Raw genomic sequence first — 113,081 nt, forward strand, 5'->3', positions numbered from 1 at the left:
AAGCTCCGCTTCCAGGTCGTCGGCTACGGCTGCACGACGTGTATCGGGAACTCAGGACCGCTGCCGACCGACGTTTCAAAGGCGATCGAGGATCACAACCTGGTTGCTGTCTCGGTGCTTTCGGGTAATCGCAACTTCGAGGGGCGCATCTCTGCCGAGGTTCGCGCCAACTACCTGATGAGCCCACCGCTCGTCGTTGCCTATGCGCTCGCCGGGCACATTGGGCATAACTTCCAGACCGAGCCGCTCGGCCACGACCAGCAGGGACAGCCTGTTTACCTTAAGGACATCTGGCCGACGCAGGCGGAGGTGACCGAGGCCGTCTCCAGTTCGATCGACTCGGAGATGTTCCGGCACCAGTACTCGACCGTCTCGGACGGCGACCAGAACTGGCAGCACCTGAAGTTCCCGATGGGAGATACGTACGGATGGGAGCCTGAGTCGACCTACATTCGTAAGGCTCCGTACTTCGATGGCATGCCTGCCACACCGCCCGCTATTGAAGATATTCGCTCGGCTCGTGTGCTGGCTGTGCTCGGGGACTCGGTTACGACCGACCATATCTCTCCGGCGGGATCGATCAAGCTGAACGGGCCGGCGGGCAAGTACCTCACGGACCATGGGGTCAAGCCGTCGGACTTCAACAGCTACGGCAGCCGGCGGGGCAACCACGAAGTGATGGTGCGGGGGACGTTCGCCAACGTGCGTCTGCGCAACAAGCTCGCGCCGGGGACGGAAGGCGGAGTGACTCGTCTTCTTCCTGAAGGGATGGGCATGAGCATCTATGACGCGTCGGTTGCCTATGCACAGCGCGGGATTCCGCTCGCGATTCTTGCGGGTAAGGAGTACGGCTCCGGCTCGAGCCGCGACTGGGCGGCGAAGGGGCCGAGGCTGCTGGGCATTCGCTTCGTAATCGCCGAGAGCTACGAGAGGATTCACCGGTCGAACCTTGTTGGGATGGGGATTCTGCCGCTGCAGTTCCAGGCTGGCGAGTCGGTCGAATCGCACCTGCTTACCGGGGAGGAGATCTTCACGATCGGCGAGACGCCGGGTACGCTTCGCGCCATGTTGGATTCGAAGTTCGCGAACGGCAAGACGATCCTGGTGATTGCCGAGAGTCCGGATGGAACGCGCAACGAGTTTCCCGTGTCGGTGCGGATCGATACGCCGCAGGAGATCCTCTACTACCAGCACGGCGGCATCCTGCAGTATGTGCTGCGGCAGTTGGCGGGGAAGGCTTAGGTCGAAGGTGCCAGCGAATTTCACCCGTCTCCTCTGCTGGAGGCGGGTGGAATTTGCTTAGAGCAGTTCGACTCCGCCGACCTCTTCGCAGATCTTCCAGAGCTGCTCGGCAGCCGCGATATCTCTTGCCTGGGCCGATACTTTTGCTGGGCCGACGTCCCCGCCGCGCATCTCCAGGAAACCCTGCGGGCCGTAGTAGCCGCCACCCTCTACCTGCGGGGCTGTCGCGGCATACTCCGTTGGCAGCGCACCTTCCGCCTGCGTATTCAGCAGGGCACCGATGAGTCCTGATGCGGCGTGGCGCATCTTTGTCTCGAGCCAGGAGTACTGGTGGGCCTGAAAGAGATTCGTATTCGCGACTCCGGGATGGGCTGCTACGCTTAGGATCTTCGAATTCCTTCTCCGCAGGCGACGATCCATCTCGAACGCTAGCATCAGGTCCGCGAGCTTTGACTGCTGGTAGGCACCCATTGGCGAGTAATGCTCGCGCGATTGCAGATCGTCGAAGTTGATCTTTCCCTGCTTATGGGCGATCGATGCCAGCCAGACGACCCGGGAAGAAGGCGTCAGGGTTGGGAAGAGCCGGGCGGTCAGCGCGAAGTGCCCCACCACATTTGTTCCGAATTGCAGCTCCATCCCCCGGTCTGCCTCCTGCCGCTTCGGTGGGGCCATCACACCGGCGTTATTGATGAGGATGTCGAGCGGCTTGCCTGCTTCTTTCCCGGCGAAGGCGCAGACCGAATCGAGTGACGCGAGGTCGAGCGAGCCCACCTCCACCTTCGCTGCTGGAACCTCGGCGAGAATACGCGACCTTGCCTCGTCGCCTTTCTTCGCGTCTCGAGCCGTCAGGACGACGCTTGCGCCTTTGCGCGCGAGCTCCAGCGCCGCGTAGTAGCCGATGCCGCTGTTTCCGCCGGTTACAATCACTCGCCGCCCGCTCTGATCCGGGATCTGTGCCGGGGTCCACTTCGTATCGCTCATGTCCTCTAGGATGCGCTCGAAAGGACGGTGCCGGGCGATAATAAATAGACATGGGTCTCTTCAAGAAGAAGTTGAAACAGGAGCACAAGGTGATGCTGCAGCACGATCGTGCTGCCGGCGCGCTGCTCCCCGAGTACCACCGCGCTACCCCTGAGTGCCCGCAGCCGGAACGCTGGTCGATGATCGACTCGATGACGGCCGAGGTCGAGGTGCTGGAGTTTCTGGCCACGCTGGTGACGACGATCAAGCCGGAGCTGGTGGTGGAGACGGGATCTTTTCTGGGGGTGTCGACGGAGTGGATCGCGCGTGGCCTGGCTCGGAATGGCTTTGGGCGGGTGATCAGTTGTGAGTATGACCACGTTGTCTATGAGAGAGCTAAAGCGCGCTTCGAAGCCTCGGAGCTACGGCCGTGGATGGAGCTTCGGAACGAATCCAGCCTGGAGATGAAGGTTGACGGGACCATCGATCTGCTGTTTTCCGACTCGGACACACCCATCCGGGAGGCTGAGGTTCGGCGCTTTCTGCCGCAGATGAAGCCCACTGGGATCATCCTTATGCATGACGCCAGCTCGCACCTCAAGGTCGTCCGGGACGCCGCCCTGAAGCTTGAAGCGGAGGGGCTGATTTCCGTTGTTTTGCTTCCCACACCGCGCGGCCTGGTCATTGCCCAGCCGAGGGCGAATCGGGTCTAGCTCACCGGAGTTGTTGCGCCTGCGCGAACGACAGCTTCGATCCCCGAGTTCACCTCGGCCTGCGCGAACTCGGCCGCGACGCGAATGCCATTCATGATCGCCCGCTCGTTCGAGGAACCGTGACCTACGATGCAGACGCCCTGCACTCCAAGCAGCGGCGCTCCGCCATACTCGGAATAATCAAGGCTCTTCTTGAACTCAGCGAACGCTCGGCGGGAGAGGAGAGCCCCTACCTGTGAAGTTACGGTCGACTTCAGGCTCTGGCGCAGCATCACGCTAAAGAGCTTCGCAGCGCCTTCGACCGTCTTGAGCGCTACATTGCCGACGAAGCCGTCGCAGACCGCTACATCACAATCGGCGTTGAAAAGATCACGGCCCTCGACGTTGCCGATGAAGTTGATGGGCAACTGCCGCATGAGGGGAAGCGTATCGCGGGTAAGGGAGTTGCCCTTGGAATCTTCTTCGCCAATCGAAAGCAAGCCGACGCGCGGATTCGTCACCTGCAGCACGTTCTGTGCGTACATGTGACCCATGATTGCGAACTGAACGAGGTTTTCGGGGTCGGAGTCGACGTTTGCGCCTACATCGAGGAGCAGGGAGGGGAAACCAGTGACCGTCGGCAGAATCGTCGCGAGCGCTGGCCGATGCACGCCGGAGAGCATCCCGAGCACCATCTTTGCCGTCGCCATGGCCGCGCCGGTATTTCCCGCTGTGAAGAAGCCGGCGGCCTTGCCCTCGCGTACGCGCTTCAGGCCGACCCGCATGGAAGAGTCGCGCTTATTCCGGACAGCCTGGGCTGCCTTGTCGTCCATGCTGATCCATTCGGACGCATGCACGATTTCGATGGGGAGGGTCTGCCCACGCAGGCAGGCCTTCAGTGCCGGGGCGAGGGTCTCCTCCGGCCCCACGAGCTGGACCCGAACGTCGAGTTGACGGCACGCGAGGATGGCCCCGCGAATCTCGGATTCGGGGGCCTTCTCGGAACCCATTGCATCGACAACGATGTCAGTTGGCATCAAGTGCGTCGCGCCGGAACCTTGCTATCCGTGATTACTTCGCTTCCTTCGACGCAACGACAGCGCGGCCCTTGTACTCGCCGCACTTGGGGCACGCCCGGTGGGAGAGCTTGCGCTCGCCGCAGTTCGGGCAGTTCGCCGGGTTTTCCGGCGAAAGGAAATCGTGAGAGCGGCGGAGAGCAGTGCGGCGCTTGGAGTGGCGGCGCTTCGGATTAGGCATGGTAATTCCCTTTCAGTCAGCCTCAGCGCTCCAAACGAGGTGGAGAACCGGGCGAAAACTTGTGCGTTAGGTCTGTATCCGGCCCGCCAGCCCTGCAAGCGCATTCCAACGCGGGTCGACGGCAGTCGCCTCGCAGTTGCAGGATGCGGAATTCAGATGCTGACCACAGCGCGGGCAAAGCCCTTTACAGTCCGGCGTGCAAAGAGTTCGGGCGGGCAGGGAGAGAAGCACCTGTTCGCGCACGACGTCCTCGAGCAGAAGACCGCTGTTGTCATAATACCCGATTTCCGTCTCGTCCGCAGTAATTGCCCGCTCGGCCGAGTCGGCATCCGCCTCCTGGGGGCGAAAAATGAGGTCAAACTCGCCTTCGATCGGTACGGCAACCGGATCGACGCATCGTGCGCACAGCACTTCGAGATTTCCACTGTAGGAAGCGCGGAGGCGAATGTCGTCCACCATGTCGTTGTGGCCGCGATGCTCGACAAGCAGATCCGCCCGCCCGGTTACTGGCAAAGCCCCGATCTGCGTCACATCCGGAGCGTAGTCCAACACCCCGGCCGGAATGGATTCCGAGAACTCGAGCGGTTCATCAACAAGCTGTAACGGGGTTATGAGCATGGCACCTACTTGGTTTAAGCGTAGGACCACGCGCCCCGCACGTCAATGCCGCCAACCCATCACTCGCCCTTTCGCACGTGACCTTCACCCTCCACGAACGCCTTCAGTCTCCCAAGCGCTCCATCCCACTGCTTCGAGATGGCGTCCAGGTAAGCCGACAGCTCCATTACCGGAGCTGGATCCAGTTCGAACAGGCACTCCCGGCCCGAGCGTGTCGCGTGCACCATTCGCACCCGCTCCAGAACACGGAGGTGCTTCGTCACGGCCTGCCGGGTCAGCGACGTTCCCTCCGTCAGTTCCGCGATCGATTGTCTTTTTCCGCGCCCGAGTCTCGCGAGCAGGAGGAGACGGGTTTCATCGCCGAGCGCGGCGAAGGTCAAGGCCTTCGCGGCTTCCCCGCTAGGACGTTTTGACGAGATAGTCACGGATGTTCTCCATCTGTTGCTCCCACCCGCGCGTGTTCATGCGGAAGGCGTCCGTGTAACGTCCGGGCGGAATCTTCTCGAAGCCGGACTCGGTTACTACGAGTCGTGTGCCTTCTGCCGTCTCCGTCAAGTGGAACTGCACGAGAGTCTGGGGCTCGTTGGAGTAGTCGATATCGGGATCGATCGCGTAGGGGTGCCAGGTGTAAGCGAAGTAGGAAACGGGCTCGATTGCCTGGATGAAGATCTCGAATTTCAGTCGTTCATACTTTGCATGGCTGAACCGAAACCTGTTTGCTTTTCCTGCCACGAACTCACCCTCCACCATCACCTTGAACCACTCGCCGAACTGACGCGAGTCCGTCAACGCCTCCCAAACGCGCGCCACCGGCGCCGCGATGTCGATCTGCTTTTGAATGCGATCTTCCATATGGCAACCTCCTGGTTGCGGATGAGCTTAAGCGAATCCGATCTGCTTATGCAACCATTTTGTTGCGTGTTTTTACCTCAGACTGTAAACAGGTGAATTCCTGCCACCCCAGCGGCTCCGGCCTGGACGCACTTCTCGGCGTTTTCTGACGTCACCCCACCCAGGGCCAGCACCGGGATACCTTCCGCGATCTCACAGGCCCTGGTTAGGCTGTCGAGGCCAGCTCCAGGAACCCGCTGAACCCCGGCCACCCACTTTCCGAAAACCGGGCTGAACAGAATCAGGTCAGCTCCAGCCTTGCGCGCCTGCCGCACCTCGACGAGCGTGTGGCACGCTTTGCTTATGACCGGGGGGGGCAGCCCTTTTGCTGCGAACAAGGCTCGCACCTGCGCCGGCGTCAGCTCGCCTGGCGTCCCGCCAAGATGCACGCCCGATGCGGCAACCGCGACGGCGACGTCCACCCGTGTGTTGATTAACACGCGCAAGTCCATTCCCGTTCCGGTCACGGCGGCAAGCAGCTCCCGGGCCAACTCCGCGAGCTCACCCGCCGGGAGATTCTTCTCCCGAAGCTGCACAAATTCAATCCCCTGAAACGCCAGTTGCCGAACCTGTTCCAAAAGGCCCTGTCGCTGCCTCTGCCTCCGCGCATCTTGAGTCAGAGAGGCATATCCTTGTGAGGGAGTGATCGTGCCGTTCCCGAACCCTCCGTCCGTAATGGCATATCGCAGCATGGGTCAGTGTAGGCGTAACGGACGGTAACCGGCGTATGGTAGGTTTTAGGCACTACGACATTTGAAGTACGGAACGGCGTTCCCAGGGCAACCCGGAACGATACATCGCCAGGGCGACAGGCCGCAAGCAGGCCCAACAGATCACGGCCACCAGGAGTGGCCACCAACCGCGACAGGGAAGAACACGCGCGAATGAGTACTGCATACGATTTGATCGTCATCGGGTCCGGACCGGCCGGGCAGCGAGCCGCCATTTACGCCGCAAAACTTGGGAAGAAGGTCGCGCTGGTTGAGATGCGCGAGGTCGTGGGCGGAGCCTGTATCTCCACCGGGACCATTCCGTCCAAGACCATGCGCGAGGCTGTCCTTCACCTCTCCGGTTACAACTACAAGTCCATCTACGGCATGAACTACCGCGTGAAGGAACGCATTACGATGGCGGATCTCGCCTTCCGCGTTCAGCACGTGATCAAGACCGAGATCGATGTAACCGAGGCGCAGCTTTCGCGCAATAACATCGAGATGCTTGTCGGCGTTGCGAGCTTTGAGGATCCAACTCACGTTAAAGTGACCAATTCCAAAGGGGCGACGGTTTACGAGGCGAAGAACATTCTTATTGCCACCGGGACGAAACCGGCCTCCTCGCCCAAGGTTCCCATCAACGGGCGGAGCATCATTAATAGCGATCTCGTTCTTGACCTGGTGAATCTGCCGAAGACCCTGATTGTCGTCGGTGGCGGCGTCATCGGTGTCGAGTACACCTGTATGTTTTCCGCACTCGGAGTTCGCGTCACTCTGATCGAACGCCGTCCGCGGCTGCTTGAGTTCGCCGACCAGGAGATCATCGAGGCTCTCAGTTACCACCTCCGCGATTCCCGGGTCACGATGCGGCTGAATGAAGAGGTCGAGAGCGTCGAAGAGATGCCTGACGGGACCGTGGTCGCCAACCTGGAGTCCAAAAAGAAGGTGCAGGGCGATGCACTCCTGTTCGCGGTTGGTCGCCAGGGAAATGTCGACGAACTCAATCTTCCCGCCGTTGGGGTCGAGTCTGACTCGCGCGGACGCATTCCCGTCGACAAGGATTTTCGGACGAAGCAGCCGACCATCTTCGCCGTGGGCGATGTGATTGGGTTCCCGTCGCTTGCGTCGGTTTCGATGGAGCAGGGGCGTGTCGCGGCTGCGCGGGCGTTTGGAGACGAGACGATTCTCTCGAATCCAAGCTTTTACCCTTATGGGATTTACACCATTCCCGAAATAAGCTTCATAGGCAAAACGGAAGAGCAGTTGACCGAAGAAGATGTTCCTTACGAGGTTGGCGTGGCCTATTATCGCGAGATCGCCCGTGGGCAGATCCGTGGGGATACGACAGGCCGCCTCAAGATCATCTTTCACCGTATGACCCATGCCATTTTGGGAGTTCACATCATCGGGGAGGGAGCCAGCGAGCTTTTGCACATCGGTCAGGCCGTGATGGCCCTCGGTGGAAAGCTGGATTATTTCGTCGATACGGTGTTCAACTACCCAACTCTGGCTGAATGTTATAAAGTAGCCGCGTTCAACGGTCTCAACCGTGTGAGCAAGTTCGAGTAGCCTGCGCGCCGCGGGCAGGCGCAAGCAACGTCTCTGAATTTTCAAAACACATGTCTCGCATGCGGGACGTGCGGGATTTGAATTTGATGGAATTGGCAGACCCTGAACCGATTGAGGTGGAAGATGGCGAAGAGTATTGGCGTGACATTATCGGAGCGGGTGGTTGCGGGTCTCGTCGTGGATCACAAGCTTGCGGGACCAATGCGTGTGTTTCCCGAGGCGCATGACGATGAGTACGCGCTCGTGGAAATGCCGGCCGACGCCATCATGCATACGCTTTGTCAGCAGATCATCCAGGTGGCCGACGGGGCGACGGATATCGTTTCGGTGGGAGTCGGAGTTCCCGGGGTGATTCGGAACGGCGTTGTGGAAGAGGCTCCGAATCTTGCACAGTTGAAGGGAGCGCGGTTCCAGGAAGTGCTCGGGGGAAAGCTGAAGGAAAATGGGCTGAATGCGTCGGTGAATCTGCTGAACGACGCCGATGGATTCGCCGCGGGAATTGCCGCGACGCATGGGCGACTGGATAGCATCGTTCGGGTTTGGACGCTGGGTGTTGGCATAGGCTTTGGGCGCTATCCTTTTCTTCCGGGTGCTTGGGAGGGTGGTCATACCACCGTCACCCTGGACGATAAGGAGAACTACTGCGGATGCGGCGGGCGAGGTCACATGGAAGGCATCATGGGGCATCGTGCCATGCGTCTGCGCTTTCTCGATATGGAGCCGGAAGAGGTCTTCGAAGCGGCTGCGAAGGGTGATGCGCGCTGCCTGGATTTCAAGAGGCTCTGGCACAAGGCGCTTGCGGCCGGAACGGCTACCTCCATTCACCTTGATGGCCCGGGGAAATTCTTTATCGCGGGGTTCAACGTTCGCTTTGTCGATCTGTCCATGCTGAAGGACTACATTCAGCGGATGGTCAAGATGAGTCCGCTTCAGGCTTATTCGCTTGAGATCGTTCAGGACGATGCGGAGACCCGGATCATTGGAGCTGCCGTTGCGGCGGAACAGGCTGCGACTCGCTGAACCTGCCTATCCGCCTGGTGCTCGGAAGCGGCGGGTTGACCTCTATTTCTGGCAGGCCGGGCAGAAGTGGGTGCTGCGACCCCCGACGGTGATCTTCTTTATGGGTGTGCCGCAGACCACGCAGGGTTTTCCCGTTCTGGAATAGACCTTGTGCTCGAGTTGGAAGAAGCCTCGTACTCCGTCGGCATCGACGTAGTCCGAGACAGAGGAGCCGCCGAGTTGGATCGCGTGCTTGAGGACTACGGTCAGGGCTTCGCGTAGTTTCGACAGTTCGGCTCGGTTGAGGCGGCCTGCCTGGCGGCGGGGACGGATGCCGGCGCGGAAGAGGCTCTCGTCGGCGTAGATGTTTCCTACTCCGTGCAGGAGCGACTGGTTTAGCAGGGCTGCTTTGATGGGGGTCTTTCTGCCTCGGAAGAGTGCGATGAAGTCCTCGACCGAGATGGTCAGTGGCTCGCGGCCCGGGCCCTCGTACTTTTCAGCATGCGCGGCTAGGTGATGAACGGATAGGCGCCCGAATCTTCGGGCGTCGACGAAGCGGATCTCCCGTCCGCCGCTCAGGGTGAGGACGGCGTGGGTGTGTGGGGGCATCGGGACATCGGGTTCGGAGACCAGGAGTCTTCCGGTCATGCCGAGATGGATGAGGAACTGGGCTTTCTCTTCCTCGGCTTGCGTCAGATCGCAGACGATGGTCTTGCCGACGCGGTGAATCTTGTCGATCCGCGCACCGGTGAGCGTCTCGGCGATCTCTTCCGGCGGAGACTTGAAGGTTTGCGGCTTTCCGCTTGTCCAGACCGCCTCGATGACCTGGCCGTGGGTGCGCTCGTGGACGCCGTTTGCGACGGTTTCGACTTCGGGGAGCTCAGGCATGCAGCATCCAGCTTACCCTTCCAGCGGTAGTATGATGATGGTTTGGGGAGCCGATTCCCCACCATCCTGCGTCACACCAATCCTTTGGAGCAATCACGTCGTGAGTCAGCGTAAATCAGCGGTCATTCTGGGTGCCCAATGGGGCGATGAGGGTAAAGGCAAGATCGTCGATGTGCTCTCGGAGAAGTTCTCCGTGGTTGCCCGCTATGCCGGGGGCCACAACGCCGGGCATACCGTCATCATCAAGGGCCGCAAGTTTGTTCTGCAACTGATTCCGTGCGGTGTGCTGCGGCCCGAGTGCCGAGGCGTGATCGGCAACGGTGTTGTGCTCGACCCGATGGCATTCCTGAGCGAGGTGAAGAAGCTGAAGGATGCGGGGCTTCCGATCGATGGACAGCTTTTTGTTTCGAACCGGGCACAGGTAATCCTGCCGTATCACCGGATGATCGAGCTTGCGGCCGAGAATGCTCCGGGACGGACCAAGATCGGAACGACGAGCCGCGGCATTGGACCGGCGTACGAAGACAAGATGCACCGCAGTGGGCTGCGTGTGGTCGACATGCTGAACTCGCAGCTTTTGCGGACGCATATCAACAACGCCTGCTACGAGAAGAACACGATCGCTCATGCGCTCTTTGGCACCGAGCCACTGGATCCGAAGGCGATGTACGAGGAGTATGCGCGCGCCGCCGAACAGATCGCTCCGTTTGTGACGGATACGGCCGTGATGCTGAACGAGGCGCTCCGCAATGGCGAGAAGGTGATGTTCGAGGGAGCGCAGGGAGCGCTGCTCGATATCGACCACGGGACCTATCCTTTTGTGACGTCGTCGTCTGCCACGGCGGGCGGTGCGGTGACCGGGACTGGCGTTGGGCCGACCATGATCGGAACGGTTATCGGGGTGACAAAGGCTTACGTCACGCGTGTCGGCGAGGGGCCCTTCCCGACCGAGATCCATGACGATACGGCCGACCTGCTGCGGGCGCGCGGGCAGGAGTATGGCGCGGTGACGGGTAGGCCACGCCGTTGCGGCTGGCTCGATCTGCCGCTGCTTCGCTACTCCAACATGATCAACGGCACCGAGTGGCTGGTCGTGACGAAGATGGATGTGATGGACGAGTGCCGCGAGATCCCGGTCTGCACCGGATACCGGGTGGATGGCAAGGTAACCGATACGATTCCGGCGGATATGCGCGGCTTCGATTCGATCCAGCCGATCTACACGACGCTGAAGGGGTGGGGTGAATCGACCGAGGGAATCACGGAGTTCGACAAACTTCCGAAACTCGCGCAGGATTATCTTCACTTCGTCGAGAAGGAATCGGGCGCGAAGATCGGGATGGTCTCGACGGGTCCGGACCGCGACCAGACGATGACGCTTCCCGCCTTTGAGGATGCACTGCGCGCCTAGGTGCGGATAGCGGATGGTTTTTGAGGGGTGGGTGGATGATCAGTTTCACGGTGAGGATGCGTTTCGACTCGAAGGACCACGAACGGATTGCGGAGATACTTCGCGACCTGACCCTGGCCTCTCGACAGGAGCCGGGATGCGTCAGCTACGTGGCGCATTTCGTCGACGGCGATCCGGACACGGTCGTGATCTATGAGCAGTATGCGGATGAGAAAGCACGCGAGCACCACAGGAACACGCCTCACTTTCATCATCATGCAATCGGAGGCCTCTACCAGTTGATGAAGGACCGCCAGGTGGAGACTCTTGTCGCGGTCTGCTGACGGGTTCCACACGGTGGCCGGGGCTGCCATCCGTGGCGAAAGTTGCAAAATGGCTCTATCCAGAACACTTTATTGAAGCTACATCAGACTTTGTTTTGACTTACTGCCAAAATCCGGACTACTATCCGGTACGGCTATGCGACTGCACCCTGCAAAATCGCTTGTTTCCCTGATTCCTTGTGTTCTTCTCCTTGTTGTGCTTCCCACGGCGAATTGCACTCTGCTGTTCGGCCTTGCAGGCAAGCACGCTTTGAAGAAGGACGCGAAGCGCCAGATCGAAGATATGGAGACGCAGTGGCGAGACGCCCAACTCACGGGCAATGTGTCCGAGATGGAGAGGCTGCTGTCGGAGGACTACTTCGGCATCTCGATGACGGGGCAGGTGAACACCAAGGAGCAGCAACTTGACCGTATTCGCAAGCGGACGCTAGTCCTCTCCAAAATTGAATTAAGCGATGTGAAGGTGAAGCTGATCGGCACGACCGCCGTGGTCACTTCGCGCGCCGAGGTGGAAGGGACGAGCGACGGAACCCCGATGCGCGGGAGCTTCCGCTACACCCGCGTTTACCAGCGGACACCCGCAGGATTGTGGAAGATCACGAACTTCGAGGCGACGCGCCTGGCGCGACCGAACCAGCCCGAAGGCGAGACTTCGGCGCAAAAGTAGATCTAAAGAGCGTTGTTTCGCGCCGGAAAGACGTCTCTGAGCCGCTTCCAGGTCGTTTCGAGAAGCTCAGGGATGATGCGCGTCTCGCCAGTGACGGTCATGAAGTTGGTGTCTCCGGCCCAGCGGGGCAGGGCATGCATGTGGAGGTGGCTGGCGACTCCGGCCCCGGCGGCTTCCCCTAGGTTTAGACCGAAGTTCAGGCCGTCGGGGTGGTAGACCGCACGGAGGGCTGTGTCGACCTGCTGCGCGGTGGACATGATCTCCTGGGCTACTTCAGGGCGGAGCCCGGCGAGCGAGTCGGTGTGGTCGTAGGGGACGATGAGCGCATGGCCGGTCGAATAAGGGAAACGATTGAGACAGAGGAAGCTGTGCCGGCTTCGAGCGACGATGAGAGCGGCGCGCTCGGCATCTTCAGACGACATTCCATGATCGATTGCGAAGTCGACGGAAGCGATCATGTTGCAGAAGACACAGTTGCTCGCAGAGGAAAGCGGGTTGGTTGGGTCGGCTCCAGGCCAGGCGGAGAGCGCCTCGGGGACGCCTTTGGCGCGGCCGGCGTCGGCGCCGGAGATGTAGGCGTAGCGCCATGGGGTCCAGAGGCGATCCATGGATTGAGTATATGTGGTGAATATATGGGAGATGTCGAGGCGTGTACGGGGAGGTTTCTTGACGTGCCTTCCGGAAGGGAATATGCTTTGGAGTGAGCCACTGCGTGTGGGATCCAAGAGCAGCCGCTCCTCTGCAACTATGTTTCGCTTTTGCCTCCTTCATCTTTACGGGAATAACTCACGATCGGTCCTTTCTGGACTGTCGGAGCCTGTGAGGAATCGATGCCTGGCGAGAGTGGATCTTGGGTCCTGGAGTACGCACTATACATGGTAGACGACCATAATCCCGATTACACCGAGAGCAAACCCCTGAACACCGAACTGGAAACCATTACGCCCGAAGCGACAGCGGAGCATGCCGACCTGTCATCCGATTCCACCTCAACCACGCACGAGACTGCACAAAGCGGTTCCGTGGACGCGCCCGAGAGTCATTCCTCCAACGCGGTAGCTTCAAGCCCGACCCAGACGATCCAGGCCGAACAGGCCGCCGATGAGCCGGACTACGACGCGGCTGACTTTGCCGCGGCGCTGGCGAACTTCGACCGTGAGCAGGCAGCCGAGAGCGCTGCCGCGCAGAGCATGACGGCCGAAGAAGTCGTCGTGACGGGAACCGTCGTGAAGATCACGGACAAGCACGTCGTGGTCGACATCGGTCTGAAGAGCGAAGGACTGATTCCGCTGGAGCAGGTTCTGGACGCCGAGGGAAACTCGAAGTTCAAGACCGGCGATACGGTTGAGGTTGTGGTCGAGCGGGAAGAGGCCGAGGGTGGCTATCTCGTCAGCTACGAGAAGGCGCAGCGTCACAAGGTTTGGGACAAGCTGGAGCAGGCTGCCAACGACAAGACACCTGTCAAGGGAATGGTTCTGAGCCGCGTCAAGGGCGGTCTGACCGTCGACATCGGCATCAAGGCGTTCCTGCCTGGCTCGCAGGTTGAGGTGCGTCCGGTTCGCAATCTCGACGGCTATATCGGCACCGAGATCGAAGTTCGGGTTATCAAGCTGAACAAGAAGCGCGGCAATGTCGTCATTTCGCGCAAGGAACTGCTTGAGGAAGACCAGAACGCGAAGAAGGCGGTCACGCTTTCGACCCTCGAAGAGGGTTCGGTCCTGACCGGGACAGTCAAGAACCTCACCGACTACGGCGCATTCGTCGATATGGGCGGCCTCGATGGCCTTCTTCACATCACGGATATGAGCTGGGGCCGGTTGACGCATCCGCGTGATCTGGTCAACGTGGGCGACGAGATCCAGGTGAAGGTCCTCAAGTTCGACAAGGATAAGCAGCGCGTTTCGCTGGGCTTCAAGCAGCTGACGCCTGACCCATGGCTCGATGCGACCGAGCGTTACCCGATTGGTGCGCAGGTTCGTGGACGCGTTCTGTCGGTCACCGACTACGGCGCGTTTGTCGAGCTCGAGCAGGGTATCGAAGGCCTCGTGCACGTTTCGGAGATGACCTGGTCCAAGCGGATGAAGCATCCGTCGAAGATGGTCAAGCCGGGCGATGAGGTCGACACGATCATCCTCAGCGTGAACCCGAACGACCGCCGCATCTCGCTTGGCATGAAGCAACTCCAGGAGAATCCGTGGGAGCAGCTCGAGGACAAGTACCCGACGGGCGCGATCATCGAAGGCCGCGTTCGCAACCTGACTGACTTCGGTGCGTTCATCGAGATCGAAGACGGGATCGACGGACTCGTTCACGTCTCGAACCTGAGCTGGACGAAGCGCATCAAGCATCCTTCGGAAGTGCTGAAGAAGGGCGAGAAGGTTCGGGCCATCGTGCTCGGCGTCGAGCCTGAGAATCGCCGGCTTTCGCTTGGCGTGAAGCAGCTTCAGCCGGATGTCTGGGATACGTTCTTCGCACAGCACCGCATTGGCGACGTCATCAAGGGCAAGATTCTGCGCACAGCGCAGTTTGGAGCCTTCGTTGAGATCGCTGAAGGAGTCGAGGGCCTGTGCCACGTCTCCGAGGCGGTCGACGCGACCGGCCAGCCCGTCAAGATGGATGTGGACTCGGAGCACGAGTTCAAGATCGTCAAGATGAACCAGGAAGAGAAGAAGGTCGGCTTGAGCATTCGTGCAGTTGGCGAAGAGGCGAGCCGGGCCGAGGTCGAGAGCTACAAGGAGCGCGAGCACGGCGGCGGCAAGTCGTCTTCGAACTCCCAGTCCTCGAACAGCGGCAACAGCAGCAGCACCACGCTGGGCGACCTGATCAACTGGAAGCGGTCCGAACGCGAGTAGTTACTACTCTGTAAACGATGAGAGGCCACCCTTCGGGGTGGCCTCTTGCTTTAGATTTGCTCTCCAGCCGGAGTAGATTTCCCTTGGAATCGACAGTCAGATGCCACTTCGGAATGGATGGGTATCCGATCGGCTAGAAAAGAGAGCCGCCCTGATGGGCGGCCTGTGTTGCGGCGGGGGTTTGAGGATTACGCCATTTCGGGGTAGTCGGCCATCTTGCGGGAGGCGCGTTCCATGACTTCGATCTCGGCCTCGGCAAACATATCCGGCGGCACGCCAGCGATTGCAACGTAGCCCGGTTCGTCACCGAGAGCCTGGGAGATCTGGTTCCACCGGAGGAATGGAGAGGTCGTCGGTAGAACGATCATGCGGCGCTTGGGTTCGGGCATCGCGAAGTAGCCGATCCACACCACGAAGGAGGCGCAGATTGCCAGGCCGTTGATCATATTCAGCGGGGAGTACATATCCTTGTTGGACACGATCCACGCGGACGCCACGAGATTGGTGGTGGCGAGGAGTCCGAGGCCGAGACTCACGCCGAAGACGCGGCTGCGGTACGACAGGCCCATCGGCCGGATCGCGAAGCAGACGAAGAGAAGCAGGCAGAGGGTGAGGATGCTCGATGTCTGCTGGAGCTGGCTGACAGCGCGGATGACAAACCTCATTCCGGAGACGTGAGGTCCGAAGGCAAGACCGATCGAGACAGCGATCGAGATTGCGGCAGCCCACCTGAAAACCAGGGATCCGAGCCGTTGGAGACCCGGAAGGGGTGCCATCGCAAGCTTGTAGATGCCGTAGACCGCCATCAGGAGAAGAGCGGCCTCGAGTGCGTAGCTTACCCAGTAGACGTAGAAGTAGCACCGGTAGAAGGCCACGGGCATGTTGAGGTGTTTCCAGCGCAACATCAGGGTCGTTCCGAGCGTGAGATCGGCGAATAGCCTGACGGCGAGGAAGAGGGTGAGGTAGAGGAAGCTTCGCATCTGCCTGCGGACAAGGATCACCGCCAGGGAGCCGATGCAGACAAAGCACTCGACCCAGGAGAGCATATCGATGAGATAGCGAAGATTCAACGGGATGACCCCCAGAAGACCAGCATAGCCTACGGGGGGTCGAAAGAGAAGACTAAATAACGCCGCTTCCGTTGCCCATGATCCCACATCCGTTCGGATCATCGGGGGGGCAGGTCGGGATCGGGAAAGCGCTGGACTTTGTTGTGAGGGGCTTGGCGGTGTGCTGCTGCGCGGTGGAAATATGGGTAGAGGCGGCAGCTCCGGTGAGGGCGAGAACGACGACGAAAGCGCGGATGGCAATCTTCATGAGGGTAGCTCCTAGGCTCGGCGAAGATTCCTATGGACTTGCCGGCTAAAGAGACCCTAGTATCTACAATGAACTAAGTCCAATAAAAACAACAACATAACAGAGTAGTATCTATATGATATTACTAAGGTCATCATTACAAGAAAAGACAATTCCCCAAAGGTTGCAGACGCAAAAAGCCGGCCCTGAAGGCCGGCTGGGTGCTTCGTTTTCCCCGTATGTCTTAGGAAACTGCCGCAACAGGGGGAGGTGCAGGCTGTGCCGACGGGCTCTGTGCCGCAGCGGGCTGGGGTGCGGGCGCCGCCTTCTTGGGAGCAGGGGGCTGCTGTTCCGCCTTTTTCGATGGCGCGATGATGGCGTGGAGCGTTGTGCCTTCCATGCGGGGCATGAATTCGACCAGGCCCGCATCGCCGATATCGAGGATCAGGCGATTGATGATCTTGTAGCCGAGATCGCGGTGCGCCATCTGGCGGCCCTTGAAGCGCAGCGACGCCTTGACCTTATCGCCTTCGCCAAGGAAGCGGACGGCCTGATTCTTCTTCGTCTGGTAGTCGTGCTCGTCGACGGTGACGGAGAACTTCACTTCCTTAATGACGATGACCTTCTGCTTCTTGCGTGCAGCGCGGTCGGACTTGTCCTTCTCGTAGAGGAACTTGCCGTAGTCCTGGATCTTGCAGACGGGTGGCACGGCGTTTGGGGAGATTTCGACGAGGTCGAGGGTACGCTCGCGGGCCATCTTGAGGGCTTCGAAGGGAGCCATGACGCCGAGTTGCTCGCCGTTTTCGTCAATGACGCGGACTTCGCGGGCGCGAATTCGTTCGTTGGTACGGATAAAAGACTTTGCGGAACGTTTATCTATCGGGGGAATAGGTCGCCTCCACAGCCACTGATTCGTAGGGCCGTGCGTTGGTTTAAGTTTTAGCCCGCAAAAGAGATGCGCGGCTGCAACGTGAAGTATAGCATTTTCGCGGAAAAACTGGTGCTTTCGGCTGGACAGGATGTGGGCCAAAGTGTGGTTGATGCGGGCGGCGGTTCGGTAACGGGAAGGGGTGACCATGGGAAGTTGCAGGAATCGTGCTGGAAGGTGAATATGGTGTAGCCACGGACGGAATCAGAGCAGGGAACGCCAGCGCGGCGCGGAGGTGTGTGTGAAGCAACGACGGATTTTGCTTGTCGATGATGAGATTACGGTGCTGCTGACGTTGAAGGCGGTGCTCGAGATCAGCGGGTTTGACGTGGATACGGCGGCGTCGGCCAAGGAAGGCAAGTCGAAGATCGGCAAGCGCGAGTACGAGATGATCATCACGGACATGCGCATGGAGCATGACGTGGCGGGTGTCGAGGTGATCAAGGCGGCGCGGACGGCGAAGTATCACCCGGCGGTGGCGTTGCTGACGGCCTTTCCGATGTCGGACGAAGACTGGCAGGAGACGGGCGCGGACAAGATGCTCGTGAAGCCGATGCAGACGCGCATGTTGATCCAGCAACTGGAAAAGCTGCTGACGGCGCATCAGGCGAAGCTGGCGAAGGCTGCGGGTGGAGAAGCGAAGCCGAAGAAGCCGATTGCTGCGCCTGAGCCCGAGGCGGTTGGGGCAGGGAAGGTCAGCAAGAATAAGGCTAAGAAGTAAGGGACCAGCCGCGGTTGGGCGGCTTGCTTTCCCACCTTCGCCGACTCGAAAGCCGTCGGCGAAGGTGGGCACCCCTCGTCGTGTTAGCAGGCGTGGACGCAGATTCCCTTCGGGAATGACAACCAAAGAAGCAGCGGCAAGAACAAGGGCAAAGGTAGATGCAGGTCCTTCGACTTCGCCGCGCTTTGCTCAGGCTGACAGGGGCGGTAGTCCTCAGGGGTGGCTTTGGCTCCGGCCCGTGCTGCTGTTGAAGCGATGTCTGAGGTAGCGGTTCCAGTACATCAGCAGGCCGGTAAGAGTGAGGACCGCGAGAGCGAGACCCAGGACAGCCCAGAGGATCTTGAAGCAAATTCCCCAGAGTTTTCCGAAGTGGAGGGGATGCATGGCCCACAGGATCCAGTCTCCGGCGGTGTGGTTCTGGCCGTAGTGCCAGATGGTGAGTACCTTGCCCGAGCCTCCGTCAAGCGTGACGATGTCGCGGTGGGAGAAGTCTCCGGGGCGGGCGAGGTCCATCTCGGTGTAGATTGTCGCTCCCGGGCCGTCGTGGAGGGATGGGTCGCTGATGCTGAAGAGGTGGGCCTGGGGGGAGGCTTGCTGGGCGGCGGCCAAGAGGCCTTCGAGGGTAATACGGGGGAGGGTTGCGTCTGCCGGGTGGGGTGGCATCTCGGGGGACTTCATGCCCTGAATAGGCGAGATGACAGAGACGACCCATGCGACCTGCCTGTACCAGGCGAAGTAGACACCGGAGAAGGCCCACCAGACGACGATTGCCAGGGTCCAGAAGCCAATGGCGCTGTGAAGGTCGAAGTTGATGCGACGCCAGTTGTGGCGGAAGCTGACGCGGAGGCCGCGGGTCCAGACGCGTATGCCCGGCCACCAGAGGACGAGTCCGGAGGCAGCGAGGAGGAGGAGGATGGCGGCGCCGATGCCGTTGACCTGGATGCCGTACGACTTGCCGAGGAGGAGGTAGACGTGAAGGTCGCGGATCCAGTCGACCCAGGTGCGGGTCTGCTCGGTGAGGGCGGCGGTTGCGGGATCGGCGGTCAGGCGGAGTTCGCGGTGGGTGGCGTCCGTGGCGCGGAGCTGGAAGGCTGGGATGGCCGGGGTGGGGACAGTCAGGCCGGTGACCCAGGCCTGGGGATACTTCTCGTGGAAGTTCCGCATGACCTCCGGGATGGAGGCCACGGCTGTTTTTTCGAGTCGGAAGTGCGGGAGATTGAGGGCGCGTGCGGTGAACTCGTCTTCGAAGACGAGGATGGAGCCGCTTATGGAGATGATTACCAGGTAGAGGGAGATGAGGACGCCAGCCCAGAGGTGGATCTGGAAGAGAGCGCGACGAAGGAACAGGCGGCTGGGGTGGTGGAGGAAGGCGGCTAGGACGGACATGGTTTCCGGGGCTTAGGGCAAGTGCAACGACAGACGCAGATTCGCTTCGAGAATGACAACAAGAGGGGAACGGTAAGAGCTACTGGAGTTGCCGCGGCGATGGAACGCCTTGCCTTCCCACCTTAGCCGACGATGGTGCTGCCGGCGAAGGTGGGGCACCCGGGCTCTTGGTGGTTGGGGAAAGCAGAAGCGGTTAGAAGCGGTACTTGGCGGTGCCGATGACGTTTCTTGCGTAGCCGGCGTAGCAGTAGTTCAGGCCGGAGCAGGTGGCGATGTAGCGCTTGTCGGTGAGGTTGGTTGCGTTGACGGCGAAGAGGGTCCTGCGCCAGTTGAAGCGAAGCGAGCCGTCGATGAGGGCGTAGTTTGGGACGAAGAAGGAGTTGGCGCTGTCGGCGGCGTTGGTTCCGACGAAGCGGACTCCGAAGTTTCCTCCGAGGCCTGCGAAACGGCTGGTCTGCACGGTGTAGTCGGCGAGGAAGCTGGTCTGGTTGCGTGGAGTCTGCGGGAGTCACCTGCCTACGTTCGCGGCGGTCTGGTCCTTGAGGGTGTTGGTGGCGGTGAGGGTGTAGCCGCCGTGGAGGCTGAGGCCTCGCGTGAGGCTGGCGATGCCTTCGATCTCGACGCCGCGTGAGCGGACTTCGCCCGACTGGTAGGAGTTGAAGGCGGTATCGGAGACGAGGACGTTGGTCTGGTTGATCTGGAAGTATGACGCGGTGATGAAGCTGTTCCAGGTGCGCGGCTGGATCTTCACGCCTGCTTCGATTTGGCGAGCGTCGGCGGGCTTGGCCGGGTCGGTGGAGAGCTTCGTGGTGGGGTTGTAGACGAAGGTGCCGGCGTTGGGGAGGAAGCTCGTGGAGTAGGCGACGTAGGGGGCGATGCCGCTGTCGGTGAGGTAAGTCACGCCAGCGTCCGGTGAAGCGGGTATCGGTGTGGGCGAAGTTGGTTCCACCGGCAAGGAAGTTCGAGATGTCGTTCTTGGCGAAGTCCTGGCGGCCGCCGAGGGTGAAGACGATGTGCTGCTTGTACTTGATCTGGTCCTGGGCGTAGAGGCCGTGCTGCTGCAGGAGGGAGTCGTTGTCCTGGTAGAAGAAGAGCGGCGGGATAGTGGCCTGGCCGTAGACGGGGTTGTAGATGTTGATGTCGGCTACGGAGGCGGAGCCGGCTTGGGTCTTGATGTCGACGTGCGCGTAGTCATAGCCGAAGAGGACGGTCTGCTCCCAGTTGGCGGTGGTGAAGCGGCGGAGGGCGCGGATGTCGACGGTGTTGATACGGTCGATGCTGGGGAGGGCGTAGGCACTGCGGCTGACGAGGGTGGTGTTGCCGGGGATGGTGGTGTCGAAGCCGTTGCCGTAGACGGTCGAGCCCTGGACGTTGATGTACTGGTAGCGGTAGTTGGAGTGAAGGTTCCAGCCGTCGGTGAAGAGGTGGTCTCCGGTATAGCCGATGGAGGCCTGGTCGCGCTTGACCTTATCGAAGCTGGGTTCGCCGAGGAAGACGCTCAACGGGATGAGGCCGTTGGGATTGTTGTTGTAGAGGGTTCCGCTGGAGGGAAGGAACTGGCTCCAACGGGTTCCGTCATGCTGCCAGTCTGAGAGGACGGTGAGGTTGGTGCGGTCGCTGGGGTGCCAGGAGAGCGAGGGGGCAATGAGGCGGCGGTTGTCGGGGGTAAAGTTGGTCTGGGTTCCGCTGTCGCGGAGAAGGCCGAGGAGGCGATAGCGCCAGACTTGCTGGCGGTCGATGGAGCCCGTGGTGTCGGCTTCGACCTGACGGCGATCGTAGGAGCCGAACTGCATCCCGATCTCGGTGGAGCGCTCGGCTCCGGGGCGTTTGGTGACCTGGTTGATAAGGCCTCCGGGAGGGACCTCACCGTACAGGATGGAGCTTGGTCCGCGAAGGACTTCGACGCTCTCGAGTTCGTAGGGATCGAGCTTGCCGGCGAGCGAGTTGAAGCGCATGCCGTCGCGGAAGACGCCGAAGGTTTCGGCGGCGAATCCACGGATCTTGAGCCAGTCGAAGCGGGGCTCGACGCCGAACTCGTCGGCCTGGATGCCGGGGGTGTAGCGGAGGGCTTCGTTGACGGTGATGACGTTGCGGGCCTCCATCTCGCGCTGGTTGATGATGGAGATGGACTGCGGCACCTCGATGAGAAGGGCGTTGGTCTTGGAGCCGGCGTTCGAGGCGTAAGGGACGAAGCCGGTGTCGGCGGTGACGTTGACCGTGTCCGTTGCGGAGCCTACGGCGAGGGCGACGGTGAGGGTTTCGGCGCCAAGCGCGGTGACCTGGGAGTTGTCAGTGAAGCCGGGGACGCGGACGGTGACGCGGTACTGGCCGGGGCGGAGGGTGAGCTTAAGCTGACCATCGTCGCCGGTGATTCCGTTGAGGACGGTATTGCCGCAGCGGGCTTCGACGGCGGCCCGGATCACGATGGCTCCGGTGGTGTCGGTGACGCGGATCGTGGAGGTGCCAGACTGCTGGCTTGCGGAGGATGTGCAGGCTACGGATTCGTCGGGAACGACTGCGGCGCCGGGAGCGGCGTGGAGTGTGCTGGCAGTCAGGACGGCGGATGCGAGGGTGAGGGCGCGGAGCCAGGGGTGGGAAGAGGTCATCGGAGGTGCCTTTCTTGCATAGCGGGGCGTAGGCGCCGGGAGGGCCGGCACGGGAACAGACCGCTGAGATTGTCGATCGAGCCTAGGCCCGGGAAGAACGCCCGTTGCTGGCAACAGGAAAGGCTCTCGGCACACCGCTATGCGATGCGTGGGAACTCGTTGAGAGCACGTGATTTCAATATACGACAACAATGGTCCTAGTTCAACGAAGAGCGGCGGTACGGAGGTACTCCTTGCGATCTACAATTCCCAGATGAGCTTTGCTGTACGTCCTCTTTCCTCCTGGCGCCTTCGGTCGCGCACGCTTGAACTTGGCCGGAAGACGCTGGTCATGGGCATCCTGAATGTGACGCCGGACAGCTTTTCCGATGGTGGCCGTTATCTCGGGCAGCACGATGCGATCGAGCACGGGTTGACGCTTCTGGATGAGGGCGCGGACCTCCTGGATCTGGGTGGGGAGTCGACGCGTCCGGATGCTACCCCGCTTCCGGCGGAGGAGGAGCAGAGGCGTGTGCTGCCTGTGCTTAGCGCCATTTTGAAGGCGCGGCCCGAGGCGATAGTCTCGATCGACACCTATCATGCGTCGACGGCGCGGCTGGCCGTCGAGGCGGGAGCGGAGATCGTCAACGATGTGAGCGGCGGGCTTTGGGATGCGGCGATGCTCTCGACGGTGGCGGAGATGGAGTGCGGGGCGATCCTGATGCATACGAGAGGGAAGCCTGAGGAGTGGCGGAGCCTGGCGCTGCTTGCCCCGGAGGAGATTCCATCGATGGTGACGGGAGACCTGAGGCAGAGGACGGAGGAGGCTCGGGCGGCCGGAATTGCTGAGGATCGAGTCATGCTCGACCCTGGGTTTGGATTCGGGAAGACGGGAGCGCAGAACTATCCTCTGCTGGCGCATTTGGAGCAACTGCATGGGCTGGGATTTCCGCTGCTCGTGGGGATCTCGCGGAAGGGTTTCCTCACCCAAACGGCGTATTCGCTGCACCATGGTCATGTCCCGACGCCGGCGCAGCGGTTGACGCTGACGACGGCTGCGAATACCGCTGCAGTGCTTGCAGGAGCGCATGTTTTGCGGGTTCACGACGTGCCGGCGGCGCTGGAGGCGGCGGCAATCGCTGACGCTATCCTTGGGGGGAATTGACAATTCCCGGAATTTTCGTTTCGACGACTGAACTCCAGCGCAAGTCCCGCCGATAACTTTCCTGAATCTTCTTATCTCGACTCTCGAGGTTTCACATGTCTTTCTCGATCACTCCGCCGCCCTCGACCTCACTTCAGCAGAACGAGATCAATGCGCCGACTCCTGTCCCGGTGCCCAAACCCACCGAGTCTCAGAACATCGCGAAGCTGGCTTCGACCGGTACGCCTGTGCTGGAGATCGCGACGAAGCTTGGTCTGCCGGTGAACGAGGTCGACACGACGCTCGGTCTCAAGATCCCGACCGCTAGCGAGACGGGATCGACGGCGGCGTTGTCCACGAGGCTTTCGGTTACGGCTTAGGCGATTGTTTTGACTCGGGCGCGGCTGGCTGGGAGGAGTCGCGCTCGCGGCGGTATGCATCGCTGAGGGTGCCCTTTTTCGCGGCGAGCTCTATGAGTGTTGGGTAGAACTGGACGAACGTGGTGTCGACGGCGGCGTGCTGGGCGTGGCACGTGTAACAGCTTGCGGACGGCTCGAAGAGCTTGCCCTTGCCGTCGCTGCCGACATCATAGAAACCCCATTGTCCGCCGATGCCCTCGCGGTTGAAGTGAGTAGAGTCCTTGACGTGGACTTCAAGGCCCATGACTTCGGTGCCCTGAAATCGCCCGCCCTTGACGATGACCTCACCTTTTTCCTGCGCGCCACGATTTTCGAGGACAAGGACGGTCTTGTCGGGCCAGGTGCCGGTTTCAAGGAAGCTGGCATAGGCCTCGGGGTTGACGAAGACGTTGTCGAACATGGAGTGATCGGGCGCGCCCTTGCGCTCGCGGTAGGTCATGTCGAAGCCCGAGGTGAGGAAGATCCACTGGCGGTAGTTCGTTGGAGCAATGAGTTCGCCGGACTTGGTGTATTCAGGGGAGTATGTTTTTGATTGGGCTTGGACGCGATGAGTAGTGTGCACGGCGGTTGCCGCGATGAGGATCGCTGTAAGGCTGGCGCAGGCCGCCAGGATGTTTCGCGTGGGCATGGGGGTCACCGGGGCTTCAGATAACCCTACGCGCTTATGAAGGGATAGGTTCCAGAAAAAAATCCCGGCTCCTTTTCGGATGCCGGGATCTTTTCGCTTGCGACGGCTTATACGGTTGCGGCTTCGGTCGAAAGGGCAGGGTAGTCGATGTAGCCCTCGGGGCCATGGGTGTAGAAGGTTTGAGGGATGGGTGCATTGAGCGGCGCTCCGGTGGCGAAGCGTTCGGGCAGGTCGGGGTTGGAGATGAAGAGTTTGCCGTAGAGGACAGCGTCGGCTTTACCCTGGACGATGACCTCGTCGCCTGCGGCCTTGGTGAACTTCTCGTTGGCGACGAAGACTCCGCCAAAGGCTTCCTTGAGCTTTGGACCGAGGCTGTCGGGTCCGGCATATTCGCGGGCGGCGATGAAGGCGATCTTGCGCTTGCCCATCTCGCGAGCCACATACTCGAAGGTGGCCGCAGGGTTGGAGTCGCCGGCGGAGTGCGAGTCGCCGCGGGGAGCGAGATGCATGCCCACGCGTCCCGGACCCCAGACGCTGGTGACGGCGTCGAGAACTTCGAGCATGAAGCGGCCACGATTCTCGATGGAGCCGCCGTACTCGTCGGTGCGAGTGTTTGGTCCGTCTTGGGTGAACTGGTCGATGAGGTAGCCGTTGGCTCCGTGGATCTCGACACCGTCGAAACCGGCGTCCTGGGCATTCTGGGCGCCGCGACGGAACTCTTCGATGACCTCGGCGATCTCGGGGACGGTGAGGGCGTGGGGAACCGGGAACGGGGTTTCGGGGCGCAGGATGTTGACTGTGCCCTTAGCGGCGACGGCGACGGAAGAGACAGGGCTCCGGCCGTTGAGGTAGACCGGCGCGGAGATGCGGCCGACGTGCCAGATCTGGGCGAAGATCTTTCCGCCTTCCTCGTGGACGGCCTGGGTGACGGGCTTCCAGCCGGCGACCTGCTCGGCGCTCCAGATGCCGGGGACCTGCGGGTAGCCGACGCCCATGGGGCTGACGGGTGTGCCTTCGGAGATGATGAGGCCGGCGCTCGCGCGCTGGCGGTAGTACTCGATCATGACCGGGGTCGGGAGGTGATCGACGGTGCCACGGAGACGCGTGAGGGGCGCCATCCAGATGCGGTTCGGTAAGGACAAATCACCCACTTGTATCGGATCCAGCAAACCAGCCACAGTCCATCCTCCGGTCCCGGAGCTTCATAGCGCTCGCGGGGACGCATGGTTGATGAGATGAGGCTCGTTGGGGAAAGGTGCGGCTTCGTTTGGCCTGAAAGGGCTGTCAGCACTCCCCGCGAACGCGGCGCATGAGGCTTTCGAGTGTGGCTGAGGGATCTTCCGTCAGGCCGGTGTGGACGGCGGAGGTCTGGATGATGGTGCTACGCGGGGCGACGAGCCAGTGGAAACGCTCGCGCTGGGAGAGTTGTGCGATGGGGCCGGCGGAGGGGTCGCCGGCACAGAGGAGGGGGACGGCTTCGAGGTGGCGTCGGATCTTGTCGACGTCTATGCCGGACCAAAGTGCCTGGAGGCGGAGCGGGGCAACGTGGATGCGGGCGTCGAGGAAGCGCCTTTCGAGGCAGAAAACGACGATGCCGGCGTTGATGAACTCCTCGCACTCGACGCGGGGGACGACGCGGATGGTGGCGTAGTCAAACGAGGTCTGCATGCGCTTGCTCCGCCTCCTCGACGAATCCGGCTGTATTGCTCAGGCGTGTGGTGAAGTATGCGGTGTAGGCCTCGCGCATAGTTTTTGGGTCTTCCGTCAGATTCGCACCGAGGAGCCATGTATCCGGGACGAGCTCGAGGATCGCGCGGAAGGCAGATTCGTTGAGATGGGTCTTTGCGGTTTGATCCGCTTTGCGGATGGACGTCGCTGCCGGAAGGAGGACGTGTTGTTTGATGGCGGCGAAGCGGGCGGCCGGGTCGACGATTGCGCCCCCGGCGCGCCATTGGTGCTGGAAGTAGAGGGCGGCGCCGTGGTCGATGAACCATGGGTTGTGGTGCCACACGAGGAGGTTGGGATTGCGGGCGGTTCGGTCGACATTAGTGACAAAGGCGTCGAACCAGACGGCCAACGAGGCGATGGTGGGATCGACGCGGTCTCCGGCGGCAAGGTCAAACATGGTGGCTCCGGGGAGGAAGTCCATGGCCAGGTTGAGGCCGACGCTGCGCTTGAGAAGGTCGCGGATCTCCTGGTCGGGCTCGTTGCGGCCCAGCGCTTCTTCGACTTCGACGAGGACCAGCTCAGGAACCCGGAGGCCGAGGGTGCGGCCGATTTCGCCGGCGACCAGTTCGGCAACGAGGGCAAGCGGGCCCTGGCCGGCCCCGCGGAACTTGAGGACGTAGAGGCCAAGGTCAGCGGCCTCGATGATGGCGGGCAGGGAGCCGCCTTCGCGCAGAGGCGTGACATAGCGGGTGGCTTGGATTGTCCTCAGGCTCTCTGCCATTTCGAATCTCAGGCTATCAGCCTGCCGGGAGAGTTATCGCCGATGGACATGGCGGTGGTTGAGCGACTGCGGCAGGTTGTCCTGGTGAGGCCAGAGGCGGTGGGGGAAGACGTAGGTGAAGCCGGCGAAACCCTGCCAGTCCGTGGAGGTGGAGGTGAGTCCGTGGTTGAGGCCGGCGTCGAGGACGACGTTGGGGCGAAGAGTGTAGCCGAGCGCCCAGAGCGTGCCGACGGCGTTGCTGCGTGGGCTGGCTGTGCCGGAGCGGGTTGCGGTGACGAGGGGCTGGCTGAAGTGCCAGAGCTCGCCGGTGAGTTCGAGCTTCTGATGCAGGGCTTTGGAGAAGAGATCGTGGGTGATCGAGAGAGTTTGACCGTACTGTGCACGGCGGAGCAGCACTTGTTGCTGCTCGGAGCCGCTAAAGTTGCTGTCGTAGTGGAAGTCGCCGAGGTCACCGCTGACGAGAATGACGGCGGAACGGGAGAAGCTGCCGATGTCGAGGTCTGGAGCGGTGCCGGAACGGACGCGCTGGAGGTAAGCCCCCGCGATGGTGGGGATGCGTCCGACTTCCTTGATGGCGAGGCCTTGCACTCCGAGGATGAGGTCACCAGGGTCAGACTGGCTGGCTGCGGGGGCGTCGGGTGTGGCGTCCTCGCGGGTGAGGGCGAAGGGCTGGCTTTCGAACTCAAGCATGAGGCGTGGATGCAGGGAAAGGCGGATGGCCTGGTTGAGGCTGAACTGGTGGTCGAGGCCGGAGGGTGATCCGTTGGCCTGGAGGAAGCCCTGTTCGAACTGCAGGTAGCCTACGGGCGGAATGTGGGCGGGGTTGGTGATGGTGGGGCGGCTTGGGTTAGCTTCCGGGAGTTGAGCGGCGTCAGGCTTTGAGGTGGATTCGGCGTTATCGACCTGGACGGGCGTCGTGGGGGGCTGGGGCGTTTTGCAGTCGACTTGCGTTTGGGCGAGCAGGGACGCGGGGGCGAGGAAGAGCAGGACCGCGAGGGTGGCGCCCGGGAGGAATAACTTGTCTAGCCTATGTAGCTTATCTGTGGTCGGCACTGCATCCCTTGGATGCGGCATATCTGTTCGTGAACGATCCGGGGAAGTTCCTTTGAGAGTCGGCGCCCACGCTGGCAGGTAGGAAACTGGATCCCCCGATTGGCGGAGGTGGCATCCCCCTAGTGATTCCCGTGATTCCCTATCCGGTGTATTGAGGACTCCGGATGCGGATGACAGTATCTGTGCATGCGAGTCAACCTCATCACTCAATCCACCGGTCCACTCCCTTCGGGGGCAGGCAGCATCCCACTCTCTCTCACCATTCGCCCGGCGTGCGGTTTGCCTGGAGACTATGTCTATCCGACCGACAGCGCAGCGTTGCTCCGCATGCTGAGCGCCAAGACCGACCTGCCGTCCACCGTGCTCGATCGCTTCCGCGGACAGATCCGTACGTCGCCGAAGGCCCGTCTGCTTGGCGTGGAACTCAGCGAGCGTCTGCTGACGGATATTGGTTACTTCGTCGACTAAGTCAACTTCTAAGTGTGGTCGTAGCTGATGACACGCGAGATCTTCCACGTACCATCTTTGAACTGCCAGAGCATCACGAACTTTGCTACACCTGCAGGATCGCTTTCGTGTCCGGGGTGATGAAACGTGTGCGACCCGATCTCTACCGCTCCGTAATGATTGAGCGGATGGGCTTCGAGCGATCCCGCCACTAACTGACGTGTTACTTTGCCGCAAATGTTTGTCTTGATGCTTTCGAGGAAGATCTGCTTGCCTACGGCGAGTCCGGTCTTGTCATGATAGAACTCCAGGTCATCCGTAACCATGGAGCCGAGTTTCACCAGGTCACAGTGGTTGTAGGCGTCGAATAACTGCGCATCGAGCGATGCGATGGTTTGATAGAGCTCGTCTTGAGTTGCGGCGGGTGCAGTTTGGGCTTTCAGCAACGATGCGGAACCACAAAGAAGGATAAAGGTTGCGAAGGGCTTGCGCAGAGCTTTGAGGGGGCTCATAGGTTCTCCTGTCGATCGCTTGCCTTCTTCCATACGCTCGCTCCCTGGGTTATGTTCAATGGCATCGCGGGTTGATCATCTCGCGATGAGGTGAGCCATGGCGATGACGTTGGGTGGGGTGACTCCGCTTCTTCAGGTGTATGACATGCCGACTTCGATCCGGTTCTACCGGGATCTGCTTGGTTTTGAGGTTATTCAGACGTCACCGGTGATGGGTCCGGATTTCTTCCACTGGGCGATGCTTCGATTGGGCGGAGCTACGCTGATGCTCAACACGGCGTATGAGTTTGACGACGAGAGGCCACTGCCTCCAGATGCTGGAAGGGTTGTGGGCCACAACGATACCGGGCTCTATTTCGGCTGCTCGAATATCGAAGAAGCTTATGTTGCGTTACAGGCGAAGGGTGTTGCGGTGACTGCTCCGAAGGTTGCGCCTTACGGCATGTTGCAGATGCCGGTTCACGATCCGGATGGGTATTTCCTTTGCTTCCAGGCACCGGCGAACACATGAGCTCGGTGGTCTGGCCGTTTGTTTGCGGTTTCCCGTAGTCTTCTCCGCATGAAGAATGCGCGGTTTCTCCTCGTGGCGATGGTTGGGCTTTTGTCCCTTGGTGCGCAGGCACAGGACACGTGGCAGATTGGGCCGTTTACCCGGCCTTTGAGCGGGAACCCGGTGATTGCGCCTCGGCCCGTCTCCAGCTTTCTTGATCCGAATTCGAAGACGACTACGCATTGGGAGGCGCTGCATACGTTCAATCCTGCTGCGGTTGTACGGAATGGCAAGGTGTACGTGCTCTATCGCGCGGAGGATGATTCGGGTGCGATGGAGATCGGGATGCACACCTCTCGGCTTGGGCTGGCGGAGAGTACGGACGGCGTCCACTTTACGCGGATGGCGGCCCCCGTGTTCTACCCAGGGATCGACTCGCAGCATGATCGGGAGTTTCCGGGCGGTGTCGAAGATCCTCGGCTTGTTGAGGCTCCGGATGGGACGTATGTGCTGACGTATACACAATGGAACCGCAAGACGTTTTCAGTGGGCATTGCGACTTCGCCTGATCTGACACATTGGACGAAGCATGGGCCTGCGTTTCTCACGGCGGCGGGTGGAAAGTATGCGGGGCTGCGGTACAAGTCGGCGGGGATTGTGACGCAGTTAGAGGGAGGGCGGTTGATCGCGGTGAAGATTGGCGGAAAGTTCTGGATGTACTGGGGTGAAGGTGCGATCCGGATTGCTACTTCGACGGATCTGATTCACTGGACGCCGGTCGAGGACGATAAGGGGGCTCCGCGGGAGTTGATGCGTCCGCGTCCGGGACACTTCGACAGTACCTTTCCCGAGACAGGGCCTCCGCCTGTGCTGACTGCTGAGGGGATCGTCGTTCTCTACAACGGGAAGAACGGGACGGATACGGGTGATCCGGCTCTGGGGCCCAATGCCTATGCTGCGGGCGAGGCTTTGTTCGCCGGGGATGATCCGACACATTTGTTGGTGCAGACGGAGCATCCCGTGCTGAAGCCGGAGTTGCCGTTTGAGAAGACGGGCCAGTATCCGGCGGGGACGACGTTCGCCGAGGGACTAGTGTTCTTTCGTGGCCAGTGGCTGCTCTATTACGGGTGCGCCGATTCACTGGTGGCCGTGGCGATGGCTCCTGGGCATTGAACCTGCACTTCGATTTCGATTGACGAGCCTTCTGGAGGGATCTACCTTCCCTGCAATGTGTGTGGAGGAATGACCGTGGCGAAAATGATGGACGAAACGACAAGCGAACAGCGTGTAGAAGCGCCCGAATCCGGCGAATTGAGTGAGCAAGAGCTTGAGAAGGTGACGGGCGGCGCGACCAACATGGTATCCAACATCATGAAGATGAAGCACGACACGGTGAAGAACACGATTAGCAACATCCATTGAGGTTTGTACCGGCTTTTCCTCCACGCCTTGCTGGTATCCTGGCAAGGCGAAGGAAAACCGAATGGATACTGGCCTCCTTATCGTTGTAGCGCTGCAATTCTTCACGTTGATCGCGGTCGTGATCCTTTATCTCCGAAAGCCTGCCGGTGTTACCCAGGATCCTCGGCTCGCCCAGATTCCCGATTCGTTGATTCGTCATGAGACGCGACTGCAGGCTCTCGACGAGAATCTAAGGTCGGGGCTTGAGTCGCTCAACTCTGCGCTGCGGTCTGATCTTGCGCTGCATCGGAGCGAGGCGGCAGCGAATGCTTTGAACACGCGCGAAGGGCATGACCGTACGTCGCAGCATCTTCGGGAAGAGTTGACCGCTTCCGTGGCTCGGCTTTCCGGTGTGCTGCTCTCGGGCTTGGAGAGCTTTCGCACGGATAATCGCGCGGCGGATGAGGCCCTCAAAAGCGCGGTTGCGAATGATCTAAGCAATATCGGGCAGAGGCTGGCGAACTTTATCAACGAGGCGAACCGGGCGCAGATCGAGGCGCGGGAGTCGCTGCATACGCGGCTGACGGCCTTGAACGAGGCGAATGTCGCGCACCAGGAGAAGCTGCGGGCTACCGTTGGAGACTCGCTCGCGAAGATCAATACTGACAACACCGCCAAGCTTGAGGAGATGCGGTTGACCGTCGACGAGAAGCTGCATGCGACGCTGCATACGCGGCTGACAGAGAGTTTTGGGCAGGTGACGGATCAACTCAGTAAGGTGCATACGGGGCTTGGGGAGATGTCGAAACTGTCGGAAGGAGTGGATGACCTTTCGCGGATCTTTACGAACGTGAAGTCGCGTGGCGGCTTCGCCGAGGTTCAGCTTGGGATGCTGCTCGAGCAGATGCTGGCGCCGTCGCAGTTCGTTCGGAACGCGCGGGTGAAGATGAACACGCTCGAGGCGGTGGAATTCGCGGTTCGGTTCCCGGGACAGGCGGGCGATACGCTTCTGCCGATCGACGCGAAGTTTCCGCGCGAGGCGTGGGAGCGGCTTGAGAACGCCTATGAGTCGAACCGGCCTGAGGAGATTACGGCCGCAGGGAAGGTGTTCGAGGCGGCGATCCGGACCGAGGGCGAGCGGATCTGCAAGAAGTACATCAACCCGCCGGTGACGACGCCGCACGCGATCATGTTTCTGCCGACCGAGGGGCTTTATGCCGAGGTGATGCGCCGGGATGCGCTGCAGGCGGAGATTCAGTCGAAGTGCCAGGTGACGATTGCTGGGCCTTCCACCCTTTCCGCTATTTTGACGAGCTTCCAGATGGGCTTCCATATGCTCGCGCTGCAGGAGAAGGGTGATGAGGTCTGGAAGGTGCTTGAGACCGCAAAATCAGAGTTCAAGAAGTTTGGGATGCTGATGGATAAGGTACAGCGGCAAGTGGGGACAGTGCAGACGACGCTTGGTGAGATTGGCGGCAAGACGACGACCATCAATCGGGCGTTGAAGGCTGTGAGCGATCCTGTGGACGAGCGTTCCGAGGTGTTGGGGTTCGACGAGTTTGCCGGGGTTGCGGGCCGGCTTGCTGCTACCGGTAGTGACGAGGGATAAGGGTGCCGGCGGACGAGGGCCGATACAGGGGGCCTTTGCTTCGCTCAGAATGACGGCATAACACTTGCAACGGCACATGCGATGGCCAACGGCAAGAGCAACGGAAAACGCAGATTCCCTTCGGGAATGACAAACAGAAAGGCGACTGCGACTGCGATGCAAGCAACGGCGGGAGCAGCTATGGCTGAGTCGTGACCGTTTTGGCTCTTTGGCCGTCGCGCCATAGGCCGGGTGGGACTCCTTCCCAACTGCGGAATGCTCGGACGAAGGAGCTGGAGTCTTCGTAGCCTAGAAGGTAGGCTGCCTCGTTGAGTTCGAGTAGCGAGTTGTGGAGGTAATGCCGGGCCAGCTGGTGGCGGGCTTCTTCGAGGACCTGGTGGAAGGTATAACCGGCGTCCTGCAAGTGGCGCTGCAGGGTGCGGGAGCTCATATGCAACTCGCGGGCGATGTCGTGCATTTTCGGCCGGTGCCCGGCGAGGCGCTTCTGGATTGTGGCGCGGACGCGTTCGGGGAAGTTCTCTTCGCCGAGGCTCTGCTTCAATTGCTCGTCGAGCTGCGGGGCGAGCATGGAGAGAAGCTCGGCGTTGCGGGTGACGAACGGTAAGGCAAAGTCGGAAGAGCGGAATACGAGAGCGTTACGCGTGGATCCGAGGCGAACGGGGCAGCCGAAGTGGCGTTCGAGCGCGCGTGCGTAGGTAGAGCTCTCACGGGAGAGTTCGAGGCGGATCGGCGATAGCGGGGATCCGGTTCCGTGGCGCGCGATGGAGAGGATCCAGGCGAAACAAAGATCGGTGAAGACCTCGGGCTCCTCTTCGTCGGCGAGGAGGAAGCGGAACTGGATGCTCGATTCGGTGTCCGTGATCTTGAGCGCGATCTCTTCGGGGCACGAGATCTGCTTGTGGCGGGAGAGCTGGCGCATCGCGTCGCCGAAGGTGCTGGTAAAGAGGGCGGCGAGGGCGACGGGGTCGAAGTGCTCGGGCTTGGCCGCGGTGCCGAGAAAGAGGCCTATGGCGGGGTCGGGGCTGACGTGGGCGATCGCACTCCAGAGGGCAAAGAGCTGTTCGGTGGTGACCAGGGCTCTCGGTTGATCGAGGAGCCCTGGCGGAAGGTTGGCGCGCTGGAGGACAGCAGACACACGGATTCCCGACTCCTGCAGTAGGGCGGCGAGGCGAGTGGGAATCCGGAAGTGTTTGCTCATGGGTTAAGCTTCGCTCTTGAAGGACGCCATGTCGATGACGAAGCGGTATTTCACGTCCGACTTGAGAAGACGGTCGTAGGCTTCGTTTATCTTCTGGACGGGGACGATTTCAACATCCGCGGTGATGTTGTGCTTGCCGCAGAAGTCGAGCATCTCCTGGGTCTCGACGGTTCCGCCGATGGGCGAACCCGAGAGGCTGCGGCGACCGAAGAGAAGGGCGAAGGCGGCGACCGCGAGAGGCTTCTCGGGGGCTCCGACGAGGCAGAGGTTTCCGTCGCGGCGCAGGAGGTTGAGGTAGGCGTTGATGTCGTGGTCGGCGGAGACGCAGTCGAGGATGAAATCGAAGGAGCCGGTGTGCTTGGCCATCTCGTCGGCGTTCTTCGAGATCACGACTTCGTCGGCGCCGAGGCGCAGGGCGTCATCCTTCTTGCTGGCGGATGTGGTGAAGAGGACGACGTGAGCTCCCAGCGCATGGGCGAACTTCACTCCCATGTGGCCGAGGCCGCCGAGGCCGACGACGCCGACCTTCTTGCCCTTGGTGATGCCCCAGTGGTGGAGCGGGGAGAAGGTCGTGATTCCGGCGCAGAGAAGCGGAGCCACTCCGGCAAGGTCAAGGTTCTCGGGCACCTTGAGGACGAAGCGCTGGTCGACGACGATGCCGTCGGAGTAGCCGCCGTAGGTGACGCCGCCGGTGTGCTTGTCGGGGAAGTTGTAGGTGAGGGTGAGGTTGGGGCAGAACTGCTCGAGGCCTTCCTTGCAGTCGGGGCAGGTTCCGTCGGAGTCGACCATGCAGCCCACGGCGCCGATGTCACCTACTTTGAACTTGGTAACGGCGGAGCCGACCTTGGTGACGCGGCCGACGATCTCGTGGCCGGGAACGCAGGGGTAGACGGTGGGCATCACGCCGCTCCACTCGTTGCGGGCCTGGTGAAGGTCAGAGTGACAGATGCCGCAGAAGAGGATCTCCATCTGTACATCGGTCTCGGTTGCATCGCGGCGGGCGATGGTGGTGGGGGCAAGCGGCGAGGTGGGGCTGGCAGCGGAGTAAGCCTTTGCGTTGTACATGGGTCAACGTTAGACCGTTCGCGTGAACGCTGATTGACAAAACGCGCCATAGTTTAGGCAAAACACGCCATCGTGTCCTTGGGGTCATGCGGGAAGGGACGGAAAGAGGGTTGGCGCCATCTGCGTGGCGAACTCCTTGAAGACCCGGACGGACTGCGGGATGTAGCGATTGCCGAGATGCACGACCGAGAGGTTGAAGGTGCGGAAGTGCCATTTCGGCATCACCTCGACGAGGCGGCCTTCGCGAAGAAGATGCGGCTGGACGATGGGAGGGAGATCGCCGATGCCGCTCCCGGCGAGGAGGGACGCGGCGAGGCCGGAGTATTCGTTGATCGAGAGCCAGGGCTGAAAGGTAAGGGTCTCTTTGTCCTTGCCGTTGGCGTGGGTGAAGACCCAGTGGTTTTCGGGCTTCCAGAAGGAGAAGGCGAGCAGCTTGTGATTGAGGAGGTCGCGGGGAGTCTTTGGAGGCTTGTGTTTTGCGAGGTAGGCAGGGCTGGCAACGAGTTGGTGGCGGTAGGTGAGGATGCGGCGGGCTACGAGCGAGGAGTCTTCGAGGTCTCCGACGCGGAAGGCGAGGTCGACACCCTCGGCAATCTGGTCGACGATGCGTTCGGTGATGAAGATCTGGACGCGAACGTTCGGGTAGGCGGCCTGGAAGGCTCCGGCGAGGGCGCGAGGAGAGGCGATTCCGAGCGCTGTCTGCCTGGCGAGTTACGTGGGCGAGGCGGAAGACTTTGTACGCACGCCGCTGAGAAACTTGTTAACGCAGATCGAGGATGGGACGCTTCATGTGCAGGTGGGGAGGACGTTCGCGCTGGACGAGATCGTCGAGGCTCACCGGTGCATGGAAGAGAACAAGGCGGGAGGAAAGATTGTCGTTCTCCCTTGACGAAGGAGAAAACGCGGATATGATGGTGGGCAAATCAAGCAAAAATATTTCGGAATCCGCTGGCAACCCTTGGACGTCTTATCTGTGTAAAGGGAATCAATCGGAGTATCGATATGAAGAATCTTCTAAAACTCGCAGTAGCAAGCATGATCCTGATCGCGCCCGCAGCCGCTATGGCCCAGGCGCATCCTGGCGGAATCACCGCCCACATGCGGCCAGCGCTCTTCCATGACCGCTCCCCGCGTCCGCACGTTCACAATATCCAGCCCCACCACTAAGAAGCAGGATTCTCGCCTGCGGCTCGGGCTCGTTCGATGAAAAGCCTGAGCCGCTCCGGATCCTTCCTCCCCGGTTCGGATTCCACGCCACTCGAAACATCCACACCAAAGGGTCGCAGGCGTTGAACAGCCTCCCCGACGTTCTCCGGATTCAGACCTCCAGCCGCAATCATTTCTATCTCTCCAGCGTCGCGGAAAAGTTGCTGTGCTGCGTTCCAGTCGAAGGTCCTTCCTGTGCCTCCGAGGGCCTTTCCTACCTTGGAATCAATCAGGATGCGGTTTACCTGGCCAGTCTCGCGGAGATCATGGACGAGACGGCTTAGCTGGTTTGCAGCTTCAGGACTTCCATTGATGTCCCAGTGGAGGGTCTGAGTGATACTGAGGCTGGGGCTAAACTCTTTGCGTAGCGCGGCGATCAGGTCAATCGATACGCCCCCGTGGAGCTGCACTCCGGTCAGGCCCGCCGTACGCACGGCGTCTCGGATCTCCGCAAAGTTCATAGTCTGAAAGACCCCGAAGCACTCCGGTTTGCCGGTGAGCCGTTCGGTGATCACTCGGACCGCTTCGGGGGTCATTTGCCGGCTGCTTGGAGCGAAGACGAAGCCGATGGCGTCGGCACCGAGGTCGACGGCGGCCTGGGCGTCTTTCAGGCTGGTGTTGCCGCAGATCTTGACCCACATGCTAGACCTCGGAGACGTACTGGCGGTCGAGCAGGAGAGCGAGGGTCGCACCGGGGTCGGGTTGGCGCATGAGGGTCTCGCCGATGAGGAAGGCGTCGTATCCCGCGGCCATGAGGCGCTCGATGTCTTCGGCGTGGGCGATGCCGCTCTCGGCGACGCGGATGACGTTCTCGGGGAGATAGCTGACCATCTCGACGAGGGTTTGAGGATCGACGGTGAGCGTCTTGAGATTGCGGCTATTGACGCCGATGGTGTCGAAGCCGAGGGCGAGGGCGCGCTCGATCTCTTCGCGGTCGTGGGTCTCGCAGAGGATGTCGAGGCCCCAACGGTGAGCTTCGGCGGCGAGCTCGACGAGGTCTTCGTTCTTATGCGCGGCGACGATCAACAGGATCGCGTCCGCTCCGGCGGCCTTGGCTTCGAGGACCTGGAAGGGGTCGACGATGAAGTCTTTGCGAAGCACGGGGATGTTGACGGCGGCGGAGACTGCCTCAAGGTGCGAAAGCGAGCCCTGGAAGAACTCTTCGTCGGTGAGGACGGAGATGGCGGCCGCTCCGCCTGCTTCGAACGCGCGGGCGAACGAGGCAGGGTCGTACTGCTGACGGATGACACCCTTCGAAGGGGAAGCCTTCTTGCACTCGGCGATAACGGCTGGTCCGGACTCGGCGACTCGCCGCAGGTTGGCACGGAAGCCGCGCGCGGTGCGGGCGTTCGCCTGCCGCTCCATCGCCGCGATGTCGGCTGTTTCCTTGCGGGCAAGCGCTGCAAGGAGTGAGTGGGACAGGATTTCATCGAGTCGGTTCGCCATCGCGTGTCCTTATCGTCTTACCGGGAAACATATCCCCAAACGCACAACAGCCCCGTCGAAGGTTCGTCCGGGGGCTGAGAAGATGCTTGCTTCATTTTGTTATGGCCCGGAATCCCGATTCGAGATCGAGATCTTGGTGCCGAAAAGAGGACTCGAACCTCCACACCCTTGCGAGTACGTGGACCTGAACCACGCGCGTCTGCCAATTCCGCCATTTCGGCCTGAAACTGCAACGGGCGCACATTCCGCTCGTTACATTGCCATGTCCATCCTTACAAAGGCGGCCCGTGCTGTCAATTGAACGAGCGTTTACGCACCGACTTGACGGAACCGGAAGGTACCGCGCAACCTAGCAGAAGCATCCCGCACGGCGATCGACAAAACACCCTATGCCTGATTCCGCAGCTACGCACGCCCCCGAGCCGGAAAAGATTCCGGAAGAGCTCGCGCTTGAGATTCGCAAACTGGCGCATGACCTGTCGAATGCCCTTGAGATCATCGTGCAGACGAGTTTCCTGCTCTCGACGACGGAGCTGAAGGAACCCGCCACGGATTGGCTGCGGATGCTTGATGGCGGGGTCCAGAAGGCACTGGACATCAACCTCGCTCTGCGCGCCTATATCAAGGCGCACACACCACGCTAATTCCGGTTTCGGATGGTTTCTAAGCGTTCGGGCGGTTCAGAAGGTCCATGATCGGCTCGGGTCGCCCAAGGGCGTAGCCCTGACCGAAGTCAATTCCCAGTGTCTTGAGCATGTCGGCGGTGTCTTGATCTTCGACGAACTCGGCGACGGTGTGGAGTTCGTGTGCGATCTGGTTGATGGAGCGCACGATCGTGAGGTCGACCGGATTCTCCAGCATATTCCGGACGAAGCGTCCCTCGATCTTGATGAGGTCGACACGGAAGCTGCGGAGATAGCTGAAGGAACTGAGCCCCGCTCCGAAGTCGTCGAGGGCGACACGGCATCCAAGCAGGCGAAGCTGCTCGACGACAGTGCTCGCGGTGGCGAGATTGTTGATGAGAGCGGTCTCGGTGATCTCGAGGATAAGACGCGAGCTGGGCACACCGGAAAGGGTCAGAAGGTCGAGGAAGAAGGCGAGGAAACCGGGGTCGTTGAGGGAGTGCGCCGAGAGGTTGATGCTGAGCACCAGGTTGGGGTGGAGCATGAGTTCGGATCCGAGGCGGCCGAGGATCTCGCGCAGGACCCAACGGTCGACCTCGAGCATCAGGTCGTAGCGCTCGGCGGCGGGGATGAAGGCGCTGGGTGAGATGAAGCTGCCATCATGATCGACCATGCGGAGCAGGATCTCGCAGTAGGTGTGGGTGTCCGGACCGAGCGGGAGGATCTTCTGGGCGAAGAGGACGAAGCGATTCCCGGCGAGGGCTTCGCCGATCTCGGCAGCCATGTGGAGTTCGCGGTGGTTTTCGTCTCCGCCTGCCTGGCCCGGACAATAGAGGGTGACCCGGTTGCGGCCGGCGCGCTTGGCGGAGTAGCAGGCGACGTCCGCCTGTTTCATGACGTGGCTTGCGGACCCTGTGTTGGCGTTGATCGTGGCGACGCCGATGCTGACGGTGCTCTGGTAGACATGGCCTTCCCAGCGGAACTGGATCCTGGCGATGCACTCTGCGACGCGTTTCAGGAGAGCGTTGGCCTCGTCGAGCTTGCAGTCGAAGAGGAGAATGGCAAACTCGTCGCCACCAAGTCGTGCGACGAGGTCTGAGTCCCGCAGGCAGCGGCGGATAGCGTTGGTAACGGAGCGTAGAAAGAGATCGCCGACGGCGTGTCCGGCGGTGTCATTGATGATCTTGAAGCGGTCGAGGTCGAGGAAGGAGAGCGCGTGCTCCACGCTGCGGTTCTCCGCGTCGCTGATGGCATCCCGGAGGCTGATTTCGAGCTGTTTGCGGTTGGGGAGCCCGGTGAGGGCATCGTGGAGCATCTGGTGGCGAAGTTCGGTCTGCACCTGGCGCATGTGGGTGACGTCCTGGAAGACGAGGACGGCGCCATTGATCACCCCTTTGCGGTCAAAGATCGGTGAGACGGAATCCTCGATAGCCCACATGTGGCCATTGCGAGAGAGCATGCTGGAACCTTCGCGGATGTGCTGCACCGTACCCGTGGAAAGGCATGCTTCGACAGGATGTTGTTGGGGAAGGCCGTCTTCGGTCTTCCCGAGGTGGAAGATTTTCGCGGCGGGCCGGCCGAAAGCATCTTCAAGGTTCCACCCGGTCATGGCTTCGGCTACGGGGTTGAGGAAGAGGACGTTTCCGGAGGCGTCGATCGAGATGACTCCGTCTCCGATGGATCGGAGAGTGACCCGGAGGCGGTCGCGCTCATCCTGCAGGCGCGCCTCGGCGCGGTCAAGAGCCTCGTCGCGCGTAAGCCGGTCCGAAAGGTCGCGCGTGACGCCGGCAAATGCAGCGATCTCCGGCCCGAGGCGGATGGGTGTAAGGGTAAACCGCGCCCAGAAGCGAGAGTCATCCCGGCGGCGCTGCCAGCATAGAGTTTCAAAGCGGCCGGTCGAGGACGCGATATCAAGAGGCTGGTTGGGGGTCGCGAAGACATGTTCTTCCGGAAAGAAATACCGAAAGTGCCTGCCAACCATCTCTTCCCGGCGGAACCCCGAGCATCGCTCCGCCCCGGTGTTCCAGGTCAGGATCATGCCCTTGAGGTCGAGGGTGACGATGCCGTAGTCCTGAATGGCATCGAGGAGCAGGGACACCCCTTGCAGTTCCAGACGAGAGGCGGCCGGCTCTTGAGGTGCCGGCCCGAGGAGCAACTCTGAGGGTCCGTTCATGCTGCGGGCCCTGGGTCGCTGCAAAACATTGGTTCTGAATAGACCGAATCGATCAACGTAACCTTCCTGCTCTGCTGGTGACCCACCGATTACGACCTGGTTTCAAAAACGCACCCAAGTTTACGACTATGGTAACGCAAGTTTCGTGGCGTAGGCGCTTTCCATGGCTTTAGGAAGGCAAAGGGCTCTGGAAAGGGCACTGCTCATGGAATGAGATTTCATTCCCATTCTGCTCCTGACTGCGCCTCGCGGTCTCCTAAGTGCCCCTTCGTGTTATTGACATCCCTCAAAACGAGAGGAAAGTAGATAGTGTGACAAGCTACCTCGAAACCCAGAGCCTTCCTGTGCGGGCCTTCCGGCTGGCGGCGACGTGTGTCTGTCTCTTTCTCCTCTTTCAGTTGGTCAGCCTTTACCTTAGTTACCCGAAACAGATCGTGCTGGGTGGGATCAGCGTGCTGGTAGCGCTGGTCTTGAACCGCACCTCGAAATCGTCACATAGCGTAACCATCGCGCTGATGCTGTGTTCCCTCGTCGCGACGCTGCGGTATGGCTGGTGGCGGGTGCACATGATCCTCGACTACTTCTCGGATGAGACCAACCAGAAGATCAGTGTGAACGCGGTGCTGATGCTGATCCTGTTGTCTACCGAGGCGTACACGATCCTGATCATGCTGCTCGGCTATGTGCAGACGAGCGCACCGCTGAAGCGAAAGCCTATCCCCCTGCCTCCCGACGAGAGCCAGTGGCCGGACGTAGATGTCCTGATCCCGACTTACAATGAACCGCTTTCGCTGGTTCGCTACACGGCCCTGGCGGCGATCAACATCGACTATCCCCCCGAGAAGCTGCATGTCTACGTCCTGGACGATGGCACGCGCGAGGATTTCAAGGCGTTCTGCGAAGAGGCAGACATCGGCTACATCACGCGGGAGAAGCACAATCATGCGAAGGCGGGGAACATCAATCATGCGCTGACGCGGATGGAGTCGCCGCTGGTGACGATCTTCGATTGCGATCACGTGCCCACCCGGAGCTTCCTCCAGGTCACCGTGGGATGGTTCATGGCGGATAAGAAGCTGGCGATGCTACAGACGCCGCACTTCTTCTACTCCCCCGACCCCTTCGAACGAAATCTGCTGAAGTACAAGACGATTCCAAACGAAGGCGAACTGTTCTACGGCGTGATCCAGGACGGAAACGACCTCTGGAACGCCACGTTCTTCTGCGGATCTTGTGCCGTCATCCGGCGCGAGGCTCTGAACGAGGTCGGTGGCATTGCGACGGAGACGGTGACCGAGGACGCACACACCTCGCTGCGAATGCAGAAGCGTGGCTGGGACACGGCGTACATCAACCTTCCGCAGGCGGCAGGGCTCGCGACGGGGTCGCTCTCCGCGCACGTCGGACAGCGCATCCGCTGGGCGCGCGGCATGGTCCAGATCTTTCGGACCGACAATCCAATGCTGGCGAAGGGAATGAAGTTCACGCAGAGGCTCTGCTACTTCAACTCGATGCTGCATTTTCTCTACTCGGTTCCGCGTCTCGTGTTCCTGTGCGCGCCTCTGGCCTACATGATCTTCGGAAGGACGATCATTCCGGGGTACTGGGTGGCGATTCTGGCGTACGCAGTACCGCACCTCGTGATCTCGGGGCTGACGAACTCGCGCGTCCAGGGGATGCACCGGCACTCGTTCTGGAACGAGATCTATGAGACGGTGCTCGCGCCTTACATCCTGCTTCCGACGCTGCTTGCGCTGGTGAATCCGAAGCTCGGCAAGTTCAACGTGACGGACAAGGACAGCACGCTCGAAGAAACACAGTTCGATCGCAGGATCGCCGCGCCGACGGCTTGGCTGCTCCTGTTCAACTTTATCGGCGTGCTGGCGGTTCCGTACCGGATGTTTGTGACGGACCCGACGCATCCAGGCACCGTCTTGAGCAACCTGTTCTGGATCCTGTTCAACATGGTGATCCTCGGAGTCGCGGCGGCCGTTGCGAATGAACAGCAGCAGAGGCGCGTGTCTGTGCGGATCTCCGCGAAGATTCAGGTACGGCTTCGGACCAGCGAGGGCGTTGAGGCCGAGGGCATCACAAGCGACATCTCGGTCGGAGGCGCATCGGTCAAGATCGCGGGAAAGACGGTGCTGGCGGCCGGAACGGAACTACGCGTCTCCTTTCCGATGCAGACTGCGGACGCGGAGGTCAGCGGGGTCGTTGTCGGGAAGTATGGCGGCAACCTGCGAGTGAAGTTTGAGAGGCTGCCTCTGGAAGAACAGGAGATTCTCACGCGGGCACTCTACTCCCGTGCGGATGCGTGGCTGGCGTCTCGTGGGAATAGGGAAGAGGATCGTCCGTTGCTGAGTCTCGCTCGGATTATCCGGCTCTCGTTCACGGGTTTCCACCAGGTAATCCGTGGTCTTCTGCCGCGTAAGAAGACGACGCCCGTGGTTGCCTCCAGGGCGGCTGCCACTGTTTCCGCTCTTGTACTCTTCTGGGTGCTGACGGCCTCAAGCGTTGTTGCACAGATTCCGGGCGCTGCGAAGCTGGTGCAACCGCAGACAGCAACTGCGGCGACGCAAGCTGCTGGAACGCCGCCTCCAGAGATCGCATCGCTGACCGAGGATACGGCGACGGACAGGATCACGCTGAAGGACATGGGCGTGCAAAGCTCGATCGAAATGCACGGCCCGCATTCCTACTACTCGGTCGGGTTTGTGCTCCCGAACAGCCGGATCCCAAAGCGGGGCCAGTTGAACCTGACGTATCACTTCAGCTCTTCGATCCTGCCCCACGCCGGGTTGATCAAGGTGATGCTGAACAATACGGCGATTGGTCAGATCCCGGCGCCGGAGCACCCGCAGCGGGATGGCGAGTACGGGTTTGTGACCTTCCCGATTCCGGCGGAACTCCTGATCCGGAACAATGATGTGACCTTCGAATTCGCGGGAGGCACGATCCTCCAGCTTGAGTCGACGGCGAAGTCGATCGTGCTGGCTAACATCGGGGCGAGTTCGACGGTGCTGGTGCAGGGCGACCAGGTCGCGGTGCGCAGGGATCTCAGCCTGCTTCCGCTTCCCCTATTCGACGGCGACCTGCAGACCACGACGACGATTCCCTTTGTTTTTCTTGGTCCTCCGACGCCGAAGACGCTCCAGGCGGCGGGGGTGATCGCGTCCTGGCTTGGGATTCTGGCCAGTTCGAAGCCGGTCCACTTCTCCGTTTCGATCGGTAGCGCGCCGCGCGGCAACGTAATCGTCTTCGCGAACAAGACGTCGGAGCTTCCGGCGGGGCTGGAGGTATCGGCAGGTGCGGGTACGTTAAATATCAAGCCCAATCCGTCCGACCCGGCGGGAAGCGCTCTGGTACTGGCGGGAGACAACGACGACCAGGTGCTGACGGTGGCGCGTAGCCTGTCGCTGATGACAGTGCAGCATGCGCAGCCTGGCGTGACGATTCCTCCGCTTGGCGATACGCTGCGGATTACGGACTTCAACATGCCGGCGGTGAGGAAGCCGGATGATGCGCCGCGCTGGCTTTCCACGAACGGCCTTCGTTCTCTATGGATGGAGAACTCGGCGGAGGCGATGAAGTCGAACGGGGAAAAACAGATTCCGATCTACTTTCGTCTGCCTCCGGATTTGTATTACGGCGAGACGCAGAACGTGAACCTGAGGCTGAGCTACCGGTACAACGCTGTGCCGGTGGCGGAGGGTTCCATGCTGCGGATGTATCTCAATGGCTTCCTCATCCATGAGGCTCCGCTGGCTTTGGGAAAAGATTTCGCGGATCACCGCCGGACAGTGCTCGTACCTACGGAGAGGCTGCGGCCGTTCGCAAACACGATGCTGGTGAACTTCGACTTTGTCGAGGGGGCCTCCGGCGGGGATGACAAGGATCCGGCGAGGGAGCTCGAAGGGGATATCCTGCGGGATTCGGCGCTGGATATCCGTGGTCTCGCGCACTGGGCGGCGATGCCGAACCTGGAATTGTTCGCCAATGCAGGCTTCCCATTTACGCGGCTGGCGGATCTTTCCGACACGACGGTGGTGATGCCGCCGACGCCGAGCGCGAAGGAGATCACGCTCCTGCTATACCTGATGAGCCATTTTGGGACGCAGACGGGATACCCGGCATTGCGGGCGGAGATCGCGGGGCCGGATGCCGTCATGCGAGGCGATAGGGACTACCTGATCCTGGGGAATGTGACCAGCCAGCCGGCGTTTGGCTCGCTGAATGCGGCGCTGCCGGTGACGCTCGATGGACAGGGTGTTCATGTGAAGCAGGCCGCGAGCAAGCTCGACTGGTTCGCCGGAATTTGGAAGCAGATCAATGGCGAGGCGGCACAGGGAGAGACCCCGAGCAATGTGCATGGGGTTCCGGACGCGATGATCGAGGGAATCCAGTCGCCCTACTTCGCGGGACGGTCCATCGTCGTGGTCGCGATGCGCTCCGATGAGGCGGTGGACAACTTCGCCGATGCGTTCCTAGAGCGTTCGCAGTCGAGCGACATCTCGCAGACGGTGAGCTTGCTCCGGCGGGAGCGGTTCGGGTCGTATGCGGTTGCGACGCCTGCGTATCACGTCGGCAATATCTCGAACTATGCGCTGATGCGGATCTGGCTGGCACAGTACTTCTGGGTTCTACTGATCGTGGTGACGGCGTTCAGTCTTTTGCTTGCGAGCTGGACGCGGGATTATCTTGCACATGTGGCTGCGGTCCGGCTACAGGCTGCCGACAGACCCCTGGTGTCGGCCGAGGTCTGACCCCCTCCCTCTGTTTTGGTCCAAAGTCTTCGAACGAAATGGGTTAGGTCTGGACTTGGTTTCTTGACCTGCACTTTTTCAGCACAAGCCTCTTCGGGCTCTGCCTGGGTGCTAGACTGCGCCCATGCGACAGAACAGATTGGGATGGGGGGTGCTTGCGGCTCTTCTGCTTGGGCAGACAGCAGCCTTTGGACAAGTGGCGGGGGCTTTGTTTCCCGCGGAAGGGGAGCTTGGGCGGCAGATACGGGCGATGGTGGCCGAGCCGGGAGTGTCGCGGGCGCACTGGGGCGTGGCGGTGACGGCGCTCGATGGGACGCCGATCTTCGGGCTGAACGAGGCGCAATACTTTCAGCCGGCTTCGAATGCCAAGATGTTTACGACATCCGCGGCTTTGGCACTGCTTGGCCCGGAGAAAACGTACACGACCCGAGTGGTGGGGCGCGGGGTATTTTCGGGCGACACGACGTTGAAGGGCGACCTTGTACTGGTGGGGGATGGCGATGCCAATCTTTCCGGCCGGGCGATTCCCTACCTGGCTCCGAAGGATCGGCCGAAGAAGGTTCCGAGTGACACTCCGGTTGATCCCTTGCGGTATCTGGCGGAGATGGCAGACCAGGTGGTTGCGACCGGGCTGAATACGGTGGAGGGGGATGTCGTGGGAGACGACATGCTTTTTCCCTGGGATCCGTATGCGGCGGACTGGGCGGTGGATGACCTGGTGTGGGGGTATGGAGCCCCGGTTTCGGCGCTGACGATCAACGACAACCAGCTTGCGGTGACGGTGAGGCCCGGTACCGTTGCAGGCGGAGCGCCTTCGGTGGAGGTGGTTCCGGCCGCTCCGGCGTACTACACCATCGATGCTTCTGGCCTGACGACGGGAGCGGCAAAGAGCGGGAGCCATGTGCAGATGGAGCGGGCCGTGGGTTCGCGGGTGCTTCGCATCTACGGGACGATTGCTACCGACGCCGTTGCGGATGACGAAGAGATCGCAATCCACGATCCGGCGGAGTATGGGGCGATGGCTTTGAAGGGGATGCTCGAGGCGCGGGGAGTTACGGTGACCGGGGTGGCGCGCGCAGCGCATCGGCTGCCGACGGAGGCTGCGGGGTTTTTGAAGGCTTCGGATCCTTCGCCCGAAGCGAGGAAGATGTGGGACAAAGGATCTGGGCTCTCCCAAACTCTGGGGGGGATTGCGTGCAGCGAGTTTGATCCGCTGCTGCAAGGACCTTCGGTTCGGGTTCTGGCGAAGCATCAGTCGGTTCCGCTCAAAGACGATCTCGTGGTGACGAACAAGGTGAGCCAGAATCTGCATGCGGAGCTGTTTCTTCAGCAGGTGAGCCGGCGGTATACGTGCTCGCCTTCAAGAGTTGAAGGGGCGAAGGTGGTGCGGGAGTTACTCGAGCGGGATGTCGCGATCAATCCGGATGACTTCGTCTTCTTTGACGGATCGGGCTTGAGTGGGCACGATCTCGTGACGCCACGGGCGGTCGCGCAGCTTCTTGTCTGGACATCGAAGCAGCGCTGGTTCGAGGACTGGAAGAAGTCTCTTCCGATCGGTGGCGAGGATGGATCGCTGGCAGCGCGGTTTCCGAAGGAGCCGCTAAAGGATCATGTGTTCGCGAAGACGGGGACTCTCGGAGAGGCGCGGGCATTGAGCGGGTATGTGATCGGGGCAAGCGGGAAGACGGTGGTGTTTTCGGTGATGGTGGGAAGCCATACTCCGAGAACTGCGGCAGACCGGGAGGTGATGGACAGGATTGTGGGGGCGATTGCGGCGGCTAACTGATGGGCCAGAGGCCGGAATGCGGTTGGCCCGGGCTTGCCTTGCGATGGTGGTCGTGAGTGGTCTGTCAGGGTGCGTGGTTGCGGGTGGGTACGTCAGCACGAACGGGAGCGGGTGGTTCCTCTGGCCGCGTGGGTTCTGGGTCCTTGCGCTGATCCTGTTTGTTCTGTTTCTGCTGCGGCGGCGTAGGAGGTAGAAGACAGGCAGCCTTTATTGGCGATTTCGCTTCTCCTTTGTCAGCGTGGACCCTGAATTCAATTTGGCAGAGACAAAGAGCATCCCGGTGCTTGGGCCGAACACCGTTGCGGCAGCCAGGCTGCAGGCAGGTGAGGTCGCGAGCGGCTTGAGTCAGTCGCTTAGTTCTGCGGTTCGCGGAGCGGGACCTGCCGGGAGACTGTGTAGTCGACCTCAAGCGATGCGCGGGCGGTGCCGAGGCAGACCAAAAGCTTCTTGCCCGGGCCTCGGAAGCCATAGTCGATATGGATGACACCGCTCGGATCGATCCGGGTGACAGCGGGTGGGTTGGGGTTGATCTCGCGAACGTCGACGGTGTTGATCAGCGCGGCCGTCGCGGCGGTTACTTTCTCGTGGAAGGCTCCGTCGAGGGCCACGGGGACCTGAAGGTCGGTGTTCACGTTGTTCTCGTTGCACTTAGCTTCGAGGCCTGCGATGACAGTTTCGCGGGTAACGGTCTGCTCGTCGAGGACTGGGTTGTCGCGATAGACGCGGCGGAAGAAGTCGTATGCGCTTGCGTTGCGATCGAGGGGTTTCACCATGTGCAGGTGGTCGGCGTGGATCTCCTGCGGCGGGGTGGTGACGTCGCATCCGTAGGTCGCGCTGAAGTAGCTGACGACGCGTGCGTGGGTCTTGAGATAGCGGGCGATGCCTTCGTCGGCTGTTGTGTCTTCCGACTCGTAGGCGCAGAAGCGGTGGATGCTGTTGACCGTATCGTGACTGCGCCACTCGGTTTCGAGCTGCGTGAGGAAGGAGTTGTCACCTGCGTCGCTCAGGTCGTTGAGCAGAGGATCCTTGTCATAAAGCGAGGCGATACGAGCGATGCGCGAGCCTTCGTGCGGGGTTCCGTAGGAGACGACGAACTTTACCTTTGCCCCTTCCGCGGGGTGGCGCAGGAGCATCTCTTCGACGAGGATGCCGCCCAGGCTATGGGCGATGAAGACGACCTCGCGATGATCCCAGACGCGGTCCCGCTTCAGGCGGTTCCACAGGATCTCAGCTAATTGCACGCTGGACATCTTGCCGTTCGAGGCGGGCGTGGGGTATTCGGCGATTTCGACGTCGGAGTAGGCGAAGCGTGGGTCGCTGCGAACCATATCCGGCCAGTAGGCGTGGTTCGAGGCGCGCCAGGTATCGCGGTCTCCGTGCAGGCCGTGGACAAAGACGATGACGCGTGGGCGGAGCGCTTGAGGCTGGGAGTAGGCGGCAGAGGGAAGAAGGAGGAACAGGATGAGCCTGATCATCCTGTTCACGGGGTGGTGTCTCGTCATCGTGAACCTGTGATCAAGCATACAGGGACGGACGCATTGTCTTGGGCTTCGTTACTTCGCGGGCGGGGGGTAATAAGGAAGCTTCTGCTGCTCTTCGGTGGCACGCTTGACGCCGATGTCGCCGAAGAGGAGAGATGGCGTGATGGTAGTCTGCGGGACGGCTCCGAGGGAGTTGGCGATGTAGGGATCGTCGCCGGCAGCGAGGATGTCGGAGCGTAGGCTGCGGTTGTCGAGTTCGTCGAAGACGGCTCCGCGGACAAGCTCTCGCGAGCCATCCTTGGCGTGAACGAGGTAGAGGAGTCGCGGGGCAAGTTCGCCGGAGAGGGTTTCAACTTCGTAGACGTCGCGGCCCTGCTCCTTGGCCATGGCGAGGAGGCGGCTCTGCATCTCGGCGGCGGGAACGGCCTGCGTCGGGCGGACGATCAGGACGCCGGAGCGGGAGTGCGCGGGCTGGCCGGGGGCGGCGCGTCCATGGCCGTTCGAGGAGGCGAAGTCGCGGACGGGAGTGCGGCCGATGAGGTAGTTCGTGAGCTTGCCGTGGATGACGACGTCGACGGGTTCGGCGGGGACGCCCTCGTCGTCGGTGGTGTAGGCGCCGAGCAGGGTGCGGCCTTCGAGGGTCTTCTGGAGGGGGTCGTCGGTGACGGAGAGGATCTCGGGCAGGACGCGGGACTTGTAGCTGGAGGTGTAGGCACCCTGGGTGCGGGCGGTGGTACCCATCTCCGGGCGGTCGGCTTCGATGTTGGGGACGAAGAGGCGGTTGATGACGTCGGCGGAGGCGTCGCCGGAGAAGAGGACGGGGCCGTGGTAGTCCTCGGAGGAGACGACGGGTGCGTCGCGTAGCTCTTCGAGGCTCTTCAGGTCGGCGATGGTTCGGTTGTGGAAGGCTTCGGCGGATTCGAGCTCGCTCGCCTTGGCGGCTGTGGTGCCGTTGTCGCGCGAGAGGCGCATGCCGTCTTCCGCCTGGGTGCCTACGGAGATGCTCGCGGTGTAGCCGGAGTAGCCGTGGCGGAGGGTCGTGCCCTCGGTGTTGACGAGGAAGCGATTGACGGCGATGCCTCTTACGTTCGCCGTCGAGAAGTCGATGTGGGAGGCGCTTTTCGAAACAGAGGGATCCGACAGGAAGAGGCCACTGGCTTCGACGATGCGGTGCTTCCACTCGGGGCGATCGATTTCGAGCGAGACGAGTGGTTCGATCGCGTTGACGGCCTTGGCCTCGGAGAAGTCCTGCTCGGTTTGCTTGGATTCGAAGTGCTTCAACGTCGCCTGCTTGGTGGAGTAGGCGCGGAGGGCATTTTTGTAGGCTTCGTCGGTCGCGGTCCACAGGGCGTAGCGGAGGGCGGCGGGAGCGTCTTTCGAGTTGTCTTCAGGGGCCAACTGGACCGAGCCATCGCCTCGGCTGGAGCTTGAGTCGGAGTCGTACGAGCCGATACGGACCGTGACGCGGACGACTCGCTGGTGGTTCTCTTCTTCGCGGGTGAGGGCGCCGTAGTTGGCGATGGCTTCGAAGGTGTGGATGTCGTCGAGGCGGTACTCGATGAAGTAGGGACGCTGCATGCCGGGAAGGATCAGGGCTGCTTTTTCGCGGTCGAGTTCCTGCTGCATGGCGGTGAGGAGGGAGTCATTTGGGGGCTGGGTGGCGTGCGCTGTTTTGGGTTGAGCCAAGAGGGTGAGGACGAGCAACGGCGAGACGCAGATTCCCTTCGGGAATGACAACCAGAGAGTCAATAGCGATTTCTTCGACTTAGACCTGAACTCTCGCATCAGTGAGCCGCCTTTTCGTTCGTGGCGGTCAGGTCGGGTGGGGGCAGGATGGGTGGACGTGCGGTTCCCTGGGACTGGCGCTGGGTTTCGATCTCGCTGACGAGCATGGCGGGAGCTACTGCCGAGACAGGGATGGAGCCCGATTCGGCTCCGCAGATGCCGTTGAAGATGTCCTGGTGATCGTTCGTGGCAAGGATGCGGTTCAGAGCGGCCTGCGGGGTGCCGACAATGGACACTCCGCGGACCAGCTCGTCAGGGCGGCCATCGACGTAGATGCGGTAGACGACCAGCGGGATCACCTGGAAGGCCTGAGGGGAGCGGCGGGTAGTGACCGCGAAGCCGGAGGAGATGTCTTCGAAGTAGAGGCCGTAGGGCTTGTTCTGCTTCCTGGCTTCGGCGACGAGCATCGCGCGAAGCTCTTTATCCGTGACCGATTTGGAACTGGTGACGATGAGGTTTCCCTGGCGGCCGGTGGGCATGCGGCCGGTCTCGGCCCGGCCGTGGCCGTTCGAGGTGGAGAAGCTGGCTATGGGAAGGCGCGACATGAGGAAGGTTTCGAGGACGCCATCCTTGATGAGGTCGACTCGTCGGGCGGGTTGGCCCTCGTCGTCGTAGGCGTAGTGACCGGAGAGGGGGTGGCCCTCAAAGGTGCTCAGGGTTGGGTCATCGGCGACGGAGAGGAAGGTGGGGAGGATGGGCTTGTTGAGAAGGCGCGTGAACGTCTGGCCTTCCTCGTCGCCGCGTTGCCGCTGGCCTTCGAGGCGGTGGCCGAGAACCTCGTGGAAGAAGACGGCGGAAGCGCGTCCGGAGAGGATGGCGGGGCCGTTGTAGGGCTCGGTGATGGGAGCGTTGCGAAGGGCGACGAGGTTCTTAGCCATCGCGAGGGTTTTCTCGGTAAGCGTCTTCTGGTCGGGAAGATGGCCGGTCTCGTCGGCCTCGAAGGTCTCGACGCGGAAGAGGTCCATGCCGTCGGCGGCGCGGGTGCGGGCCACGACGACGAGGCGCGCGACGTGGTTCGGCGTGCTGACCTTTGTGCCTTCCGAGGAGACGAAGTAGTCGGTTTCGCTGGAGGCCTGGAGGTTGACGTTATTGAAGAAGATGTCGGGGAACTGCTTGAAGAGGGCGGAGAGGTCGCGGATGCGTGTCTCCCACGCGGCGCGATCGACGGTAAGGGGAGGGGCAGGAGCGAGAAGGTCGGACTTGGCTGGCTCGGCGCTGAAGTCGGCGGAGACGTCCTCTTCTTTGGCGCGGACCTGCTGCTCGGTTTTGACCTTGAGGAAGGAGTCGAGGGCGCGGCCGTAGCCACGGTTGGTGGCGAACCAGAGAGAGCGGGAGAGGGCGGCGGGGTCGTCGGCGAGGGGAAGCGGAATGGTGGTGAGGGCCGAGGTGCGGTGGTCGCCGTGGGTGTTGTCGAGCGCGGGAGCGCCGATGCGCACCTGGACGTCCGCGACGCGGGTGTGGGACTGGTTGGAGGCGGTGAGGGCTCCGTACTGGGCGGACATGGTGAGGCTGGCGGCGTCGGCTACGGCGTAGGAAAGGAAGTAGGGCTTGGGCGACTTGCTGGGGTCTTCGCTGCCGAGGGAAGACATCGCGCGGGTGAGTTCGGCCTCGAGCGAGGTCATGAGGGCGGTATCGGGGAGCGACTTTTTCGCGGCGGGTTCAGCAGCGTGGGCTGACGGGAGAAGGAGGGCGGTGGTGATGAGGAGGGTTGCGGCGGGGTGGTGCTTGGGCATGTAGAAAATTCCTGAGAGCGCGGTGGGGCTGAAGGCGAGTGTAGCGGATGGCGCTCTCCGGGGATAGACGGGCGGGGCGGCGGGGAAGTTTGCGAGGGCATGGGTGCCCCCACATCTCAGAAGCGAGATGTGCGGCACCCCCACTAGAGGCTTTCGGAGAATTCTTTGATGGTCGCCGCGAGCTCTTCGGGCTTTTCCATGGGAATGAGGTGACCGGAGCCGGGGACGGTGATCAGGCGGGCGTTTGAGAAATGCGGGACGACCTGGCGCTGCTGGATCTCAACACCGAGAGAGGTATCCTTTTCGCCGGCGATGATAAGGGTGCGGATATCGAGAACGCCGATGCGCTCGGACCAGTCTTCACGGCTTCCGTGTTCCAGCCATGCGACCCAGGCGGCGCGGTTCATGCGCAGGACTTCCTCGGTTGCGCGGGCGAGGACCTCAGGAGGGATGTCGCGGGTTTCATTCTTGGTGACGTAGGTTTGGGCGCGCCTGTACTCGTCGGCGTGGTCGCCGCGGACTTCGCCGAGGTTCTCGATCATCGCGGCTCGCTTTTCGCCGGCTATCGGCTCCGGGCTCGGGGGAGATGGAGCGACGAGGACGAGGGCGTCGAGGCCCTTGAGCTGGTGATCAGCATGGAGCGCATGGTCTGCCAGACGGCGGGCGAGCACGGCGGCGACCTTGCCGGACATGCTGTGGCCAATCAGAATGTAGCGTTCGAGCCTAAGATGGCCGAGCACGTCGGCGACGGCATCGGCCATGTGCTCGACGGAGTAGCCGGGGATCCCGGCGGCGGCTCCGAACCCGGGAAGGTCGACAGCGATGCACTGGAAACGCGTGCAGAGGATGGCGGAGACTTCGTCCCACTCGCGCGCCGAGCCGCCGAGGAAGTGCATCATGACGAGGGCGGGAGAACCCGCGCCGCTGGTTCGTACTGGCAGCATAAGGGATGGACCTTTCAGGTGCTATCAGGCAATGGGATGCGAGAGGGGTGCGAGTTTCGTCAGGGTACTCGATGTTTGTTGCACGAGAGCAAAGCCGAGGGGGTCTTTTTGATCGGGCATCGCACGGGAATACACTGGCGAAGACTGGTTTCGAGAGGATGCGAGGAATGCGTTTGCGCTTTTTGCTGTTGAGTTTGCTTGGTTGCCTGATGCTGTGTGCGCCACTTGGGATCTCGGCGCAGAGTGGGGCAGGTGGCCAGGAGCCGGCGACGGTCGAGGCACGGAAGACGGGGGACGCCTATACGCTTCCTCCGGAGACGATGAAGAAGGCGGTGGCGTACAGACGGACCCGGACTGCACTTGGGTTTGTCGAGACCGGTTGGGGGATCTTGCAGCTTCTGCTGGTCCTGAGCTTCGGGATCGCGTACCGGATGCGCAATGTCGCCGTGAATCTAACGAAGAAGCGCTGGGGGCAGGGCGCGATTTTCGTTCTGGAACTGCTGATCGTGACGAGCCTGCTGAATCTGCCGCTGGAGCTCTTTGGGCATCATCTGGCCGTGGCCTATGGGCAGTCGGTGCAGGGCTGGGGGACTTGGTTCTGGGATCAGGCAAAGAGCTTTGCGTTGACGTGGGGGATCGGACTTCTGCTGGTGATGGCACTGTTCTTTACCGTGCGGAAATACCCCAAAGGCTGGTGGCTTGCGTTCTGGGGAGTTGCGATGGGGGCGGTGGTAGCGGGAATCTTCGCTTCACCGTTGATCATCGATCCGCTGTTCAACAAGTTTGAGCCCCTGCAGGCCTCGAATCCCGCTCTTGTAGCGCGGCTGGAGCAGGTGGTCAAGCGCGGTGGCGTCTCGATCCCACCGGAGCGCATGTACCTGATGAAGGCGAGCGAGAAGGTTACGGGGCTGAACGCGTACGTGACGGGCTTCGGCGCCTCGAAGAGAGTCGTAGTGTGGGATACGTCGATCGCGAAGGGCACGCCGGATGAGATCTCGTTCATCTTCGGGCATGAGATGGGGCATTATGTGCTGAACCACATTCCCAAGATGCTCGCGTTTATTGGCGTCGTGCTTCTGTTGATGTTTTACCTCGGCTTCCGTGCCGTGGGTTGGCTGATTGCGCGGTATGGACGGGCTTGGAGGGTTCCGACGCAGAACGATTGGGGAGCGCTGGTGGTCATGGTTCTTGTGCTGTCGGTGCTCAGTTTTGTGACGGAGCCTCTGATCAACGCGGACAGCCGGATGGAGGAGCACGAGGCCGATGTGTACGGGCTGGAGGCGATCCATGGGATCGTCGCCGACCCGCAGGGTGTGGGGCAGGCAGCGTTTCAACTGCTTGGCGAAACGTCTCTGGCTGACCCGCATCCGAGTCCGTTCGTGGTGTTCTGGACCTACACCCATCCCGATATCTCGAGCCGCGCGGCCTTTGCCCGGGACTACAACCCGTGGGTGGCGGGGCAGAGCCCGCAGTTCTTCAAGAAGTAGGAGGCGCGATGAGTTGCTTGTTCTGCAAGATGGTTTCGGGCGAGATCCCGGTGACGCGGTTGTATGACGATGCGGACTGCATGGCGTTCGCGGATATCCATCCGCAGGCTCCGGTGCATGTGCTTGTGATCCCGAAGGAGCACTTGCAATCGACGGCACATGCGGAGGCGTCGCATGGGCCTCTGCTTGGGAAGCTGATGGCTGCGGCTGCCGTCGTGGCCAAGGGCCAGGGGTTGAGCGGCGGCTATCGGCTTGTCGTGAATACAGGCGACGACGGCGGTCAGACGGTAGGGCATCTGCATGTCCATGTGCTCGGAGGACGGCACATGGGGTGGCCTCCGGGGTAAAGCCCTTTGCGCAAAACAGAATGGCCCGGCGATGAGCGTCGCCGGGCCATTTCTTCGTTTGAAGCGGATTACATGTTGAAGTTTGCTTCTTCCTCTTCGACGATGCCGTAGCGGCGGAGGAGGTTAGGCAGGTTCTGCGAGAAGGCCGAGCGGGGCATGACCGTGTCGCATCCGGCTTCGACAGCCTTGGCCTTCAGGTCGCCCTGGAGGTGCGAGAGGAAGCCGATGATGCTGGTCGACTTCTTGAGCTTCGCCTTGAGTTTGGGGATCAGGGTGAGAGGCTTCGCGTTGGCGTTGTTGAGGTCGAAGACGATGAGGCCGGGGCGGTCTGCTTCCTCGGCGCTCGTGAGGGTCGCGATGGCTTCCTTCTCGTTCTTCATGAAGGCGACCTTGACGCCGAGCTTTCGGGCGGTCTCGGAGATCTTCGCGAGGAAGAAGAGGTCTTCGATGAAGAAGACGATCTTCGTCGGCGCGTCTTCGGCGATGGGAATGGCACGGCCCTGCGAGTAGTCGATGGGCTGCGAGTCGGACTGGTAGCTCTGGCGCGGACTGTGGCTGCGGCCCTGGTAGTTGCCATTCGCGTGGCTCTCGATGGTCGAGGGGGGCGCGTCGGCGAAGTTGCCATTGACGACGCGGTAGCTATGGTCCATCGGGCCGACGAAGCTGCGGGGGCCGCGCTGTTGCTTGCCTCCGCCGCCGTTGCTGAAGCCGCCCTTGCGCTTGGAGCTTGCGCCGGCGTTATTCCCGAACTGGTGCGTATCGGCCGAGCGGAAGCCACCGCCGTTGCTGTGGCCGTTCTGATTGCTGCTTCCGGCGTTCTGGCTGCCGCCATTGTTCTCGAAGCTTCCGCCGGACCTCTGGCGATCGCGGAACTTCTTCTTCCAGCGCTTGCCGGTGGACGCGGCACCGCCGTTGTTGTTCTGCTGCTGGCCGGCGTTGGCCTGAAAGTTCTGCCGGGGAGCGTTCTCGGTACGCGGGGCGCTCGCGGCCTGGATCGCTACGGGCTCACCCGTGGAGTTTGCCTGCTCGCCGCCGGTCGAAGCGGCCTGCTCGCCGTGATCGCCTTCGCTCTTGGATTTGCGCTTGCGGCGGCGGCGGCGGCTGGATTTCGACTGGCCCATGCCGTGGGAGTTGCTGGAAGATCCTTCGAAGAGCGAATCCTGCTGCGACATGGGCGGTGGTGCTCCCTGAACGCTTGGTGCAACGTCGGGGCTGTTCTGATCTGAAGTCATGCTTCCACTTCCTGGAGCTTTCGTTGTGAGGGAACGGTTTCAGACGCCCTGTCAGGACGACAGCGCGCATGGGAGACGGAGAATGAGGCAAGGCGACAGAGGTCGACCGCCACGCTCCTGCCGGAAGCGGGAGCGTCGTAGTCAAACCGGGGGTGCAACGTCAAACGAAACGGTCTCAAGTTTACTCAGAGAGGCATTTGGTATCGGCTGAATCTCATTGGGATTCGGCCTGGGTATTGACTTGACCGTGTGGCGAACGGCGCAACGTCCCGCTGTTTCGCACGCTCCGGCTTAGCCGGCCCCCTGTCGCCAGCAACGGATCGGAATCGAGCTCTGGCGCGATGTCCTGGCAATGGGGGGTACGTCATCCTTGCTTTGTAGTACGAAGACCGAATCAAGCTGGTCTGTTCACTCGAATCAAAGGGTTAACACGTTGGAGCACGATGCGTTTCAGCAGCCATGCCAGGCCGGCTTCGCGGAACGGGATCGAACGAGCGATCGGGATTCGGCTGAACGGGTCATTGCAGAGGCTGGACAGACGCAGCGTGATCGGCACCCACAGCCGTTTCACAAGGCAACCTGATCATAACGCCATACGGCGAATCGCGCAAGGGCTGATTTCATTTTGGAGATGGGGCTTCGTTTGGGGGCGTTCCCCCTCCCGTCTACCGGGAGAGGGAAGAACCGCAATGGCCTGTCACGGCCTCCTGAAGAGCCTCTGGGGAGAGGCGGAAATCCTGGCTGGCAACGGCACCATCATTGGGTGCGTTTGTCCGGGCCTGAATCGTGTCGCGCGGAGGAGACGATGTTGGGTCGTCCTGATCGACAGCGCGGTACATGCTCTCTAGAGCAATTGCAGGGCCATCGCGAAATGACGAATTATCCGCCATTTCTCATCGCCTTCTCTCGGAGGCCACTGAATATTGAAGGGGATTCCCAGGCCACCTCCAGAAAAATGGAGACCTCAGATGCCGCTGGCAGTCACGCTGCGAGCCTGCGAGAATGTCCTCATGAGACGTGGGTGGAGAAATTTGGCTTTTGCTGGAGTTGTCTCCGGTTTTGTTACGCTCTTTGCCGGGATGCTCGCAGGGTGCAAACAGGCTGCGCCGCCGACTCCGCTGTCCGCCCTGAACGCCCAGCAGGCACGCGGGCACGGCGTATTTCAAGCGCACTGTTCGCAATGCCACAACGATCGCGTAAACGAGCCGCTGCATGGGCCGGCCCTGCTTGGCGTCTTCAAGAAGCCGGCGCTGCCGAGCGGCGCTCCTGCAAATGACGAACGGGTGACGAATACGATTGTGAATGGGCACAACCTGATGCCGGCTCTTGGAGACTCGGTCGATTCGGCGGATCGGGATGATCTGCTGGCCTATCTGCATACGTTGTAAAGGCAGGGAGTACGGTTCAGAGAGTAGGGAATAGAAGGCAGGTTATGGCTTTTTTGAAGGGTGAACGGATTGTCGCGGACGAGCAGAAGGGGATGCTGCCAGGGGTGGCGGGCATTGCCATGTGGATGCTCGTGGTCGCGACCGTGGGCGTCTTTGGGGCGATCAACGGGGTGTACGTGGGGCACGCGCGGTATGTCGTGCTGCCGGTTTGCACCATGATCGTCATTGGCGTGTTTGGTCTGCTGCGTTTGAAGCGATGGGGTTGGGCGATGGTACTCGCCGGGACGCTTCTGCTGTCATTCGGCTACGGCTTTATGGCGACGACCATGAAGCAACCCGGGTTCTGGGTGATGTCCCTGCTGAATCTATGCTTTTTCCTGTACCTGAGCCGGACCGAGGTGCGGGAGCGCATGCGGATCTGAGGTCGCGGCTTGTGCCCAACGGATGCGAACGAGAACGAGAGGGACAGCACGATGCGTGGAGTCGATCGAAGGCAGTTTGTCCTGGGGGCGGCAGCAAGTCTGCTTCTGGTGCAGAACAGGCGGGCCCTCGCGGGCGCGGTTGCCGGGGAGTCAGCGGGTCCGATGGAACCTTGGAGCAAGGGAACTCTGGATCTTCACCATATCGCGACGGGCCGGGGCAATTCGGTCCTGGCGATCCTGCCTGACGGAACCTCGATGATGATCGACGCCGGCGCCGTCGGTGGATCGACCGAGGCCCTGGGACCGGCAAGGCCGAACGACTCCAGGCGGCCCGGTGAGTGGATCGGGCGGTATGCGCTTCATCACCTCCGCACTGCCCCAAGGCAGGAACTCGACTACTTCGTCCTGACTCACTTTCATGGGGACCACATGGGCGACGTTACGACCGACTCCCCGATGGCAAGGTCGGGGGACTATCGCCTTACTGGCGTCTCCGACGTCGCGGAGTTGATCCCGATTCGCCGGTTGATCGACCGTGGATCTCCGAACTACAGCTATCCCGCGCCCTCGACCGCAGACTCGATGCTGAACTATATGAAGTTCGGCCGGTCGATTTCCGCCCGCGGAACCATCGTTGAGCAGATCGATGTCGGCTCTCAGGACCAGATTCGTCTGACTCACGCTCCCTCGGAGTACCCGTCGGTCGCGATCCGGGCTCTCGCTGCGAATGGCAAGGTCTGGACGGGGCATGGAAGCGACAGCGTAGGCATGTTTCCTCCGCTCGCTACGCTGAAGCCGTCCGAGTTTCCTACTGAGAATGCCTGCTCCTGCGCGCTACGGATGGAGTATGGGGACTTCCGCTACTACATCGGCGGAGATCTCACGAGCGATACGAACTTCGGTGCGAGCCCATGGATGGACGTGGAGACGGCGGTCGCCAAGGTTGCGGGGCCGGTGAACGTCTGCGCCCTCGACCACCACGGATACTACGACGCAACCGGGCCGGAGTTCATTCGGCATATGCATCCGCGCATCTCGATTATTCAGACCTGGCATGCTTCGCACCCGGCGTTGTCAGTCCTGAACGAACTCTATAGCCCGGTGTTGTCGGAGGGGCCACGCGACGTGTTCGCGACCGGAATCGTGTCGGCCGCAAGTCTCGCGGATGCCCGGCTGTCCGACAAGATGCTGAGCCAGCATGGCCATATCGTGGTTCGTGTGCATCCCGGCGGGAAGAACTACGAGGTGCTCGTTCTCGATGACACGGTGGAAAACGGAAGTCTGCTGAGCAAGTGGGGACCATTCCAGAGCTAACGGGCGGGCGTCAGGGTGACGAAGTAGACATCGTTCTGGTTCATCGGGAACTGCTGGTGGAAGGTTCCGTCCTTGATCGTGATGGCGCGGGTCTCGATGGGAGCGCCGGCCGCTTTGGTCTGCAGTTCGTCCCGCTGCGAGGGGGTGAGGGTAGCCGGGGAACCCATGCGGAGATAAGCCGTGAATGGATCGTTGTGGTCCAAGCCCGTCCGGTAGACGGTGACGGTGTACAGGCCGGATGCCAGATGTTCGAGGGTGAGATCGATGGGCGCGACGGGCGGGGCGGGAATCTCCTTTTTGTAGAAGGTCTGGTCGATCTGGCCGCTGGGTGGGGAGATGGGAGTGTAGTCCCAGAAGAGGGCCTGCACCGACGGCTGTTCCGCACCTGGGGTGATGGTGATCCAGGACTGGTTAGCCGGATCGGTCGTGGCGAGGTCGGTTGGGCCAAGCTGCGCGAGGTACTTGTAGGCGAAAAAGCTCGGCTTGCGAATGCCTTCGAGGTTGAAGAGGCCAAAGCCGCCATAGAAGGGTTTGGTCTGCGGCCCGCGCTCTTCAAAGATGTCGGTGAAGATCCAGTAGGACATTGAGGCCGTGTAGGCGGAGCCGCGGCGGACGTGGTCGAGGATGAAGGACGCGGAGCCGTACTGATCGTGGAAGAAGTCGTCGGGCAGGTAGGAGGAGCTCCACTCGGTGAGGTGGATGGGAAGCTGCGGGTTGGCCGAGCGATCGATCTGCTCACGCAGGGCGCGCAGGTGGCGGGTGACGGAGTCGGGTGAAGGGTCGAGCGCGGAGCCGATACGGCCCTGGGCGTCGGTGCCGAGTTTGAGAACGCCGTAGGTGTGGGTGGAGTAGAAATCGATCGGCGTATGAGACGCGTTGAGGAAGGTGAGGAAGCGCGTGTCGCTCGGGTTGGAGGTCGCCGGGCCGCCGACGCGGCAGGCGGGGCAGACTTCCTTAAGCGTGGTCGCGGTGGCGCGATAGAGGTCGAAGTACTGCTGTATGGTTCCGAAGAAGAACGACGGGTAGTCGGGCTCGTTCCACACCTCGAAGTACCAGCTCTGCACCTCTGGTAGACCGTAGCGGGCGATCCAGTGTTTCGTGAGTTCGCGGATCAATGCCTGCCACTTCTGCATGTCCTTCGGCGGTGTAACGTTGGCGGAGTACCAGAAGATGGTGTGGGTCCCGCTGGCTAGCGCCTTGGGCATGAAGGTGAGTTCGACGAAGGGCTTGATGTGCCGCGCGAGCAGGATGTCGTAGACCTTGTCGACCTTGGTGAAGTCGTAGACGGGGTTGCCGTTGGGGTCTTCCTTATAGAGGCCCATCTCGTCGCTGAGGATTCCATGGAAGCGGAGGTAGTGGAAGCCGATCTCGCGCTGGAGGGTGGCGAGTTGGGCCTGCCATTCCGGGTAGAGCGCCTCGGAGGCACGACCCGCCCCGACGCAGAAGAGAGGTACGCCGGAATGCGCGCCGGCAGGGTGAGCCGCATCCGCGCTGATCTGGCGCGTTTGGCCATGAAGAATGCCGTGGAAGACAAGGACGGCGGCGAGGAAGACGCGGAGCGGGGCCATGGGTTTGGTGTGGTGGGATTATCTTAGCGACAGGACCTGGATTGCGGGGAGACTGTGGGGACGGAACGATGAAGTCGAAGATGACCGATATGTACAGGGCTTTCGATGTCTGGAAGCGGAGCGGATCGCATCTTCTGGTGCGGTACCGCTGCTTCGAGGATCTTGGGACCGGGATGTTCTGCGTGCAGAGCGCGGACTTTTACAAGTCTCCCGTGTCGGATGACCGTGTGCAGGAGCTGGAGACCCAGTACCTGGAACTTCTGCTGGAGGAATCGCCCTTCAAACGGTCCGGGTCGTTTTCAACGATCGACGAGGCGATCCTGGACCACATCGAGACGTTCGACGTAGCGGAGCGGGCACGGCAGGCGAAGAGATAGAATTGCAGCAGATGACACCCGTCGCCGAACTCGTTCAGATCGATCTCTCCCCGCGTAAGCCGGCAAAAAAGCCGGAGTGGCTGAAGGCGCGAGCGCCGATGGGAGAGACGTTCCACAACCTGAAGAAGCTGGCGCGTGAGCTGAACCTGCATACGGTGTGCGAGAGCGCGCAGTGCCCCAACATCGGCGAGTGCTGGAACCACAAGACCGCCACGTTCATGATGCTTGGCAACCTCTGCACGCGGCGGTGTGGCTTTTGCGCGGTGCCGAAGGGGCGTCCGGAGCCGATTGATCATGACGAACCGCGACGCGTGGCGTATGCGGTCGCGCAGTTGGGGATTGCGCACGCAGTAATCACGAGCGTGAACCGCGACGACGACAACATCGGCGCGGCGCGGGCGTTTGTCAGCGTGATCGAGGAGATTCGCAAGCAGGCCCCGGAGTGCCAGGTCGAGGTGCTGACACCTGATTTTCAGGGTGTCGATGAGGCTCTTCGGCTCGTCGTGAATGCCCGGCCTGAGATTCTGAACCACAATATCGAGACAGTTCCCCGGCTGTATCGCGTCGCGAAGAGCGGCGGCCGGTACGAGCGCTCCCTCGGCTTCCTGGCGAATGCGAAGGCCATCGCGGCGGAGAAGGGCAACACCATCGTCACGAAGACGGGCATCATCGTCGGCATGGGCGAGGAGATGCACGAGCTGCTTGCGGTTTTTCGCGACCTGGCGGACCGAAAGGTGGATATCCTGACGGTCGGGCAATATCTGAGGCCGTCGCGGGATCACCTGCCGATGTCGCGCTACTACACGCCGGAGGAGTTCGCATTTCTGAAGCACGAGGCGCTCGGAATGGGGTTCCGGCACGTGGAGTCCGGGCCGCTCGTGCGGAGCAGCTACCACGCCCATGAGCAGGCGCAATCGACCGGGCTGAAATAGGGGTGGTCGGATGGGTCTTCGCTGGCTGCGTCGATCTAATTCATTTTGGAGCTTGTCGCTGGCCGCCTTCGCGCTTGCATCCTTCGCAAATGCAGACAGCCCGCTATCGATGGCGCAGCTAGGATTGGCCACGCCTTCCTCTATGGAAATGCCTGATTGGCAGACCGCCGCGGGAAAGAAGCTTTCCTTCGAGGTTGCTACCGTCAAGCCCAACAGGTCGGACGACTCACCCGAAGTGAACTTCACGCTCGGTTTTGGCGACAGGTACGCCGACACCGGCGGGCGATTCCTCACAAAGAACATCAGCCTGCTGGACTACATCCGCTTCGCCTACAAGCTGACAGACGGACAGGTCGAGATCCTTGAAAGCAATGCGCCTAAGTGGATAGGCACGGAACGTTTCGACATTCAGGCCAAATCGGATCTACCGAACCCAACGAAGAACCAGATGCGTCTGATGGTGCAATCTCTGCTTGCCGATCGCTTCAAGCTGCGCGTTCATACGGAAACACGGGAACTACCGGTCCTCGCGCTGGTCCTGGTCAAGCCGGGAGCACTCGGCCCGAAACTCCACCCTCATCCTGCGGCGGACGATAAATGTTCCAACGTCGCCCCGGTGGGTCAGGAATCAGGAAACGGGTCGACACCTGAGGTTCCCGCGGTCTGCGGTGGACTGGTGAGTGTCGGGGTACCGGGCGCGGCGAGCCGTGTTCGTCTCGGTGGCCGAGGGGTGCCGCTTGCGCTCCTTGGCGCTCATCTGGGCGAGATGGGCGGGTTTGGCCGTCCCATTGTGGATCAGACAGGCTTGACCGGGACGTTCGACCTCGTTGTAGAGTGGGGAGCCGATTCTGCAGTGGAGCCCCGCGATGAGAACAACCGGGAAACATACCTTCAGGAGTCGCTCAAAGATCAGCTCGGACTCAAGCTGGAGCGCCGGAAGGCATCGTTGGCCGTTCTCCTCGTAGACTCCATGGATCAGCAGCCTGCGGACAATTAGAATCTGGGTGGGCTGGCTGGCGTTCTTTTGCGCAGAGGTGTCGGATGAGTGAAGCGACGATTGCAGAGCAGTTGAAGTTGAGTGAGTTGGCTCCGAGGGTCCTGCAGTCGGAGATCCGCGCAATGAGTGTGGCCTGCGACGCGGTGAATGGGGTGAACCTCGCGCAGGGTGTCTGCGATACCGAGGTGCCGGAGGTCGTCGCGGAAGGGGCGCAGCGGGCGATTCGCGATGGCTTCAATATCTACACACGGCTCGATGGGATCGCCCGGTTGCGAACGGCGATCGCGGGGCAGGTGGCGCGGACGCACGGGATCGAGGTCGATCCTGATCGCGAAGTGCTCATCACCAGCGGCGTCACCGGAGGCTTTCAGGCCGCATGCATGGCTCTGCTGAACCCCGGCGATGAGGTTATCGTCTTTGAGCCGTTTTATGGCTACCACCTGAGCACCATCAAGGCGGTTCGCGCGGTTCCGGTGGCGGTGGGCCTGAGCGGGCCGGATTGGCATCTGGACCTTGCCGCGGTGAGGAACGTGATCACCCCGAGGACGCGTGCGGTGGTGGTGAATACGCCGTCAAACCCAGCCGGAAAGGTATTTACCCGCGCAGAACTCGAAGGGCTTGGAGCGCTCGCGGAGGAGTTCGGGCTCTTCGTGTTTACCGACGAGATCTACGAGCACTTTCTCTATGGAGGGGCCAGGCATGTGAGCCCTGCATCGCTCCCGGCTATGCGCGAGCGGACGATCCTGATGTCGGGGTTTTCGAAGACGTTTTCCGTCACGGGATGGAGGGTCGGGTACCTGATCGCCGACGCGAAGTGGCTTGGATCGATCGGATACTTCCATGATCTGACCTATGTCTGCGCGCCGTCTCCCTTCCAGCACGGCGTGGCGGACGGTGTGGAGCAGTTGCCGCTCTCGTTCTACGAAGGACTGGCGACGGAGCACGTGGGGAAGCGGGCGATGCTTCTCGATGCGCTGATGGCTGCGGGTCTAACACCGCACGTGCCGCAGGGAGCCTATTACATCCTGGCCGATGCTTCCCAGGTGGAAGGCGCAACCGCTGCCCAGAAGGCAAGGACGCTGCTACGGGAAATAGGAGTGGCCTCGGTTGCGGGTTCGGCGTTCTTCCGGCCGGGTGGCGGCGAAGACCTGCTGCGGTTCTGTTTCGCCAAGAAAGACGCGGACCTGGCGGATGCCTGCAATCGTCTGCGTGCGCGAGGCAGGGCCTAGTGGCGGCTCCATCGGAGGTCGTGCGGGTGGAGGCGGCGCTCAAGAACAAGGGCGCGAAGGAACTCGAGTGGGCGCGCTGGTACTGCGCGATGCGGCAGAGCGTTCCTTCGGCTCGACCGGCGGACATCAAGTTCTGGAGCGCGATGGCGGAGCGCGTCGAGGAGGTGCTTGCGCCTCCGGTTGCCGCGAAGGTGTACCCGTCGAAGAAGAAGAAAACGGGGCGCGGGCTTGGCGCAGGACCGATCGATTCTGGGGCAGAGTAGCAGCCATCTGGCTTTGCGCCGGGCACGAAGAGAAAAGAAGAGGCAGCCTGTTGCGATGCGGCCTTCGATCTGTATGATGTCTCCGGAATACGTTTACCCAAATTCCAGAGTTCTGCATTTCAAGGTTGAGGTTGAGATCCATGTTCCGTGTTGGCTTGAAAAGAATTTGCTTCTGCACGCTGGCGGTTGTGGCCGCGGTTCCTGCGGTTCGGTATGCGGTGGCGCAGGAGCCGGCCACGCTGACGATCGATACGAAGACCGTGAAGGCGAAGGTCAGCCCGAAGCTCTACGGCCTCATGACCGAGGAGATCAACTACTCCTACGACGGCGGCCTCTATGGGGAACTGGTGAGCAACCGCGTGTTCATGGACCGCTTCGGCGTGACGCGGTGGTTCCTTCATCCCAATGGAGCGGCGGAAGCCTCGATGGAGATAGACCACAAGGAGGGCCCGAGCGCCGCGCTGACTCGCAGCCTCGCGCTGACCGTGACGAAGGCGTCGGCGAAGGATTGGGCCGGAGTCGTCAACAATGGGTATTGGGGAATCCCGATTCGGCCAAAGGAGCGCTACAAGGGCTCGTTCTGGGCGAAAGCGGATTCAACTTCCGTCGGCCCGGTGCGGATACGCCTGATCAACAACAACTCCGGCCAGGAGATCACGACGGAGGGCGTCTCGACGCCGCTGACGACCGAGTGGAAGGAGTACCAGTTTGAGCTGGTCTCAGGCACCGCACCTGCCTCGCAGCAGAACCAGCTGATTCTCTCGGTCGAGAACCCGGGCAAGGTCTGGTTCAGCCTCGTCTCGCTCTTTCCCCCGACCTACAAGGATCGCGTGAACGGAAACCGTATCGACCTCTCGGAGAAGCTGGCCGCGATGAACCCGCGGTTCCTGCGTTTCCCGGGCGGCAACTATCTCGAAGGCGACCACATCAACGAGCGCTTCGAGTGGAAGAAGACGATCGGACCTCTGGTCGACCGGCCGACCCACCCCAGCCCCTGGCGTTACCACTCGACCGACGGCATGGGCCTGCTCGAGTTTCTCCTGTGGTGCGAGGACCTGCACATGCAGCCTCTGCTCGCGGTCTACGGCGGCTATTCGATGATGCAGGAGCACGTGAACCCCGGCCCGGACCTCGACCCCTACGTGCAGGACGCGCTTGAAGAGATCGAGTACGTGACGGGAAGCACAAGCACCAAGTGGGGAGCGCAACGCGCCAAGGACGGGCATCCCGAGCCGTTTCACCTGAGCTATGTCGAGGTGGGGAACGAGGACTGGTTCGACAAGTCTGGAAGCTACGACGGCCGGTACGCTCAGTACTACAAGGCCATCAAGGCCAAGTATCCCGACCTGCAGATCATCGCGACGACGACCGTGAAGGGTATCAAGCCGGACGTCATCGACGACCATTACTATAAGACCGCCGAAGAGTTCTACGCGATGGACAAGCACTACGACACGATGGACCGCACCGGCCCGAAAATCTTCGTCGGCGAGTGGGCCACCCGTGAGGGCGGACCGACACCGAACATGGGCGCCGCGCTTGGCGATGCCGCGTTCATGACGTCGATGGAGCGGAACAGCGACCTGATCGTGATGGCCTCGTACGCTCCGCTTCTGGTGAACGTAAACGCGGGCGGAATGCAGTGGGAGAGCGACCTGATCGGGTACGACTCACTCTCGAGCTATGGATCTCCGAGCTATTACGCGCAGGTGCTGTTCAACGAGTATCTGGGCGATGAGATCCTGGCGGGAACGGCGGAGGGCGCTCCCACCCGTTTCCACTACTCGGCCACGCGGAGTTCGCAGACCGGCGTGATTCATCTGAAGCTCGTCAATGGAAGCTCGGAGCCGCAGACGATGACCATCAACCTGACCGGTGCAGGCAAAGTCGCGTCGACGGCAAAGCTGATCACGCTCAGCGGGAAGACGCTTGGCGAGACAAACACGTTGTGGGAGCCAACGAAGATCGTGCCAGTCGAGACGGAGTTCAAGAAGGCTGGGGAGAAGTTCACCTACACGCTGCCGGCCTACTCGATTCATGTCTTGGAACTGCAGACGAAGTAGATAACGTTGCAATAGGGATCGCCGCGTCCGTCTCGCGTGGCGATCCTTTCTTTTCAAGAACGCACCTACTGCGGCTTCTGTGATCGCGGCTCCTGAGCGCCGTGATCGATGTAAAGGACTTCGATGGTTTCGCCCGCGATCTGATAGAGAACGAGATACGGAAGGCCGTGAATCACGCACTCCCGTGTTCCGGGAAGTCGTCCGAGACGGCCACGATAAGGAAACTCCTGCAGACTCAGAATCGCCCGATAAAGCCTATCGACAGTCTCGTCGGCAACGGAGGAAAGGTGCTCTGCAAGATAGAGATGAATGGCTTCGAGATTCTCTGCGGCCTCAGGTGTTCACCGAAGTCGCACGTCAGGAATGCATCATCTTCTGAAAGCGGCGATCCATCTCGTCCTGTTCGATGAACTCACCCCGCGCCGACTGGGTAAGGCCGCGCTGAACCCCTTCGAGTACCCGTTGATCCTCTTCCGCGGCGGTGAGCACGGCGTCCAACACAAATTGCTCCGCCGTGGTCCCTCGAAATTCGGCGATACGCGTGATGCGCGCTTCGATCTCCGGCGTCAGGTGGATCTCCATGGGCCAAGGCTAGAAGGCCTTGTATGCCTTGTCAATCGAATCCAGCCAGCCTGGCGGTTCGGCGGAGTGCCGCAACGGGGCATCTTCCTCTAAGATAAGAACGGCGTTTTACGGAGAACCTCTATGGCATCGGCGATGGCAAGTATTGTGGCGTTGAAGGATTTGCAGCAGCAGCTTAAGGCTCGGATGGAAAAGACGATCGAGGACTTCCGGGGCAACCTGGTCTCGACGCGCACGGGCCGCGCGAGCGTGCACATGCTCGACCAGGTGAAGGTCGATTACTACGGGACGGATACGCAGATCTCGCAGGTCGCGCAGGTGACGACGCCGGAGGCACAGTTGATCCTGGTTCAGCCGTGGGAGCAGTCGCTTGTGGGGGCGATCGAAAAGGCCATTCGAACCAGCGGGCAGGGCTTCAACCCGATGCACGATGGACGCGTCATCCGTGTGCCCATTCCGCCCATGACCGAGGAGCGGCGCAAGGAGGCGGTCAAGCATCTCGCCGGTGTGCTCGAAGGGCACAAGACGTCGATGCGCAACATCAGGCGTGATGGCAATGAGGCCGTGAAGAAGGCCATGAAAGACAAGCTGATCTCGGCCGACGACGAGAAGCGGGCGAACGAGGAGATTCAGCAGTTAACCGACGCCCAGATCAAGGTGCTCGAGGATATGTTCAAGGCGAAAGAGAAGGAAGTCCTGACGGTCTGATCGGTTTTTGGGTGGTTTGCTTCGGGGTGGGTTTCGCCTTACCATCGCCTTTTGGGGTTCGACGATGAGTGACGACGGCGATCGGCTGGTTTCGGCTCGGCGCGGTGAGGATGATGCGGCGTTCGAGCTGAAGCTTCGGCCTACCCGGCTGATGGAGTTTATCGGTCAGGAGAAGGCGAAGGAGCAGCTTGCGATCGCGCTCGAGGCGGCGAAGAATCGCGGCGAGGCGCTCGATCACGTGCTCCTCTTTGGCCCTCCCGGGCTTGGCAAGACAACGCTCGCGACCATCATCGCCAACGAGCTTGGCGTCGGCTACCAGCAGACCAGCGGACCCGCCTTGCAGATTCAGGGGGATCTGACGGCGATCCTGACCAACCTGCGCGAGCGACAGGTTCTCTTCCTCGACGAGATTCACCGTCTGCAGGCTGTGCTCGAAGAGAAGCTCTACACGGCGCTCGAGGATTACACGCTCGACATCATGATCGGCACCGGCCCTTCGGCGCGAACGCATGTGATGGAGATCAAGCCGTTCACCTTCGTCGCGGCGACGACTCGTCCCGGCCTCCTAAGCTCACCCCTTCGAAGTCGCTTCGGCATTCTCCTGCGGCTGGAGTTCTACACCGAAGATGAGCTGCGCTTCGTCGTCGAAAGATCGGCCGAGGTGATTGGCGTTCCGATCGATCACGACGGCGCGGCGGAGATCGCCATGCGGTCGCGAGGAACTCCGAGAATAGCGAACCGCCTTCTGCGGCGCGTGCGCGACTACGCCCAGGTTCGAGCGAACGGAGAGATCAACCGGAAGGTTGCGATGGCCGCGCTCTCCATGCTCGAAGTCGACGCCCATGGATTCGACGAACTGGACCGGCGTCTCCTGCGGACGATCATCGAAAAGTACGACGGCGGCCCGGTCGGATTGAATACTCTGGCCGCCGCGCTGGCCGAGGAGCAGGAGGCGCTCGAAGAGGTCTACGAGCCCTTCCTTATTCAGATCGGCTTCCTCGATCGCACTCCGCGCGGGAGAGTAGCGACCCGCCTGGCGTACGAGCACTTCGGAATCGAGATGCCAGGAACGGGACGGCTCTTCTGACAATCAAAAAAGAACACCCCGTCCATAGCGTCATGGGCGGGGTGCGGGAGAAGCTGCGTCTTAGCGGAAGCCGCCCGAGACGAGCAGCGATTCGCCGGTCACGTAGGCTGAGTCCGTGGAAGCGAGATATACGGCAGTCGGTGAGATGTCGCTGACCTGGCCGATGCGGCCCAGTGGTGAGGAGGTCTCGACCCATGTGCGGAAGTCGCCTTCGTGGAAGCCCGCGGTGGTGACGCCTTCGGTCTCGATCAGCCCCGGGTTGATCGCGTTGACGCGAATCTTGCGCGCGCCAAGTTCTTTTGCCAGAACCTTGGTGATCGAGTCGACAGCAGCCTTGGTGGCGGTGTAAACGCTGGAGTTCGGAGGGTTAAGAGAGCTGACCGCCGAGCCGATATTGATGACGCTTCCGCCTTCGGGTCCAAAGAGCGGCAGCGCTTCCTTGGTCGTGAGAAGAAGGCCGCGGACGTTGACCGCGAAGATGCTGTCAATATGCTCTTCCGTGATCTGTTCGAGCGGCAGCATGTTATAAATGCCCGCGTTGTTCACGAGAATGTTGATCTTGCCGTACGCCTTCTTGGTCTCGGCGAAGAGCCGGGCAATGTCAGCCGGCTTGGAGACGTCGCCCTGCACCGCGATGGCTTTGCCACCCGCGGCAGTAATGGTGTCGACAACCTTGTCGGCGCCGGCCTTGCTGGAGGCGTAGTTGACGACGACGGACGCGCCTTCAGCCGCCAGCGCGATGGCGATTCCGGCACCAATACCTTTCGAAGCGCCCGTGACGACCGCGACCTGATTCGTAAGCTTGCTCATGGTTCTATCTCCTGTGTGGAAGTCAATCATTTCAATGCTTCGACAGCTATCTAATTGATTGCAACAAGGCGCGAAGGATTCAGGAGTTTTGGGCATGGACGGAACCATCGCGCCCGCCTCGCCGTATCCCACCGCTCGGAGCGAACCCATGTCCATCCTGCGGCAAGACCTCTCGTACACCTTCCGGCGGCTCGCCCGTTCTCCCGGTTTCGCCGTCGCCGTCATTCTGTCGATCAGCCTTGGCATCGCGGCCAACGCGACGATCTTCTCGATGGTCAGCCGCTTCGTGCTTCGTCCCGCTCCGGTAGGAGACCCTTCGACTCTCCGGGCTCTCTACACCCTCCATGATGGCGATCAGTGCTGCAACAACTTCCCGCTGCCGGCGTTTGAGGATGTGCGCGACCAGGTGAAGTCCTTCAGCGGCGTGTCGGCGTACAACGAACTTGTGCCGGCCTCCATCGGCGGAGCAGGAGAGCCGGAGCGAGTGTGGGGTCAGGCTGCCTCCGCGAACTTTTTCGACGTGCTCAGCCTTCCGATGCTGGCAGGTCGAGGCTTTCTGGGCAGCGAAGAAAACCAGCAGGTGATCGTCCTCAGCCACCGTCTCTGGCAGCGCCGATTCGCCTCCGACCCGTCCGTCATCGGCAAGTCCATCGACCTCTCCGGACACCCGTACACGGTCGTCGGGGTGACGCCCGCTGGCTTCCGAGGCGTCGACCTCATTCTCGATTCCGAGTTCTGGGTGCCGCTCGGAAATGTAACCTCGCTCGTGCCAAATCTGTCCGGCATCACATCTCGCGATATGCACTGGCTTGCGGTCGTGGCGCGTCTGAAGCCGGGTGTCACGAGCGCCCAGGCTGACGCGGAGCTGTCTACGCTGGCGAAACGTCTTGCGATCGCGTATCCCGCAACCGATAAGGGGAACGGCTTTCTCTCGGATCGCGCAGGATCGCTGCCCAAGCGGGATAAGGCGGCTGTCCTCGCGTTCCTCGCGTCGCTCTCCGTTGTGGTCCTTCTTCTTCTTGCGATCGCCTGTGCCAACGTGGCCAACCTGATGCTGGCGCGCGCCGCGAGCCGTCAGCGCGAAATGGCTGTCCGTGTTGCCCTGGGCGCGACGAGGATGAGGATCATCCGCCAGATGGTGATGGAGTCCGTGATTCTGGCGCTCGGCGGAGGCCTTGTGGGGACGCTTCTCTCGGCATGGGCCACGCGCGGGCTCGCCGCATTCCACTTTCCCGCACCCGTCCCCCTCAACCTGACCTTGAGCATCGACTGGCAGGTGCTGGCCTATGTCTTCGTTCTGAGTGTCGGAGCGGGTATTCTCTTCGGCGTCGCACCAGCGCTGGCGGCGCTTCGTCCGCGCCTCGCGAACGCGTTGAAAGGGGAAGACATCCTCGCCCGGCCGGGACGCAGGATCACGACACGCGATGCGCTCATCGTCGGCCAGATTGCGATGTGCCTCGTCCTCCTCACCGCCACCGGAATCTTCCTTCGCAGCCTGCAGCAGGCGGCAAACATCGACATCGGCTTCCGCTCGAACGGCATCGTGAGCGCGCAGGTCGATCCGAGCGCCAACGGGTACACGGTCGAGCGTACCGTGCAGTTCCTGATGCGTCTCCGGGAAAACATCGCCTCCCAACCCGGCGTCATCTCCGCTGTTGTCACGGATAGCGTGCCTCTCAACGGCGGAAATCGCAGCGACGGCTTTCATGCCCAGGTGAAGCCAAAGGGGCTTGCATCGAAGCCCTCCGACCAGGATCCGAGTGTCGAGATGTACATGGCGACGCCAGGCTACTTCGAGGCGCTCGGCATCCCACGGATCTCGGGCAGGGACCTCGCGAATGAGTCGCCGACGGGACCGAAGGTGGCCCTCGTGAACCAGACCTTCGTAAAGAAGATCTTCGGCACCGAGAACCCCATCGGTCAGAACGTTGTCGATGGGGACGCGGTGTACCAGGTGATCGGGGTCGTGGGCGATATCAAGTCCCGTACGCTCGGTGAACAGGCGCGCCCCGTGCTCTTCCGTTCGCTCGAGCAGGCCGTGCTGAAGGATCCCGCGTCGAGCTATACCGTCATGGTGCGCTCGACCGCTGACCCCGCGGCGATTGTTGGCATTGTCCGAAACCAGGTAAGGGCGCTCGACACGGGGATCGCCGTCTTCAACGTGCAGACCATGCAGGAGCATCTTCGCGACGCACTCTTCCTGCCTCGCCTCGCAGCCATGCTCTTCGGCATCTTCGGCTTCATCGGCCTGACGCTCGCCTCAGTTGGTCTGTATGGCGCGATGAGCTATTCAGTGAGCCAGAGAACCCGGGAGATCGGCATTCGTATGGCGCTCGGCGCGCAGATCAGCTCGGTACGGCGGCTCTTCGTACGCAAAGGCATGCTGCTCACGCTGGTCGCCGTGGGGATCGGCGTGCCGGCATCGCTCGCGCTGTCACGTCTGTTCACGAGCGTCCTCTACGGGGTGCGTGCGAACGATCCGGCGACGTTTGTGAGCGTGCCGATCTTCCTCTGCCTGGTCGCGTTGGCTGCCTGCTGGCTACCCGCGCGGCGGGCGTCCCGCGTTGATCCGCAGACAGTGCTTCGGGCGGAGTGAAGGCCAGGCATCCCGGGCTGGCACCTCTCATGGACTGGGCTTAGACGTGGCATTCGAATTGCACCAACGCACGACGAGGGATGATCTTTCCAAGGAGGGAAATATGCATGCCCATCGGATACCTGTCGATTTAAGTGTCTCTGGCCTCCATGCCGCCGAGGCTGCGATGAAGGCAGCGGAGGCAAAAAGAGCCGCTGAGGCGCGCAGGAAACTCTTGCGGGCGGCCACGGGCGCAGGCAGCGAGTCACTTAGTTTCGGGAGTCTCGCTGTCGGTCAGAACGACGGAGAGCCCTCCGGGCAGGGCACGGACACAGGTGGAACGGGTTCCCCCGCCGGTTCTTCAGCGCAGCCCGGTAAGCGAAAGAGAACGGCTGACGATTCGTCTGCCGAATCACTCTCGATCTGGGCTTGATTGTTCGGTCGCGAGAGCGATCTCGTCTCGTTTCGAAGACAGATCATCCTCCAACGTGCGTTCGATCAACGCGGCGTCCGGCGGTGGCCACCTCTGAAAACCTTCATAAGGCACTCATATCTCCGCGACCCCGGGATAAGCCTCAACCTGTACGCTTGAGGGAAGCCGATTCTCTTAGATTTGCGCCAGCCGCTGAATGTAGGCCTGCAACGTATCCCGCCGGAGCGTATAGCTGACGAACTTACCTTCCTTGCGCGAATCGACGAGGCCGGCCGTTTCTAACTCCTTCATGTGGTGCGAGAGCGTCGCGGCGCTCAGCGGAAACTCGGGCCGGATGGTGCTGCACGGGGTCGAGCCGGGGCACTGGCCGATGGTGTTGAGAATCTCGTGGCGCGTGGGGTCGGCGAGTGCGCGGGAGATAAGACGGAACTGCTCGTCGGTGAGGGTGGGGGTAGGGCCGGTGGCGGTCGGGGTTGCCATGTTTGATGATAGCGCCTTCGCGTTTACGGATTGGCCTCAGGACTGCCGGAGGGAATGGGCGAGTTTGTCCAGCAGAGGCGACTGACTGGGCAGGATGGACTCGGCTGCTTCGGCGAGCGAGAACCACCTCGCACGGTCGACCTCGGGCGTCTCGATCATGCGACCGGAGCGCGGCGGCCATTCCATGGCGAAGGTGTTGCTGACCAGCCTGGCTGGGTCGCAGTCGCCCTCGAAGGCCCACGCCGAGACGAGTTTTCCGCCCGCCTGCTTGATAGTCCCCAGAGGTAAAAAGGGCTCCTGAACGGGAAAGCCGGTCTCTTCTGTGAACTCTCGGATGGCGGCGGCAAGAGGCGCCTCATCGTCGGGGTACTCACCCTTGGGGATTGTCCACGCGCCCTTATCCTTCTTCGCCCAGAACGGTCCGCCGGGATGCACGAGCAGGACCTCGGGGAAGCCCTGCGTGCGGCGGTAGAGGAGGAGGCCCGCACTTCGTTTTGGCATCGGTTTGACCTCTAGGAATGCAGAGCGTCGCGGAGGATCCCGTTGGCCCCGGATAGCCGGGCTTCGGCTGCCGGGCGGTCGAGCTGAAGCTTCCGCATCACAATGGCGGTCTTGACGGATTGGCCGGAGGCTTCGAGCAGGGAGGCGGCGGTGGGCTGATCGCAGTGGGTGGCGGCCATGATGATGCGCTGGGCCCGGTCGACCAGCTTGGCGTTCGTCGGCTTCACGTTCACCATCAGGTTTCCGTAGACGGCTCCGGTGCGGATCATGACCCCCGTCGAGAGCATGTTGAGGACGAGCTTCGTCGCGGTACCGGCCTTCATACGCGTGCTCCCGGTCAAGACCTCGGGGCCGGTAACAGGAGCGATCGTGAGGTCTGCAGAGGCCGAGAGTTCGGAGTTGGCAACGCAGGCCAGGGCAATGGTGAGGGCTCCAAGCGCGCGCGCGTGGGCGAGCGCGCCAAGCACGTAGGGGGTACGTCCGGAGGCGGCAACCCCCACGAGCGTATCTCCGGCGGTAAAGCTTGCGGCGGCCAGATCGGCAGCGCCCTCTTCGGGCGAGTCTTCGGAGTGCTCGGATGACAGACGCAAGGCGCGATCTCCGCCGGCGATAAGCCCTTGCACAAGCTCGGCGGGTACGGAAAATGTCGGAGGGCACTCGCTCGCGTCGAGCACGCCGAGTCGCCCGCTGGTCCCTGCTCCGATGTAGAAGAGACGCCCGCCCTTGAGGAAGCGTTCGGCGATGGCGTCGACGGCCCGCGCGATGACCGGCAGCTCAGCCTGGACGGCTGCGGCGACCTTCGCGTCTTCGTCGTTGATGACTGTGAGCAGCGCGAGAGTGGGCAGCTCGTCGATGTGTTCGGAGGCGGGGTTACGGGACTCGGTCGTGAGGGTGGCGAGCTTTTCGAGATTTGGCATGCCTCTCGATGATAGGGGAGAGATGCCAGGATGCTACACTCTGCGCCATGCGCCGACTCTCGTTCTGCCTCGTTCTGATGTTTGCCTTTGGGATGGTCCGCCCCGCCTTCGCCGACTGCGCGGCGGTGAAAGGGCTGCACGAAGACGGCATGACGATCAACGTCGCCGAGGTCATCACGACGGGCACGGTGAAGCTCCCGTACGGAAGCTCCTACGGCACTCCGGCCACCGGCCTGCCGGCCTTCTGCCGCGTCGCCGGCGTACTGCGGCCCACGCCGGACTCGAACATCAAGTTCGAGGTGTGGATGCCGGTGGCCGCCTGGGGCCAGAGGCTCCTCATAGGCGGCAACGGCGGGTTCGCCGGGACCATCAACTACGACGAGATGGCCGCCGGGCTGAAGCAGGGCTACGCCACCGCGAGCACCGACACCGGCCATGAAGCCGGTGCGGAAGACGCGAGCTGGGCCTACAAGCATCGCGAGAAGGTCGTCGACTACGGCTATCGAGGCCTTCACCTGACGACCGTCGCGGCGAAGAAGATCGTCGCCGCCATGTACGGCAAGCCCGCAGGCCACTCCTACTTCGACGGCTGCTCGAATGGCGGCCGCGAGGCCCTCATGGAGGCGCAGCGCTTCCCGGACGACTTCGACGGCATTCTCGCCGGTGCCCCCGCGAACAACTGGACCATGATGCTCAGCTCGGGCATCGATGCCGGCCAGACGATGCTCCTCAACCCGGCGGCGTACATCTCGTCGATGAAGATTCCGGCGATCACGAAGGCGGCGCTCGACGCCTGCGACAACCTCGATGGCGTAAAGGATGGCATCGTGAGCGAGCCGGCCAAGTGCCACTTCGATCCCGAGGTTCTGCTCTGCAAGGGCGAAGACTCGTTGACCTGTCTGACCGCTCCGCAGGTCGCCGTACTGAAGAAGCTCTATCGCGGAGGCGTGGGCAAGGATGGCAAGCCGATGTTCCCGGGCTTTGTACCCGGTGGCGAGAATCCCGGTTGGGCATCGTGGGTCCTCGGACCCGGCCCGGACGGCGCTTCCGGCCCGCACTACGCGGAAAACTACTTCCGCTACATGGTCACGAGCGATACCAGGTGGTCGCTGCTGGACGCGGATCCCGCCACCGCCCTGCCAATGGCCCGCGAAGCCACCGGCCATGAGATGGACGCGATCGACCCGGACCTCAAGCCCTTTCTCGCGCATGGCAAGCTGATTCTCTACCACGGCTGGAACGACGCAGCCATCTCCCCGTGGAACACCGTTAACTACTGGAAGAGCGTGCGCGAGACCATCGGTGCGGAAACAGAAGACGCGTCGGCGCGGCTCTACATGGTCCCCGGAATGGAGCACTGCGCCGGCGGCGTCGGCCCGAACGCCTTCGGACAGTTGATGCTTCCAGCGGGGAATGGAGCCGGGTCGGGTGCGCTCGACGCGCTCGAAGCCTGGGTCGAGAAGGGAACAGCTCCGGGACCGATCGTGGCGACAAAGTACGCGGGTAAAACCGCGTCCATCTCGCGTCCTCTTTGCCCCTACCCGGCCAGCGGCGTCTACGACGGCAAGGGAGACCCGAGCGTCGTGGCAAGCTTCGCCTGCAAAGTTCAGTAGCGGTCAGGCAAACGAAAGGCGAAGAGCGCTACACTAGGGGCGGAGGTCCGTATGCCCGGCGAACTCGAGATTCCCGAGTATCGAGATGGCTTTCGTCTTGGTCAGGCCGACCGCTTCTCCTTCCTCCACATCGACCTCAACAGCTTCTTCGCCTCCGTCGAGCAGCAATTACACCCCGAGTGGCGCAACCGTCCTCTCGCCGTCGTCCCCACCATGGCCGACACCACCATGTGCATCGCCGCCAGCTACGAGGCCAAGGCGCTCGGCATCAAAACCGGGACGCAGGTCGGCAAGGCCAAGGAGATCTGCCCCGACATCATCCTCGTGGCGGGTTCCCACACCGAGTACGCAAAGTTCTCCCACCGGATCGCCGCGGCGGTCGAGCGTTGCTGCCCGGTAGCCCACACGCCCTCGATCGACGAGATGGTCTGCCAGCTCATCGGTCGCGAGCAGGAGCCACCCAGAGCTCGAAAGATCGCGCTTGAGATCAAGCAGGCCATCAAGGACGACGTGGGCGAGACGCTGCGCTGCTCGATCGGCATGGCCCCGAATCGCTACCTGGCGAAGATCGCCAGCGACATGCAGAAGCCCGACGGTCTCATCGGCCTTCTGCCGTCGCAGTTGCCGCGCGCCATCGCGCATCTCGAGTTGCGCGATCTCCCAGGTGTCGGAGCCAAAACCGAAGTCCGGCTGAACGCAAAGGGGATCCGCACGATGCCGGACCTGCTCGCCCTCGACCGGCAGGGCATGCATCGCCTGTGGGACTCCGTCTGGGGAGATCGCCTCTACCACTGGCTGCGGGGTGCCGACACGGGAGACGACGGCGCACCAGTCGCCCCCGAGGTGCAGAAATCGCTCGGCCACTCGCATGTGCTTGGGCCCGAGCATCGATCTCAGGAAGGCTCATGGGCGGTCGCGCACAAGCTCCTGCATAAGGCGGCGATGCGGCTCCGCATGGAGAAGTTCTACACAGGCTCGATGGCCGTGACGATCAAGTTCGCGCTCACCCGTGAAGAAGCAGCCGCGCTTGGAAAGACGAAGCAGCATACGAGCGGCATCAAGCACTCGGGATGGGCGATGGAGGCGCGCTTCGCCGACTGCCAGGACACGCTCTCGCTTCTCGACGTGCTGCGAAAGCTATGGGCGCAGAGACCGGTCGGCCCGCAGTGTCAGAAGCCGTTCTTCGTCGGGGTGACGCTGCGGGACCTCGTTCCAGAAAGTGAGTTTCAGGCGGGACTGTTCGGAGACCCGGATAACCGGGGGAACTTGTCGTCGACGATGGATAAACTCAACCTGAAGTTCGGCCACACGACAGTTCACTTCGCGGGGATGCTTCCTGCACGCGAGTCGGCTCCCACGCGGATCGCGTTTACGCAGATTCCGGTGCAGTACGGCGTGGAATTTATGTAGAACGGGCCGCAACTAGCGGATAGTGTTGGTCTTTTGCAGTGGCAAGTGGGGGTGGGACTTTCTGCGGATGATGTGAATGTTCGGTGGAACAACGGCGATAAGAATGAGGACGAGTGCGGTGATCTCGGCAGTGTCGAGTGGGCCGTACGAACGCAGGATCTGAATCGCGATGACCTCGCCCAGCAACGTGATGGCGATGACGGCCATGGCGAGTTGAGGAGCCCAGGTGCGTTGATCGAAGGGAAGCATGGGTCACCTGCCAAAATATGATGCATCGAAACTGCCGCTTTCACATCGCCAAAGCCCTGTGCGATGTGAGAGCAGAAGTGTAGGCCCGTGAGAGAGCCTCTGTCTATAACGTTTTAGTGGTAACCGGGACACGCTTGGTTCACTGTGGGCCGGGTGACATGTGTCACCTTACAACCCTGATGGATCGCACTGTTTTCCGTAGCTCGCTGGCCGCAGGATTGTTCTGTCAGCAGCGATGCAGGACAAGGGAGAGCGAGCGATGGCGAGCGTTCAGGCGGTGCAAACGATGGATTCGGTGGATACGGCAGCACGGACGGTGGAGAGCAGCCCCCGCCCCGCGGTAGCGGCGCTTACTGGAGTCACGAAACGGTATGGCGCGATGACCGCGCTCGACGGGATCTCGCTCTCGCTCCGTCCGGGGGAGGTGCTTGCGCTGCTCGGGCCGAACGGCGCGGGGAAGTCGACGTCCATCCGCTGCCTGCTCGGGCTGATCGCGCCCACCTCGGGCACGGCCAGGGTCTTCGGGCAGGATCCGCGAAATGCGTCCGCGCGGGCGCGGATCGGGGCGATGCTTCAGGTCGCGAGAATTCCCGAAGCGATCAAGGTCAAGGAGCACATCGACCTCTTTCGGAGCTACTACCCTCAGCCTCTTCCGGTCGCCGAGATCGTGCGGATCGCCGGGCTCGAGGGCATCGAGGACCGGCAGTTCGGAGCGCTGAGTGGGGGACAGAAGCAGAGGGTGCTCTTCGGACTCGCGGTCGCGGGAGATCCGGACCTGATCTTTCTCGACGAGCCGACGGTCGGCATGGACATCGAGGCGCGGCGCGGCCTATGGGCGCAGATCCGGGCGCTCGCGGCGCGCGGCAAGACCGTGCTGCTGACGACGCACTACCTCGAAGAGGCGGACGCGCTCGCGCATCGGGTCGTGGTGCTGAACAAGGGCCGCGTGGTCTCGGAGGGAACGCCGGCGGAGATCAAGTCGCAGGCCTCGGGCGCGCTCGGCAGAAAGATCCGCTGCCACACCGGGTTGAGCGACGAGACGCTGTGGTCGCTGGACTCGGTGACGGCCGTGGCCCGGCAGGGCGACGTGGTCACGGTGACATCCGTCCGTGCCGAAGCGGTGGTACGCGAGATGCTCCGGCGGGACGAGGGGCTGGCGAATCTCGAGATCACGAGCCCCGCGCTCGAGGATGCGTTCCTCGAAATCACCAAGGGCTAGTCAGCGGATGACAACGGAACAGACGGTTCAGGAGGCGGTTATGAGCGGTTCGGTGATCACGATGCAGGCTCCGGTTGGCAGGATCTTCGTCAAGGAGACGAAGTACGAGTTTCTGAAGCTCTACAGGACACGTTCGTTTTCAGCAGCGATGATCGGGTTTCCCGTGATGTTCTACCTCCTCTTCGGCGTAGCCAACAAGCATGCCTACAACGAAGGTGTTCATATCGCGAAGTACATGCTCGGCGGCTATTCGGTCTTCGGACTGGTGGGCGCGGCGCTCTTCGGCATCGGCGTCGGCCTCGCCAGCGAGCGCGCGGCGGGCTGGCTCGAGGTCAAGCGGGCGAGTCCCATGCCTCCCGCCGCGTACCTCTTCGCCAAGTGCGCCTCGGCGGTTGGTTTCGGGCTGATCATCGTTTCGATCTTGGTCGTCATAGGCCTGACGCTCGGCGGCGTCTCGCTCACGCTAAGTGAATTCGTGCGCATGATGGGTCTTACCGCGGTCGGTTCCGTGACCTTCGCGAGCATGGGCCTTCTGCTTGCACTCGTGGTTCCAGCGAACGCGGCCACAGGCGTCGTCAACCTTGTCTATCTGCCGATGTCGTTCATGAGCGGTCTTTGGATCCCCATCCACATGCTGCCGAAGTGGCTCCAGAGCGTTGCCCCGGTTCTGCCGACCTATCATCTGTCACAGCTGATGTTGCATGTCTTCGGATATGAGGATGCGGCCTCGATGACCAGCCACTGGGCTGGGCTGGCAGGCTTCACCATGGTGATGCTCGGCGCAAGCTGGGTGGTGTTCAGCCGCGCCCAGCAGAATGCATGACGGATCCGGCCCGCGTACACTGCTTGCACGGAGAACCGGGCCGGCCCAACGGCATGTGGGAGATGCGATGTATCAGATCGAGGATCGGACGCGGAATTCGGTGAAGTCCCTTGGCGAGGGACCGCAGAGCAAGCGCGACTACATCTGGCTGGCTTACTCCATCTTCTTCTTTATCGATCCCGTCATGAACCACAACCGCACGTACTGGATCGAAAATATCGTCCTGTACCTGGTGTTTCTCGGCGTGTATGTCGGGTGCATGCAGGCCGTGACGACGCGGACAAGCCTCTACTGGGTGCCCGGTTTCACGATCCTTGGACTCATCGCCTATCCAATCAATGGAGGCGCGTCGAGCTTCTTTGTCTACACTGCCGCGATCCTGCCCATGTGCATCAGTTCGATGCCGCTCGTAGCGGCTCTCCTGATCGGGCAGTCAGGCCTCGTGATCGCCGAGGGAATCTACTTTCACCTCAACTGGCTGAGTATCGGGTCGACGATTGGTTTCATTGCTGTCATCGGCGTCTCGAACTCATTCGTCGGGCAACAGAAACGGGCCGACGCAAAGCTGCGCATGGCCCACGAGGAGATCGAGCAACTTGCCGCGATGGCCGAGCGCGAGCGCATCGCCCGCGATCTGCACGACGTGCTCGGGCATACGCTCTCGGTTGTGGTGCTCAAAGCCGAGCTCGCTGGCAGGCTCCTGAAAGATGGGCCATCGCAGGATGTTGCAAGAGCCATGCGCGAGATCGGCGACGTCGAAGCGACAGGGCGTACTGCGCTGAAAGAGGTCCGCGAGGCCATCGGCGGATACCGGTCGCAGGGTCTCGCTGCCGAACTCGAACTCGCAAGGCGGACGCTCGATGCGGCAGGCGTTGCCCTGCGCTGCGAGGCAAAGGCCGCAAAGGAAATGACGGTCACGCAGGAGACCGTGTTGTCGCTCGCGGTGCGGGAGGCGGTGACGAACATCGTGCGCCACGCGGAGGCTTCGGTCTGCCGCGTAAGCCTCGCCACCGAAGGCGGCTTTCATGCGCTGAAGGTAGAAGACGATGGCACGCACAAGGTCGAACGCGAAGGGAACGGCTTGCGCGGAATGCGGGAGCGTGTGGACGCCCTTGGCGGCGTGTTCCTGCTCGAGAGCGGGAAAGGCACTCGTCTGATGATCCGGCTGCCCATTGTTGAGGCGGCGCGATGATCCGGGTCGTCGTCGCGGAGGATCAGGGGATGGTGCTCGGTGCCCTAGCCGCCCTGCTGGAGCTCGAGGCGGACATCAAGGTAGTGGCGTGCGCGGCCGATGGCAAGGCGGCGTTGGACGCTGTCTTCAAGCTGAAGCCCGACGTGCTCGTGACCGATATCGAGATGCCGAAGATGACGGGGCTCGAAGTCGCGGCGCAGATCCGGACATCGCATCCTGCAGTAAAAACGGTAATCCTTACGACCTTCGCCAGGCCCGGCTACCTGCGCCGGGCACTCGACGCAGGTGCGCGAGGTTACCTCTTGAAGGACCGCCCCGCGGCGGAACTGGCGGATGCCGTGCGACGCGTACATCTCGGCCTGCGCGTCGTCGATCCCGCCCTGGCAACCGAAGCCTGGAGTTCGGAGGCGGACCCGCTCACGGATCGCGAGAGGCAGATCCTCCAGCGTGCCGGAGACGGTCGGGCCACGGCCGAGATAGCCGGGGAGCTGCGCCTGTCCGAGGGCACGGTGCGCAACTACCTCTCCGAGGCCATTGCGAAACTCGGAGCCTCGAACCGGGTAGACGCGGCGCGGATCGCCCGCGCCAAGGGATGGCTGTAAAGCGTTTGTTTCCCGAATGTTGGACGACGGTTTTCCCGCTCGGCGCATCTCACCGACACAGAGGTGATGGGCCAGATGAAGAGTTCAAAGGTTTCAGGTTCGGTTCGCGTAGCGCTGGTTTGCGGCGCAGCGCTCATGGGTGCCGCAGGCTGTAAGAAGACCGCGGATAACACGATCAACTACAAGAGTGCGTTGAACACGTATTACTCGTCGCACCCGGCCTGCCTGTGGTCGGAGGAAAAGAAGTTGCCGGCGCAGGAAGATACGTCCGACACGACCAAGACCGCTCCCTATGATGCGCTGGTCGATCAGGGCCTGCTCGTCAGAACCACGGATGAAAAGAAGAAGCTTCTTGTGCTCTCGAAGCAGGTGACCAACTACGACCTCTCCGACAAGGGCCGCTCATCCTGGACGGCGGACCCGAACCAGCCGGGCTACGGAAACTTCTGCTACGGCCACCGCACAGTCTCCTCGATCGACTCGGCCACACCAACCACCGACCAGCCGGGAGCGACGACCCAGGTCAGCTATCACTACGGCTTCACCGACGCCCCGGGCTGGGCCACCGCACCCGAAACGCAGACAGCTTTCCCAAGCGTTCAGGCGAACCTCGCCTCCGGACAAACCGGCTCGGCTACGCTCACCAACACGACGAACGGATGGGCCGTGACCAGCGCCGCGGGCGGACCCAGGGCCGCGACGCCAGCCGACGGCAAGATCGTCGAGTAACTCCACAGGAAAACACAATGGCCCGGCAGACTATCCGCCGGGCCATCCCCATTTTCGATAGACACAAGCCTACTGCCAGAGATCGACAGCCTCCTCCGCTTCGCTCTCCTGATCACCCGGCCCCATCGCCGCAAGCACGCGCGAATAAGGCTGCATCTCGTACTCCTCCGGCGGAGTCGCCTTGGCGAGATAGTGAACAAAATAATCCCACCGCCGCCGTGTCATGTACTGCGTAGCGACGCCGTATCCATGAGCTGCATTCGGAATCATCAGCAAGTCAAAATCCTTGTTCGCCTTGATCAGCGCATCGACCAGCAGCAGCGTGTTATTCGGCGGCACGTTGTCGTCGAACGTCCCGTGGGCCAGCAGCAGGTGCCCCTTGAGATTCTTGGCAGTATTCTCATTCGCCTGGCTGTCGTAATTACTCGTCCCATCAGGGTTCTTCACTTCCAGCCCCGACCACTTCTCGGCCCAGTCATCTTCATAGTCGCGGTTGTCGTGATTGCCGGACTCGGCAATCCCCACGGAGAAGAAATCAGGAAAGTGGAACATGGCCGCCGCCGTAGCATTGCCCCCACCCGAGTGCCCATAGATCCCCGTGCGGCTGAGGTCGATGAACGGATAACGCGCCGCAAGATCCTTCATCCCCGAAACCTGGTCGGGAATCGTGTTATCGCCCATGTCGCCGTAGTAGGCCTCATGAAAGGACTTCGAGCGCCACGGAGTCCCGGTCCCATCAATGCACACCACCACGAACCCAAGTTCCGCAAGCGACTGCATATCCCCATGCGCCGCGGCAAAGCCACGCCCACCGCACGAGCCCGTCTGCGGCCCCGGATAAACATGGTTGATGATCGGATACTTCCGCCCGACCTCAAGCCTCGAGGGCTTGAACATGAATCCATAAAGATCGGTTTTGCCATCGCGCGCCTTGACCGTAATAGGAGTAGGAGCGGCCCAGCCCGAGCCAACCAGCTTGCTGATGTCCTGCTGCGCCAGCGGCAGAACTATCTTCCCCGCATTATCCCGAAGCACCGCGATCTGCGGCCGGGTTACGGTCGAATACACGTCAACAAAGTACTTCCCATCCGGCGATGGCGTAACCGCATGATCGCCATCCTCGGGCGTCAGCAGCTTCTGGTTCTTCCCATCGAACCCGATGCTGTAGTACGCCGAAAAGTAAGGATCGCGCCCCTTCTCCTTACCCACCCCGAGAAAGTAAATCACCCGCGCCTTCTCGTCGACATGCAGCACCTGCGTGACGTTCCCCTCGCCGGTGGTTATCTGGTTCTTGAGCTTGCCAGTGGTCAGGTCATACAGATACATCTGCCCCCAGTTATCCCGTTCGGAGAACCAGAGAAACTCGTTCGTCTTCGGCAGATACTTCCAGTTCACCCGCCCATTGCCGCTCTCGAAGAACTTGGGGACGGTCTCGGTATACACCTCGCGAATATCTCCGCTGTCGATGTTTGCGACACGCAGCCACTCCTGCTTATGGTCGCGCGAAGTCGAAACGAACGCGAGCGACTTCGAATCATCGGCCCAGATCACATCGTCCCACCCAGACCCGCCGCGGCAGGAGATGTCGTCACAAAGAGTGGAGCGATGCTGGTCGGCCGGCATCTTGAAACGCACGACCTTCTTCGTCGGCACATCGACCACCACCCGCTCGATCATCGTGACATCCTTGTCGCCGACCAGTGGATACTTCCACGCTTCGAGCGTAGGGTGCGAGTTATTCGTCGAGACGAGATACATCTCACCCGTCTTGCGTTGGTCCTGCTGGAACGTCGCGATCTTCGTCGAATCCGGCGACCAGACCAGAATGGGGTTATCCGAGTGGGTCCATCCGGCATTGTCGGTGGCGTAGCCAAAGTCCTTGACGCCGTCCGTGGTGAGCTGCGTCTCGTCCCCCGTAGCCACGTCCCGGATCCAGAGGTTCTGGTCACGAATAAATGCCTGCTTCTTCTTATCCGGCGAAACCTCGGCTGCCGCCCGCCCTCGTCCAGCCGCAGGACGAGCAGCCATCTGCGCGTTCCCTCCCGACTGTGTCGAACTCTGTCCTGCCGCCGGCTGGTTCGGCTTGCCAGCAGGCTTCTCCGGGACAGGTGCGACAGGGGTACAAGTTCCAGCCTCCGAGAGATCGCACCGCATCTTGACTCCCGCTCCCAGGCCAACCGTGAAGGTCTGCCCAGCTTCCGGGGTGAACTCGCTGATCGGAAGATGATGTGCATCGAGCGTGCGCGGAGCAGCCATGCCCGGCGGCGGCGTGACCGTCTTCATCGCTGTGTTCAAAGCCGCGGCCAGCTTGGCGTGATCGAAGGCAGGGCCCTTGGTAGCCTTCGCCGGATCGACCAGGACGATCGTCAGCCCATCCGGACCGTTATCCCGATACCAGAAGCGGTTATCCGGCAGAAACGTAGGCGTGCCGAACGTATGGAAGACCAGTGGATTCACCTCGTACGACATGAACCGCTCGGCGTTCCGGTAGTCATCGCGGGTAAGTGTGCGGGTCTGCGCGGCGAGCGGAAGAGCGACCGCCATGGCGGCGAGGACGAGCGTGCGGTGCGAGGGCATGAATCTCTCCTGAAGGTTGCGGGAAAAGCGGGGAAGACCGCGTAACTCTCAGACTATTTGGCGTCCGGTTGGGAGTCCAGCAAGGCGGCCCCAATCCATCGCGTCGATGCCTGCGTCATGCTATCGTGAGTCCAAACCAAACAAGCCAGCGATCCCCACGCGGCAGGGCCACGTTCTAGATCCCACCAGGTGTCGGAGAGTCCATGGCAACCGAAACGCCCATCAAGCTTCCCGCGACGCGTCGCATCTACCGCCCGGTCAACCGCACCTTCGAGCGTGTCTTCTTCGGCGGCATGGCCATCCTGCTCTGCGTCATCGTCTTCGTCGGCTTCTCCGCTACCTACTTCCGCGCCGGCATGATCCACGCGCCGCTTCCCGCACCCATCCTCCACATCCACGGAGCCGCCTTCACCCTCTGGATGGTCCTCTTCCTTATCCAGGCAGCCCTTATCTCGGCAAAGCGCGTCCAGTGGCACCGCTCCCTCGGCACCGTGGCCTTCTGCCTCCCGCCTATCATGGTGGTCCTCGGCTTCATCGCCGCCGTCGACGCCCTCCACCGCGGCGTCCACATCGGCCCACTCGACCCCGCCGTCTCCGCTGCTACCCCGCTGCTCGGCATCACCACGTTCGCAGGCATCATCTACGCCTCCTGGCGCACCCGCCGCCAGCCCGACTCCCACAAGCGCCTCATCCTCCTCGCCACCATCGGACTCGTCGACGCCGCCCTGGGCCGCTTCCCCTGGAGCCGCATGCACTTCTCCCCCGCCGCCGGAGCCGTCACAGGCCTCGGCATCCTCGTCCTGATGGTGATTGCCTACGACCTCATCTCCCTCCACCGCCTCCACCGCTCGACGATGTGGGCCGCCCCCCTCACCTTCGCCGTCGGCGCATTAGCCGTCCCCATCGGCATGACCCCCGCCTGGCATCACCTCGCAGCCTTCCTCGACCGAACCATAGGCCCCCACATCTAGCAACGCCGTTGCTTCTGCCGTTGCCCTTCTGGTTGCATCCCGGAAGTGAATCCGCGTCTGCCGTTGCCTGTTCCACCGCAGACGGCCACAACATGGGATCTAGTTCATCCACCGCTTGTCATTCGGATCGCGCCGCTCATCCGGATCGACGTACCGGCCTTCCGCGTCGAAGTGCACCTCGCGGTTCTGCTTCCGCATGTAAACCTCGAACTTCTTCGCCGCGTTCCTGCGCTTGCGCCGGTAGAACTCGTTCCGGATCGCGTAGAGCCGTTCCGAAAGATTGAAGCTCGTTCCGCCCAGGAAGCCGCGCCTCGGAGCCACGCGCATGTAGGCATAGCCCACCAGCGCGCCGGTGAGGCAGGTGAGCGCGCCAAAGCGGTCAGGGCCAAGCAGCAGGATCGCCAGGTAGTAAAGAACGTACAGCGCGACGAGGTACTTCACCTTCATTGTGAAGATGAAGTTGAACCGGATCGACTCCTCGCCCGAAACCGTCGCGAACGCGATCAGAAGCGCCATGATCGGAGCCCACGGGCCGACGGTCATGACGGCCCCGTCGAGGCGCAGAAACCCGAAATAGGCCAGAAGAGACGCAATCAGGCCGCCCACGGCAGCCGTCAACACGTAAAACTCGATCAGCCAGTTGCTTCCGTAGCGATCTTCCAGCGTCGATCCGAAGAACCACAGCGTCAGCATCGAGAAGAGCGTTCCCAGGATCCCGGTTGGCAGAAACTCGTACGTCAGCACCTGCCACACCTGCCCATGCAACAGGTTCGCCGGAATCAAGGCGAACAGAAACATCAACCTCGACGAAAGCCCCGGGGCAGCCAATCCAAGCAGCGCAAATCCAAAAAAGACAGCCAGCGTAGCGAGGATGAGCTTGCGCGTCGACCCGGAGAAAGGTGGAAATGTCATCGTGATGGGGCCGGAGCGAGCCATAGGTACATGTATTTCACCACATGCGCCTCAACCCTGGCCCAATCCGGCTTGGATTGGGCCGGCAACCCCAAGCCACCATGGGAAAAGATCCCACATCCATCCTTTCGAGGCGGGAATGGTGCATGATGAGAAAGTCTTCCGGCGCACACAAGCACCGGAAATTCACGCTCAAGTAAGGAGGCCGATATGGCTCTGCTCTGTCCGGAATGCGAAAGTCCGATCATCATCGACGTGGATGAGGTGGAAGAAGGCGAGACCATCCCCTGCGAGGAGTGCGGGACCGATCTGGAGATCGTCTCGCTCGACCCCCTGAAAGTCGCGGTCGTCGACGACTCCGGCTATGACGACCCGGAAGAGTCCGTCTTCCACGGCGACGAGGAAGAAGACGAGTAGCCCGTCTGCAATCGCCGTATACTGAAAGACATGCGCTCCTCTGACCACGCCGGCTTCTCTTCCCGTCCCGCTCGGCCCAGGCGATTCGGCCTCGTACGCACCGCATGCGGATTTGCGTTGGCAGTCAGCCTGGCCGGAACCGTCGCCGTTTCGACGTCCCCGGCATCGCTCTTCGCGCAGACCCGCGGGCCGGTGCAGCGCGTCGTGCAGGGCAGGGTATTGAGCAAGTCCGACGCCCCGCTCAAAGGCGCCATCGTCTACCTCAAGGACGACCACTCCCTCGCCGTCAAGAGCTACATCGCCGACGACTCGGGCGGCTACCGCTTCGGCCAGCTCTCCTCCAACAGCGACTACGAGGTCTGGGCCGAGATCAACGGCAAGAAGAGCTCCACCAAGACCATCAGCTCCTTCGACAGCAAAAACCTCTTCTCCATCGACCTCAAGATCGACACCGGAAGCTAGCCTCCCGCACATCGACTTCCTCGAAAGGGCAGGCCAACGGCCTGCCCTTCGTGCATCCTGCCCAGAAACCCGCGTCAAAGCCGCCCACGACACCGTAAAATGGAGGAACGTCAGCACGCACAAGGAAAGATCCCCATGAGCATTGGTTCCACCACAGTTTTGATGGCGCAGATGGAGCAGGCCGCGGCCAACGCAGGCCTCGTCGTCGCGGCCACCGAGCCCGGCGTCGACTTCTCCGGCAATCCCACGACGAAGTTCACCATCGCCCTCGCCGCCGACCCCTCCAAGGCCTTCGGCATCGAGCTCACCGAGCGCTTCGAGTTCGGCCGCCCCGACCTCCACGCCGAGGTCAAGCTCTTCCTCGCCGAAGCCGCCCAGCGCCTCCGCAACCCACGCCCCGACGTCTACCTCACCCTCACCGGCCTGCCCCTGAGCTTCGGTAAGTTCGCCTGGCCCTTCCACCACTCCAGCTCCGGAGCCGACACCTCCCTCGTCCACGGCGAGATCAAGCTCGAAGACGGCGAGAACAGCCCGCTCCACGCCAAGATATCCGCTTCCATGACCGTCACCTTCGCCGAGGTTGTCGCTGCCATGGAACAGCCCTTCGCCGAGGGCTTCATCTACAACGCCATCCGCAAGACGATGGACCAGGGCCAGCTTGAGCTCGTCAAGAGCGGCAACCGCCAGCCCGTCCCCATCACCACCCGCTACTACAGCATGAAGCAGAAGAAGTTCGTCTTCAACGACACCACCGAAGCCCAGCGCCGCGAGTTCCTCGCCGGCAAGGTCTACTGGCTCTCCGGCGTCCTCGGCGCAGGCCAGCCCGTGTGGCTCCTTGACCCCCGCGACGCGCAGTACCTCAACACCACCGTCAGCGATCTCAAGCAGTCCGTCACCGCGCTCGTCTCCGAAGGCCTCATCACCCTCGCCCCGGACGCCGAGTACGCCATCCCCACCGAGAAGCTCATGGGCAACCGCGCCCAGTACGAGGTCGATATGGCGGATGCGCTCGCCTTCATCAAGCCCACGTTCAACGAAGAGATGCGCGGCGGCCACACCAACATGTAGTCAACCCGCACTCCGCAGCAACGTTGTTCGCAACACGCAGACGCCGTATGGGTTCACTTACCTGTACGGCGTCTCTGCTTTTGGGTCGCCAGGTCATACCTTCCCCGCATGTTCTGTATGCGACGGACAACAGAACTCTCCGAGCCGCCATCGGACAACAAATGGGGCGGACAACACGCCTGAACGTGAAAGGTCGACACTATGAGATTCACACGGTTTGCAGCACCGCTCCTCGCACTTGCGTTGATTGGAACCACAGGCGCTCTCACGGCACAGCAGGGCTACGGACCTCCGGGACCACCTCCCGGCCAGGGCGGATGGGACGCACCTCCCGGTGAATTCCGCCAGTACCAGCGAATCGGATTCCAGGACGGGATCAATGGCGCTCATAAGGACATGGAGAATCATCGCCGGCCGAACGTCAACAACCGCGATGAGTTCCGTCACCCAAGCGTCCCCCGCGAGGTTCGCGACGACTACCGTGTAGGCTTCCGCCGCGGTTACGACGCCGCCTGGCAGCATGGTGGTGGATTCGGACCGCCCCCGCCGCGCCCGTACTAACGCGCTGTCCTCCCCGGAGAACTGAGTAGAATCGGCCTGTGTGGACGCAAGTCCCGCAGGCCTTCTGCTTTATCCGTGGAGTGTGTGCGTGAAAAAGTTACAATTCCCCAACGTCGCTCTGGGTGCGGCATCGCGAGCCCTGTTCGCTGCTCTGGCTCTTCTGGCTCCGTCAGCGGCACACGCTCAAACGCCAGCTCAAAGCCCCATCGAAGCACCAGCCGACATCACCCCCACACCCGGCGCGGCCCCCATGCCGCGGGCCGCGGAGCCGGATCTCCCCGGCATCACCCGCCGCGACATTGACAACGTAGCCGTCACCCTCCCCGGCAGGCACCTCGACCGCGGCATAGAAGCCGGCCCCCTCCTCCTCCACGACTTCGACTTCGACGGCACCCCCGTCCCCACCAGCAAGCTCCACTTCCACGAACTCTCCTCCGGCGTCCTCGAAATCCGCTCCCTCGCCTCCGTCACCGGCATCTGGCGTTTCCACATCCGCGACGCCGCCAACTACTACGGCCTAGGCGAGCGCTTCAACGACCTCAACCACGCCCACACCATCATCCGCAATTACTCCCAGGACAACGGAGCATCGAAAGGGGCTTCCACCTACAAGCCCATGCCGTTCTTCATGAGCACCACCGGCTACGGCCTCTGGGTAGACACCACCGCCGAAGCCACCTTCGACATGAACGCCTCCTCCAACGAGGACATCATCGTCGACGTCACCGGCAACCGCTTCCGCGTGGTCGTCTTCCTCGGCCCACAGTTCCCATCCATCCTCGAACACTTCACCGCCCTCGCCGGCCGGGCCGTCCTCCCTCCCTACTGGGCCTTCGCCCCCTGGAAGTCCCGCGACGTCCACCAGAACGACGCCGAAGTCCGCGAAGATATTGACCGCATGCGCTTCCTCGGCCTTCCCGCCAGCGTCATCCTCATCGACTCGCCCTGGGCAAGCGCCTACAACACCTACAAGTTCAACCCCAAACAATTCACCGACGCCCCCGCCATGGTCAAGCACCTCCACGAGCAGGGCTACAAGCTCGTCCTCTGGCACACCTCCTGGATCAACTCCAGGTCCGACACACCGCACGAGCCCGGCTTCGCCGATAAGATCCCGCCCATGGCGGAAAACTACGCCGAAGCCGCCGAAAAGGGCTACTTCGTCAGGAACGAAAACAACACCCCTTGGGTGGGCCGCTGGTGGAAGGGAGAAGGCTCCCTCATCGACTTCACCAATCCCCAGGCCAAGCACTGGTGGCAGGACCAGCTCCGCCAGGCCATCGCTGCCGGAGCCGACGGCTTCAAGGACGACGACGCCGAAGGCAACTTCGTCGCCGACGTAAAGTTCTCCGACGGCTCCGACCCCCGCGTCATGCGCAACCGCTACGCCGTCCTCTACAACAACGCTGTCGAAGAGCTCATCCAGAAGGACCTCAAGGGCAACGGCGTCCTCTTTGCCCGCTCCGTCACCCAGGGAGCCAACGGCATCGGCTTCCTCTGGGGCGGCGACAACGAAGCCAGCTTCTCGCCCGAAAACGGCCTTCCCACCGTCGTCACCGCCGGCTTAGGCGCTGGCCTCAGCGGCATGCCCCTCTGGGCCAGCGACCTCGGCGGCTACCTCGGCACCCCCGACACCCCCAACGCCCAACTCCTCATGCGCTGGACCGAGTACTCCGCCTTCTCCCCGGTCATGGAAGTCATGTCCACGGCAAACATCAGCCCCTGGAATTTTGATTCCAAGCCCCTTGATTCCAAGCCCCTTGATTCCAAGCCCCTTGATTCCAAGGACGGCGGCACCAGGGCCCTCGACGCCTACCGCAAATATTCCATCCTCCACATGTCCCTCTTCCCCTACCGCTACGCCGCCGCTCAGGAGGCGGCGAAAACGGGCATGCCCCTCATGCGCGCCCTCGTTCTCAACAACCAGGACGACCCCCAGGCCCGTATCCGCAAGGACGAATATCTCTTCGGCCCCGACATGCTCGTAGCCCCAGTCATCGACCAGAACCTCTCCCGCCCCGTCTACCTGCCCACCAACGGGGACCCCAACCTCACCTGGCTCAACTACTGGACTGGAGCCGCAACCAGGGGCGGCTCGACCCTCATAGCCGACGCTCCCCTCGACGTCATCCCCGTCTACATCCGTGCCGGAGCCATCATCCCCAAAATCCCCGAAGACGTCATGACCCTCGTCCCCACCACCGAGAGCAACAACAAAACCATCAAAACTCTTGACGAACGCCGCGTCTACGAAATCATCGGAAGCTCATCTTCGGACGCGGTCACGAAGGACTTCGAAGCCCGCGAACTCACCCACACCGGCAACACCCTCAAAATCACCGGCGAGAAGAACGCCCACATCCTCCTCCGCTGGAAATTTACGAGTATCCACTCCGCCACCCTCAACGGCTCCCCCCTCACCCTCCAGCCCGGAGCCATCGCCGAGTTCGACTACACCGGCACCCCCGCCACCATAGCCTGGCAATAACCAGCCACCGCCATTGCCGTTCTGGTTGTCATTCCCGTAGGGAATCTGCGTTTGCCTTGTCGTTGGCCGTCGAGCCGGGTTGCCCCACCTTCGGCGAAAGCCTCATCGTCGACTAAGGTGGGAGCAGCCAGCCCGCTGTCTTTGCCGTTCTGGTTGTCATTCCCGTAGGGAATCTGCGTTTGCCTTGTCATTGGCCGTCGAGCCGGGGTGCCCCACCTTCGCCGACAGCCTCATCGTCGACTAAGGTGGGAGCAGCCAGCCCGCTGTCTTTGCCGTTCTGGTTGTCATTCCCGTAGGGAATCTGCGTTTGCCTTGTCGTTGGCCGTCGAGCCGGGTGCCCCGCCTTCGCCGACAGCCTCATCGTCGGCTAAGGTGGGAGCCCAAACCGCCCAAGGTCGCCGCAAGCGAAACTATTTTTCGCGTATTTCCAGCCAAATTCACATGTCAAGCCCCAAAGCAACGTAAACATCACATTCTAAAGAGAAAAGTGCATGTCCTTTTAGTTCCGGTGCGTTCTCTACAATTAAAAGCAGAGGGAAAACAAAAACCGCTCCCCCAGGGGAGAAGCGGTTTCCCTGCTCCAGATTGACACTTCCGAAACTCAGCATCGTAATGAGAGAACCCGCTAAGTCCAATCATTACTAATATTTGCGGCTAAATCCTTTATAATGAAATATTTACAGGGGAAAGACTGCCGCATAGTATTGACAACAAAAGCGTTACGCCCAGGCAATGGGGAGGGGGGTACCCCCCTTCGAGCCCGTCAGATAGAAGCCACAGGCATGCTGCCATTCTGCACCGGCATTCCCGGACCAGCAAGAATGTGTGACGAAATCAGGGAAGCAATCGCCACGTTGTACTCGCGCACACGGGCCGGCATGAAGAACGCCTCGATCCACCCAAGGAAGCAGGGAATGCCCGTCCACGAAAGCAGGAGATACGTGAGCCCAAGCCCGTTCCGTCCGAGATAGAAGTGATGGATCCCGAAGCTGCCAAGAAACACAGCAAACAACACGCCCGCGATCTCATCCTTGCGCGCGCGTTCGTACTCGGCATAGAACCACGCCTTCTGCTGCTCGTTCATCCGCGCTGTGTACACACTATCGGGATAGATCATCACGTTCCCCTCTCACTCGGCTCTGAACCATCTGGCCCTGAAAGATATACGCATTCCCTGTCACGATGTTCCCGGCTCAGCGGCGCTTGAGGCCGAGCAGGCTCAGGAAGAAGCTGCCGAAGATCGCCTCGACTCCAAGCATGAAGCAGGTCGCCGAAGGCAGCGTCAACCGCAGCATCCGCGTAGCCGAAAGATCCCCAAAACCCGCGAGTCTCCAGAGATGCACAGCATATCCGAGGATGCCGAAGCCGGCCAGCACAAGCAATGCTCCGAAGATCAAACCTACTTCAAGCGTAATGAACTTGAAGAGCCTCTCGAACTTCGGATCTTCCGGCAGAAAACCCTCGAGCGTTCCAAACACCTTCGCACTCACCGCGAACACCGAGATATGCGCTCCAACCATCACCGCACCAAGCGAGTAGGTCAACGTATCGACATCAAGCGTCCAACGCCCGACTCGCTGAGCATGCGGCAGCAGCCAGATCGAAACCAGCGCTCCAAGAAAGAAGATCGCCACCCCAGGATTGAAGAACAGCCATCGCGGACTGTAGAGCAGGAGAAACCGCAGATGTCGCCAGCCATCCCGCCACGTCTTCAAATGTGGAGCTCGCGACCGCCCATCCGGCGAGAGCGTCGTTGGAACCTCCGAGATCCTCATCTTCGCCAGCGAAGCCTTCACGATCATCTCGCTCGCGAACTCCATCCCGATCGTCCGCAGCCCAAGCCCAAGCATCGCGTCCCGCCGAAAAGCCCGCAGCCCACAATGAAAGTCCCGCACCGGAATCCCGAAGAAAAGCCTTCCCACGAAGCTCAGAACCGGATTTCCAAGATATCGATGCAGCGCAGGCATCGCGCCAGCCTCGATCGTTCCCGAGAAACGATTGCCCATCACGAGATCATCTCCAGCTTCAAGCTTCGGCAGAAAGCGAGGAAGATGGTCGAAGTGATAACTAGCGTCAGCATCCGCCATCATCACGTACTTCCCACGAGCCGCCTCGATCCCAGCCATCAGCGCCGCGCCATAACCTCGGATCGGAACATCCACCACGCGCGCTCCGAGCCCAAGCGCGATCGCCTGCGAGCCATCTGTACTTCCGTTATCCGCGACGAGCACCTCGCCCGAAACGCCGCTGTCCGAAAGCGCTGTCATCGCCTGAGTGACGCAGAATGCCAGCGTCTCAGCCTCGTTCAGACAAGGCATCAGGATCGTCAGCGTCAGCTCTTCCATATAGCGTGATGCTACCAAAGCGATCTAGTCTTCATCACTCATCGAGGGCGCATGTCCAACCTTCGCAGGCTTGGTCTGCGCTCCCGAAGGAAGGTTCAACGGCAGCGCATACAGATGCGACTCACCCAACTGCTGCCACCCTTCCGTCGCCGCCGTTCGCCCCGTCATCCGAGCCTCGTTGAAGTACCCAACAAGCACCTTGTCTCCCTGACGCCGAACCGTCTCGATCGCCTCCGCCCGGTTCGGCATCGCCTCCAGATATCCATCCGCAGGCCCATCCGGAGCATAGATCTCCGTAAGGATCCTCACTCCAGCCACGCGAGCCCAGTATTGGTCATACAAACATCCACGCCAGCCGATACAAGCCACCGAATCTCCAGGCTTCACGCCTAACTGGTTCAATCCCTTGACCGCTTCGACCGTCTCCGGATGCACCCAACCTGCGCTCAGGTGTTTGACCGACTCCTGTCTTCGCATCTCGGCCAGCTTACGCAGCGACTCCATCGGCTCCATCACGGCGAAGATCAGGATCATCGCTCCCGCCAACGCCCTGATCCTCCCATTCCTTAGCATGGCAAAGAGCGTCAACACAATGGCCAGATAGCCAACGGTGACGTAGCGCTCCTCGACGTTAACTGTCCCATAGATCGCCCAAATCACCACTCCAAGCCCGAGCGGCACAACCCAGAAGGCATCCGCCCCAGATCTCCAGTTGAAGGACAGTCCAGCTCCGAGCGCCACGAAAAGCGCGAGCAGCACGACTGGCTCGGGATGGTTGAGAACATATCGAAAGACAAGCACCACATTCCGCGACCCTCGGCGAATCTCACCCTTGATCGCGGTCTTCGGCTTGATCTGATCATTAAAGAACGTCGTATCGAACCAGTCCGGATAAGTTCCGTACGGAAGCTGTGCATAGCTGTAGATCCCCGGAGACTCCATGAGCTGTTTCTCGGGATGCTTGAGCTTTACCTCCGCCGCGCCGAACTTCTCGGTCTGCCACGGCTCGAGGTGCATCTTCTCCGTTCCGCCGACATACCAGGCGTAGTTCAGCGCACCCGATTCGCCGAAGTTGAACCGGCCCTTCTGCCTCGAGAGCGCCGTTACATAAGGCCCAGCCACGACGGCGAAGCAGACTAGAGCGACTGTACCGGAGAGAAGGGCTCGTGCTGCTGGTGTTTCCTGCCACCACCAGCGGAATGCAATCAACACGGCGATGCAGATCAGACCGAACAGGAAGGCAAAGGATTTTGTTAGATAGGCAAGGCCAAGGGCAAAGCCCATGAGACCCGTATAGCGGACGAGACCCGTTCGCAGGTGCGTCAGCAGGGATGACATGGCGAACAGAAGAAGCGCCTGTAGGAGCGCGTCTGGTCGCACTTTGCCGAGAGACAGCTCGCGCTGACTGGCGACCACAAGAAGGCCGAGGCCGAGGTACCGAAGCTCGGTCTTGCCGAGTAGGAAGTCGCCGGTAGTACGCAGTGCCGCAATGGCATCGGTGAAGCAGACGATTGCGACCATCTGCAGAAGGAAGATGGCGAAGTTCACCAGGTAGTAGGCATGCAGTTCGTTCTCCCGCGTCGAATGGAACAGCACGCGTCCAAGCGTGAGACAGGCTGGATAAAGCGGATGCCAGTAGCCGTTTACGACGCCCGCCCAGATATGGCCGCGAATGAGCTCGCCGATGTCCATGTAGGCGACGGCGTCTCCGTCGATCTGAAAAGGGTCGTAGAGAGCGTAGCCGAACGTGATCGCGGCCACCAGCAGGCAATATGCCGGAAAGAACCTCGGCATCAAACGCTGGAGCGCCCCACTATCCGCTGCGTCCCCTTCTTCTACCAAGGCCAAATCCGTTCTCCTCCACGGATGATCGCAGAAATAGACGACAAACTCCTTAAACACATTGGGGACGCAACCCGAAAGGCTACGTCCCCGATGTGCGTCCTACGATCTTCTAGACGTCTTTGACGCCATCTACAAAGGCCTTCAGCTTGCGGCTGCGGCTTGGATGACGCAGCTTGCGGAGAGCCTTGGCTTCAATCTGCCGGATCCGCTCACGCGTAACCTGGAAGCTCTGGCCGACCTCTTCGAGTGTGTGCTCCGAACCGTCCTCGAGGCCGAAGCGCATCTTGATCACACGCTCTTCCCGCGGAGTCAGTGTGCGCAGAACCTGCGACGTGTACTCCTTCAGGTTGACCGAGATCACCGCGTCCGACGGCGAAACCGCCATGCGATCCTCGATGAAGTCGCCAAGATGCGAGTCTTCCTCTTCACCGATCGGCGTCTCGAGCGAGATGGGCTCCTGCGCGATCTTGAGGACCTTCCGGACCTTCGCGACAGGAATATCCATACGGCGTGCGATCTCTTCAGACGATGCCTCGCGGCCAAGCTCCTGCACCAGTTGACGCGAGGTGCGGATGAGCTTGTTGATCGTCTCGATCATGTGGACCGGGATACGGATCGTGCGGGCCTGGTCAGCGATGGCGCGGGTGATGGCCTGCCGGATCCACCACGTGGCGTAGGTCGAGAACTTGTACCCACGGCGATACTCGAACTTGTCCACGGCCTTCATCAGGCCGATGTTGCCTTCCTGGATTAGGTCGAGGAACTGCAGACCGCGGTTGGTGTACTTCTTCGCGATCGAAACGACGAGACGGAGGTTGGCTTCGATCAGCTCGCGCTTCGCCTTCTCGGCGTCCATGTCGCCCTGGATCATCTCGCGCTGCGTGCGCTTGAGGTCGATGAGAGAGATGCCGGCGTCGCGCTCGACGTGCTCGAGATCGGTGCGGCAGTTCTTCTGCTGGCGCTTGTATTCCTTCTTCAGCTCTTCCGACTTCGACGCCTCGAACTTCGCCTCGAGCGACTTGATCTGGCGCTCCAGCGTCCGCATCGCGTCGACCGTCTTGTTGACCTTGTCGAGCAGGCGCTTTTTCTCGCCGTTCGTGTACTTCAGCTCGCGAACGACGCGGTTGATGTACACGTGCTCGCGGCCGATGAGCCAGCGAAGCTTCCTCTGATCCTTGACCTTCTGCTTCGTGTCCTTCGTGGTCGGCGTCTCGATCTTCTCTTCGAGCTGCGCGGCCTTCTTCTGGTGCTTCACGATCACTTCGATCCGGCTGACCGTCTGCCGGACGCGTGCCTGAAGGATCTCTTCCGTGAGCTCTTCCTCGTCGAAGGTGACCACTTCCTTGATGTTCCGGACGCCGCGCCGCAGATCCTCGCCCAGGCCCACGATCTCCCGGATTACGATCGGCGAACGCGAGATCGCCTTCATGACGCGGATCTGGCCACGCTCGATGCGCTTGGCGATCTCGACCTCGCCCTCACGGGTGAGCAGCGGAACCGTACCCATCTCGCGCAGATACATGCGAACCGGGTCATTGGTCTTCTCGAGCGTACCTGGGGAGAGATCCAGCTCGACGTCGTCTGATTCTTCGCCCGCCTCCGGCTCGTACTTATCACGATCCGAGCCCATGCGGGATTCGCCCGAAAGCACGTCAATGCCCTGCGTGTTGATCGTTGTCAACAGGTCATCGAGGTCGTCCGGAGAGGTGATATCGCCCGGCAGCAGGTCGTTGACTTCCCCATAGGTGAGGTAGCCCTTCTCCTTGCCGGTGTCGATCAGCTTGTCTAAATCGTCTTCGTACTTATCTATCTCGTCAGCCACAGTGGGGTACTCGCTTCATTACTAAAAATTTTGCGGGAGGACCGTCTCATCGCTGTGAAAACAGGATGACGGGCGGAGAATTCCCTTTGCGATAGGATGCGTTGGCTGGAAATGGGGGTTGCGGATAAACCGCGGTGGCAAGCCCATAATGACACTCCTAGAGAGGTCGAGGCGCACACTTCCCAGCGATCACAAGTGTATCACTATAATTGGACGCCCCATCACGAAAAAAGACTCAGAGAAGGCTCTCGGAGAGCCTCGCCCTTGGCGCCGTCCTGATGCCGCGGACACCGCCTGAGATGGATATCGCAGCCGTTCGAGCCGTAGTCGTGACCGCAATGCGAACAGTGCATCCGATACACCGTCTGTCCGGCAAACGACTCCGACGGAAAACCCGTCGAGGCCATGACCACCTGCCCATGCTTGTTCTTGAAACCTGGTGTTGTACTTGGAAACTTTGGCACCTAAACCTCTGATTTCATTCCACCACGGTTTGAGGTGGCCCGACTTACATCTCTCGCAATCGACGCATCAGCCCCATCAACTCCACCTCAAGCTTTCCAGACATTCCCCCGTCTCCCCGCCGGTCCGCCTCCGCGAGCATCGTCCGCAGTTCCCTCTGCCGCCGCTCAACACTCCTCCGCTCGAGGTTCAGCAACGCGGCCTGCACCTGCTCGACTGGTGTCCCGATCCTGCCCGCGGCAGCCTCATCGCCTTGAGATCGTGCCAGCGCACGCGCGAGCATCGAACGCGCCGCGGCGTCCGGTGCCGCATCGAGTGGATTCGAGGGAGCCGGTCCCATCACCAGCGCCTCGAACAGGCTTCCTGCCGCGAGGCCTTCGTACCACTCCGGGTGCTCGGAGAGCGGACCGACCGCTGCTTCGCGGACTGGATCTTTCTCAGTTAGAACAAGCGCTCGCAGAAGTACAGCCTCGGTCTCGCTTATGGGCTCGACCTTCTTTGCCGCGACACTCTGGACCCGCTGCGCCGCGGCCTGCTTCAACTCTTGCAACAGAATCCCGGAATCGATTCCGAGCTTCTGCGCCGCGTCCAGCGCGAACTCGTTCCGCTGGAGCGCGTTCGGCATCCGCCGAATGTGGGGTAGGAGGTAGTTCATTGCCTTCACTTTGGCCTCGGCGGTTCTTTGTGGAAACTGCTGCCGCGCACGATCGATCAGGTAATCGGAGTACCGTTTCGCGCCACGAAGGGCCTCCATGTAGGCTTGAATGCCCTTCTCCCGCACATAGCGGTCGGGATCGAGCCCACCTTCGAGCATGATCACCTTGATCTCGAAGTCTTCTTCGGTGAGCATCTCGATCGACTTCTCGGCTGCACCCACCCCTGCCGTATCCGGGTCGAAGTTGAGCACCACGCGCTTGGTGAAGCGGCTTAGAAGCCTCACTTGCATCTCGGTGAACGCCGTCCCCGAAGTTGCGATGACGTTATGAATCCCAGCCATGTAGACCGAGATGCAGTCCATCTGTCCCTCGACCAGGAGGGCGAAGTCATGCGCCCGCATGTCTCCCTTGGCCTTGTCGAGGTTGAAGAGCACCTGCCCCTTCGTATAGAGCGGGGTCTCCGGCGAGTTCATGTATTTCGCGACCGTGCGGCCTTTGTCGTCGGTCTCGTCGAGAGCGCGCGCTGTAAACGCGATCACACGACCCTGCTCGTTCATGATCGGGAATGTGATCCGTTTGCGGAACTTCGCATAGATCTGCCCGAAGCTTCCGTCCTCGTTCTCCTTCGCGGTAAAGATTCCGCTGGCTCGCATCACCTCTTCGGAGAAGTGTGGCGCGAGACGGTCACGCATATCGTTGAAGCTATCCGGCGCATAGCCGATCCGGAACTTCGCAATCGTCTCGGTCGACACCCCGCGTCCGGTCAGGTACTCCCTCCCTCGCGCAGCCTCCGGAGACTTCAGCATCGCCTCGAAGTATTGCGTCGCCCCCTCATGGATCTCCATGAGCTGCCGTCGCAGTCCAGCTTCCCGCGCCTCCTCCGGCGAGGAGAAGTCCCGCTTCGGCAGCGGAACCCCCGCCTTGACCGCCACCGCCCTCACTGCCTCCGGAAAGCTGACGCTGTCCATCTTCATCACGAAGGTGAAGACGTCGCCACCCTCGCCGCAACCAAAGCAGTGGTAGAACTGCTTCACCGCATTGACGGAGAAGCTTGGGCTCTTCTCCTTGTGAAATGGGCAAAGCCCCGAAAAATTCTGCGCGCCCGACTTCTTCAGCTTCACGTAATCGCCGACGATCTTTACGATATCGGCCTGCTGTTTGACGGTCTGCGCGAAGTTATCTGCCATCGATTCGAGTCCAGCCCCTCAAACCTCAAGTTTAGCCCGTCCGGTGGGCGCCGCCTGTGGAGAGCGCGGCTCGCATAGCTCGATAGGACTGCTGCTGAGGGGGCTGAAAGAGATGCGCCATCCCCATGGGGCCTCCATCCAATCATCGTCGGGGCACAAAGAAACAGACGTCGCCCCAGGAGAACACCTATGTCCGACCACACGCAAAAGCTGTTCGCGCCCGTCAACCTTGGCTCCCTCGCCCTCAAGCACCGCGTTGTGATGGCGCCCCTCACCCGCTCCCGCTCCGAGCAGCCCGGCGACATCCCCGGCCCGCTCATGGCCGAGTACTACTCGCAGCGTGCGTCCGATGGCGGTCTCATCATTACCGAAGCCACCTCCATCTCCCTTCAGGGCCACGGCTGGTACGGCGCTCCCGGTCTCTTCACCGACGCCCAGGTCGAAGGTTGGAAGGCCGTCATCCAGGCTGTCCATGCCAAAGGGGGCCTCATCATGTCGCAGCTCTGGCACACCGGCCGCTCCTCGAACGTCCTCACTCTCGGCGGCGAAACTCCCGTCGCCCCGTACATCGACCCGTCCTACTGGAACGACCCCAAATCGCTCGTCTCTACTAACAATGGCTGGCAGCAGCCCTCGCCTCACCGTGCGCTCACCATTCCCGAGATCAAAGCGATCGTCGAGGACTACCGCAATGCCGCCGAGCGCGCCAAAGCCGCCGGCTTCGACGGCGTCGAACTGCACGGAGCGAACGGTTACCTACCCGACGAGTTCCTCCAGGACGGCAGCAATAAGCGTACCGACGAGTATGGCGGCTCCATCGAAAACCGGAGCCGCTTCATGCTCGAGGTTATGGCGGCGCTGGTCTCAGTCTGGGGCGGAGACCGTACGGCGGTTCGTATCGGACCCTCCGGCCGCTGGAACCATATGTCCGACAGCAACCCGGAAGCGCTCTTCGACTACCTCGCTGGGCAGCTTAACCAGTTTGACCTCGCCTACCTCCACATCGTCGAGCCACGCGTCCGAGGCAACATTGTCTTCGACGAGGGACAGGCCCCGATTGCCTCCGAACGCCTGAGGAAGATCTTCAAGAACAGGATCATCGCGGCCGGTGGCTTCGAACCCGACACTGCTGAGGCAATCCTCGAAAAGGGAGACGCGGACGCAGTCGCCTTCGGCCGCCACTTCATCTCGAATCCCGACCTCCCGCTTCGGATCCGGAAGGGGCTCCCTCTTACCGACTACGATCGCGCTACGTTTTACACCTTCGACGCTAAGGGATACAGCGACTACGCGAGCGCCTTGTAATCAGGCGAACTTGTCATCTCATCTAAAAGCTGCGCTCTGCTCAGAACTTCCTTGTTCCACGTGGGTTGGAATGAACGAAGGAAAGGCCGGCGGCACTCACAAGCCGGTCCAACCCGAACCGCATCCGGTAAGGCCAGACACAACGCCGGATGTGGCGGGTTAGGAGAGACAGCATGTTCAAAGCAGGTACGATTCGCAAGCTTCTGGTCGCAGCGGCACTCGCCATCGCCCCGGCGGCATCGTTCGCCGGGATCTTTATCTCGGTCGGTTTCGCACCCCCCGTTTTGCCCGTTTACGCACAACCCATCTGCCCGGGCGACGGTTATCTCTGGAACCCCGGTTATTGGGCCTACGGTCCTGAGGGGTACTACTGGGTTCCCGGCGTCTGGGTCCAGCCGCCCAGCGTCGGAGTCCTCTGGACGCCGCCTTACTGGGGCTTCGCCGGTGGTGTCTACGGCTTTCATGAAGGTTATTGGGGACCCCACGTTGGCTTCTACGGTGGCGTGAACTACGGCTTCGGCTTTGGCGGCGTTGGCTTCGGCGGCGGGCGCTGGGAAGGCGGACACTTCGCCTACAACACCGCGGTCAATAACGTGAGCGTGACGAACATCCACAACACCTACGTCGACCGGACCGTCATCAACAACGTGACCGTGAACAACCACACCAGCTTCAATGGAGGCCCGGGTGGTATTCAGGCTCGCCCGAGCCAGCAGGAGATGGCTGCCGAGCACGAGAACCACGTCGCTCCGACCTCTGCGCAGCAGAGCCACATGCAGGCTGCCCACGCCAACCCGTCCAACTTTGCCAAGGCGAACGGCGGACACCCGCAGATGGCTGCCGTTAGCCGTCCCGGATCGACTGCGGGAGCTGTTCCTGCCCGTGGAGCGGTTGGAGGCGGTGCAGCTAACCAGCCGCACGTCGCTAGCGGTGGAGCACCGAATCAGCAACAGCGCCCGAATAACGCCGGTCAGCCTGCTGGTCAGGCCAACCATAACGCAGCCACACAGACCGGCGGTTTTGGTGGTGGAGCGAGACCGGCACCGCAGGCTGCCACTCGTCCTGCCCCGGAAGCTCATGCCGCTCCGCAGGCACACCCTGCCCCGCAAGCTCACCCGCAGGCCGCTCACCCACAGCCACACGCCGAACCCCACGGCGGCGACGAACACAAGCGTTGATCCTCACCGGAAGGGCGGCGCAACGAAAGACCAGAGAGACCGGCCCAGCGCCGGTCTTTCTGCGTCTGGCCGCCAGCTAAAATGACTTGGTGGCAAGTTTCCCTGCTCCCTCGGTGTTTATGGATCGTGATCGCATCCGTATCGTCCTCGTACGTGCCCGTAACCCCTCGAACATCGGGGCTGTGGCCCGTGCCATGCACGACTTCGGTTTCCGCGACCTTCGGGTCGTCAATGACTTCCCGGTTCCGCTCGAGGCGGCGAAGTCGGCCATTGATGCGTCAGAGGTGCTCGCGGCTACCGTCGCGACCCCAACGATCGCTGAAGCCATAGCTGATTGCACGCTTGTCCTCGGAACGACCGCAGTGGGCGAACGGGATCTCCAGCATCCGCTACTCGGTCTCGCGGATGCTGCTCCCCATCTCCGAATCGCCCTGACGAATCCCGACGCGCGAATCGCGCTGCTGTTTGGCTCGGAGAAGACCGGCCTCTCCAACGAAGAGTTGAGTCACTGCGACCTGCTTCTTACCATCCCGATGGAACAGTACGAAGGGATGCGGCATCCCTCGATGAATCTCGGGCAGGCTGTGGCGGTCTGCCTTTGGGAGCTTGTTCGACCGGGGAATGCGCCCGAACCTGCCCCCAGTCGCCCGGCTGATGTTGCCGAGATCGAACGCGTCTACGATCTGCTTTACGAAATGTTGGAGCAGACCGAATACACGCGTCGACACGTGGCGACGGCCGACCCTGCGCACATCCGGCGACTGGTTCACCGGATGGCGCTACAGAAACCGGATGTTCCCGCGTGGCTTGGCATATTGCGCCAGACTCTCTGGAAACTCCGTAGCTAACCTCTGAACGATCAACTCCGGGTGGCGATGCGGAGGCTCAGTTCCTTAAGCTGCTGATCGCTGACCGGGCTCGGGGCGTCGACCATGAGGTCGATAGCCTTTGCAGTCTTGGGGAACGCGATGACCTCGCGGAGGCTGGTCGCTCCAGCCAGGATCATCACGATGCGATCGATGCCAAGGGCGATGCCGCCGTGCGGGGGCGTGCCATATTCGAGGGCGTCGAGGAAGAAGCCGAAACGCTCCTTCGCCTCCTCGTCCGACATTCCCAGCGAGCGGAAGATCTCCGCCTGCACATCCTTGCGGTGGATACGGATCGAGCCCGAGCCCAACTCGGTGCCGTTGAGGACGATGTCATACGCGAGTGCCCGGACGGCGCCCTTGTCGGAGACGAGGCGGCCGGACGTGATGTCGTCCTCGTGGGGAGAAGTAAAGGGATGGTGAGCAGCGTTCCAGACCTTCGACTCCTCATCCCACTCGTACATCGGGAAGTCGGTCACCCAGAGGAATTTGTAGTCGGCGGCTGTATTGGTCTTGGTGTAGAGACCGTGCTTGTCGGCGAATTTCTGCCCGAGCTGCAGCCGGAGAGCCCCGACGCGCTTCCAGATCCACTGCGGATCATAGTTCCAAAGAACCGGTGTCCCAGGCTTTGGCGTGATGACGACAGCGAGGTCTTCGGTCGTGAAGGGGCCGGCTCCGAAGACGATGTTCTCTGCCGTGAGCTTCGCCGCGATGGCTTCGGCGAGTGGAAGGAACGCCTCGTTGGTGCGAAGACGCGCCACGTCGAGGAAGTCCAGGCCGGAGTCGCCGAACGTCGCGCGAATCTCTTCCGCGAGGGCGCGGCGCTGGGTTCCGCTCAGAACGCCCACCTTTGGAATGACGAAGCCAAGTACGGGAAGTTCGGGAGCGATCTTGAGCGTCTCACGAAGCTCCGGGGTTAATTCGGCAGTGAGATCGACCATCGCCGGCAGCCGCATATCGGGCTTATCGATGCCGTACTTCGCGATCGCCTGGTCGTAGGTCATCTGGATGAACGGCGCGTTCAGATCGATCCCTGCGGCCTTAAATGCAGCGGTAAGAAAGCCTTCGACCGTCTTGAAGATGGCCTCCTGGCTCGGAAACGTCATCTCGAGATCGATCTGGGTGAACTCGGGCTGGCGGTCGGCGCGGAGATCCTCGTCGCGGAAGCAGCGCGCGATCTGGAAGTACTTGTCGAAGCCCGAGATCATGAGGATCTGCTTGAAGATCTGCGGCGACTGCGGCAGCGCGTAGAACTCGCCGCCATGCACGCGGCTTGGGACGAGGTAGTCGCGCGCCCCCTCGGGCGTGGAACGCGTCATGAAAGGCGTCTCGATCTCGAGGAAGCCCGCATCCGACAGATAGCCGCGGATGGCCTGTGCGACCTTATGCCGGAGCAGAAAGTTCGCCTGCATCTGCGGACGGCGGAGGTCGAGGTAGCGATACTTGAGCCGAACTTCCTCGTTCGCAATGGCGTCCTCGGCTGGCGAGAAGGGGGGCGTCTTGGCGTCGTTGAGCAGGAGAAGTCTGGTGGCCGCGAGCTCGATCTCGCCAGTCGGCATGTTTGGGTTCTCAAGCCCGGCAGCGCGGCGGCGGACGGTTCCAGTGACGGCAACGACGTACTCAGGACGGGAGGCTTCCGCCTTGGCGTGAGCTTCGGGAGCAGCTTCCTTATCCAGAACGATCTGGGTAATACCTGTGCGGTCGCGTAGATCGAGGAAGATCAAATTACCGTGGTCGCGGCGGCGGTTGACCCAGCCCATGAGCGTGACAGTGGTGCCTGCGTCGGATGCGCGGAGGTCTCCGCAGAAGTGCGTGCGTTGGAGCGTTCCTAGAAAGTCGAGTGTCACAATCGTTCTATTGTACGAACTTTGGGAGCTAGAGGGGGTTACCGGACTTGTCTGTGGCCCACGATTCGGTCTGAAAGGCGATGAAGACGGCTACCCACGTGCGGCTGGGATTGGTGTTGAGGGTGGGAATCTGAAGGAAGATGGCTCCGTCCTGCCAGATGCCGTTGTCGTTCGAAAAGGAGCCGATAGGATTGCCCTGGTTCATGTGGATGTCGTGGATGCCGTCGACCTTGCCGGAGTCGGCGTAGGAGCTCCCGAAGGCGTAGATCGTGCTGTTGGGATCCTTGATGGCTTGGGCGATGAGCATGGTGACGCCGTTGGTGAGGGCCTCGGCGCGAAGATTCTCAGGCTGCTTCTTGCCCTTGGCGGCGATGGAGGGTTTGGGCAGGAGGGTCATGGCGGCCTGGGTGATCATGGGTTTGCCGTTGATCTGTTCGCGGACGAAGTCGAGGGCAAGACCGCCGGGCTGACTCTGCAACCTCGTCATGCCCGCGGGAAGGGCGGTGAGGCCGGTGGACTCGGGTGGGACGAAGGTGTGGTCGATGTCGTAAAGGACTTCGGAGCCATCGGAGGAGACGATGTTCACAGCTACGGTGAAGGGGCCGCCGGAGGCCGTGACGCTGATTTGATAGTGTGTTCCGCCGCTGCCTTTGACGATCTTGCCGGCGGTGGGTCTGCCTTTGAGGACGCTGTAGTTGGTGATGGGCATAAGGGGCCTTGTCGCTAGGAGCTAACGCTCCGGATGGATAGAGTTATGTTCGCTTATAAACGGCGAAATAGGGCTGGTTTGATAGCGTGGCATTCAGCGCCGGGTAAAGAGTGGCGTCGTTCTCACTCCGAAGCTCGAAGTAGTATTGGAGCGGAAAAGGCGACTGCGTGTAGGTCGCTGGGATCGAAGCAGTGAACGTGCGGTCGTTTCGTTCCATGCTCACTGAGAGCCAACGTTCGGCGTGGGTCACATGTCGATACCAGAGCGTGGCTTCTAGAACCGGTTGGTCGGCCTTCGCACTGAGTTCGAGATCGCTTCCTGGATGAAACGTCTGCGGAGCGGTGTGACTGAGCGTTGGGGTCCATCGCTTCTTGGAAACATCCAGAAGCGCCGCCCCATCAAGTCCCGTCTTCGCGACGGTGGCTGCAGCAAAGTACTGTTCGAGCGAGGCGACGTCTGTCTCGATAGCAGGAAGACGATCGGCCCAGTGTCCACGGCGCTCGGCGACCGAACCATAGCTCACGTCGCTCATGTAGACAGGTTTCGATACCGCTGAGAACTCCTTCCACGAGGTGAGCGCGATGCGATAGAACTCCATCGCTTTTGCCGATGCCTTGGTGTCACCGGTCATCTCAAAGAGGGAATAGCACGACGCCGTCCGAAACAGTGCCGCGAAATAACGCCCGAGGCCGTTGAGGATGAGAATATCTTCTTCCGCGCGCCGAAACGCCGGCGAAGCCATACGTCCCGCCGTCGTTTTTCTTGCCTTCGCGAGAGCGGTCGTCGACTGCGCCACCATCTCATCGATCCACCGCGCGACTTCGAGTGGGTTGTACTTTGCGGTTGCTCTTTTACTCACGAGCGCCTGGGCATAGCCATCGATGGTGAGAAACAACTGCGGGTCCAGCGGGCTCACGCTGCTGACATTGTGCGGCACAGGCGAGTCGCTATAGAGGGGTTTCCCCTTCACCGGAAGCACGGATATGGGTGAATACATCTCGACCCATAACGAGTGATTCGAGGCCGAGGGAAGCCACGCCGTCGTAACGAGCGGCAAGATGCGGCTGGAGTTCGCGAGCGCGATCTCGATGTGTTCCCCCGAGTCTCCGTAGGTTCGCTTGAGGAGACGTCGATACGCATCGGGTGGGGTGTCGGGGTTGTAGAGATAGCGGCCCCACGCAAAGTACGTCACGTCGAACTTATCGGTATCGAGCCTCGCGGGACCAAGCTGGCGACTCAGGTAGGCATCGCGACCTTCGCTGTGACCTGAACCCTCACGGCCCTTGAAGAAGAGCGGCTCGCAGAGTTCCATTCCCGCAGCGCCACAGAAGTTCGCCGCCCGGCCATAGCCGGAAGCAAGCGCGGGATCTCCCCACAGCAGATGCTTCTGCGTGCCGGGCCACACGCGGTAGAGAAGCTCCACACTGCTTTTTTCATTGTAGAAATCGCCATAGCCATAGCGCGTAAAGTTTCTCGCGCCATTCGAAACCGCAAAGGTTCCTGTAACGTTCTGGCGCGGATACTCGGTCGCCCGGATATCGGCCTGGTGATAGCCAATCCCGAGATGTTCAGCCCAGAACTTCGCGCCGGCTGTAAGACGCATCCCAGTTCCGTGCCCGATCTCGATCATCCTGTCGTCGAGCCCTTTGGCATGCATGTCGATCTCAATCGGCCGACCCGCGCGTGGAAAGGCCTCGAAAACCGTCTGCCAGAAGTCGTAGCTTCCCTCGGGAATACCGCTCTCCCCATGAACCCGAAGAGTGACGCCCCTGATCTGCGGACACCGCTTCAGCAACTCCGAAAGCGCATCGCGGCAGTAGGCAGCATGCGTCACCGGTGTGAGCCCGAGGATGTGATGGTCCGAGTTAGGACTGTCCGTCCATTCGTACGCATGGGTCCACACGCCAAGTTGGAAATCGAGTCCGCGCCGCTCGGTTTCGGCTGCTATGAATTGAAGCATCTCCAGGTTCTTCTCGCGCTCACCCGGTGCAAGCGGAGGATCGACGCGGACATCAGGATAAGCCGCCATCCGCAGGAGATAGGGATAGGGAAAGTGTAGATAGTCACCAGTAACTCCTCTAGGAAAGTCGTACCCAATACCCAGGGTGAAGTTAAAGCGATTGAATCGAGCGAAGGCAAGAGAATCAAGATACCTGCCCCAGAAGACGCGGTCATAGAACCAGGGCTTATCTTCAACCTCCGAGCAGAATGCCCTTGCGACGCTGCGAACCCGGTTTGGTGTCGTCTCAACCAGAGGTTCATGCAACGTCAGTGCGGCGAGAACGTCGTCCGAGGAACGTACCCGGTCGGCGACTTCGAGAAGCCCGTACACCAGCCCACGCGCATCCGTGCCGCTCACGAGCAAAGACCGGCTGCCTTTACCTCCAGGAATGATCGCAAGCATCTCCGGGCTTCGGCCCTGAGGCAACGAAAATTGTCCGACCGTTGAGCTCGAAAAAGAAGCGACCCGAATCCTTATCGACGGCTCGCCATTGCCCTGGGTAGGCATACCGCGCTCTTTGAGCGAAGCTCGCAACTGCTCGATGGCCCAGGCTACGCCAGGCGTCCTGGTCCTTTCATCCGAAGGATCGGCCTCAATCGCGACATAGCCAGAGAACCGCGTCGCCGCTCCCAGGCCATGTCCAGAGACAGAAGTGGCCGCCGCCGCAAGCTGCATGAACCGTCTACGGGTAGTTTCCAGGTTCAACGTGACCTCTTCGCGGCGGCATCCGGTTGGTGCAGCCTAAATCTCTCCGAGCTTCATCTGCTTCACCGCATAATCGCAGGCGCGAGCCGTCATCGCCATATAAGTGAGCGATGGGTTCTGCCATCCCGACGAGACCATAAACGATCCATCGGTAATGAACAGGTTCTTCACGTCATGCGCCTGGTTCCAACTGTTGAGAACCGAGGTCTTCGGGTCACGACCCATGCGAGCCGAACCCATTTCGTGAATCCCCTCGCCCGGAGCCGATGGCGAGTTCCGCAGCGTGATGTCTTTGGCGCCGGCAGCTTCGAGCATCTCGACCGCGGTGTTGTTGGCGTCCTTGAAGAGCGCCCACTCGTTATCGCGCCACTTGGCGCTGATTTTCATGGCTGGGATGCCCCAGGCGTCCACCTTCTCCTTGTCGAGCTCCAAGCGGTTGTCGGGGTTGGAGAGGCACTCGGCGAAGCCAGCGAAGGTGAACCGCCATGGGCCCGGCTGTTTCAGCGACTTCTTAAAGTCGGCTCCGAAGCCGGGGGTTTCGCTGCCACGGCCCCAGTCGTCGCGGGCGCCTCCGCCTTGGAAACCGTAGCCGCGGAGGAAGTCGGGGTGCTTGTCGTTGATGTTGCGGAAGCGGGGAACGAAGATGCCGTTGGGGCGGTTGCCGAGCTGCTGGCGATCCTCATGTCCGGGGATGAGGCCGCTGGCTCCGCTCCCCATCATGTGGTCCATGAGGTTGCGGCCAACCTGCCCCGAGGAGTTCGCGAGGCCGGTCGAGAACTCCGGGGTAGCCGAGTTCAGCAGGATGCGTGCCGACTCAAGCGTGGAGGCGCAGAGGAACACAACCTTGGCGTAAAACTCGATTGGCTGCTTGGTCTGACCATCGATGACGCGAACACCCGTGATGCGTCGCGTATTCGAATCAAAGATGAGGCTGTGTACGACGCTGAATGGCCGCATCGTAAGCTTGCCGGTCTTTTCAGCCGCAGGCAGGGTCGAGTGAATGCTCGAGAAGTACGAGCGGGTGATACAGCCGCGAGCGCACGGCCCACAGTAGTGGCAGGCGTAGCGACCATTGTGGTCCTTGGTGAGGATGGCGGTGCGGCCGATGGTGAGGCGGCGGTCCGGAAACTTCTGCGCGATGACGTCACGCATGTGCTCTTCGGCGCAATTCAGCTCCATGGGCGGGAGAAAGTGGCTGTCGGGAAGCTGTGGCAGGTTTTCGGCCTGGCCGCTGACGCCAATCCAGTCTTCCACGTAGCCGTACCATGGCTCGATGTCCTTGTAGCGGATGGGCCAGTCGATGGCGATGCCGTCCTTGAGATTGCCCTCGAAGTCGTAATCGCTCCAGCGATAGCTCTGGCGGCCCCACATGACGGAGCGTCCGCCGACGTGACGCCCACGCAGGAAGAGGTAGGGCTGGTCGGGCGGTGTGGTGTATGGGTTTTCGACGTCGTCGACGAAGAACTTAGCATTCCACTCGTCGCCGATATGCTTCTGGCGCTCGCGGTGGACCTTCTCGTACTGGCGGTCCCGCATACCGCGGAACTTCACCTCCCACGGTGGGACGTGCTCAACGTAATCCTTCTCGGGAACGATGCTCTGACCCGCTTCGAGGACGAGTGTCTGCAGCCCCTTTTCCGTGAGCTCCTTGGCCGCCCAGCCTCCCGTAATGCCGGAGCCGATGACGATGGCGTCGTAGGTGTTGGTGTTTGCGCTCTTGATATTCGCTGCCTGGATGATCATGCTGCCCCCTTTACCGGGGCGCAGCCGGCGTGTTCTGGTGGAATGATGCTCTTGCCGAGTTCCTGAGAGAAGCCGATCTCGGACGTGTAGTAGCCAGCGAGCGTGAGCTTCTTCATCTGGTAGAAGAAGTTCTGCGGAGGGGGAGCGGCGTGGGTCTGAAGTGTCTTCTTCTGGGCGGCCGCGAACTCCATGGCGGCGGCGTCAAGCTCAGTGAGCAGTTCAGTCTGTTGCTTGGGAGTACAGGAGACAAACACGGCGGAGAATTTAGCCTTCGTCCGAGCGTCGACGTCGTCGAGGCCGGCGAGAAACTCCTGCTTTTCAGAGGGTTCGAACCACTCGGTGAGGAGAAGGTCTATGAACTCGTTGACCTTCGCACCCTTGGCGCCCGGGGTGTCGGTTGCCGGGATGATGAGCTCGGCGATCGTAGTAACGGTGGCGTTCTGGTGCGGGTTCAGGGTCTTCAGCGTGTAGGACTTGGCAACCTTCGCGCTTGCATGGTGGATGGCCTGCATCGCCTCCAGCGGGAGAGCCGAAAGGGCTGCGGTTGAGGCAAGAAGCCTGAGTACTTCGCGTCGATCCATGAAAACTCCGTCCGGGCGTGATTGCTGTTGAGTGCAAATGCACTATCGTCTAGACGATACGCTTCCGTGGGGATAGGTCTCAACGCGGTGATTTGTTCCTACTTTATTTTGACGTGATCCCCGGATACAGGGTACACATGGATCGCCAGGCGGGAACGGAGCGGCGATGAGAGCACAGTTACTGCGGCTCGACGGGGCAATGAGACGCGATCCTGGCATCGATGCGTGGCTGAAGGAGCGCGGGGGAGATTTAGGAGAGATTGCGCGCGAGTGGTTTGAGGAGATGCGGGCATGTGGGGACGAAGTGCTGGAGATTCTGCATGACGGCTGCCCGGTGGCGTGCCTCGGCGATTGGCCGTTCGGTTACGTCAATGTCTTCACCTCGCACGTCAATGTGGGGTTCTTTCAAGGGGCAGGGTTGCCGGATCCTGCCCGCCTGTTGCAGGGCAGCGGCAAGTGCATGCGGCATGTGAAGCTAAAACCGGACACGGCATTCGACGCCACCTCGCTCAGGAGACTCATCGAGGTGGCGTACTCGGATATGAAGGCACGCGTGGAAAACGACTAGCTCAGCACGCGCCCTGAGCAGTCGATCATGCTAGCAGTGCGGCGGTGAGGGCGGAGCGTTCAATCTTGGACTGGATGCCGGTGGCAAAGGTCTTGACAGTGTAGGTATTGGTGGCGGCTTCGTCTTCCCCGAGGATGACGATATGGCGGGCGATCTTGTCGGCGGTGTCGAAGGATTTCTTCAGACGGAAGGTTCCATCGCCAGTCTCAATAGAGAGGCCTTCGCGTCGAAGTGAGCGGGCGAGGGCAAGGGCGGAAGCGTTCTGGGCTGCACCCATGGGGGCGATGTACGCGTCGATCTTGTCTGTGGCGGAGGAGGTTCCAGCGGCCTCGGCCTGGGCCTGCAGCGTGAGGATGAGGCGGTCTTCGCCGATGGCGAAGCCGATACCGGGTGCGCGGGGACCTCCGAGCATCTCCGAGAGCCCGTCATATCTGCCGCCGCCGAGCAGGGCGTTCTGGCTGCCGAGGCCCACCGAGTGGGTGAACTCGAAGGTGGTGCGGGTGTAATAGTCAAGGCCTCGGACGAGGCGTGGGTTTACGGTGTAGGGGACGCCGCACGCATCAAGTGCCGCCAGCACCTGCTGGAAGTGGCTCGTAGATGCCTCATCGAGGAAGTCGGCGATCTTGGGCAGCGCGTTGATGAGGTCCTGGTCGGCCTCGTCCTTGGAGTCGAGGACGCGAAGGGGGTTGGTCTCGGCGCGGCGCTGGTTATCGGGGCAGAGACGGTCCTTGATGGGAGCGAGAGCCTCGCGTAGGGCAGCGACATAGCGCGGTCGATCGGTCGCAGAGCCGACGGAGTTGAGCTGGAGGTTCCAGCCGGTGATGCCAAGTTCGTCGAGAAGAGTGGCAAGCATCTCGAGGACCTCGGCGTCGCGGATGGGGGACTCTGACCCGGAGGACGGCGGGCCAATCACTTCAGCGCCGATCTGCCAAAACTGGCGGTAGCGACCGCGCTGAGGGCGCTCGCGGCGGAACTGCGGGCCGATGTAAAAAAGCTTCTGAAGATTTCCGGTGTCACCCAGCTTGTGCTCAATATAAGACCGGACGACGCCAGCGGTATTTTCAGGCCGCAGGGTGAGGGACTGTGGTTTTTCGCTCGCGGCGCGGGCGCGGTCTTCCCACGTGTACATCTCCTTCGAGACGATGTCGGTCTCTTCGCCCACGCCCCGTGCAAAGAGGCTGGTGTCTTCGAAAAGAGGGGTGCGGATTTCGCCGAAGTGGTAGCGGGCGAATACGGCGCGGGCGGTGGCCTCGACGCGGTTCCAGAGCTCGGTCTCGGGCGGGAGAAGGTCGCGGGTGCCCCGCACGGCCTTGATGGAAGCAGATGACATAAGGATCAGTCTATCGAAGGGGGGCCACTTGACAATCGAGCCCCCGGAGACTCCCACTCGCACCACCTACCACGAAAAACATGTCACTTAAACGCGAATCACCAATAAAGACGCACCCTTCACCACGCGAAGTGGCTAACCGTTGTCCACGTTTACCGTACATTGGACCACGTTCTACCGTACAAAAACGGCCTATTTCTGCTCCGCAAGGTAGATCTTCGTGTAGTCAAGGTAGTTGTGAGCGTACTTCAGAATAAGTTCCCGATCCGCATCCTCAACGGTGCGCCGGATCTTTCCCGGAACGCCAGCGACGAGCGAGCGTGGCGGAATCACCATATGCTCCGGAATGACCGCTCCTGCAGCAATGATGGAACCTTCGCCAATACGGGCATTATTGAGCACTGTAGCCCCAATCCCAATCAATACAGCATCTTCCAGCACGCAGCCGTGAACGGTAGCATTGTGCCCAATCGTGACGAGATCCCCGACGACCACAGGGTAAAGATGTCGCATGCCATGCAGAACGGCGCAGTCCTGGACATTCGATTTCGAGCCAATTCGGATGGAGTTGA

At 61.4% G+C, this 113,081-nt stretch carries 104 protein-coding genes, 1 tRNA gene and 2 pseudogenes (2 of these 107 cut by a window edge); 52 read left to right on the forward strand and 55 right to left on the reverse strand.

Annotated features, from left to right (window positions below; translation table 11 throughout):
* Positions 1-1,242, forward strand: the 3' end of a protein-coding gene (gene acnA, locus GRAN_RS09280) for an aconitate hydratase (protein ID WP_128912606.1). 1,656 nt of this gene lie to the left of the window's left edge; the window shows 1,242 of its 2,898 coding nt (coding positions 1,657-2,898); its start codon lies beyond the left edge, outside the window; it ends in the stop codon at positions 1,240-1,242.
* 57 nt (positions 1,243-1,299) lie between these two features.
* Here acnA and GRAN_RS09285 read toward each other — a convergent pair whose 3' ends face one another.
* Positions 1,300-2,223 (reverse strand): oxidoreductase, encoded by a 924-nt coding sequence (locus tag GRAN_RS09285; RefSeq protein ID WP_128912607.1) that lies wholly within the window; start codon positions 2,221-2,223, stop codon positions 1,300-1,302.
* Between the two features lie 50 nt (positions 2,224-2,273).
* Between GRAN_RS09285 and GRAN_RS09290 the strand changes: the two genes are divergently transcribed.
* A complete protein-coding gene (locus GRAN_RS09290) occupies positions 2,274-2,915 on the forward strand; it encodes an O-methyltransferase (RefSeq protein WP_128912608.1) in 642 nt (213 codons plus the stop codon).
* Here the strand turns inward: GRAN_RS09290 and plsX are convergent.
* From plsX to GRAN_RS09320, 6 genes are all read right to left on the reverse strand, one after another.
* On the reverse strand, positions 2,912-3,931 hold the full coding sequence (gene plsX / locus GRAN_RS09295; RefSeq protein ID WP_128912609.1) for a phosphate acyltransferase PlsX: 1,020 nt from the start codon (positions 3,929-3,931) through the stop codon (positions 2,912-2,914). The two genes, GRAN_RS09290 and plsX, sit on opposite strands and share 4 nt — an antisense overlap.
* Positions 3,932-3,965: 34 nt before the next feature.
* Positions 3,966-4,151 (reverse strand): 50S ribosomal protein L32, encoded by a 186-nt coding sequence (rpmF, locus tag GRAN_RS09300; protein WP_128912610.1) that lies wholly within the window; start codon positions 4,149-4,151, stop codon positions 3,966-3,968.
* Between the two features lie 66 nt (positions 4,152-4,217).
* Positions 4,218-4,769, reverse strand: coding sequence for a YceD family protein (locus GRAN_RS09305; protein ID WP_128912611.1), 552 nt, complete (start codon positions 4,767-4,769; stop codon positions 4,218-4,220).
* Between the two features lie 59 nt (positions 4,770-4,828).
* Positions 4,829-5,194: an ArsR/SmtB family transcription factor gene (locus GRAN_RS09310; protein ID WP_241654428.1), complete on the reverse strand. Its 366-nt coding sequence runs from the start codon at positions 5,192-5,194 to the stop codon at positions 4,829-4,831.
* Positions 5,169-5,621, reverse strand: coding sequence for an SRPBCC family protein (locus tag GRAN_RS09315; RefSeq protein WP_128912612.1), 453 nt, complete (start codon positions 5,619-5,621; stop codon positions 5,169-5,171). The genes GRAN_RS09310 and GRAN_RS09315 overlap by 26 nt, the downstream gene beginning before the upstream one ends.
* A gap of 77 nt (positions 5,622-5,698) precedes the next feature.
* Complete coding sequence (locus GRAN_RS09320) at positions 5,699-6,352, reverse strand: thiamine phosphate synthase (RefSeq protein ID WP_128912613.1); 654 nt, start codon at positions 6,350-6,352, stop codon at positions 5,699-5,701.
* A gap of 192 nt (positions 6,353-6,544) precedes the next feature.
* Between GRAN_RS09320 and sthA the strand changes: the two genes are divergently transcribed.
* Positions 6,545-7,942 carry a Si-specific NAD(P)(+) transhydrogenase gene (sthA, locus tag GRAN_RS09325; RefSeq protein ID WP_128912614.1) on the forward strand — a complete coding sequence of 466 codons (1,398 nt, stop codon included), beginning with the start codon at positions 6,545-6,547 and terminating at the stop codon, positions 7,940-7,942.
* A 123-nt stretch (positions 7,943-8,065) separates the two neighbouring features.
* Positions 8,066-8,962 (forward strand): ROK family protein, encoded by an 897-nt coding sequence (locus GRAN_RS09330; protein WP_128912615.1) that lies wholly within the window; start codon positions 8,066-8,068, stop codon positions 8,960-8,962.
* 42 nt (positions 8,963-9,004) lie between these two features.
* On the opposite strand, the gene GRAN_RS09335 is transcribed toward GRAN_RS09330, so the two are convergent.
* Positions 9,005-9,829, reverse strand: coding sequence for a DNA-formamidopyrimidine glycosylase (locus tag GRAN_RS09335; RefSeq protein ID WP_128912616.1), 825 nt, complete (start codon positions 9,827-9,829; stop codon positions 9,005-9,007).
* Between the two features lie 100 nt (positions 9,830-9,929).
* On the opposite strand from GRAN_RS09335, the gene GRAN_RS09340 reads away from it, so the two are divergent.
* The 3 genes from GRAN_RS09340 (at position 9,930) to GRAN_RS09350 (ending at position 12,230) form a co-directional block, all read left to right on the forward strand.
* On the forward strand, positions 9,930-11,240 hold the full coding sequence (locus GRAN_RS09340; protein WP_128912617.1) for an adenylosuccinate synthase: 1,311 nt from the start codon (positions 9,930-9,932) through the stop codon (positions 11,238-11,240).
* Between the two features lie 35 nt (positions 11,241-11,275).
* Complete coding sequence (locus GRAN_RS09345) at positions 11,276-11,563, forward strand: putative quinol monooxygenase (protein ID WP_128912618.1); 288 nt, start codon at positions 11,276-11,278, stop codon at positions 11,561-11,563.
* 250 nt (positions 11,564-11,813) lie between these two features.
* Positions 11,814-12,230, forward strand: a complete 417-nt coding sequence (locus GRAN_RS09350) for a nuclear transport factor 2 family protein (protein WP_241654429.1) — start codon at positions 11,814-11,816, stop codon at positions 12,228-12,230.
* 2 nt (positions 12,231-12,232) lie between these two features.
* Here GRAN_RS09350 and GRAN_RS09355 read toward each other — a convergent pair whose 3' ends face one another.
* Positions 12,233-12,838: an HIT family protein gene (locus tag GRAN_RS09355; protein ID WP_128912620.1), complete on the reverse strand. Its 606-nt coding sequence runs from the start codon at positions 12,836-12,838 to the stop codon at positions 12,233-12,235.
* Positions 12,839-13,105: 267 nt separating this feature from the next.
* On the opposite strand from GRAN_RS09355, the gene GRAN_RS09360 reads away from it, so the two are divergent.
* The gene (locus GRAN_RS09360; protein ID WP_128912621.1) at positions 13,106-15,082 is read left to right on the forward strand and encodes a 30S ribosomal protein S1; all 1,977 of its coding nucleotides are present in this window, start codon (positions 13,106-13,108) and stop codon (positions 15,080-15,082) included.
* A gap of 188 nt (positions 15,083-15,270) precedes the next feature.
* Here GRAN_RS09360 and GRAN_RS09365 read toward each other — a convergent pair whose 3' ends face one another.
* The 3 genes from GRAN_RS09365 to infC all read right to left on the reverse strand — a co-directional run bounded on the left by GRAN_RS09365 (position 15,271) and on the right by infC (position 17,282).
* A complete protein-coding gene (locus GRAN_RS09365) occupies positions 15,271-16,152 on the reverse strand; it encodes a hypothetical protein (protein ID WP_241654430.1) in 882 nt (293 codons plus the stop codon).
* Positions 16,153-16,204: 52 nt separating this feature from the next.
* Complete coding sequence (locus GRAN_RS09370; protein WP_128912622.1) at positions 16,205-16,399, reverse strand: hypothetical protein; 195 nt, start codon at positions 16,397-16,399, stop codon at positions 16,205-16,207.
* A 223-nt stretch (positions 16,400-16,622) separates the two neighbouring features.
* A complete protein-coding gene (infC, locus tag GRAN_RS09375) occupies positions 16,623-17,282 on the reverse strand; it encodes a translation initiation factor IF-3 (RefSeq protein ID WP_338323426.1) in 660 nt (219 codons plus the stop codon).
* Positions 17,283-17,547: 265 nt separating this feature from the next.
* Between infC and GRAN_RS09380 the strand changes: the two genes are divergently transcribed.
* On the forward strand, positions 17,548-18,027 hold the full coding sequence (locus GRAN_RS09380) for a response regulator (protein ID WP_128912623.1): 480 nt from the start codon (positions 17,548-17,550) through the stop codon (positions 18,025-18,027).
* A gap of 213 nt (positions 18,028-18,240) precedes the next feature.
* Here the strand turns inward: GRAN_RS09380 and GRAN_RS09385 are convergent, their stop codons facing one another.
* From GRAN_RS09385 to GRAN_RS25455, 3 genes and pseudogenes are all read right to left on the reverse strand, one after another.
* Entirely contained in the window at positions 18,241-19,413 is a 1,173-nt protein-coding gene (locus GRAN_RS09385) for a PepSY-associated TM helix domain-containing protein (protein ID WP_128912624.1), read from the reverse strand.
* A 193-nt stretch (positions 19,414-19,606) separates the two neighbouring features.
* A complete protein-coding gene (locus GRAN_RS26980; protein ID WP_128912625.1) occupies positions 19,607-19,873 on the reverse strand; it encodes a TonB-dependent receptor in 267 nt (88 codons plus the stop codon).
* A gap of 48 nt (positions 19,874-19,921) precedes the next feature.
* Positions 19,922-22,019 (reverse strand): annotated as a pseudogene (locus GRAN_RS25455) (TonB-dependent siderophore receptor).
* 331 nt (positions 22,020-22,350) lie between these two features.
* Between GRAN_RS25455 and folP the strand changes: the two are divergent.
* Together folP and GRAN_RS09420 are read left to right on the forward strand one after the other, a co-directional pair.
* Positions 22,351-23,163, forward strand: a complete 813-nt coding sequence (gene folP, locus GRAN_RS09415) for a dihydropteroate synthase (RefSeq protein ID WP_241654431.1) — start codon at positions 22,351-22,353, stop codon at positions 23,161-23,163.
* A gap of 95 nt (positions 23,164-23,258) precedes the next feature.
* Complete coding sequence (locus GRAN_RS09420) at positions 23,259-23,522, forward strand: hypothetical protein (protein WP_128912629.1); 264 nt, start codon at positions 23,259-23,261, stop codon at positions 23,520-23,522.
* Here GRAN_RS09420 and GRAN_RS09425 read toward each other — a convergent pair.
* From GRAN_RS09425 to GRAN_RS09445, 5 genes are all read right to left on the reverse strand, one after another.
* Positions 23,512-24,189 carry a cytochrome P460 family protein gene (locus tag GRAN_RS09425; protein WP_128912630.1) on the reverse strand — a complete coding sequence of 226 codons (678 nt, stop codon included), beginning with the start codon at positions 24,187-24,189 and terminating at the stop codon, positions 23,512-23,514. The genes GRAN_RS09420 and GRAN_RS09425 overlap by 11 nt on opposite strands.
* Positions 24,190-24,296: 107 nt before the next feature.
* On the reverse strand, positions 24,297-25,367 hold the full coding sequence (locus GRAN_RS09430) for an alkene reductase (protein ID WP_128912631.1): 1,071 nt from the start codon (positions 25,365-25,367) through the stop codon (positions 24,297-24,299).
* A 106-nt stretch (positions 25,368-25,473) separates the two neighbouring features.
* Positions 25,474-25,857, reverse strand: coding sequence for a DUF3037 domain-containing protein (locus tag GRAN_RS09435; protein ID WP_128912632.1), 384 nt, complete (start codon positions 25,855-25,857; stop codon positions 25,474-25,476).
* The gene (locus tag GRAN_RS09440) at positions 25,841-26,638 is read right to left on the reverse strand and encodes a HipA family kinase (RefSeq protein ID WP_192897987.1); all 798 of its coding nucleotides are present in this window, start codon (positions 26,636-26,638) and stop codon (positions 25,841-25,843) included. Before GRAN_RS09440 ends, GRAN_RS09435 begins: the two co-directional genes overlap by 17 nt.
* A gap of 33 nt (positions 26,639-26,671) precedes the next feature.
* Entirely contained in the window at positions 26,672-27,691 is a 1,020-nt protein-coding gene (locus GRAN_RS09445) for a transporter family protein (protein WP_128912633.1), read from the reverse strand.
* 186 nt (positions 27,692-27,877) lie between these two features.
* Here GRAN_RS09445 and GRAN_RS09450 point away from each other — a divergent pair, with 186 nt between their 5' ends.
* Positions 27,878-28,159 carry a hypothetical protein gene (locus GRAN_RS09450; protein ID WP_128912634.1) on the forward strand — a complete coding sequence of 94 codons (282 nt, stop codon included), beginning with the start codon at positions 27,878-27,880 and terminating at the stop codon, positions 28,157-28,159.
* Positions 28,160-28,167: 8 nt separating this feature from the next.
* On the opposite strand, the gene GRAN_RS09455 is transcribed toward GRAN_RS09450, so the two are convergent.
* Positions 28,168-28,650, reverse strand: a complete 483-nt coding sequence (locus tag GRAN_RS09455) for a nuclear transport factor 2 family protein (RefSeq protein WP_128912635.1) — start codon at positions 28,648-28,650, stop codon at positions 28,168-28,170.
* Positions 28,651-28,747: 97 nt separating this feature from the next.
* On the opposite strand from GRAN_RS09455, the gene GRAN_RS09460 reads away from it, so the two are divergent.
* The 4 genes from GRAN_RS09460 (at position 28,748) to GRAN_RS09475 (ending at position 32,150) form a co-directional block, all read left to right on the forward strand.
* On the forward strand, positions 28,748-29,161 hold the full coding sequence (locus tag GRAN_RS09460; RefSeq protein ID WP_128912636.1) for a VOC family protein: 414 nt from the start codon (positions 28,748-28,750) through the stop codon (positions 29,159-29,161).
* Positions 29,162-29,209: 48 nt separating this feature from the next.
* Positions 29,210-30,313 (forward strand): glycoside hydrolase family 130 protein, encoded by a 1,104-nt coding sequence (locus GRAN_RS09465; RefSeq protein ID WP_128912637.1) that lies wholly within the window; start codon positions 29,210-29,212, stop codon positions 30,311-30,313.
* Between the two features lie 69 nt (positions 30,314-30,382).
* Entirely contained in the window at positions 30,383-30,562 is a 180-nt protein-coding gene (locus GRAN_RS09470) for a hypothetical protein (RefSeq protein WP_128912638.1), read from the forward strand.
* Between the two features lie 61 nt (positions 30,563-30,623).
* Positions 30,624-32,150 carry a DNA recombination protein RmuC gene (locus GRAN_RS09475; RefSeq protein WP_128912639.1) on the forward strand — a complete coding sequence of 509 codons (1,527 nt, stop codon included), beginning with the start codon at positions 30,624-30,626 and terminating at the stop codon, positions 32,148-32,150.
* 178 nt (positions 32,151-32,328) lie between these two features.
* Here GRAN_RS09475 and GRAN_RS09480 read toward each other — a convergent pair whose 3' ends face one another.
* From GRAN_RS09480 to GRAN_RS09490, 3 genes are all read right to left on the reverse strand, one after another.
* A complete protein-coding gene (locus GRAN_RS09480) occupies positions 32,329-33,348 on the reverse strand; it encodes an AraC family transcriptional regulator (protein WP_128912640.1) in 1,020 nt (339 codons plus the stop codon).
* A 3-nt stretch (positions 33,349-33,351) separates the two neighbouring features.
* Positions 33,352-34,413, reverse strand: coding sequence for an NAD(P)-dependent alcohol dehydrogenase (locus GRAN_RS09485; protein ID WP_128912641.1), 1,062 nt, complete (start codon positions 34,411-34,413; stop codon positions 33,352-33,354).
* Positions 34,414-34,497: 84 nt separating this feature from the next.
* A complete protein-coding gene (locus GRAN_RS09490) occupies positions 34,498-35,100 on the reverse strand; it encodes a LysR substrate-binding domain-containing protein (protein ID WP_128912642.1) in 603 nt (200 codons plus the stop codon).
* A 315-nt stretch (positions 35,101-35,415) separates the two neighbouring features.
* Between GRAN_RS09490 and GRAN_RS25460 the strand changes: the two genes are divergently transcribed.
* Entirely contained in the window at positions 35,416-35,580 is a 165-nt protein-coding gene (locus GRAN_RS25460) for a hypothetical protein (protein WP_161570911.1), read from the forward strand.
* Here GRAN_RS25460 and GRAN_RS09500 read toward each other — a convergent pair.
* The 3 genes from GRAN_RS09500 to GRAN_RS09510 all read right to left on the reverse strand — a co-directional run bounded on the left by GRAN_RS09500 (position 35,577) and on the right by GRAN_RS09510 (position 37,286).
* Positions 35,577-36,260: a phosphoribosylanthranilate isomerase gene (locus tag GRAN_RS09500; RefSeq protein WP_128912643.1), complete on the reverse strand. Its 684-nt coding sequence runs from the start codon at positions 36,258-36,260 to the stop codon at positions 35,577-35,579. The genes GRAN_RS25460 and GRAN_RS09500 overlap by 4 nt on opposite strands.
* A gap of 1 nt (position 36,261) precedes the next feature.
* Positions 36,262-37,065 (reverse strand): indole-3-glycerol phosphate synthase TrpC, encoded by an 804-nt coding sequence (gene trpC, locus GRAN_RS09505; protein WP_128912644.1) that lies wholly within the window; start codon positions 37,063-37,065, stop codon positions 36,262-36,264.
* Between the two features lie 134 nt (positions 37,066-37,199).
* Positions 37,200-37,286: transfer RNA gene (locus tag GRAN_RS09510), tRNA-Leu, on the reverse strand.
* A 168-nt stretch (positions 37,287-37,454) separates the two neighbouring features.
* Between GRAN_RS09510 and GRAN_RS09515 the strand changes: the two genes are divergently transcribed.
* The gene (locus GRAN_RS09515; protein WP_128912645.1) at positions 37,455-37,709 is read left to right on the forward strand and encodes a hypothetical protein; all 255 of its coding nucleotides are present in this window, start codon (positions 37,455-37,457) and stop codon (positions 37,707-37,709) included.
* 19 nt (positions 37,710-37,728) lie between these two features.
* On the opposite strand, the gene GRAN_RS09520 is transcribed toward GRAN_RS09515, so the two are convergent.
* On the reverse strand, positions 37,729-39,786 hold the full coding sequence (locus GRAN_RS09520) for an EAL domain-containing protein (protein ID WP_161570912.1): 2,058 nt from the start codon (positions 39,784-39,786) through the stop codon (positions 37,729-37,731).
* A 386-nt stretch (positions 39,787-40,172) separates the two neighbouring features.
* Between GRAN_RS09520 and bcsA the strand changes: the two genes are divergently transcribed.
* From bcsA to GRAN_RS25465, 3 genes are all read left to right on the forward strand, one after another.
* Positions 40,173-44,624, forward strand: coding sequence for a UDP-forming cellulose synthase catalytic subunit (gene bcsA, locus GRAN_RS09525; RefSeq protein ID WP_128912647.1), 4,452 nt, complete (start codon positions 40,173-40,175; stop codon positions 44,622-44,624).
* A gap of 124 nt (positions 44,625-44,748) precedes the next feature.
* Complete coding sequence (gene dacB / locus GRAN_RS09530; RefSeq protein WP_128912648.1) at positions 44,749-46,410, forward strand: D-alanyl-D-alanine carboxypeptidase/D-alanyl-D-alanine endopeptidase; 1,662 nt, start codon at positions 44,749-44,751, stop codon at positions 46,408-46,410.
* 16 nt (positions 46,411-46,426) lie between these two features.
* Entirely contained in the window at positions 46,427-46,603 is a 177-nt protein-coding gene (locus GRAN_RS25465; RefSeq protein ID WP_161570913.1) for a hypothetical protein, read from the forward strand.
* A 160-nt stretch (positions 46,604-46,763) separates the two neighbouring features.
* Here the strand turns inward: GRAN_RS25465 and GRAN_RS09535 are convergent, their stop codons facing one another.
* The 4 genes from GRAN_RS09535 to GRAN_RS09550 all read right to left on the reverse strand — a co-directional run bounded on the left by GRAN_RS09535 (position 46,764) and on the right by GRAN_RS09550 (position 52,353).
* Positions 46,764-47,885 (reverse strand): esterase/lipase family protein, encoded by a 1,122-nt coding sequence (locus GRAN_RS09535; protein WP_241654492.1) that lies wholly within the window; start codon positions 47,883-47,885, stop codon positions 46,764-46,766.
* Between the two features lie 78 nt (positions 47,886-47,963).
* Complete coding sequence (locus GRAN_RS09540; RefSeq protein WP_241654433.1) at positions 47,964-49,640, reverse strand: metallopeptidase TldD-related protein; 1,677 nt, start codon at positions 49,638-49,640, stop codon at positions 47,964-47,966.
* A 35-nt stretch (positions 49,641-49,675) separates the two neighbouring features.
* Positions 49,676-51,409, reverse strand: coding sequence for a metallopeptidase TldD-related protein (locus GRAN_RS09545; RefSeq protein ID WP_128912651.1), 1,734 nt, complete (start codon positions 51,407-51,409; stop codon positions 49,676-49,678).
* Between the two features lie 143 nt (positions 51,410-51,552).
* Positions 51,553-52,353 carry an alpha/beta fold hydrolase gene (locus GRAN_RS09550; protein WP_128912652.1) on the reverse strand — a complete coding sequence of 267 codons (801 nt, stop codon included), beginning with the start codon at positions 52,351-52,353 and terminating at the stop codon, positions 51,553-51,555.
* A gap of 167 nt (positions 52,354-52,520) precedes the next feature.
* On the opposite strand from GRAN_RS09550, the gene GRAN_RS09555 reads away from it, so the two are divergent.
* Entirely contained in the window at positions 52,521-53,840 is a 1,320-nt protein-coding gene (locus GRAN_RS09555; protein ID WP_128912653.1) for a M48 family metallopeptidase, read from the forward strand.
* Between the two features lie 8 nt (positions 53,841-53,848).
* Positions 53,849-54,187, forward strand: a complete 339-nt coding sequence (locus GRAN_RS09560; RefSeq protein WP_128912654.1) for a histidine triad nucleotide-binding protein — start codon at positions 53,849-53,851, stop codon at positions 54,185-54,187.
* 68 nt (positions 54,188-54,255) lie between these two features.
* Here the strand turns inward: GRAN_RS09560 and GRAN_RS09565 are convergent, their stop codons facing one another.
* On the reverse strand, positions 54,256-55,419 hold the full coding sequence (locus GRAN_RS09565; RefSeq protein ID WP_128912655.1) for a response regulator: 1,164 nt from the start codon (positions 55,417-55,419) through the stop codon (positions 54,256-54,258).
* Between the two features lie 968 nt (positions 55,420-56,387).
* On the opposite strand from GRAN_RS09565, the gene GRAN_RS09570 reads away from it, so the two are divergent.
* The 3 genes from GRAN_RS09570 to GRAN_RS09580 are packed head-to-tail and all read left to right on the forward strand — an operon-like array spanning position 56,388 to position 58,543.
* Entirely contained in the window at positions 56,388-56,807 is a 420-nt protein-coding gene (locus tag GRAN_RS09570) for a c-type cytochrome (protein WP_241654434.1), read from the forward strand.
* Positions 56,808-56,851: 44 nt separating this feature from the next.
* The gene (locus GRAN_RS09575; protein ID WP_128912656.1) at positions 56,852-57,229 is read left to right on the forward strand and encodes a hypothetical protein; all 378 of its coding nucleotides are present in this window, start codon (positions 56,852-56,854) and stop codon (positions 57,227-57,229) included.
* A 51-nt stretch (positions 57,230-57,280) separates the two neighbouring features.
* Positions 57,281-58,543, forward strand: coding sequence for a ComEC/Rec2 family competence protein (locus GRAN_RS09580; RefSeq protein ID WP_128912657.1), 1,263 nt, complete (start codon positions 57,281-57,283; stop codon positions 58,541-58,543).
* Here GRAN_RS09580 and GRAN_RS09585 read toward each other — a convergent pair.
* A complete protein-coding gene (locus GRAN_RS09585; RefSeq protein ID WP_128912658.1) occupies positions 58,540-60,111 on the reverse strand; it encodes a GH39 family glycosyl hydrolase in 1,572 nt (523 codons plus the stop codon). The genes GRAN_RS09580 and GRAN_RS09585 overlap by 4 nt on opposite strands.
* Before the next feature lie 68 nt (positions 60,112-60,179).
* On the opposite strand from GRAN_RS09585, the gene GRAN_RS09590 reads away from it, so the two are divergent.
* The 6 genes from GRAN_RS09590 (at position 60,180) to GRAN_RS09615 (ending at position 65,972) form a co-directional block, all read left to right on the forward strand.
* Positions 60,180-60,488, forward strand: coding sequence for a hypothetical protein (locus GRAN_RS09590; protein WP_128912659.1), 309 nt, complete (start codon positions 60,180-60,182; stop codon positions 60,486-60,488).
* An 11-nt stretch (positions 60,489-60,499) separates the two neighbouring features.
* A complete protein-coding gene (gene lipA / locus GRAN_RS09595; RefSeq protein ID WP_128913067.1) occupies positions 60,500-61,420 on the forward strand; it encodes a lipoyl synthase in 921 nt (306 codons plus the stop codon).
* 142 nt (positions 61,421-61,562) lie between these two features.
* Positions 61,563-62,417 carry a TIGR03435 family protein gene (locus GRAN_RS09600; protein ID WP_161570915.1) on the forward strand — a complete coding sequence of 285 codons (855 nt, stop codon included), beginning with the start codon at positions 61,563-61,565 and terminating at the stop codon, positions 62,415-62,417.
* 44 nt (positions 62,418-62,461) lie between these two features.
* The gene (locus tag GRAN_RS09605) at positions 62,462-63,646 is read left to right on the forward strand and encodes an aminotransferase class I/II-fold pyridoxal phosphate-dependent enzyme (protein ID WP_128912661.1); all 1,185 of its coding nucleotides are present in this window, start codon (positions 62,462-62,464) and stop codon (positions 63,644-63,646) included.
* Positions 63,646-63,909 carry a hypothetical protein gene (locus GRAN_RS09610; protein ID WP_128912662.1) on the forward strand — a complete coding sequence of 88 codons (264 nt, stop codon included), beginning with the start codon at positions 63,646-63,648 and terminating at the stop codon, positions 63,907-63,909. Before GRAN_RS09605 ends, GRAN_RS09610 begins: the two co-directional genes overlap by 1 nt.
* 140 nt (positions 63,910-64,049) lie before the next feature.
* Entirely contained in the window at positions 64,050-65,972 is a 1,923-nt protein-coding gene (locus tag GRAN_RS09615) for an alpha-L-arabinofuranosidase C-terminal domain-containing protein (protein ID WP_128912663.1), read from the forward strand.
* Between the two features lie 65 nt (positions 65,973-66,037).
* On the opposite strand, the pseudogene GRAN_RS26985 reads toward GRAN_RS09615, so the two are convergent.
* Positions 66,038-66,301: pseudogene (locus GRAN_RS26985) on the reverse strand (type II toxin-antitoxin system RelE/ParE family toxin); the annotation flags it as partial.
* A 28-nt stretch (positions 66,302-66,329) separates the two neighbouring features.
* Entirely contained in the window at positions 66,330-66,554 is a 225-nt protein-coding gene (locus GRAN_RS09625; RefSeq protein ID WP_128912664.1) for a type II toxin -antitoxin system TacA 1-like antitoxin, read from the reverse strand.
* 123 nt (positions 66,555-66,677) lie between these two features.
* On the opposite strand from GRAN_RS09625, the gene frr reads away from it, so the two are divergent.
* Positions 66,678-67,262, forward strand: a complete 585-nt coding sequence (frr, locus tag GRAN_RS09630) for a ribosome recycling factor (protein ID WP_128912665.1) — start codon at positions 66,678-66,680, stop codon at positions 67,260-67,262.
* Positions 67,263-67,326: 64 nt separating this feature from the next.
* Positions 67,327-68,349: a Holliday junction branch migration DNA helicase RuvB gene (gene ruvB, locus GRAN_RS09635; protein WP_128912666.1), complete on the forward strand. Its 1,023-nt coding sequence runs from the start codon at positions 67,327-67,329 to the stop codon at positions 68,347-68,349.
* Between the two features lie 60 nt (positions 68,350-68,409).
* Here the strand turns inward: ruvB and GRAN_RS09640 are convergent, their stop codons facing one another.
* Positions 68,410-69,159, reverse strand: a complete 750-nt coding sequence (locus tag GRAN_RS09640) for an SDR family NAD(P)-dependent oxidoreductase (protein WP_128912667.1) — start codon at positions 69,157-69,159, stop codon at positions 68,410-68,412.
* 94 nt (positions 69,160-69,253) lie between these two features.
* Here GRAN_RS09640 and GRAN_RS09645 point away from each other — a divergent pair, with 94 nt between their 5' ends.
* The gene (locus tag GRAN_RS09645; RefSeq protein ID WP_241654435.1) at positions 69,254-71,755 is read left to right on the forward strand and encodes an ABC transporter permease; all 2,502 of its coding nucleotides are present in this window, start codon (positions 69,254-69,256) and stop codon (positions 71,753-71,755) included.
* 586 nt (positions 71,756-72,341) lie between these two features.
* Here the strand turns inward: GRAN_RS09645 and GRAN_RS09650 are convergent.
* Genes GRAN_RS09650 through murQ form a run of 3 tightly spaced genes read right to left on the reverse strand, consistent with a single transcriptional unit; the run spans position 72,342 to position 74,065 of the window.
* Positions 72,342-72,647: an ArsR/SmtB family transcription factor gene (locus tag GRAN_RS09650; RefSeq protein ID WP_128912668.1), complete on the reverse strand. Its 306-nt coding sequence runs from the start codon at positions 72,645-72,647 to the stop codon at positions 72,342-72,344.
* 36 nt (positions 72,648-72,683) lie between these two features.
* The gene (locus GRAN_RS09655; protein WP_128912669.1) at positions 72,684-73,148 is read right to left on the reverse strand and encodes an NUDIX hydrolase; all 465 of its coding nucleotides are present in this window, start codon (positions 73,146-73,148) and stop codon (positions 72,684-72,686) included.
* An 11-nt stretch (positions 73,149-73,159) separates the two neighbouring features.
* Positions 73,160-74,065 carry an N-acetylmuramic acid 6-phosphate etherase gene (gene murQ, locus GRAN_RS09660; protein ID WP_128912670.1) on the reverse strand — a complete coding sequence of 302 codons (906 nt, stop codon included), beginning with the start codon at positions 74,063-74,065 and terminating at the stop codon, positions 73,160-73,162.
* 47 nt (positions 74,066-74,112) lie between these two features.
* On the opposite strand from murQ, the gene GRAN_RS09665 reads away from it, so the two are divergent.
* On the forward strand, positions 74,113-75,678 hold the full coding sequence (locus GRAN_RS09665; protein WP_161570916.1) for a tannase/feruloyl esterase family alpha/beta hydrolase: 1,566 nt from the start codon (positions 74,113-74,115) through the stop codon (positions 75,676-75,678).
* Positions 75,679-75,729: 51 nt separating this feature from the next.
* A complete protein-coding gene (locus GRAN_RS09670; protein WP_128912672.1) occupies positions 75,730-77,088 on the forward strand; it encodes a Y-family DNA polymerase in 1,359 nt (452 codons plus the stop codon).
* A gap of 12 nt (positions 77,089-77,100) precedes the next feature.
* Here GRAN_RS09670 and GRAN_RS09675 read toward each other — a convergent pair whose 3' ends face one another.
* Positions 77,101-77,337 carry a hypothetical protein gene (locus GRAN_RS09675; protein ID WP_128912673.1) on the reverse strand — a complete coding sequence of 79 codons (237 nt, stop codon included), beginning with the start codon at positions 77,335-77,337 and terminating at the stop codon, positions 77,101-77,103.
* Between the two features lie 259 nt (positions 77,338-77,596).
* On the opposite strand from GRAN_RS09675, the gene GRAN_RS09680 reads away from it, so the two are divergent.
* The 5 genes from GRAN_RS09680 to GRAN_RS09700 all read left to right on the forward strand — a co-directional run bounded on the left by GRAN_RS09680 (position 77,597) and on the right by GRAN_RS09700 (position 81,902).
* Complete coding sequence (locus GRAN_RS09680) at positions 77,597-78,556, forward strand: ABC transporter ATP-binding protein (RefSeq protein ID WP_241654436.1); 960 nt, start codon at positions 77,597-77,599, stop codon at positions 78,554-78,556.
* Positions 78,557-78,596: 40 nt separating this feature from the next.
* On the forward strand, positions 78,597-79,379 hold the full coding sequence (locus GRAN_RS09685) for an ABC transporter permease (protein WP_128912674.1): 783 nt from the start codon (positions 78,597-78,599) through the stop codon (positions 79,377-79,379).
* Positions 79,380-79,446: 67 nt separating this feature from the next.
* A complete protein-coding gene (locus tag GRAN_RS09690) occupies positions 79,447-80,571 on the forward strand; it encodes a sensor histidine kinase (RefSeq protein ID WP_161570917.1) in 1,125 nt (374 codons plus the stop codon).
* Positions 80,568-81,173 carry a response regulator transcription factor gene (locus GRAN_RS09695; protein WP_128912676.1) on the forward strand — a complete coding sequence of 202 codons (606 nt, stop codon included), beginning with the start codon at positions 80,568-80,570 and terminating at the stop codon, positions 81,171-81,173. The genes GRAN_RS09690 and GRAN_RS09695 overlap by 4 nt, the downstream gene beginning before the upstream one ends.
* A gap of 75 nt (positions 81,174-81,248) precedes the next feature.
* Positions 81,249-81,902 carry a hypothetical protein gene (locus GRAN_RS09700; RefSeq protein WP_241654437.1) on the forward strand — a complete coding sequence of 218 codons (654 nt, stop codon included), beginning with the start codon at positions 81,249-81,251 and terminating at the stop codon, positions 81,900-81,902.
* Between the two features lie 69 nt (positions 81,903-81,971).
* On the opposite strand, the gene GRAN_RS09705 is transcribed toward GRAN_RS09700, so the two are convergent.
* Complete coding sequence (locus GRAN_RS09705; RefSeq protein WP_192897988.1) at positions 81,972-84,479, reverse strand: S9 family peptidase; 2,508 nt, start codon at positions 84,477-84,479, stop codon at positions 81,972-81,974.
* 203 nt (positions 84,480-84,682) lie between these two features.
* On the opposite strand from GRAN_RS09705, the gene GRAN_RS09710 reads away from it, so the two are divergent.
* Complete coding sequence (locus GRAN_RS09710; protein WP_128912677.1) at positions 84,683-85,450, forward strand: hypothetical protein; 768 nt, start codon at positions 84,683-84,685, stop codon at positions 85,448-85,450.
* A 99-nt stretch (positions 85,451-85,549) separates the two neighbouring features.
* Here GRAN_RS09710 and GRAN_RS09715 read toward each other — a convergent pair whose 3' ends face one another.
* Positions 85,550-86,386 carry a rhomboid family intramembrane serine protease gene (locus GRAN_RS09715; protein ID WP_128912678.1) on the reverse strand — a complete coding sequence of 279 codons (837 nt, stop codon included), beginning with the start codon at positions 86,384-86,386 and terminating at the stop codon, positions 85,550-85,552.
* A 186-nt stretch (positions 86,387-86,572) separates the two neighbouring features.
* Between GRAN_RS09715 and GRAN_RS09720 the strand changes: the two genes are divergently transcribed.
* The 5 genes from GRAN_RS09720 (at position 86,573) to GRAN_RS09740 (ending at position 91,358) form a co-directional block, all read left to right on the forward strand.
* On the forward strand, positions 86,573-86,779 hold the full coding sequence (locus GRAN_RS09720) for a hypothetical protein (protein WP_128912679.1): 207 nt from the start codon (positions 86,573-86,575) through the stop codon (positions 86,777-86,779).
* A gap of 117 nt (positions 86,780-86,896) precedes the next feature.
* Positions 86,897-87,241: a carboxypeptidase-like regulatory domain-containing protein gene (locus tag GRAN_RS09725; protein WP_241654438.1), complete on the forward strand. Its 345-nt coding sequence runs from the start codon at positions 86,897-86,899 to the stop codon at positions 87,239-87,241.
* Between the two features lie 135 nt (positions 87,242-87,376).
* Entirely contained in the window at positions 87,377-88,309 is a 933-nt protein-coding gene (locus GRAN_RS09730) for a hypothetical protein (RefSeq protein ID WP_128912681.1), read from the forward strand.
* Between the two features lie 201 nt (positions 88,310-88,510).
* Positions 88,511-88,870, forward strand: coding sequence for a hypothetical protein (locus tag GRAN_RS09735; protein WP_128912682.1), 360 nt, complete (start codon positions 88,511-88,513; stop codon positions 88,868-88,870).
* 88 nt (positions 88,871-88,958) lie between these two features.
* Entirely contained in the window at positions 88,959-91,358 is a 2,400-nt protein-coding gene (locus GRAN_RS09740) for a TIM-barrel domain-containing protein (RefSeq protein WP_241654439.1), read from the forward strand.
* A gap of 763 nt (positions 91,359-92,121) precedes the next feature.
* On the opposite strand, the gene GRAN_RS09745 is transcribed toward GRAN_RS09740, so the two are convergent.
* The 5 genes from GRAN_RS09745 to dnaG form a co-directional block, all read right to left on the reverse strand.
* A complete protein-coding gene (locus tag GRAN_RS09745; RefSeq protein WP_206662729.1) occupies positions 92,122-92,475 on the reverse strand; it encodes a TM2 domain-containing protein in 354 nt (117 codons plus the stop codon).
* Positions 92,476-92,551: 76 nt separating this feature from the next.
* The gene (locus GRAN_RS09750) at positions 92,552-93,721 is read right to left on the reverse strand and encodes a glycosyltransferase family 2 protein (RefSeq protein ID WP_206662730.1); all 1,170 of its coding nucleotides are present in this window, start codon (positions 93,719-93,721) and stop codon (positions 92,552-92,554) included.
* A gap of 6 nt (positions 93,722-93,727) precedes the next feature.
* Positions 93,728-95,551: a glycosyltransferase family protein gene (locus tag GRAN_RS09755; RefSeq protein WP_128912683.1), complete on the reverse strand. Its 1,824-nt coding sequence runs from the start codon at positions 95,549-95,551 to the stop codon at positions 93,728-93,730.
* A gap of 106 nt (positions 95,552-95,657) precedes the next feature.
* Positions 95,658-97,370: an RNA polymerase sigma factor RpoD gene (gene rpoD, locus GRAN_RS09760; protein WP_128912684.1), complete on the reverse strand. Its 1,713-nt coding sequence runs from the start codon at positions 97,368-97,370 to the stop codon at positions 95,658-95,660.
* A gap of 508 nt (positions 97,371-97,878) precedes the next feature.
* Positions 97,879-99,675, reverse strand: a complete 1,797-nt coding sequence (gene dnaG / locus GRAN_RS09765; RefSeq protein ID WP_128912685.1) for a DNA primase — start codon at positions 99,673-99,675, stop codon at positions 97,879-97,881.
* A gap of 189 nt (positions 99,676-99,864) precedes the next feature.
* Between dnaG and GRAN_RS09770 the strand changes: the two genes are divergently transcribed.
* The 3 genes from GRAN_RS09770 to GRAN_RS09780 all read left to right on the forward strand — a co-directional run bounded on the left by GRAN_RS09770 (position 99,865) and on the right by GRAN_RS09780 (position 103,006).
* Complete coding sequence (locus GRAN_RS09770; protein WP_128912686.1) at positions 99,865-100,980, forward strand: alkene reductase; 1,116 nt, start codon at positions 99,865-99,867, stop codon at positions 100,978-100,980.
* Positions 100,981-101,153: 173 nt separating this feature from the next.
* Positions 101,154-102,158 (forward strand): YXWGXW repeat-containing protein, encoded by a 1,005-nt coding sequence (locus tag GRAN_RS09775; protein WP_192897989.1) that lies wholly within the window; start codon positions 101,154-101,156, stop codon positions 102,156-102,158.
* A gap of 89 nt (positions 102,159-102,247) precedes the next feature.
* Positions 102,248-103,006 (forward strand): RNA methyltransferase, encoded by a 759-nt coding sequence (locus GRAN_RS09780; protein WP_241654440.1) that lies wholly within the window; start codon positions 102,248-102,250, stop codon positions 103,004-103,006.
* Positions 103,007-103,017: 11 nt separating this feature from the next.
* On the opposite strand, the gene aspS is transcribed toward GRAN_RS09780, so the two are convergent.
* Genes aspS through GRAN_RS09805 form a run of 5 tightly spaced genes read right to left on the reverse strand, consistent with a single transcriptional unit; the run spans position 103,018 to position 110,611 of the window.
* Entirely contained in the window at positions 103,018-104,871 is a 1,854-nt protein-coding gene (aspS, locus tag GRAN_RS09785) for an aspartate--tRNA ligase (RefSeq protein ID WP_128912689.1), read from the reverse strand.
* A gap of 28 nt (positions 104,872-104,899) precedes the next feature.
* Entirely contained in the window at positions 104,900-105,580 is a 681-nt protein-coding gene (locus GRAN_RS09790) for a YukJ family protein (RefSeq protein ID WP_128912690.1), read from the reverse strand.
* 43 nt (positions 105,581-105,623) lie between these two features.
* Complete coding sequence (locus GRAN_RS09795) at positions 105,624-108,287, reverse strand: hypothetical protein (protein ID WP_128912691.1); 2,664 nt, start codon at positions 108,285-108,287, stop codon at positions 105,624-105,626.
* 36 nt (positions 108,288-108,323) lie between these two features.
* The gene (locus GRAN_RS09800) at positions 108,324-110,030 is read right to left on the reverse strand and encodes a GMC oxidoreductase (protein WP_128912692.1); all 1,707 of its coding nucleotides are present in this window, start codon (positions 110,028-110,030) and stop codon (positions 108,324-108,326) included.
* Positions 110,027-110,611, reverse strand: coding sequence for a gluconate 2-dehydrogenase subunit 3 family protein (locus GRAN_RS09805; RefSeq protein ID WP_128912693.1), 585 nt, complete (start codon positions 110,609-110,611; stop codon positions 110,027-110,029). Before GRAN_RS09805 ends, GRAN_RS09800 begins: the two co-directional genes overlap by 4 nt.
* Before the next feature lie 166 nt (positions 110,612-110,777).
* Here GRAN_RS09805 and GRAN_RS09810 point away from each other — a divergent pair, with 166 nt between their 5' ends.
* A complete protein-coding gene (locus tag GRAN_RS09810) occupies positions 110,778-111,179 on the forward strand; it encodes a DUF1801 domain-containing protein (protein WP_128912694.1) in 402 nt (133 codons plus the stop codon).
* A 25-nt stretch (positions 111,180-111,204) separates the two neighbouring features.
* On the opposite strand, the gene hisS is transcribed toward GRAN_RS09810, so the two are convergent.
* Together hisS and GRAN_RS09820 are read right to left on the reverse strand one after the other, a co-directional pair.
* Positions 111,205-112,509 carry a histidine--tRNA ligase gene (gene hisS / locus GRAN_RS09815; protein WP_128912695.1) on the reverse strand — a complete coding sequence of 435 codons (1,305 nt, stop codon included), beginning with the start codon at positions 112,507-112,509 and terminating at the stop codon, positions 111,205-111,207.
* A gap of 192 nt (positions 112,510-112,701) precedes the next feature.
* On the reverse strand, positions 112,702-113,081 hold the 3' portion of the coding sequence (locus tag GRAN_RS09820) for a gamma carbonic anhydrase family protein (protein WP_128912696.1). 136 nt of this gene lie beyond the right edge of the window; the window shows 380 of its 516 coding nt (coding positions 137-516); its start codon lies beyond the right edge, outside the window; the stop codon is at positions 112,702-112,704.

Origin of the sequence: Granulicella sibirica (genome assembly GCF_004115155.1) — a bacterium.
GTDB classification, from domain to species: Bacteria; Acidobacteriota; Terriglobia; order Terriglobales; family Acidobacteriaceae; genus Edaphobacter; species Edaphobacter sibiricus.

What these genes read in the sequence shown, in the direction of transcription:
- GRAN_RS09285 (WP_128912607.1), bottom strand. Translation starts at nt 2,223, where the DNA reads ATGAGCGATACGAAGTGGACCCCGGCACAGATCCCGGATCAGAGCGGG.
- GRAN_RS09290 (WP_128912608.1), top strand. Translation starts at nt 2,274, where the DNA reads ATGGGTCTCTTCAAGAAGAAGTTGAAACAGGAGCACAAGGTGATGCTG.
- plsX (WP_128912609.1), bottom strand. Translation starts at nt 3,931, where the DNA reads ATGCCAACTGACATCGTTGTCGATGCAATGGGTTCCGAGAAGGCCCCC.
- rpmF (WP_128912610.1), bottom strand. Translation starts at nt 4,151, where the DNA reads ATGCCTAATCCGAAGCGCCGCCACTCCAAGCGCCGCACTGCTCTCCGC.
- GRAN_RS09305 (WP_128912611.1), bottom strand. Translation starts at nt 4,769, where the DNA reads ATGCTCATAACCCCGTTACAGCTTGTTGATGAACCGCTCGAGTTCTCG.
- GRAN_RS09315 (WP_128912612.1), bottom strand. Translation starts at nt 5,621, where the DNA reads ATGGAAGATCGCATTCAAAAGCAGATCGACATCGCGGCGCCGGTGGCG.
- GRAN_RS09320 (WP_128912613.1), bottom strand. Translation starts at nt 6,352, where the DNA reads ATGCTGCGATATGCCATTACGGACGGAGGGTTCGGGAACGGCACGATC.
- sthA (WP_128912614.1), top strand. Translation starts at nt 6,545, where the DNA reads ATGAGTACTGCATACGATTTGATCGTCATCGGGTCCGGACCGGCCGGG.
- GRAN_RS09330 (WP_128912615.1), top strand. Translation starts at nt 8,066, where the DNA reads ATGGCGAAGAGTATTGGCGTGACATTATCGGAGCGGGTGGTTGCGGGT.
- GRAN_RS09335 (WP_128912616.1), bottom strand. Translation starts at nt 9,829, where the DNA reads ATGCCTGAGCTCCCCGAAGTCGAAACCGTCGCAAACGGCGTCCACGAG.
- GRAN_RS09345 (WP_128912618.1), top strand. Translation starts at nt 11,276, where the DNA reads ATGATCAGTTTCACGGTGAGGATGCGTTTCGACTCGAAGGACCACGAA.
- GRAN_RS09355 (WP_128912620.1), bottom strand. Translation starts at nt 12,838, where the DNA reads ATGGATCGCCTCTGGACCCCATGGCGCTACGCCTACATCTCCGGCGCC.
- GRAN_RS09360 (WP_128912621.1), top strand. Translation starts at nt 13,106, where the DNA reads ATGGTAGACGACCATAATCCCGATTACACCGAGAGCAAACCCCTGAAC.
- GRAN_RS09370 (WP_128912622.1), bottom strand. Translation starts at nt 16,399, where the DNA reads ATGAAGATTGCCATCCGCGCTTTCGTCGTCGTTCTCGCCCTCACCGGA.
- GRAN_RS09385 (WP_128912624.1), bottom strand. Translation starts at nt 19,413, where the DNA reads ATGTCCGTCCTAGCCGCCTTCCTCCACCACCCCAGCCGCCTGTTCCTT.
- folP (WP_241654431.1), top strand. Translation starts at nt 22,351, where the DNA reads ATGGGCATCCTGAATGTGACGCCGGACAGCTTTTCCGATGGTGGCCGT.
- GRAN_RS09420 (WP_128912629.1), top strand. Translation starts at nt 23,259, where the DNA reads ATGTCTTTCTCGATCACTCCGCCGCCCTCGACCTCACTTCAGCAGAAC.
- GRAN_RS09425 (WP_128912630.1), bottom strand. Translation starts at nt 24,189, where the DNA reads ATGCCCACGCGAAACATCCTGGCGGCCTGCGCCAGCCTTACAGCGATC.
- GRAN_RS09435 (WP_128912632.1), bottom strand. Translation starts at nt 25,857, where the DNA reads ATGCAGACCTCGTTTGACTACGCCACCATCCGCGTCGTCCCCCGCGTC.
- GRAN_RS09440 (WP_192897987.1), bottom strand. Translation starts at nt 26,638, where the DNA reads ATGGCAGAGAGCCTGAGGACAATCCAAGCCACCCGCTATGTCACGCCT.
- GRAN_RS09450 (WP_128912634.1), top strand. Translation starts at nt 27,878, where the DNA reads ATGCGAGTCAACCTCATCACTCAATCCACCGGTCCACTCCCTTCGGGG.
- GRAN_RS09455 (WP_128912635.1), bottom strand. Translation starts at nt 28,650, where the DNA reads ATGAGCCCCCTCAAAGCTCTGCGCAAGCCCTTCGCAACCTTTATCCTT.
- GRAN_RS09460 (WP_128912636.1), top strand. Translation starts at nt 28,748, where the DNA reads ATGGCGATGACGTTGGGTGGGGTGACTCCGCTTCTTCAGGTGTATGAC.
- GRAN_RS09465 (WP_128912637.1), top strand. Translation starts at nt 29,210, where the DNA reads ATGAAGAATGCGCGGTTTCTCCTCGTGGCGATGGTTGGGCTTTTGTCC.
- GRAN_RS09470 (WP_128912638.1), top strand. Translation starts at nt 30,383, where the DNA reads ATGACCGTGGCGAAAATGATGGACGAAACGACAAGCGAACAGCGTGTA.
- GRAN_RS09475 (WP_128912639.1), top strand. Translation starts at nt 30,624, where the DNA reads ATGGATACTGGCCTCCTTATCGTTGTAGCGCTGCAATTCTTCACGTTG.
- GRAN_RS09480 (WP_128912640.1), bottom strand. Translation starts at nt 33,348, where the DNA reads ATGAGCAAACACTTCCGGATTCCCACTCGCCTCGCCGCCCTACTGCAG.
- GRAN_RS09485 (WP_128912641.1), bottom strand. Translation starts at nt 34,413, where the DNA reads ATGTACAACGCAAAGGCTTACTCCGCTGCCAGCCCCACCTCGCCGCTT.
- GRAN_RS25460 (WP_161570911.1), top strand. Translation starts at nt 35,416, where the DNA reads ATGAAGAATCTTCTAAAACTCGCAGTAGCAAGCATGATCCTGATCGCG.
- GRAN_RS09500 (WP_128912643.1), bottom strand. Translation starts at nt 36,260, where the DNA reads ATGTGGGTCAAGATCTGCGGCAACACCAGCCTGAAAGACGCCCAGGCC.
- trpC (WP_128912644.1), bottom strand. Translation starts at nt 37,065, where the DNA reads ATGGCGAACCGACTCGATGAAATCCTGTCCCACTCACTCCTTGCAGCG.
- GRAN_RS09515 (WP_128912645.1), top strand. Translation starts at nt 37,455, where the DNA reads ATGCCTGATTCCGCAGCTACGCACGCCCCCGAGCCGGAAAAGATTCCG.
- dacB (WP_128912648.1), top strand. Translation starts at nt 44,749, where the DNA reads ATGCGACAGAACAGATTGGGATGGGGGGTGCTTGCGGCTCTTCTGCTT.
- GRAN_RS25465 (WP_161570913.1), top strand. Translation starts at nt 46,427, where the DNA reads ATGCGGTTGGCCCGGGCTTGCCTTGCGATGGTGGTCGTGAGTGGTCTG.
- GRAN_RS09535 (WP_241654492.1), bottom strand. Translation starts at nt 47,885, where the DNA reads ATGATCAGGCTCATCCTGTTCCTCCTTCTTCCCTCTGCCGCCTACTCC.
- GRAN_RS09545 (WP_128912651.1), bottom strand. Translation starts at nt 51,409, where the DNA reads ATGCCCAAGCACCACCCCGCCGCAACCCTCCTCATCACCACCGCCCTC.
- GRAN_RS09550 (WP_128912652.1), bottom strand. Translation starts at nt 52,353, where the DNA reads ATGCTGCCAGTACGAACCAGCGGCGCGGGTTCTCCCGCCCTCGTCATG.
- GRAN_RS09555 (WP_128912653.1), top strand. Translation starts at nt 52,521, where the DNA reads ATGCGTTTGCGCTTTTTGCTGTTGAGTTTGCTTGGTTGCCTGATGCTG.
- GRAN_RS09560 (WP_128912654.1), top strand. Translation starts at nt 53,849, where the DNA reads ATGAGTTGCTTGTTCTGCAAGATGGTTTCGGGCGAGATCCCGGTGACG.
- GRAN_RS09565 (WP_128912655.1), bottom strand. Translation starts at nt 55,419, where the DNA reads ATGACTTCAGATCAGAACAGCCCCGACGTTGCACCAAGCGTTCAGGGA.
- GRAN_RS09570 (WP_241654434.1), top strand. Translation starts at nt 56,388, where the DNA reads ATGCCGCTGGCAGTCACGCTGCGAGCCTGCGAGAATGTCCTCATGAGA.
- GRAN_RS09575 (WP_128912656.1), top strand. Translation starts at nt 56,852, where the DNA reads ATGGCTTTTTTGAAGGGTGAACGGATTGTCGCGGACGAGCAGAAGGGG.
- GRAN_RS09580 (WP_128912657.1), top strand. Translation starts at nt 57,281, where the DNA reads ATGCGTGGAGTCGATCGAAGGCAGTTTGTCCTGGGGGCGGCAGCAAGT.
- GRAN_RS09585 (WP_128912658.1), bottom strand. Translation starts at nt 60,111, where the DNA reads ATGGCCCCGCTCCGCGTCTTCCTCGCCGCCGTCCTTGTCTTCCACGGC.
- GRAN_RS09590 (WP_128912659.1), top strand. Translation starts at nt 60,180, where the DNA reads ATGAAGTCGAAGATGACCGATATGTACAGGGCTTTCGATGTCTGGAAG.
- lipA (WP_128913067.1), top strand. Translation starts at nt 60,500, where the DNA reads ATGACACCCGTCGCCGAACTCGTTCAGATCGATCTCTCCCCGCGTAAG.
- GRAN_RS09600 (WP_161570915.1), top strand. Translation starts at nt 61,563, where the DNA reads ATGGAAATGCCTGATTGGCAGACCGCCGCGGGAAAGAAGCTTTCCTTC.
- GRAN_RS09605 (WP_128912661.1), top strand. Translation starts at nt 62,462, where the DNA reads ATGAGTGAAGCGACGATTGCAGAGCAGTTGAAGTTGAGTGAGTTGGCT.
- GRAN_RS09615 (WP_128912663.1), top strand. Translation starts at nt 64,050, where the DNA reads ATGTTCCGTGTTGGCTTGAAAAGAATTTGCTTCTGCACGCTGGCGGTT.
- GRAN_RS09625 (WP_128912664.1), bottom strand. Translation starts at nt 66,554, where the DNA reads ATGGAGATCCACCTGACGCCGGAGATCGAAGCGCGCATCACGCGTATC.
- frr (WP_128912665.1), top strand. Translation starts at nt 66,678, where the DNA reads ATGGCATCGGCGATGGCAAGTATTGTGGCGTTGAAGGATTTGCAGCAG.
- ruvB (WP_128912666.1), top strand. Translation starts at nt 67,327, where the DNA reads ATGAGTGACGACGGCGATCGGCTGGTTTCGGCTCGGCGCGGTGAGGAT.
- GRAN_RS09640 (WP_128912667.1), bottom strand. Translation starts at nt 69,159, where the DNA reads ATGAGCAAGCTTACGAATCAGGTCGCGGTCGTCACGGGCGCTTCGAAA.
- GRAN_RS09645 (WP_241654435.1), top strand. Translation starts at nt 69,254, where the DNA reads ATGGACGGAACCATCGCGCCCGCCTCGCCGTATCCCACCGCTCGGAGC.
- GRAN_RS09650 (WP_128912668.1), bottom strand. Translation starts at nt 72,647, where the DNA reads ATGGCAACCCCGACCGCCACCGGCCCTACCCCCACCCTCACCGACGAG.
- GRAN_RS09655 (WP_128912669.1), bottom strand. Translation starts at nt 73,148, where the DNA reads ATGCCAAAACGAAGTGCGGGCCTCCTCCTCTACCGCCGCACGCAGGGC.
- murQ (WP_128912670.1), bottom strand. Translation starts at nt 74,065, where the DNA reads ATGCCAAATCTCGAAAAGCTCGCCACCCTCACGACCGAGTCCCGTAAC.
- GRAN_RS09665 (WP_161570916.1), top strand. Translation starts at nt 74,113, where the DNA reads ATGCGCCGACTCTCGTTCTGCCTCGTTCTGATGTTTGCCTTTGGGATG.
- GRAN_RS09670 (WP_128912672.1), top strand. Translation starts at nt 75,730, where the DNA reads ATGCCCGGCGAACTCGAGATTCCCGAGTATCGAGATGGCTTTCGTCTT.
- GRAN_RS09675 (WP_128912673.1), bottom strand. Translation starts at nt 77,337, where the DNA reads ATGCTTCCCTTCGATCAACGCACCTGGGCTCCTCAACTCGCCATGGCC.
- GRAN_RS09680 (WP_241654436.1), top strand. Translation starts at nt 77,597, where the DNA reads ATGGCGAGCGTTCAGGCGGTGCAAACGATGGATTCGGTGGATACGGCA.
- GRAN_RS09685 (WP_128912674.1), top strand. Translation starts at nt 78,597, where the DNA reads ATGAGCGGTTCGGTGATCACGATGCAGGCTCCGGTTGGCAGGATCTTC.
- GRAN_RS09690 (WP_161570917.1), top strand. Translation starts at nt 79,447, where the DNA reads ATGTATCAGATCGAGGATCGGACGCGGAATTCGGTGAAGTCCCTTGGC.
- GRAN_RS09695 (WP_128912676.1), top strand. Translation starts at nt 80,568, where the DNA reads ATGATCCGGGTCGTCGTCGCGGAGGATCAGGGGATGGTGCTCGGTGCC.
- GRAN_RS09700 (WP_241654437.1), top strand. Translation starts at nt 81,249, where the DNA reads ATGAAGAGTTCAAAGGTTTCAGGTTCGGTTCGCGTAGCGCTGGTTTGC.
- GRAN_RS09705 (WP_192897988.1), bottom strand. Translation starts at nt 84,479, where the DNA reads ATGCCCTCGCACCGCACGCTCGTCCTCGCCGCCATGGCGGTCGCTCTT.
- GRAN_RS09710 (WP_128912677.1), top strand. Translation starts at nt 84,683, where the DNA reads ATGGCAACCGAAACGCCCATCAAGCTTCCCGCGACGCGTCGCATCTAC.
- GRAN_RS09715 (WP_128912678.1), bottom strand. Translation starts at nt 86,386, where the DNA reads ATGGCTCGCTCCGGCCCCATCACGATGACATTTCCACCTTTCTCCGGG.
- GRAN_RS09720 (WP_128912679.1), top strand. Translation starts at nt 86,573, where the DNA reads ATGGCTCTGCTCTGTCCGGAATGCGAAAGTCCGATCATCATCGACGTG.
- GRAN_RS09730 (WP_128912681.1), top strand. Translation starts at nt 87,377, where the DNA reads ATGAGCATTGGTTCCACCACAGTTTTGATGGCGCAGATGGAGCAGGCC.
- GRAN_RS09735 (WP_128912682.1), top strand. Translation starts at nt 88,511, where the DNA reads ATGAGATTCACACGGTTTGCAGCACCGCTCCTCGCACTTGCGTTGATT.
- GRAN_RS09745 (WP_206662729.1), bottom strand. Translation starts at nt 92,475, where the DNA reads ATGATCTATCCCGATAGTGTGTACACAGCGCGGATGAACGAGCAGCAG.
- dnaG (WP_128912685.1), bottom strand. Translation starts at nt 99,675, where the DNA reads ATGGCAGATAACTTCGCGCAGACCGTCAAACAGCAGGCCGATATCGTA.
- GRAN_RS09770 (WP_128912686.1), top strand. Translation starts at nt 99,865, where the DNA reads ATGTCCGACCACACGCAAAAGCTGTTCGCGCCCGTCAACCTTGGCTCC.
- GRAN_RS09775 (WP_192897989.1), top strand. Translation starts at nt 101,154, where the DNA reads ATGTTCAAAGCAGGTACGATTCGCAAGCTTCTGGTCGCAGCGGCACTC.
- GRAN_RS09790 (WP_128912690.1), bottom strand. Translation starts at nt 105,580, where the DNA reads ATGCCCATCACCAACTACAGCGTCCTCAAAGGCAGACCCACCGCCGGC.
- GRAN_RS09800 (WP_128912692.1), bottom strand. Translation starts at nt 110,030, where the DNA reads ATGATCATCCAGGCAGCGAATATCAAGAGCGCAAACACCAACACCTAC.
- GRAN_RS09805 (WP_128912693.1), bottom strand. Translation starts at nt 110,611, where the DNA reads ATGGATCGACGCGAAGTACTCAGGCTTCTTGCCTCAACCGCAGCCCTT.
- GRAN_RS09810 (WP_128912694.1), top strand. Translation starts at nt 110,778, where the DNA reads ATGAGAGCACAGTTACTGCGGCTCGACGGGGCAATGAGACGCGATCCT.
- hisS (WP_128912695.1), bottom strand. Translation starts at nt 112,509, where the DNA reads ATGTCATCTGCTTCCATCAAGGCCGTGCGGGGCACCCGCGACCTTCTC.